Origin of the sequence: Undibacterium sp. Di27W (assembly GCF_049340345.1) — a bacterium.
In the GTDB taxonomy this organism is placed as follows: Bacteria; Pseudomonadota; Gammaproteobacteria; order Burkholderiales; family Burkholderiaceae_D; genus Undibacterium.
The window spans coordinates 1-115343 of the sequence record NZ_JBMPOS010000017.1; the positions used below are offsets into that span (position 1 = coordinate 1).

Genomic DNA, 115343 nt, shown 5'->3' on the forward strand with positions numbered 1-115343 from the left:
GATCATCGCACGTAAAATATTGCGAGTTGCTTTTAGCCTGTTCAAGAACAGCGTTGATTTTAATTCTGATCTCATCTCGATAAAAACTTGACGGGAACCATAGAATCTAATCGTACCTACACGGGCTATCAAAGCCTGCGGAAACCGCACTCCATACCCGCTGCGCGCTGGCGTTTGGCCTGGAATTGCCTGGCTCAAACTGTGCGCCATAACCCGGAAAAAAATCCCCAGTCCGATTCTGGCGAGACTGACCAGGCCCAAACATCAATACTGCCCGCTCTTGTCCAACACCACAAAGAGGAAGAGCATGATAGAACTGAACAATAAAATCGCCATCATCACCGGAGCCAGCGCAGGCATAGGGCGGGCTGCCGCCTTGCTGTTTGCCCGTGCAGGGGCAACCGTCATTGCCGCTGCGCGGCGGCAGGCTGAACTCGATAGTCTGGTGGCAGAGATACGGCAGGCGGGTGGCCGCGCCGCTGGCATTGCTGGGGATGTCAGGCATGAAGCCTATGCACAAACCCTGGTCGATTTTGCCTTGCATGAATTTGGCGGGCTGGACATCGCCTTCAATAATGCGGGCACCATGGGTGCAATGGGGCCAACACCTGAGGTGTCGGCAGCAGGCTGGCAAGATACCCTGGACACCAATCTGAACAGCGCTTTTTTTGCCGCCAAATACCAGATCCCGGCCATGCTCAAGCGCGGTGGTGGCAACCTGATATTTACTTCCTCCTTTGTCGGTCACACTATGGGTTTCCCTGGCGTAGCAGCCTATGCGACCAGCAAGGCAGGCTTGAATGGATTGACGCAGGCACTGGCAACAGAATTCGGCGCGCAAGGCATACGTGTGAATGCGATTTTGCCTGGTGGCACAGACACGCCCATGGCACATCAGATGAACCACACGCCAGAGGCCATGGCCCAGGTCGCCAGCCTGCATGCATTGAAGCGCCTGGCCCAGCCAGAAGAAATCGCCAGGGCAGCCCTGTTCCTGGCATCGGATGCTGCGTCTTTCATGACGGGTACATCCATGCTGGTGGATGGCGGGGTGTCGGTGAACCGGACTTGAAGTGAGCTGATGCAAGTGGGGTATGGGCTACTCTTATGCAAAGACATGTCGCTGGCAAGGCACTATCCAGCGACATGAATATGCAAAGGGTCTACAGTCTTGCATCAAAACGCCTTGATTTGTTTTCATTGGCATCAGCATTACTCTTGCCTTAGCAGCATAGATGCGGTGCGTTGCAACGCACCCTACAGGACACGGTCATGTGCAGGGTGTGCCGTGCGCACCGACTTTTATTTTCACGCCCAGCTTACATGATTTAAGAAGCTCACTTGACGCCCCGCCGTGCTACTGGCACACTACGCTTTCCTTCAACCACCACAGGAGACAAAAGCATGAGAACCACGGATATTGCCCTCCTGTCGGCTGCCTGATCTGCCTGCATCGTTTTCTGGCGTTTTTAAAATAGTCCCGCTAGTGTGCTAGTGCATTGATGCGCGTTTGATCACGCGCCGACTTCCATTTTCTTTTTCGTTCCTGCACGTCCTGGTTTTTTACCAGTTCTGCGGGATGGCTTGGTGCATCCTCAATCGATGCATACCCATGAATATGGATAGACACACTAATCATGATCAATTTTGATTTCGCCTCACTGCGCCTGATCGGCCTGACACCTGCTATCGCCAATCAGTTGCACGGATTGGCAGCAGAACAGGCAGCAGAACATACTGAGGACAGCACCCTGCAAATGGTGCGCATTACTGAAGTACACCGCGACAGCCTGGTTGTCCACAATGGCATCAAGACTATGCAGGCGCGCGCCCTGCTGCGTCTTTTGCATGAACTGGCAACTGATGAACAAAGCCTGGCCGTCGGCGACTGGGGCTTGCTCAGTGGTACAGCAGAGAGCAGCTACCACCTCATCACCCGCATGCCGCCCTTGACGCATCTGGCACGCCGTAATAATGAAGGCCGCCTGCAAGCCCTGGCCAGCAATATCGATACCGCCTTGCTGGTCATGGGCCTGGACAATGATTTTAATTTACGCAGGCTGGAACGTTACCTGGCCCTGGTGCATGCCGCTGATGTCGCCCCTGTCGTGCTCTTGACCAAGGCCGATATGCATGAGCATGCCACTACTCGGCTGGCGGAGGTAGAGCAGCGCCTGTCTGCCAGCGTGCCCGTGTTTGCCATCAATGGGCTCAGCAACGCCACCGCAGCATTGCTGGCGCCCTGGATGGCAGCGGGCCAGACCCTGATCTTGCTGGGCTCATCCGGCGCAGGCAAATCCACCCTGACCAATACCCTGGCCAGCAGTGCGCAAGAAACCGGCGGCGTGCGCGCTGGCGACAACCGCGGCCACCACACCACCACAGCACGCTCGCTGCATCTCTGCCCTGGCGGGGCCTGCATTATCGACACCCCTGGCCTGCGCAGCCTGCAACTCAATCTCGACGAAGAGGCACTCAGCGCCAGCTTTGCTGACATCGATGCCCTGGCCGCCACCTGCCAGTTCCGCGACTGCAGCCACCAGAGCGAACCCGGCTGCGCCGTGCGCGCCGCAGTGGATGAGGACAGGCTCAAGAACTACCAAAAACTGCTGCGTGAAAGCCAGCGCAACCAGCAAACCCCGCTGGATAAAATTGCCGCAAGGTCAAAGTGGAAAGTCTTGATGCGCTCGGTCAAGGAAAGGGACAGGCTGAAGCGGGGATAGGCTTGCGCAGGTGCGGCTTTAGCGGCGAATTTCTGATGACATTCATCGTGTGACATAAAAATTGAATGCAATGAGTTTTCGCGGCTGAAGCCGCTCCTGCAAAGGCGCAGCCCATTGCATGGCAAGCTAAATCGCAATAGTCTCCGGATCTTGGCGGATGGCGATGGGCGCGACAAGGAAGCCTGCTCATCTACTGCAGCTTATTCATTTTTTACTTCATATAGAAAAAAATGAGCAATCCAGACCTGACTGGACTGCTCATTATTACTATGAAGCATGTTAAAATAAACATAATTTATTTGGCGATTTCAAAATACCTGTTCGCATTAGCAAAATCCCATTTGCAAGCACTTTCAGTATCAAACCTCTTACACGCCCATGACTATCATTATCCGAGAAAACACCATCATCAGTGTCAACACTACTTACAAAGAACCAGTTCAAGTGGCGGCAGGTGTCAAGCTGACCATCATGCCCGGTGTAACGCTGGATCTGAGTGGGAATACCCTCTTGCTGGCAGGTGATTTGCAGTTGGCGGGAAATGAAACCCAGATGGCGAGACTCAGTAATGCCACGATTTCGACAGATAGCACACAAGGCAAGATCACGGGCGACAATGCCTATTTTTCTCATGTCATTGTGGATGATTTTTTCAGTGACGGTTCAATCCAGTTATCGAAATCGATTATAGAAGCGTCTGCTATCAGCCCGCTGAAGAGTAGCAAATTTAGCTCGGATCTGTTCATCAATTCGACTATCCACGCATCTGGAACTAAAAATGCAGATATCAGCAATAGCACTTTCGTCAATACGCCCATAACAGTCACTGCGTGGACAGGTTTTTTTGGTGGATCGCTGAATATCAGTAGCTCTAATTTTATCAATGCTGGCGAGATTATTAAACTGGACCCTTTTTTCAGTGGCTCTGGATTTTCTCATAACATACAGATTTCCAACAGCTATGTCGCAGGCATCACACCAGCACAAATAGATAGCAAAGTGTTTGATGCTGATGACGATATACGCGTTAGCACTGACATCACCCCTGCCTCATTCACCACTACCCCCTACGTCAATGATGTACGCGGCTTTGTCGTCGGCAACCAGGTGATCAGCCTTGATATGCTGGGTTATAAGAACACTGGCGCATCCTCTGGCATAGGCACCAATAATGCAGATACCCTGACAGGCACTGCAGGCAATGATAATTTATTTGGATTCGCTGGCAACGACCGCATTACTGGTGGCAAAGGGAATGACATGATAGACGGCGGCACCGGGGTCGACACTGCCGTGTACAGCGGCCGCGCCGCTGACTATACCCGCGTTTTCAACAAGACCAATGGCACGTATACAATTTCAGCCAAAGCGAGCGATGAAGGTACTGATAGTCTTGTGAATATTGAGAGGCTGCAATTTAGCGACAAGATGATCGCTCTCGACATCAATGGCGTTGCGGGACAGGCATATCGACTCTATCAGGCAGCATTCGACAGAAAACCTGACTTGGCTGGTTTGGGATACTGGATCAATGACATGGACAAAGGCAGCAGCCTGACCATGGTGGCAGCTGGCTTTTTTAAATCTCCAGAATTCCAAAAACTATATGGTGATAATCCCAGCTCCAGCATCTTGATACAGGCGATGTATAAGAACGTACTCCATCGCGCCCCCGATCAAGCGGGTTTTGACTACTGGATGAAAGAACTTGATTCAGGAAGAATAAGCGCCGCCGGAGTCCTGGCAAGTTTTTGCGAGAGTACAGAAAACCAGGCGCAAGTGATAGGTTCCATTCAAAATGGTATTGAGTATACGCAATGGCTGGGTTGATCCGATAATTGCTATCACCCTGGATGGCAACCGGACAAAGCCTGATCTTGCTGGACTCACCGGGTATAGCTAAATCCGTCCTGGCCAACGACTAAAAACTGCTACGCGAAACCTATCGTCATCAACAAACACCGCTGAATAAAATTGCGGCAAGGGCTAATTTGAAGGTGTTTATGCGATCGCCCAAGGAAAGGGATAGGTTGAAGCGAGGATAGTCTATTTTTTAAAAATACAAGGTATTCAACAATGCCTTGTATTTTACCGATCAGCTTGTTCGCTTTCCCTGACAAATTCTTCAAACCTCAACTGCTCTTTAACTAAGCGACGTACGCTACGCACGATAGCGAAATTCCCAAGCACACATATGAAAAGAGTGCCGAATACTATTCGGTAGTCAAAGTGCATATCGATACGACCGATAGAATACAGATATTCCATCAGCCAGAAATAGAACGTTGGCACTATCCAATAAACTATGCCAGATCCTACCCATAATATTTTGCTCTTTTTCGCAAGCGTCACTAGATGCTTCAGGATATATAAATGCCAGATGTAGGCTGGAATCGCTATGAAGTATAAAGGCGAACGAATTTTACTAACAATAGAACTATAGTTAATGACCCATGGCAGTCTTGGGAACCAAGACAAGCCCATTGCTAACAAGAGCAATATGTTCGGTAATAACATAAGTAAGCAGCTTAACAACAGCCAGCGCACATAGTACTCAACATCATTCAAGGGCCGAAATTTACGCGACCTGCTCAAAGCCATCCAGGCAAAGAAAAATCCAGCCAATGCCGAAGAAAGCAGGACATGCAGAGACAGGAATCCGGCATACGGTGCATGTGCTGGTAACAGTGATGCATCTGAGAAAAACATGTACAAAACAAGACGCAGAAATAATGCTGATATCACCGTCAGAATTATCGACGGTGCGATCCATTCACGTCTGGCATCGGAAAATGCGCCAGCATTTGCAAAACTTAATATCTGCAACAGTACAACCACTATCAAAGTTGGCAAAGACAGCAAAGCGAAGATAGGAAATAACTCTGTCATGAACCTTGACAGCGGCATGGAGACTCCAAATGCAACAATATTCATGATGTAGTAATGTTTTGGAGTAGCGTATATTTTACACTCCCTCACGCAGGGTTTGATCAGCAATCTTATTCATTAGAGGAGGTCATCACCTCCTGCCAGCATCGTATGGCACATAATTTTCCACTACTTGTATAATGGTTATCACTACTAAGGTCATGGTATAGTCGGCACAAATTTGAACAAGTACGTGCCAGCAATAAACACATACAACGTCTAATAGATGATGCCCAACCATGCCATATCTTTACCTCCTGCTAATCACACTATTTACATTCTTCTTCGCCAGCCCGGCCTTTGCCTACAGCCAGCATTCCGAGCTGGAAGAGTTGATACTGGGTGCGGTCGGCAGTGCGCTGGTGAGTATCGTTGTGATGATCGTGGTGTTTGTCAGGTCCAAGCATGCGTTCTTGCCGCGGTTGTTGCTGGCGCTGGCCACGCCCTTGCTGGTGTTCCCGCTGTGCATGGCCGGTAGCATGGCGACCAGTTATGTCGCACAACAAGTGTATCAAAAACAAAATGCCGAAGCGGCCCAGCGGCAGGAAGCTGAGCGCCAGCAGGATTGGCAACGCAATCCCTTGCGCCTTGCCGCTTGCGATGATGCTGACCAGCAAAGCCTGGAAGCAGCTTTGGCATCAGGCCAGCATGATGTAGAAACCCGTCAGCGAGTGCTTGAAGAATGCATTATCCCCAAGGCCAACCAGGCAGGCTTGCGCAGTTTTTTGCAGACGAGCTCGCAGCAAGAAGAAGATAAATTAGCCTATTGCAATTACCTGAAACCGGTACTGACGAGCATGAACACCAGCTTGCTGGATGTGTTCGTCGAGCAAAAACTATCGCTGGTCTGCCCTTCGAATACTTACTATGGCGACACGCCTGACAAGCCAGCACCGTCATGGTGGGAATTATTATCAGAAAAAAAGACAGATACAGCTACATTACTCAAGACCTTGCAATATCTGAAGGCCCATAATGTAAATATGAAGTTCACTACCAGCAAGCTCTCCATGCTCTCACTGGCCATGGCCAGCGCGAATGTCGATGTGATTTTATTTGCTCTTGATGCAGGGCTTGATCCCTATGCCAGCTTTGAAGATGAACAAACGCTGACACCGGCCCAGACCTGGATATTGCAGCGATTCTCTTTTACCGACCTGGGCAGCTACAGCACGGCAGATATGCAACGCCTGCAAACCAGGTTGCGCGAATTGACAGCGGCAGAAGCAAATGCGCTGGCCAGCAAGAAACGTTATTCAAGCAACCTGGAAGCGGTCGAAGACGGTGGTGGAGGCTTGCTGACTTACCTGATACAACGCGGTGGCAACCTCAAGCAATTGAACCAGGGTGGCAATGGCTTCATGCGCGGCAATACTCACCTGACATCCGCCTTGCGGGCAGCGATGGATAAACTCAATGACCAGCAATTGCAGGATTTCATTTGTCCGCAAAGCAGCAAGGATGCTATTGTCTATTCACTTTATCTCGATGCCAGGGAAATGGAAAACCAGGAGCTGGTGTCCTTCTTGAGGCAAAGACATATGCCTGAGACTTGCCCCTGAAGTTGCGAGATAAAGTGGCGAAATAAAGTGGCGAATAAAATGTCAATATGCAGCAGTGATATAGTTCGCTAAGCAGTAGTATAGAGCCTGGCAATCACGTCCTAGCCCCGCTGTCATGCCAATCAACTAGTCTTTAAAAAAATTAACTTCCACATACTGTACATTGACATGAGTTACGTTATTTCGATCTATCACGCAGACATCAAAAAGAAAATCGATGGGGGTCTCGCGATTGAAGATTTTGAACATTCCAGATTTGAAGAAGAGGATCTGGCAAGATTTCTTATTCGTTTAATTAAGTACGGTTATAGACCGGAGAGCGAACATACATCGATGAAGGCATACGTCAAAGAAGTAGATGCATGCCCGATTCAGGTTCATGTTTTTGATACCCAAATCTCTTTCTCTGTGCCTTACTGGCCTAATTCAAAAGAAGCTATTTTTGCAGCGTTGCAAGACGCAAGTGAGCTATCTGATTCAAATACCATGGTGATGCATGATGCGCAAAACAATGAATGGATACTTTGATGCCTGCACGCATGCCGCGCCTGATGCCAGCTAGAAAGCCATGATAAGATTTGTCGTCAGAATGTAAGAAAATTATTCCAGACTACCATATGCCAGCCTTGTCACCAGAAACACAACAAGTGCGTACAAATATCCTCTCGCTTTTGCGCCCAATTTTCCGTCTGTTATTCATACTGTCATCCGTCACCCTGTCCAGCCAGGCCTTTGCCGCCGTCAGCGTCAGCAACACCCGTCTGGATGAGTTGATCTGGTCTGTCATTGGCAGCGCCTTGCTCAATATTGTCGTGATGGTGGTGGTGTTCATCAAATTGAAAAAGCGCTGGTGGCAAAAGACCTTGATCAGCCTCTCTATACCGCTGGTGTTTTTCCCTGGCCTGATATTTTGCAGCTTGATGACGGTCGAGGCAGTGAACCATGTTAAACAGTGGCAGAGCCAGCGTGAGAACCAACGTATAGAAGCCCAAAACGAGCGCGACTGGCTGAAAAACTTCTTGCGCAGCGCCGCCTGCGAAGGTGAACATGCCCGTTTTGAAAAAGAACTGGCATCCCACAGGCACGAGCAAATCAGCAAGCAGCGCACGCTGGAAGAATGCATCATCCCCAAAGCCAGTGTTGCTGACCTGCGCCTCTTGCTGGCTGACTTACAGTCTGATAACCAGGATGAAGCAGCCTATTGCGCTTATCTGAACCCGGTACTCATCAGCCTTGATACCAGCCTGATGGAAGTTTTTGTCGAACAGCATTTGTCGCTGACCTGCAAGTCGCAGGCATACCCGAATGAACAATTTGACTATACAGCAGAGCATCGGCCGCCATCCTGGTGGGATGTGTTTGCCCGCAAACCCCATCCACCAGCAGACCGTTTACTGCCAGCACTGCGCTATCTGCAAGCCCATGATGTGGATTTGAAACGTATCGTCGCCGGGCACTCTCTGCTGTCGCTGGCAGTGGAAGACAGCAATGCTGCAGCCATCCATTTTGCCCTCGATCTTGGCATGGACCCGAATGACCCGCTGTATCAATCGAATGCCCTGTCACCAGCAGAGACCTGGGTATTACAAAGATTTTCCAGCCAGCATGGCGCATCCTCTAGTATTGCAGAGGGCAATAGCATACAAGCGCGTCTGGGAGAGATGACGCCAGCACAGGCAGAAGCCATGGCAGGCAAGCTGCACAAGAAAGTCAATCTGGACATGCTGGCCAATGGTGGTGCAGACCTGCTGGCTTACCTGGTCAACAGCGGTGCCTCCATGCGCAAACTCAACCGGGGTGGCAGCCTGATCTTTGGCAATACGCCCATGTCACCAGAATTGCAAGCCGTGCTCGACAAACTCAGTGATGCGCAACTTGCTGCCTTTATTTGTCCTGAAGTGAGTGAATATGATCGTGATTATCCACTGTATGCAAATGCCATTTCATCCGCCAACAAGCCTTTGATCGCCCTGCTCAAGAAGCGCAAAATGCCTGAGACTTGCCCAGCCGCGCAAAAATAAACCTGGCGCTGCATCGATAAAGACAAAGTCAACACAGTGCGCGCATGAAGGGCGCACTGCCTGGCAAGCTACAGGTATTTATTTTTTCTTTTGTTCTGGCACGGGCACATCCTTGCCATCGACAGTCAGGCTGACAGCGCTGCCCTTGCGCACCATCTGTATCTTGAGCGCGCCTTTCTTTTTATAAATGACAGTGCCATTCAGACTCAACTCGCCATTCTTTAATTCCAGCACATTACCATTTTCCGTGACGATGCCAGCCTCGCCGCTGATGCTGGAGATGGCAGTGTCGCCTTCCATTTTGAAGCTACTGCTGCTGCCGCCATTGGCATTCGCACTTGCTGGGGTAGCGTAGACCAGGCTGGATGCAGAAAGCGAAAGCAGCATGCTGAGCAAGACGGTAGTGAATTTCATATGAGTGGCTTTCTATTTTAGGAAAATGGCAAACAAATACATTATGTCAATGAAATGACTTTGTCAAATAGATAATTTTCTCTTGGTAGTGTGAAGCTCTTTATGAAGTTTTACCAATTGTAATTTGAAGTGCACCTACGCCCGCTTTGCGTATACTCCTGCTCGTCTTAGCACCTATTGTCCCCCATGATATTGAGCAGCAAGCGCCTTCCACTGTTATTGATACTGAGCTGCCTGTCTTGCCTGCCGATGGCACAAGCCATGCCGGTGGAAGTACATACCCGCATCGCTGCGCCTGCCATGGCAGACAAGAAAATCGCCTTGACGCTGGATGCCTGCTCCGGCAAGTTTGATGCAGACCTGCTCGATTTTTTGATACGCAAGCGCATCCCCGCCACTATCTTCGTCACCAAGAAATGGCTGGATAAAAACCCGCAAGGCGTCGCCATCATCAAAGCCCACCTGGATTTGTTTGATGTCGAAGATCACGGTGAAAAACACATTCCCGCCATCATCGGCCCAGGCAGGAAAGTGTATGGCCTGACAGGTGAACCCGACATCGCCGCGCTACAGCGCGAAGTCACCGAAGGTGCCAAAGCCATCACCAGCGCCATCGGCACCACCCCGCAATGGTATCGCGGTGCCAGCGCCAGATATGATCCGATTGCCATGTCAGAGATCAACCGGCTTGGTTATAAAATCGCTGGCTTCTCCCTGAACGCCGACCAGGGTGCCACCTTGCGCAAGCAAGCCATCATCCAGCAATTCAAGCGCCTGCAAGCCGGTGATGTCATCATCGCCCACATGAACAAACCCGCCTCTGATTCTGCCGAAGGCCTGGCCGTGGCGCTGGCGGAAACACAAAAGCAAGGCTACGTCTTCGTGCGCCTTGATCAGGTGGAGTTACAGCGGGTGAACTTGCAGAAGAGCTTGCCGGGAAAACAAAAACTGCTGGCTGTCAACTAGTTTGTGGCGTTGGGTGCGTGATAACGCATCGTTTTTGTGTGCATGACTTGTGGTGCGTTATAACGCACCCTACCAGGTTTATTGGATCGTTGTTATTCGTAGGAGCGGCTTCAGCCGTAAATTCCTACAAGAGCTGAAGTCATCTTATGACTCCCTGAAATCAAGACCAAAAATCTCACCACAGAGGCACAGAGCGTGCACAGAGAAGAATCCATCATGAACAAACAGTAGGGTGCGTTATAACGCACCCTACTCATCCATTGAGAAGCTGGTGAGGGTGGATTAAAAATCACGGCCACAATACGATGGATTCCTGCCTGCGCAGGAATGACGAGTGAGAGGACATCCCGCTATTCCAGCGACGCGGTTGGCGTCGCTTGGCAAAATCACTCACCTAATCGCACCTATGTTCAGCCTGGTAGTGTGCGTTATAACGCACCCTACTCATCCCTTGAGAAGCTGGTGAGGGTGGATCGAAAATCACGGCCACAATACGAAACAAAGGCCGGTCAACAGACCGGCCTTGATCAAATCTCCTGGCTTCCCAGGTTCTTTTTTTACCCTGATTTAACGCACAAACAAGGCAATCAGGATAACGATGGGGAGTGGGATGCCAAGTAATAACAATAAGATAGAACGCATGATAATCTCCAGAAATGATGGTTGATACCTACCCTTGTGCGGTCCGGCGACAAGGGCGGGGCTCAGGCAAATAATGCTTAGGCGATGACGTGGGCCTCATCACGCTGACGGCCACCCAGGGTAGCTGCCAGGCTGGCGACAAAGGCACCCAGCAGCAGGGCGACAAACATCCACAGGGCAGAATTAGCGGCTGCCTTGCGTGCCTGATCTGCGGCTATCTTGGCGTTATTCTTGGCGTCAGCAACTGACTGATTGAACTGGGCGAATACCGCGTCTACACGCTTAGTGGCGTCGATCTGGTTCATGTCGGTGCGCTTGGCGACCAGCCTGGCCAGATAATCGCGGTCTGTGGCGGACAAAGAGCCGTTGACCACATCCGTCGACAAAATTCTGCCCACTTCCATGCGCACGTTATTGGCGCTGCCAGTGTTGCTGGCCACAGTGTTATCTGTCGTAGCCTGCTCTGTACGCAGCAACATGTCAGTGAAATAATCGACCGGGTTGACTTTGGCATTGCCTGCCACCGTAGCGGCTGCATTGACTGCTGTGCCTGCTGCATCTGCTGCGCCACTGAGGATACTATGGGCAGCGCTGGCCAGCAGGCCGACTGTCAATATAGAGGCCACAGCCCATGCCAGCATGCCATGCGCGGTGTCGCGGAAATAGACTTCATTATCATGCACATTGGTCCATTTGGTGCGCAGGCGGCCAGCAATATAACCACCGATGCCGGAGGCAGCAAGCTGGGTAAAACCCAGCCAGGCGATGGTCGAAATGCCCATGAGGGTGGCGTTATAAGACCACGGTGACACCGAAGACAAGCCCAGGCCCGTACCCAGCATTAACAATATCAGGGAAAGGGCCGCAGCCGCGACCGCACCGCCGAATACGGCTCCCCAGGACACGCCTGAAGTACCTGTACGGCTTGCCCCCTCAGGAGCGACTATCAGCATATTTGCTTCAGTGGCATTGTTGTTCATATAGTTATCCGTCTGCTTTCAGTTAGTTTTATTCACAATGACATCTCAGGTTTTTTCTTCATAAAAGACATGAAAGAATGACCTCATGATAGGCAGCCGGAAATTTTATGTCTGTGTGTTGCCCAACACTGCGCATAGATTTTTCACATGAAAAATAAACAATTCTGCAGATAGAGAAAATGGGAATGCGCACACACTGCTCATGCTGCTTATATGAAGTGCTTGCTGGCGAAAGCCCAGATCATGGCAGAGGCATCTGGCCCCTTAGGGTCACTATAGGCATGGCCAGTTGCGCCGCCACTCCAGGCATGGTCCAGGCCATTGATCTCACACAGGCTGACGACGAGCTTGCCCTGGCTGCGATAATCCGTCACGGTGGCTGGGTAACGTGCGCCGCGTTGTACGCTACGCGGTTTGGATGCTTGCGCGCCGGATTGTTCTGCCCATTGCCGCGCCAGTAGTGTCGCATTGACGGGGGAGACGACACGGTCCCTGCTGCCCTGGATGATCAGTAAGGCAGGCAATGTCATATCCGCAGGCAGCGGTGCAGCGAGCTGCCTGCGTCCGCGCATGGCCATGACCGCAGTCGCTGAAGAATGCGCCAGCCCGGGCGCAACGCCGGAATGCATGGCAAGCGCCCGAAAACGCCGGGGATCACTCAAGACTAGCAGCGCCGCCATGCTGGCACCGGCAGAGAGGCCCGCCACGGCCATGCGTTGCGGGTCTATGGCCTGCGTCAGGCAAAGCTGGTCTATCACCGCATGGATGGACCTGGCCTCGCGTTGCGCCCTGCCTGAACGGCTGTCATACCAATTCCAGCAGGCGTGGGTATTTGCGAGTTTTTCCTGTTCAGGATACAGCACACAGAAGCGCTTGCGCTCTGCCAGCTTGTTCATCCTGCTGCTGGCTGCCATTGCTTCTGCATCTTGCAGGCAACCATGCAACATGACTATCAGAGGCAGGCGTTCATTGCTGCGCACGCCGGGTGGGCGATACACGTGATAGCGCCGTGTGCCTGCGGCACTGACGGTGACGCCTGTTGTCCAGTGGGTGCTTGCGACTAAGGCTGGCTTGGCAGGCTTGGTAGGCTTGCGTGGCTTCGCTGGCTTGACTATCTTTGCCACCTTGGCAGACTTGGCAGGCTTGACAGGCTTGGCGGTGGCCAGCGTCTGTTTAATCGCCTTGACACCAGCAAGTGTCACCGAGCTGCTCATCTTGTTAAACAGACGTTTGAAAGAACTACTCCACAGGGACTTACTGCTGCGCTTGGTCATGAGGATTTTTTTCTCAACTGCCGCCCAGTGACAAAAAGGCTTCCTTCACCCTTGCCAGGCCAAAACGCCATATCTGGTCGAGATGGATATGCGGCATAGACGGCAACTCAGCCGGGTCGATAAACACATTCAAGACTGCCGGACCATTGGCAGCAAATAGCTGGCGCAAACCGCTATCGAGTTCGCTGGATCTTTTGACCGTAAAGCCAGCTGCGCCGCAAGCGACTGCAAAGGCAGCAAAATCCATATTCGGAAAGGTGCTGCCTTTGTCGGCAGGCAAACCTGCCTCTTCCATTTCAAGGTGGACCAGGCCCCATTGCTGGTTATTGAAAACAATCACCTTCACAGGCAGGCGATGTTCTACACTGGTCATGAATTCACCCAGCAACATGGTAAAGCCGCCATCGCCCACGGCAACAATGACTTGCCTGTCGCGATCCAGGGCCTGCACGCCATTTGCCTGGCCCAGGCTGGTACCTACCGCAGCATTATTAAAGGAAGCCAGTATCCTTTGCTGGCCAGATTGCTGTATCCAGTTGCCGCACCACAGCGTGACCACACCAGTATCGATGATGATGGCAGCATCGCTTTGCGCATGCATGCTGATGCCGCGTGCCAGGGCTTGCGGATTGACATGCTGCCCACTCTCTTGCAGCACGGCTTTCTTATCTAGCATCTCATCCCATTGTTTGCGCGCATCACGCACGCCATGCAAGAAATCCTGCTCTTGCCGTTGCGGCAATTGCTCAAGCAATTGGGTAACAGTGGGCTTGATAGCACCAACTATGCCCAGTTGCACACCAGTGCGCCGCCCCAGCACTTCAGGGCGCAGATCTATCTGTATGACCTTGCCATTCTTGGGCAGGTATTCGGTATACGGGTAATCAGAACCAAGCATCAAGACCAGCTCGGCATCTTGCATGGCATCCACACCAGGTGCACCGCCGATCAGGCCCACCCCACCCATCCAGTAAGGATGGTGATAGGCGACCATGTCCTTGCCGCGAAAAGTATGCATGATGGGGGCCTGCAAACGTTCTGCCAGTTGCAGCACTTGCGAGATCGCTGTGCGGCAGCCAGTGCCAGCAAAAATCGCAATTTTTTTGGATTGCTCGATCAGGTGCAGTGCCACGGCCACATCCTCAGGGTCGGCGGCCATTTCTGGCGCGGCCCTCAGGGTGGCCAGGCTGCCCATTTTGGTATCGGTTTTTGCGGCAAATACGTCAGGCGGGATATTCAGGTGGGCCACCCCATGCATGCCATAAGCATGGGCAATGGCTTGATGAAAGACATGGGCTGCCTGGTCAGCATTGGCCAGTGTCTGTGTATACACCGCCACATCGCGGAACAATAAATCCGGCGTGTTTTCTTGCAGATAATCATTGCCGCGCTGCGCAGCGGGAACACCGCCAGAAATCGCCAATACCGGCGCATGGTCTTTATGTGCCTCATACAAGCCAGCAATCAAATGATTGGCACCAGGGCCCGTCGTGCCGCAACAGACCGCCAGCTTGCCAGTCAGCTTGGCCTGGCCAGCGGCAGCCAGCGCCGCCCCTTCTTCATGCCGCACGCCTATCCATTGCATCTCCTTGTTTTTGCGTATGGCATCCGTAAAAGGATTGAGCGCATCGCCCACCACCCCAAAAATCTGCCGCACACCCAGCTCGTGCAAAGTGGCAACCAATAACTCGGCGACTGTTTGTTGCATGTTATTCTCCTGATCTGTGAAGACGATACGGGCCGGGTGGAAACAAGCAGGCAAGCTCCAATCCAAGGCCCAAATTGACTCAGCTCAGGATAGCGCTTAAAGGCGGCGACCTATGTGCGGGAACACACCTCCGGGCGTCCATGGAAAAATAAGAATTGTTATGCAGGGAAGATCAAGACCAAGAATCGCACCACAGATACACAGAGGCACAGAGAAGTAGGGTGCGCCATGCGCACCGCTTTTTTAGACAAGCTGGTACATTGATGGTGCGTTATAACGCACCCTACGGCGTACGGTTTTTTGTAGGGTGCGTTGTAACGCACCGTTTTTTCCTCACCAACCCAAGTGCTGCGTATTCCAAGGCAATAACTGACACTTTAAAAATAATGCGCAAAGAGCGCGTAATTATTGCTACACTGATTCTTGATACACTGAGTCCTGGAAGTTTGATCCCTATTCCACCCTGGCCACCTTCATTCGCATGCTCGATTTCATCTTTGAAATTCTCTTGCAAGTCATTGCTTATGGCACGGGCAGATTAATTATCCCCGTGCTGTCGCTGGGTACCATGCGCGGCGAAGCTTTCAAGGGTGAATCATCGCCTTACAACAAAGCTTCGTTTTGGCGTGACAGCAAGGGCATCGTCATTAGTGGAGACATGACCAGCCTGATCGGTATCGTATTCTGGATAGTCATCGCCATTGCTGTGGCTATCTATGTCAACCGCTGAAATTATCCAGGCGATTCATTCCTGCGCTTGAGCCAACACCTCAGGGTTTCCACGCACTCTCTATCATCGCATACCCCTGTTTATCATATTGCTTAAGCTCAGCATTGTTATAGGGATAGAAATCATTTTCACCAAAATAGGCTTCGCTCAGCTCGGCAAAATATTCGCGGTGATTGCTGAGTGCATAGGCGGCCTGCAGGGCGGGCTGATGGTCGCGTGTGACCTGGCGGTAGAGACCGGCGGCCCTGGCATGCTCGTAGGCGCGCAGGATAGCGGCATCAAGTTCTGGGTGCATGAAATGGTAGGCATGCGCCATCTCATGCAATAGCCCATAGGGCTGGGTATTGACAAGATTAGTGAATTCTTTCCAGTTACAGATTTCTATATTGCCAGCAAACTCGACTGGGTAGCCATGCTCCCTGAGCCATTGTGCCGATGGATGATGCTGTGCACCAAAGGCGCGATAGGTGCCGCTGGAAACATAGATATTAACGACATGCAAACCAGGCTGGGCATGGGCTGGCAACTTGCTGAGTTTGTTTAGTTGATCTGTCAGTACAGTCAGGAAGGCAGACCTGGATTTTTCATCTGCCGTCTGCGCGCCCTGATCCAGCAGCACTGTCCAGCCATCCAGTTGCATCTTCTGGTAAGTGCTGCGGGCATGGGCCAGCGGCGTGCCCAGCATCAGTATGGCTGCACTTGACAAAAATGTACGGCGATGGCGGTTGACAGAGGAAAGCTGCATGGCGAGGCAAGACAAAAAGGCTGGTGAAGATATTGATGATAACAGCCCGATTAAAGCATGGCCATGCCAGATGGCGCAATAGCATGCGCCATCATGTGTGAACCAGCATCAACGACGATGCGGCTCCCAGTGCCCTTCCCTGAAATGCCAGGAATGGCCTACCTGCTCCCAACGATGCTCAACCCAGAAATGGCCCGAGCGTGGGGCAGACCAGTAACCACGATGCCAGACATGACGGCCACCTTCCCAGAACCAGGCACCACCTATCCAGATATAACCGGGTGTTGGTGCTACCCCTATCACTTCCGCATAGGGGGCAGGTGGCGCTGCTTCCACTACCACTACATTAGGCTGTGCATACACCGGCTGAGGTACATATACAGGCTGGGGTTGCGCATAATAGTGGGGACGTGGTGCCACCACGCAACCCGTCATCATGGCAGCAACAGCAATTGCACTTAAAGATAAAGGCAAGGTTTTCATTTTATTACTCCGTTTCTATGTCCACAGCTAGCGACAGGCAAAAAAATTGGTCAGCCGCTAGCACATACAGACATTAACGTTCATGGTAAAACTGTTGTTGACGGGGTTTTGTAATGATTTGTAGCAAAAACGCAGGGCTTGCCAGTGAAGGAACAACGGTCTGTAACAATTGAAACGGACGTGAAAAATATTCGCCTGCGACCAGTGCAAAGGGCACCCTGGCGCTGAGTTTCATGACACACATCGCGCCCTGAAAGTTGCCGCAAACACCAGACGCATTGCCTGTTGCCTCACCTTGCAGGGTGCGCCATCAAGCATGATGGGATTAAAAATGGTGCGCAAAACGCAGCCTAGCAAACTGATTACTTCGTGCATACCCGGCACTAAATTGTGCAGCATACCCAGCTTGCAAGAGGCGACCTGTACAGCGTTCTTGTATTGTACACTTGCTATTTACCCCAATAATAACGGAGACATCATGCGCATCAACAAGACCTCGACCATCATCGCGGCATTTTTTGCTGGCATCATTGCATCGCCGCTGATACAACATGCCGTCAGCGAAGCGCGTGCAGATGCGCCTGCGTTATCCCCTGCAATATTCGATTTGCAGGCAATCAAGCATGATGACTTGCCCAAGACCAGCAACCCGGAACTCAATGCCCGCACCCTGGTTACCACCGACCATGCCACGGTCGGTATACAGTCAGGCAATATCGCCAAGCACACGCACCCGCAGACGGATGAATTGCAATACATCATCGAGGGCAGCGGCAGCATGTGGCTGGGCAATGAACGCAAGGATTTCAAACCCGGTAGCCTGATCGTCATCCCCAAAGGCACGGCCCATGCTGGCAGCATCGTCAGTAACGGCCCCGTCAAGGCCATCGCCATCAAAATCCCGCCTCAGGGCAAGGGGGATATTGTTTTTGTGGATTGAGGCATGTTGGAATTATTTTTAAACTGAGCAATATGCTGCGACCAGCATTTACACATGATGGGCCTGGCAGGAAATTGGCCCTGGTTTTATTATTCCTTCTGACGGCCGCGATGCCAGGCATAGCGATGGCCGATAACTGGAATGGCGCGCGTGGAGCTATATTTGTCTTTTGCTCTATCCCGGTTGCAGTACTTGGGTTTGTCATCAGCCTCGCTTTTCTCATCAAAGGGGCTTTTCGAAAACCTGTTTTTTTCATGATCCACAGCGCTGTCTTCATCTGTGCTGCATTCGCAGTACTGATCGCCAGCACTGTTGGCGGTGACCGTCAATCATTTATTATTGCACTGCTAGGTGAATCTGTATTACTGCTCATTGTCCTGTTACCCGGGTTCATACAATATCTGTCGCGCGACCGGACAACAAAGACCAAGCTCCAAAATCGCCATCATCAGATTAAACCAGACCGTCATTTCATGCATGGCAAGACTTGATACCATGGCATGTGCAAAGCGCCAGGATGGAAAAGAATACAGGTATTACCACCCATCTTGATGCTTTCGTAGCTTGCACGTGTCACTCTTACTTCTTGAAACTGTTTTTGCTCACCCCATGGTGCAAGCAACAAGATGTAGCCTCCCTTGTCACGAAGCGCTGTTTTTTTCATTACCTCGACTTTATAAACCTGTGGTGCAGCATTATCCAGTTTGGTATTTGCCAGGACGAAAGTACTGTACCCATATCCGCCATTCAGTAATAACAAGAAAAACAAGACCCAATATCTGCGTCGCGCAAAGCGATCAAGATGAAAGATCAAGCCGGTAAGGGCGATGGCAGCTATCGCCGCGAACACCAGGATATCAGTAAGCTGGAGTAGTACGGTGCCAACGTCATGCGCATATACCGTGAGCACTAGACTAGACAGGATAAAGAGCAAGGCCAGGTCTGGCCTGACATTGCCTGAACCCTCAGCGATTTGATAGCGACCTGGAGACCATGCCATGAGCGCAATCGCCGCCCAGGGCAATAGCACCAGGGCTGGTATGGCCACATCAGATATGCCTGAAAACAGTAGCGCAAAGATAGCAATAACGATGGAAGATGACTTGAGGTGCTTTGCCACTGTTTTTGCAGTAGCCAATTGTTGCATGCGCTCAGTCTCGCTATTCCCAAAATTGCTGTCCTTGGCAATCTCGTCCAGAGCGAGTTGATTGTCCCGCGCATCCAGGTCTTCTATCGCATGGAACCAGGTCTGGAATACAGCATCCGTTTTCAGCAAGGAATGCACATGGATTTTTTTTGGTTTTTTGTCGATAGACAAGATCTCAGTCACATCTACAAAGGGGATGAAAGGAAGATACATCTTAGGGGCAGGCCATAGCTCATGCCGTGGTCCTCTGTTTCTGAGTTCTATCCAGGGACGAAATTCACGACGCCCCTTGATCTGGGCATGCAACAGACGTGTTATCCCATGCAACGCGTGAACTTCTATGGCATCCCTATACAAGATGAGCTGGTAGCGGCTGACTTTCAGAAAAAAATACAAGCCCAGGGCAGTAAGCAGCAGGCACAACATGTATATCATCAAGATGAGGCTAGTCTCTGGTACTTTCAGATACATCGCCGTCAACAACATGCTCGACATCCCGGCCAACGCAATAAGAATCGCAAACAGCTTGAATAAAAATCGCCAGAGGGGTGACAAACGATAAATATATGGGAAAGTGATCTCGTCTTTAAAAAGACTTTTTTCTGTTTTCACCTGAGGGGTTTGTGCTTTTTCCACAACCTGATTCTATTTCTGAACTTCTATTCCTGAATTGTGCTTTCAACAGCAGCACATGCTTAGCATATATGTTAGGCCTGTTAGCCAGATTGCGTCAATCAAACTTGCTGCATTGCATGGCAATTCATTCTCTATTGTTGTGTCTGACCATAGCCCAAAGATAAAATTAATTTCTTTATTTAATTTCCCTTATGCTGCATCACTGAGCCTGGTTGCCCGCCCTGCCCATCCTATATATGCCAGGACCAAGACAATACTGCTTCACGGGCAAGTAGACACCACATACCAGGGCATGTGCAAGCCACCCCTGTGCAGATCGACACAGGCCATGCCACCTGCAGCGATACTGCGGAATATGGTGCTGTCAACGGTGACATCTTCTGATTGACGGATAGGACCCCAGGGTGCCAGTTGCAAATGATAAGACGTACTCTTGCCATTAGAGATGCGCTTGCTCAATACCTGAACCTGGTAGCTGGTCGTGGCAGCATGATCAAGGCGGACATTGACCAGGGTCACGCCACCATAACCATAGACACAAAACATCACGACCATGAAGAGTATCATCACAAATTTGCTACGCAAGGCGCGATCTACCAGCAAACCCAGCGTCAGCAATACCAGGCCACAGGCAAGTGCAGTTAGCAAGGCCGCCGAGTGATTGACCAGATTAATGTTCGCCATGGAACGTGACATCAAGGCGACGCAAGGCATGATGATCATGAGGGCCAGGTTGGGTTTGACATCAGTGGGTTTGGCATCGAGCTGATACATGCCATTTGCCAGCTTCATCATCAACAAGGCCAGCCATGGCAATATCAAGTTAAACAACACCAGCAAGTCATAAGGCTCGGGAAAGACAATCAGCCAGAAAGAAAAAACCAGGGCAGCACCATTGGCAAGCTTGGCATGGCGCTTGGCCGTTTCCAGTCTTTGCAAGCGCTCTGCCTTGCTGCTGCCGAGATTGCTGTCGGCAGCAATTTCATCAAGTTGCTTTTGCTGTTCTTGTGCATCAAGGTCAGTGATGCCATCCATCCAGCTTTGGAATGCGGCATCAGTGTTGAGCATCCTGGCGATCTGGATTTTTTTCTCTTGTGGGTCCAGCGGAATGAGGAAGATTTCTTCTGGCGCATTATGACGGCGTACCAGCCTGCGGCCTTGCAATTGCGAACGCAGCAAACGTCTGCTGGAAAACATCTTGTGCACCTCAATCGCATCATGCTGCAGCACTATTTTGTATTTGAGGACATCGATTAATAAGAAAACACCCATGGCGCTCAGTATTAAGGCAACCACCAGCAAGATTGGGCTATTGCCCAAGCCCTGCCCCTCCAGGGTAGTCAGCAAAGCACCTGCCATCCCGCCGACTATCAAGATGATGGCCAGCGAGAGGGCGATCAAACGCCAACTGAGTGACAAGCGATATTCCCTGGGGTAGCTTGCTTGCAAGTGACTGGGGAAAGCTGAGCCTGTATTTTTCATTACTGGTCCTGTCTATATTTTTTAATCTGCCAGTCTGGAGTTTTCAGGCAAGCATGATGCTGTATTACCTGGCAGTATACTGCCATCAAAACCCTGGTGCTGCTCTTGTTGATACAATTCCGTGTGTGTGAAGCATCTTCCCTTCTCTCTCCAAAAAAACCGGTGCGTTATTACGCCCCCTGCAGCGCACCCTACAGGTATAGTCGTTTCATTGATGCCCTTGCAGATCGTGCCGTTTTTTACCTGGACATCCTCTCAGTCGTCATTCCTGCGCAGGCAGGAATCCATGGTATTTTTACCGTGAGGTTTGATTTGCAGTCGTTTTTTTGATGTATCAAGATTTGCGAAGTTTCTTTCTTGATTGACGAACGCCGCCAGGCTCCAGCCTGCGCTGGAGCGACGCTGCCAAGTATAGTGGTTGATGAGATTGAGCAGGGTGCGCCATGCGCACCGTTTACTCCAATAAATCATGTGCATATCTCGTCATGTACATGGTGCGCATGGCGCACCCTACCCCGCACTGAGAAATGCAGAATGCGTTATAAGCTACCTGCTTGCAAGTAGCCCGCTGCGCAACGCCCGGTATTGAAAAATTCAACTCCTGCATTAGCCGGACTGAAATACTCTCTGCCATGATTTAATCTCTACTTTCGTTTTCCAGAGTCAATCATGCATCGTCATCTACCCTATTTGAGCAGCTTTGCGGCACTGCTATTGTGTCTGTCGGCAAGTGCTGAGGATATGCGTTGTATCAAGTCCGATAGCACAACTGATTACTCCGCTTGTTACAAGCTGTCAGAAATGCGCATGAATGGCAGTGTGCGCTCTTTTCCTCTATATCAGATTCGTGGCGCTAAAAACCCGGGGGAATTAGTGAAATCCCCTTTCATCACCGTCTATGACTGCAATACAGAAATGATGGAACTGAGGGAAGATGACCAGCCATTTTGGGGTCGTATCAAAGCCGACTCCGGTACTTCAAAAAAATGGCGTGACAGCATTTGCGAAGAGAAAAATGTCCTCGTTGATGAGAAGCTGAAAATGCCTTAACTTGCCCTGCAGAAAAATACCCAGGTACATCCTCCATGTAGCGATGAAGAAATACATACAAGAAAGCAAGATAAAAAAATGCACTAATTGTTAAATAATGTAGCAAATAGATCAATCATCACCATTTGAAACAAATGTCTAATATGCTAGATAATTGATTAATTCATATTCAATGAATGATCAATTGCTCTAGTCCGGCTGCATGATTCCCCCATGCTCAATGCAAGACCAACATTGCAGGGCTTAGCCAGCCTCGACAGTCTCTTCACCTTTTTCAATCTATACCTGTGCGTGTCATCACGGCGATGGCGCATGGGCATTCTTGTCGCTTGCTGTTCTTCCTTTATTTTTCATAGCGGAGTTAAAACATGTGTGCATACAATCTCTCGTGGTTAAGTAATAGCGTACAAAATCAGGGACAGAATTTGTCCTTGTTGTCGGCCTTGCTGAGTGCCCTCAATACCTTGAGCACGAGCAATCCGGCACCTGGCACTGCCTGGTCAGCCGCCTTGCAAAACTTGCTCAGCGCGCTTGAGCAAGATCAAAAACCGGCTGCTTTGGAGCAGGCTGACTGGGAGACGCTCAAAGCAGAATGGTCGGACTTGCGTACCGCACTGGGCAATCAACTCCCTGCTGCATTGCAGCCTTTGGGCTATCAAATATCAACATTCCTTGAGGCTAAAGTTGTTCCGCCTGCCACCAAAGGTTTGCTCACCTACCCGTTGCTGGCGAAAAATGCGCAAGCAGATGGCCAAATAGCAGCTGGCGCACTCACATTTAAAACCTCTGCTGCTGCCAACGTGCAAGCCAGTGCCGTGATCGAAGTGCTGAGCCAGCAGCCTGATTGGGCCACGGACCTGGGCTATCAGCCCGTGCCAGGGAAAAGCTTTTTCCGCCTGGGCTTGCTAGGTAATCTTGGCGCAAATGTAGCTGCCGATGCCACGCCGGTGTGGGGAAGTATTGGTTTCGCCGCTGGGGCTACGGCAACGGCCCATCTTGACTTGTGCTTCAATTATCCGCCCAGCGACTATGTGGGTCAGGCTTTGCTGGACAGCCTCACGCAATTGCCTGTACCGGGTGATTTGCCAAGTGCACTGAGAGTTTGTCAGGGGGGTGATTTTGCCATCAGCAGCTTCGATGTTGCCGGCACAGCGAACTTGAGTGGCAGCATCAAGGCCAGTAGTGCCTTGGTCCAGACCGCGGCCAGTATGGGTGCTACGCCTTCGTGGAGCCCCGTCCCCCTGGGCAAGCCAATTAATATCACCGCTGGTCTTGCGGCAGAGTTTGCGGCCAGTTGGGCGCTTGAAGGTGACCTGCACCTGACTGTGATCAAAAAAGAGGGCAAGCCCATCGTCAAGCTGGCCAGAGGTATCAGTCGAAGCACGGGGGCCTCTGTCGATATTTCTGCATCCATCGGAATAGAGGGCATACAGGCGGCATTGGACCCTGTCATGAGCAAGATACTGCCTTCGGCTGAACCCTTGATCAGCAAGCTGGGTGGCTTTTCTGATCTGCGCAGCCTGGGACTGGCTGCCTTGAATAAAAAATTGAACCTGACTGACGACAGCGACTGGACACATGCGGCCCAGGCCTTGCTCAATATTGCTGCAGGCGGAGGCACCAGGGCTACTCAGGCCCTGAGCGACAGCCTGGGCAATATTGTCAACGACTTTAGCAAAAATTATCTGACACAAGGCGAGGCAGCCATCACTGATGCGCGTAATGCGATACAGACCCAGATCAAAACCCTGCTTGCTGGCGCGCTCAATGACAGCGCTACACTGGATACAAAAATCACCAGCGCCCTGGAAGATATCATTCAAAAGATTGATGCAGAAATCGCTGCGCTGGCTGGCAAACTCACTGGACTGACAAACACCGCAACCACACAGATAGCTGAGTCCCTGGGTTTGGCAAGCGCAGACCTGCAACAGTTTATCGAGGATCTGCAAGTCAAAGTCAATGCAGCCACTACTCGCCTGAGTAATTGGCTCAAGTCGTATGAAGCAGCCAGGGAACGTGTAGCCAAGGCCGTTGCCAAGATAGAGAAAAATAAACTGGCATTGGAAGTCGCCTATGCTTACCAGAAAAAACAAAGTACCACGACCCTGATCGAGATAGGTTTTGTGCAAGACACGCCGTCAGCACGCGCTTTATATCGGTCACTCTGGACTGGCCAGCTGGATAATTATGCAGCGCAAATCAAGATATGCGAAAGCGAAGGCAGTGCAAAAGAAATGCAAAGCCTGTTTGGCCGCACGCAGCAACGCCAGATCAGCACGGCTTTGTCACTGAGTGTCTTTGATTTTATCAATGTCCAGAGCACGACCAAGGTGCTCGACGACATTACCGTCAATGCTGACCGCGACGGCAGGATCATCGTCGCCAAAGATGCCATCGCCCTGAGCAGCACTGTCAACTCTCAAGGTTTGGTCAGTGAATCCAGCTTGACGCTGAATCTGGAAATGCTGGCATTGAAAGACAGTCCGCCACCTTTCAATGCAGAATTCAAAGGCAGTGGCGATAAAATTAACAAAAATCATTTGAAAGATTTTTTTGCTTTGCTGGAAAAACTCAACGCTGTTTCACCAGGCAGCGGTTCGCGCATCAGTGATTTTTTATTTGGCGGCACGGCAGGTTCAGATGCACGGGTAAGTCAGGCGAATATCAATGGCACTTGCGTGCTTGATCAGGATGCCTGGCTGCGCCTCTTGCAAACCCCGGTTAACGAACTGATTGCTGCTGTTCAAGAGAGCTGCCTGGCCAGCCTGACTGCGGCGGTCGATGCTGGGGCTGAACGAGGTGGCATGGACGGCTCGCCAGCGGACTGGATTGCATGGTGCCTTGGCTATACAGGTTGGTCTGAGCAAGAATTATGGTCCAGTGTGGCTGCCAGCAGCAGTGCCACTATCTGGGCAGATGCATTATTCTCTGTCGAGCCACAATTTGGTTTTGATCCTATCCCAACCGATAACCCGCTTCAACCTCGTGCCATTCGCACCTCTTTGCGCCGTCTTTGGGAAGTGCGCCGCATTGCCAATGGCGCAGGCAAGGCGTGGGCCGCCGTTGTTGCCGAGGCGGCTTTATTCGCGCAATTAAAAACTGCTGCACCCGCTGGAACTGCGGCAACCGCGCAGACATTTGACAGGTTGTCCGCGCTCTCAAAAAGCATCAGTCAAAACTTTGCCATCGCCTTCCAGTTTGAAGTACCAGATCTGGTGCAACCGATGAAAGTCAGCTGGCGTTTCCTGGGCCTGGTGCTGGCGCTGCATAAGCTGGCTTTGCCAAACCAGGACAATACCTTCATCACCAAGGTGGAAACCACAGCGAACGGCAACGCTGTCGCCAAGTTGTTTGTATAAAGCCGGTTAGTTTTATCAGTACGCCTCTCATCGAGTACGGTGAGAGGCGATGCATTCCATAAACTGCGGCAATTACCAGGGTGCGCCGTGCGCATCCTTGTTCGAACATGTCATGTTGAGCTTGTACTTTTGAACTTGCTTCACCTCAGGCTCAACTAAAAAACCGCTCCAGTTTCGATACTTCATCAGCCGGCCCTACACTGCGTTTATTGCAGATATTCCGGCGGCCTGCGCCATTGTTTTTGAGGCTGCCATCATCGGCGATGTAATAACCGGTGCGATAGTACTCTTGCTCATCCTTGTTTTGCGGCTTGTGGATAATCACAGGTTGCAGCATGGTGGGCATGGCCTGGCCTTCCTTGGTCTTGCAATCCCATTTGACGGCAGAGCCACTGTCGTCTATGCGTATGGTGGCAACATGGTTGCTATTGGGCTGCTCCCACTTGATTTGGTAAACGGCATAGGGCAATTTGCTGGCAACGGCCTTGAACTGTGCATCATCCTGTTTGGCGGGCACAGTGTCGACCACGATCAGAGCCAGGGCAGCATTGCGCTTGAAAGGCATGGTGCGGTAGTTAGGTGTCTCTTTGACCCAGTAGCTGACATAGTAATTGCCAGCCCTGGCGGCATACACCTGGCGCAGGTTTTTTTGCTCAAACAAGGCTGCACGCGATTCCAGCAGCAATTCATAACCCAGCTGCTCACCTTTGACATTAATGGCATAGTGGGCAAATTCCCGGTACTTTTTGTCGACCGCCATGCGGCTATAGATAGGGTCGTCAGCACGCTGGGTAATGACGTCGGCTTTTGTGTCCAGCGCCGGGATGGCAGTCCACATCTGGGCCTGGGCAGTGCCTGCCAGGCAAGCGGCAACAATACTGAATGCCAGGGCCAAACGCCTGGTCTTGATGGTGTAGGTATTCAACATGGTGGCCAGGTGTCAGCTATCCGCTATCTGATAAGAGTTAAATTGTCTTCAGTTTCATGCCATTGGTCAGCGCAAAATGGTGCAGCTGATCAATGATATTTTTCTTGGAGACTGAGATGATGATGACGCTACGTTCTGCATCATTGACCCAGAACTTGACCCTGCCTATGGCGTCAGAGCCACGCATCCAGCGCCTGAAGGTAGCGAAGATGCCATTGCCACCACCAGCGATTTTAGGATCAGCCATGGTGCGATAAGAACTGTCTGCGGTTTCATAAAACAGCACATCGGCACAGGCAAAGGATTTGGACTTGCCCTCATCGATGATATAGATGGACTTGGTGTCGTAGTTGACGGCCAGCCCGTCATGGTCACAGACATCGGCGCATTTTGCGCTGTCAACACCTGAAAACTGCTGGATTTCAGTCACCAGCTTGCTATGTCTGCGCGCTTCCAGAGCCAGGCCAGCAAAGAAGGCATAGATAAACCAGGCGATGACGGGCAAGCCCAGGATGTTGCGCATGTACTGGGCGCTGAAGTTGCTGCCAATAAGGTAAAACAGAAACCAGGCAATCAGGATATTTCTGATGAGCGGGATGGTGATGAAATGAAAGATGTTTTTGACCATCGAGATTACCTTATCATTACGGAAAGTATTTACAGGCTATTATAAGTCTGAGTTCCCCCGAAACAGGCGCCATCAGCCAGGTAAAAGTGTAATCAAAAGTTACAATTTAAGCTAATCCTGCCCTGCCCCGGCCCTTCTCCGCTCAGGACGCGAGCAAAGCCTGCCTGAAAACCTGGGGGCTGGTTCCCATCAACTCTTTGAAGGCAGACACATAGGCGGCACTGCTGGCAAATTGCAGGCGGTGGGCGATGCTCTTGATCGAAGCAGTGGTGGCCAGCATATCAAGCGAGGCAATCAGACGGGCGCGTTGTCGCCAGCGGCGAAATGACATGCCAGTCTGGGCGCTGAAGTGGCGGCTGAAACTACGGCCCGACATGGCCAGCTGAGCCGCCAGCTCGTCCATGGGGCGCAGCCAGTGCCCGGCTTGCATCATCTCTTGCAGGGCCAGCCTGAGTGGGCCGGGCGCTAGCCAGGGCAAGTCGCTGGGCAGGCAGGCGGTTTCACTGAGAGCATGCAAAAGCAGGCCAGCCATCATGTTTTGCATGGCCAGGCTGCGCCCGACCGCAAACAGACCCAGCACCAGTTCACGCACCAGGCTGGAAGCCACCAGTACATGGGTCTCACCCTGGCGGGCAAATTGTGGGCATGCAGCCAGCATGGCAGGCGAAAAATACACCGTGCGCAAGGCCACGTCCGAGAGCATCTGTATGCCATGTTCTTGTTGCGGCGGCAGCCACAGGGCGCGCTGGGGCGGTATGGTCCATTGCTGGTTACCGGTATCGACCTGCATGCTACCGCTCAAGGCGAACACCAGTTGCCCCGTCTGATGGTGGTGCACAGGCAGGCTATGCCCTTGTGGGTGGCTACGGGCCAGTACGCGCCAGTCTGGCTGTGAGGCTTGCGGTGGCAAGGGCATGGTGTTGGCTATATGGTCAGATCAATGTTGGCTGCTCAACGATATAAATTGGCATTTACGCGCTGGCCAGCCAGCATAGTATGCAGCTTTTCTTCTTTCCTGACCATGCCATCGCCATGAAAACCGCTACCTCACTGATACACCTGGGCCGCCGCAGTGCGGCTGCTGTCCATGCCGTCAACCCACCACTGGTGCGCGCCTCGACCATGTTGTTTGAGAACCTGGCTGCCTTCAAGGAATCTTATCGTGGCAAGGTTTTCGAGACGCCGCGCTATGGCCGTTCAGGCACACTCACCAATTTTGAATTGCAGACAGCCATGGCCGAACTCAGTGGCGCAGAAACCTGCATCGCCACTGGCAGCGGCCTGTCGGCCATCAGTGCCGTGCTGATGGCACATGCCCAGCCGGGGCAGCAAATCCTGGTCTACCAGGGGGTATATGGGCCGACACGACAAATCTGTGAGCAATACCTGCAGGCCATGGGCGTGCAGCTGCGGTATTTTGCCGACCACCATGAGCTGGCCAGCCAGCTCAACGCAGACACCAGCCTGGTGTTCGTGGAAACCCCGGCCTCGCTGAGCATGGAAATGCCCGATGTTGCGGCCATTTGTCGCCTGGCCCATGCCCAGGGTGCCGTCGTGGCCTGTGATGCCACCTGGGGCACGCCGCTGTTTTTTGATGCGCACGGGTTGGGGGTCGATATCGCCATCCATGCTGCCACCAAGTTCATCAATGGCCATTCTGATGTCATGCTGGGCTTGTTGACTGGTTCCTATGCCAATCTGGCTGCCGTGCGGCGCTGGTGCGACCTGCAAGGCAACCATGCCGCCGCCGATGCCTGCTGGCTGACCTTGCGCGGCTTGCGCACCCTGGCAGTGCGCCTGGAAAAACACCAGGCCAGCGCCTTGCGCATCGCTTCCTGGCTGCAACAGCAAAGCCAGGTCGAACAGGTGCTGTTCCCGGCATTGCCAGGCGACGCTGGCCATACCATCTGGCAAAGCCAGTTCAGCGGTGCTGCCGGCCCCTTCAGCCTGGTCTTGCAGGAGTGCAGCGAAGCTGGCTTTGCCCGCTTTATCGATGGCCTGCAATTGTTTGGCCTGGGCACCAGTTGGGGCGGCTACGAGAGCCTGGTCATGCCAGCCATTCCCCACCACCTGCGCAGCCTGGATGTCTTGCCCGATACTGGCCGCATGGTACGCCTGCACATAGGCCTGGAAGATGCAGATGATCTCATGGCAGACTTGCAGGCCGCCTTGCAGCGCTTGAGCGCCTGATACTGCTTGGTGCGCTAGCTGGTCGGGCACATCACAAAAAAAGATGAAGCCCTGACCACCAGCCAGCACCGCGCTTAGTCTTGCAGGCTTTGACAGCAAGCCTTGCGCATGCTCAGACTTGACCAGGGCTTGAATTTCTTGCTTTGGTGAATTTACAATAAGCGCATGAATCCACCAGAAATCCAGCAATATCAATATCTATGGGACGGCACCCAGCCAGGCTGGGTACTGAGTAGATTTTATGGGCATGATTTAGAACTCTCCTTATTATTTGAGTCTGCAGGCCCATCAAACCGAGAACTGATGGCGATAAGACGCGCCATATCAGAATTCACACCTCAACCCCTACATCAAATTGCAGCCGAATTGCGCGGCAAGCCCGACTATTTTCTGGGAAGAATCAATGGAAGACTAGCCCGCAATATCATCACAGCATGTCGTAAAGAGGGCTTGAGGCTGTCTGAAAAAGTAATAGATACTTCTGGCTATTTACTGATCAATGAAATCAAAAATTCCTGCCTGCTGATAGAAGATGATGAGTTGGCCAGACAGGTCCATGAGTCAGCCATACAGCACGGCCTTCCGGTCAGGCTAACTGAATCCTGACACAGGATGCCCAGGGCGAAGTGTGGTGTCACCAAGCTTAGGAATCAAGCATCTCCTCACTCGTACTACCATTTCGGCCCGCGTAATTTCAACATCTCATCCCAATAACTGCGCCATGCGCCATAGGTTCTTTCATCGCTCATGAGTTCAGCCTCTTGCCGTGAGGCGCGCAAGTTCAGCCGGGTTTTCTGCGGCTTGGATTGAGGGTCGTTGAGGGTGGTTAACGTCAACACGCCAGACAATTGTGTCTTGCTGAGCTTGCCCTGAAATGTAAACAGGTCACGGGCAGCCTCTTCTTTTTTTGTCAGGGGTGAAAACACAGTACCGGTGCTTAGCTTGGCAGTAAAGCGGATGGCACCACTTTTTTCATCGTAGCAGAGCTCGTGCAATTCACCAGTAGGAGTATCGCCAGCCAGGCCGTCAGCGGCCAGCATGATGCCCAGCAAGCGGGTATCAGCACGCCATAGCAGGATGGTATAACCGCTGACATGCTCGCCGGAGTAGCGCATATTGGAAAAAGCCGCGATTTTGCTGATAGCCGTCGACTTAGCAAGTGTGCCGCTACAGTTGATGCTTTGTGCTGTTTGTGCTGTTTGTGCTGTTTGTGCTGTTTGTGCTGTTTGTGCTGTTTGTGCTGTTTGTGCTGTTTGTGCTGTTTGTGCTGTTTGTGCTGTTTGTGCTGTCTGTGCACAGACGTTAGAATTCAGACCCCATGCAGTGAGCAAGCCAAAGATTATTTTTGTTGTGAAATTCATTTTTTCAAACATTTGTTGAGGATGGACGGTACACATAGAGGTGGGTAAACGAGGCGCTATCTCAAGCCTCTCATTCCCGAGATACATCTGATTCATCGACTAATGACGACTAACATGCGTGCGCTTACGGCGTGCTAACCGTAGCTGCATGTTCTTATTCCCAAACCCCTTTTTTCCAATACTTGCACTTGATTTTGGCACTGTCGTAAAGTGTCAGCATTTGCTTTTCTATGTCCAGTTCCCTTGCAAGCTTGCGGCTCATGCAAAGGCGATCCGTACCCAGCCACCAATTAATGATTTCTAATTCACCCTCTTGGCTTTGCCGCGCCAGAAAGTAAATATTGCTGGCGACTTCCAGGTTTGGATAGCTATGCATCCTGGTGACGACGAAAGCCGGATCTTTTTTAAGGCGGCCTATCAGTACCTCTTCAACGCCGATGAACAATATGATTTCAGAATAGAAATCAATGACGTTTGGCTTAGGTAAATTCGGCCTGCCCCACTTCATATCATTCATGCGCGCTTCCATCAAAATGATATTGGGATGTTCAAGGCCCGTCAGGCTGTTACAGCCACTCAATACTGCCGTAGTGGCAATAAAGAAAAAAATCCTGGTGAAGATTTTCATAGCCTGCGGTTTCTCTTGACTGAATTTGCAGTTGCATCTATCCAGTTGATGAGTAACGCATTGATAGTCATTTTTTCTTTCATGTTTTTTCTTCGCAACTCGTCCAAGAATAAAGATGGATATTGATGACAGGCGGTATGCATTTTACCGAAATGAGTCATGTTAGGTAAGCATGATTATCTCAACATAAATAAGGCATGCAGAAAACGGCGCAGCAAAGAAAATCAACCACAGCGCATTCTCGATCTGCTGAACACACGGATATCCCTATGTCCATTGACAGTTTCAGCAATCAAGCAATGGCTGCCTAGTACAGCTCCCTATGCAAAAGATGCTGCTAAGCAGATGGAATGCAGATTAACCAGGGAGGCTGGACGACTTTTTGGGTCGGAGCAGGCGCAGCTGCGTGCTTTTTGAGGACAATGCAAAGCGAAAATAGTTAGACCCAAATAGCAAGGCCATTCAGGAAAATCACTTGATATTATTTAAACGCAAAACGCGTCTTTGAATGCGATGCGCAAGGCAAAGCAGAATGGAGACACCGAGGTGACATTCTTGAAGAATACTAGAAACCCTGGCTGCTACCATTTGCTGGTATTGACTTTCGATTTATGCCGTTAAACGACAACATCATCTTCTGCTAAAAAATTTAAAAAGTCAATTCACCTATCAGATGACCTGCCAATATCAGTTACAGCCGACAAGCCCTTAACTGACGCATGCTCCAATGATAAACCTCAAGCGCCAGACGCGGCATTCTCCTACAGACAAACCTCTTGGCGCAGCGCATGATTTATTGAGGGCAGTTGCTCATCTTGCGACAAAAGCGTAAAAAAATGCAAATTAGTCATATCAATATTGGCAACAGATAGACAATTGCATAATATGAATGTAAATTTAGTAATCATGTTTTTATTTCATTTTTAAGCAGCTCGTTTAGCCAGACAAAGACCCGGCAATTAATATTGCAGTAATGTAGATACTGTTACAAATTTCACATTGCAACAATATTGCCTTGAAGTATTATTTATAGATATGCGCAGGCGAAGGGGTGTCTAATGAATGACAGCATTCCGCAAACCAGACCGGTCACCATCCTGGTCGTCGATGATGACGATGTTGATGTGCTGGGTATAGAGCGCGCCCTGAAAAAACTCAAGATCGCCAACCCTATCGTGCGTGCCCATGATGGTGTAGAAGCGCTGGAAATCCTGCGCTCGCCCGAGGGCTTGCCAAAACCTTATCTGATTTTGCTGGACATTAATATGCCGCGCATGAATGGGCAAGAGATGCTGGCTGAATTGCGCCTGGATAAAAACCTGACATCCGCCGTGGTATTTGTGCTGACCACCTCACAAGATGACCAGGACAAGCTCATGGCCTATTCCAAACATGTGGCCGGGTATATCGTCAAACAACATGTAGGCGATGGCTTCATGCGTGTTACTGAAATGCTGGATCATTACTGGCGGGTCGTTGAACTGCCCGTTGCCTGAGGTGTAAACATGATGCTGACTGCGCCCCCACAAACCTCCACACTTGATATCCTCATCATTGATGATGATGAAGTCGACAGGCGCACCGTCATCCGTGCGCTGAAACAAGTCTCGGTCAGCGTCAATATCGTCGAAGCCAATAATGCCCTGGATGGTTTGCTGCGAGCCAAGGAAACCATGTTCGATGTCATCCTGCTCGACTACCGCCTGCCCGACCGCGATGGCATAGAAGTCTTGAAAAGCCTGCGCCTCGACAAGACCCATCATACGGCCATCATCATGTTGACGCATCAGGAAGATGTCAGCCTGGCCGAACAAGCCATAGAAGCCGGGGCACAAGATTTTTTACTCAAAGAAGAAGTCAATGCACGCCGCCTGATGCGTGCCCTGCACCAGGCCCGTCACCGCCACAAGCTGGAGGCAGAACTCAGCCGCAGCTATAACCAGTTGCGCGAACTGGCCGAGCATGATGCCCTGACTGGCCTCGCCAACCGCTATGATTTTGAACGGGCGCTGGCCTTTGCCGTGAGCCGCGCCAAGCGCGAAAACCTGCATGGCAAGATGGCCGTGCTGCTGCTGGACCTGGACCGTTTCAAGAATGTCAATGACACTTACGGCCATGCGATAGGCGACCAGTTACTCATCAAGGTGGCACGTCGCCTGGGCACCACCACCCGCGGCAGCGACTTGCTGGCGCGCCTGGGCGGGGATGAATTCGTGGTGCTGGTGCAGGATATGGAAAGAGTCGACCAGGCTATTCTGCTGGCCAGCCGCATCGTTGAAGCCTTCAAGAAACCCATCGTCCTTGATGGCATGGAATGGCATGTCACCATGAGCATAGGCATCGCCGTGTTTGGCTCTTGCGCCAATGATGCGACCGAGCTCATGAAATGTGCCGACATTGCCATGTACCGCGCCAAGCAAGAAGGCCGTAACCAGAGCCATTTTTATTCCGACCAGTTGCACCAGGCCGTGCGTCATCGTATGTATCTGGAGCGCGATTTGCGCCATGCCCTGCGCAATGAGCAATTGCAAGTATATTACCAGGCCAAGATCAATCCCTTCAATGGCCAGATCGGTGGCATGGAAGCCCTGCTGCGCTGGCACCATCCGGTGGAAGGCGTGCTGGCACCCGGCATCTTCTTACCGATGGCAGAAGAGCTGGGCCTGATGTTTGAGATAGACCAGTGGGTCATGCGCACTGCCTGCGCCCAGTTACAGGAATGGCGCTCGCTGCCGTTTTTGCATACCCAGGACCTGACCGTCGCCGTGAATGTCTCGGCCATACAATTGCAGGGCGATAATCTCATTTATACCGTCGATGAAGCCCTGCTCAGCAGCGGCCTGGACCCGCGTTTCCTGGAACTGGAAATCACTGAAAATGCCTTGATCCGTGACCCCCATCATGTCGCCGCCATCTTGCACAAGCTGGTCGGGCGTGGCGTGAAATTGTCGCTGGATGATTTTGGAACGGGCTACTCATCCTTCGGACATTTGAAGCTCTTCCCCATCCATGTACTGAAGATAGACCAGAGCTTTGTTGCTGGCGTGGGCAAGGGGGATTCGCCAGAGCGCTTGCTGGCGGCCATGATCGCCTTTGCCCAGACCATGGGCTTGTCCCTGGTGGCAGAAGGCATAGAAACCGAAAGACACGCCGATTTCTGCGCACAGCGTGGTTGTGAACTTTTGCAGGGTTATTTGTATTCCCGCCCTATTCCATCGAATGAGTTTGAAGATCGCTACCTGACCGGAAGCTTCCGCCATGAGCCAATTGGAACACAGTCTGCAGAATGAGCCAGGTAACAATCGCAAAACCGATCACGTCAATGAACAGCATGCCTTGCTGGCGGCTATTGTCGCCTCGGCCGATGATGCCATCATAGGAAGCGACCTCAGTGGCAATATCCTGAGCTGGAACCATGCCGCAGAAATCCTGTTTGGCTATAGCGCCACGGCAATTTACCAGCGCCCCTTTGCCATGCTCTTTCCGGCCGGGCAATTGCCAGACCACCTCTCGCTGATCAAACTCTTGCAGCAAGGTGCCTCGATAGGTCATTTTGAAACCATGCGGCGCTGCCAGGATGGCACCGAGCTACCTGTGGCCCTGACCATCTCGGCCATACGCGACGAGGGTGACAATATCATAGGCTTGTCGCTGATCGCGCGCGACTTCAGCGTGGGTTACCGCATCGCTGCGCGCCTGACGCAAAGCGAGCGCCATTTCCGTCAGGTGGTGGATGCGGCACCGAATGCCATGGTCATGATAGACCGGCGCGGCCTGATAGAAATGGTCAACTCTCAAGCAGAATCCATCTTTGGCTATACCCGTTCAGAACTGCTGGGCAAGCCGCTGGAAATCCTCATCCCTTCCCGCTTCCAGCGCCATCACCCCGGCTTGCGTACTGGCTACTTCGCCCACCCCGTCAGCCGCACCATGGGCCAGGGGCGCGAATTATATGGCTTGCGCAAGGATGGTACAGAGTTCCCGGTAGAGATAGGTTTGAATCCCATAGAAACTGCAGATGGCATCAAGGTCTTGTCAGCCATTGTCGATATCACAGAACGCAAGCGCCAGGAAGAACGTTTCCGCCTCGTCGTCGAAGCTGCGCCGAATGCCATGGTCATGATAGACAGCCAGGGCAAGATAGAAATGGTGAATGCCCAGACCGAGCAAATCTTTGGCTATGAGCGCGAAGAATTGCTGGGCCAGCCCATGGAGGTCTTGATACCGGCGCGCTTTCGCGCCCACCACCCTGGTTTGCGGAATAATTTTTTCACGCAGCCCAGCAGCCGCAGCATGGGCTCTGGCCGCGACTTGTTTGGCTTGCGCAAGGACGGTAGCGAATTCCCGGTGGAGATAGGCCTCAACCCCATAGAAACCAGCGATGGCATCAAGGTCTTGTCAGCCATTGTCGACATCAGCGAACGCAAGCGCCAGGAAGAACGCTTCCGCCTCGTCGTCGAAGCGTCCCCAAATGCTATGGTCATGATAGATAGCCAGGGTATGATAGAAATGGTCAACGCCCAGACCGAGCATTTGTTTGGCTACCAGCGCGCCGAGTTGCTGGGGCAGCCTATGGAAATCCTCATCCCGGCACGCTTTCGCCCACAACACCCGGGCTTGCGCAGCAGTTATTTTGCCAGCCCCAGTACCCGCGCCATGGGCACGGGCCGCGACCTGTTTGGCTTGCGCAAGGATGGCAGTGAATTCCAGATCGAGATAGGTCTCAACCCCATACAAACAGCCGATGGTCTCAAAGTCTTATCGGCGATTGTCGATATCTCGGAGCGCAAACGCTTTACCGATGAATTGTCGCGGCGCAACCAGGAATTGAATAATTTTGCCTATGTCGCCTCGCATGATCTCAAGTCTCCCCTGCGCGGCGTTGACCAGCTTGCCACCTGGCTCAGCGAAGACCTGGCAGGCAAGATCGATGACGATACCAATGAACATCTGCGCCTCATGCGCATACGCATCAAGCGCATGGAAAGGCTGCTGGATGACTTGCTGCTCTACTTCCGCGCGGGTCAGTTGGGCGGCACGGTACAGCATATCGATTTTGCCGAACTGGTGCGCGATGTGTTTGATCTCTGCTGTGCAGACAAGGCTTTCAGGCTGGAATTGCAGGGTGAATTCCCGCGCGGGCATACCCACAAGGTGCCGCTGGAACTGGTGTTTCGCAATCTCATCAGTAATATCATCAAACATCACGACACCAAGCAAGGCAACATCATGGTGCAAGCCATCCCCAATGAGCAATGGCTGGAATTTGCCGTCTGCGACGATGGCCCCGGCATCGCGCCAGAGCACCGTGAACGCGTCTTCGCCATGTTCCAGACCCTGCGTCCGCGTGATGAAGTCGAGGGCAGTGGCATGGGCCTGGCCATCATCAAAAAAACCATAGAGTCCCTGGGTGGCAACATACAACTCAGCGCCAACCAGCCACGCGGGGCTATCTTCAGATTTACCTGGCCAAGAAATACCAATGCAGTCGGGGCCGTGTAATGGCAGGCCAGAGCAACAACAGCGCATCGACAGAGTTACTGGCAGCCATCGTCAATTCCTCAGAAGATGCCATCATAGGCAGCGATCTGCATGGTCACATCATCAGCTGGAACCATGCCGCGACCCTGTTGTTTGGCCATGCACACGACAGCATACTCGGCCAGGCCTTTGCCTTGCTCTTCCCGGATGGCCAATTGCCCGACCACCTGACCCTGATACAACTGCTGGAGCAAAACAGCGCCATCGGCCAGTTTGAAACCATGGGCCGTCATGCCGATGGCAGGGAGATACCGGTATCGCTGAGCATCTCTGCCATACGCCATGGTCAAGGAGACAGCGCAGGCAAGATCTTTGGCCTGGCACTCAGTGCCCGTGACTTCAGCAATGGCTACAAACTCGCTGCCCGCCTGGCGCAAAGTGAAAGGCATTTCCGCCAGGTGGTCAATGCCGCGCCGAACGCCATGGTCTTGATAGACCAGGCTGGCGTGATAGAAATGATCAATGACCGTGGCGAAAAAATCTTTGGCTACCCGCGTGCCGAACTGGTGGGCCAGCCCTTCGACATACTGGTGCCTGCACGTTTTCGTGGACAGCATGCGGAACAACTAGACCAGCCCGCCCCCACCGTGTACGCCCTGCGTAAAGATGGTACAGAATTTCCGGTCGAAGTCAGCCTCAATCCCATCGATACGTCCGACGGCGTCAAGGTACTCTCGGCCATTGTTGATATTTCTGAGCGCCAGCATTTCATCGATGAACTGTCGCGCCGCAATCAAGAGTTAAAGGACTTTGCCTATGTCGCTTCGCATGACTTAAAGGCCCCACTGCGTGGCGTCAGCCAGCTGGCAACCTGGATCACTGAAGACCTGGCAGGTCAGATCAAGGAAGAAACCCGCGAACACCTGCACCTCTTGCGCGTGCGCATCACCCGCATGGAAAAACTGCTGGAAGACTTGCTGCTCTATTTCCGTGCCGACCAGCTGGGCGGCAACATCGTCACCGTCGACTTTGCCGAACTGGTGCGCGATGTCTTTGACCTGTGCTGCAGTGACGCCTCTTTCGACCTGGAATTGCAAGGCAATTTCCCCAAGGCAGCTACCCACAGAGTCGCCCTGGAACTGGTCTTGCGCAATCTCATCAGCAATGCCATCAAACACCACGACAAACGCAGCGGCCATATCATCGTGCGCTCCATCTCCTCTTCCGATGAAGAGCACTATATCTTCGAAGTCGCTGACGATGGCGCCGGCATCCCGCCAGAACACCGCGAACGCGTCTTCGCCATGTTCCAGACCCTGCGCCCCCGCGACGAAGTAGAAGGCAGCGGCATGGGCCTGGCCGTCATCAGAAAAACCATAGAGTCACTCGGCGGCCACATCAGCCTGGCCGCCAATGAACCACGTGGGGCGGTGTTCAGGTTTAGCTGGCCTAAAGTTGCGGGGGAGATTATTTGATAGGCAGGTATGCCTTGCGACTAGCCAGGCCTGGCTTGCAACAGCTTAATCCGCCCAAGCCTCATTAACGTCGCTCCAGCGCAGGCTGGAGCCTAGTGACTTTTGCGGATCAACGAAGAGACTTCGCAAATTTGGCTGCATCTAAAAAACTACGGTCCATCAAACCTCATGGCATTAACACGATGGATTCCTGCCTGCGCAGGAATGACGACTGACAAGATATCCAGGTTAAAAAACGACACAGTTTGTGAAGGCATCAATGAAACAAATATCCCTGTAGGGTGCGTTGTAACGCACCGTCGGCGCAACAACAAACGGTGCGTTACAACGCACCCTACTCACTTTCAATCACCACTGCCTACTGCAACGTCGCTGCAGCGCAGGTTGGAGCCTAGTGGCGTTCGTTAATCAAAGAAGAAACTGCGCCATCCAAGAAACTACGGCTAATCAAAGCTCACAACATACACACGATAGATTCCTGCCTGCGTAATGATGCCCGCCTGGCCAGATAACTGCCTGCCGCAACTGCGTGCTTATCTGGCTGGCCAATGAAGCGCCGGGGATGCGAGCATGCCTTGCGCCTGCCAGACCTGCAATAATTTCGCGCAAGTATTTTCACCCACTTATACAAACGTGCGCTATGCTGGCTTTGATACGAGATACTTCATTATGATCACTCTGCACAACACAGCTTCAAGCCGCCTTGCCCTGGCCATCATTAGTGCTGTTTTATTCCTGAGCCAGGATGCCTATGCCACGGTGCCCGCCTACAATCTGCCCGCCAGCACTGAGGCTGCCAAGACAGCGCTGGAAATGGAAATCGAAAGGGCAGAAGCAGGCAATGCGCCAGAGCAGCACTTGCTGGGCTGGCGGTATTATGTTGGTGACGGTGTACCCAGGAATGTACTTCAAGCTGCCTTTTGGTATCGCAAGGCAGCAGAGCAAGGTTATGCCGCTGCGCAAGTCGAATTGGCAGAGCTCTACCTTTATGGCCTGGAGGGCATGGACGTGGATGTGCCAGAGGCTATGCACTGGTTGCGTCAGGCGGCAGAGCACGGGAGGGCAGATGCCCAGTTGCAACTGGGCCACGCCTACCTATATCGACAAGAACCGATGAAGGATAAGCAGGCTGCCTATTTCTGGCTATTATTGTCCGCAGCCCAGGGCAACCGACAAGCGCAACGTAGCCTGCCATCATTGAAAAAAATGCTGACGGCAAAGCAAAGAAAACAAATCGAGGCTGATGTGAAGGCCTGGAAGCCGCTGGAGTGATCTCAAGGCTGCCATCAGACCAGGGCAGATTTTAACGCAGGAGCGGCTTCAGCTGCGCATGGCTGAAGACAAGAAAATTGAAAAAATAGGATGCGCTTCAAGAACTTCAGTACATTTCAAAACACACGGCACCAATACGATGGATTCCTGCCTGCGCAGGAATGACGATGGAGAAAATATCCAGGTAAAAAACGACACGGTTTGCGCAGGCATCAATGAAACAAATATCCCTGTAGGGTGCGTTGTAACGCACCGTCGGCGCAACAACAAACGGTGCGTTACAACGCACCCTACTCACTGCCACCAACTACTCCCCCAGGCAACGTCGCTTTAGTACGTAGGTTGGGCTACGCCTCATCAGCCCAACACTCGGCACATCAATCTCGTATCATTCTCTAAAAACTCTGGTGCTGGCGAAAAGAAACGCTGCTGAGAAATCAGCTAACAGACATCGCCATAACAAACGCTACCTTATAGCGCCCTCCTACTCACAGCATGAGCCCTGGTACAGTAACTCAATGATCATTGCAAGATTGTTGTATTATCCAATATACAAGACAAACTTCTCATCCCAATTCGACATGCTGCCATGAAAGCATGGCCAGGCTAAAACAAGCCTTAGTCAAAACAAACTATGTTCCTCCTGATATTTTTTTTAATCATTTATCTCTCGATAATTCAGCGCAAATTAAGCCTGCTGTCTGCAACCATAGTTTGGGCTAGCGAAGAATCAATGCAAATCATAGAGCCGACAAAAATAGAATATTTTCTCTGGCAACGGGGCCCTCCTCAGGTCAGCTTTCAAGCAAGAAATGAGGAAAAGGAAATATATGAGATACGCCTGGAATTGCATATTCGTATGGTTCAGTATGTCATGCAAATGATAAGAAACGGTGGGGCGGCTTATGACACAAAACTGGTGTCGAAAAAACGCCTCTGACCAGGGCGTGTTGATATACTTTCAAACAAAGTATCGTAGATCGGAACGGACCTCATTAGGCCAGGCCGCATCAGGGAAAATATCCAAAGAAAGACCCGGCTTGCGCGGGTATCAATGCAACGAATACACCTGTAGGGCGCGTTACAACGCACCATCGGAACAATAAAAACCGGTGCGTTGCAACGCACCCTGCTCACTGCCACCAACTAATACTCTCTGCAACGTCGCTCCAGCGCAGGCTGGAGCCCAGCGGCGTTCGTTGATTAACGAAGAAATTTCGTAAATTTGGACGCATCTAAAAAAACTGCGGCCAATCAAAGCTCACGGCATAAATACCATGGATTCCTGCCTGCGCAGGAATGACGATGGAGAGGATATCCAGGTAAAAAAACGACACGGTTTGCGCGGACATTAATGAGGCGACGATAGTAGGGCGCGTTATTACGCACCATCGTGCTCAATAAAAAACGGTGCGTTACAACGCACCCTACTTACTGCCACACACCGACGCAGCAAAGACTGCTTCGAAGCAGTCTTTGATTCCTCTGTGCTCCTCTGTGTCTCCGTGTCTCTGTGGTGAGATTTTTAGTCTTGCTTTCATCAGGCAAACGTTGCTGCCCCCCCTACTCACCACTTCCATGCAAGCTCCTTACTTCGGCGGAAAGCTATAAGTCAAAGTGTAAATCCCACTGCCAGAATACGATTTGACTTGGGCATAGTAATAGCCTGCCGTACCTGTATAGTTGATAGCCTCGGTTGAGGTGCTGCCTTCGCTGCTGGCGACCTTGGTCCAGGCACTGCCGGAATATTTATACAGGTAAAGATCAAAGTCCGTGCCTGCTGGCCCGCTCAACTGCAGGCTGAAGGTGCCGCTGCCCGCCTGGATATAGCCGGGTGATGCGCTGGGGGCATTGGCGGTGGCACCGTTGGTCAGGCTGCCGGTCTGGGTGATGCCGCCACCTGGAGTGGGTGTGTAGGAAGCAAACACGGCTCTGGCCAGGCCTTCATTGACAGCATGCCATGGATAACCCAGGGTGCGCATACGGGAGTTTTCTGTGGGCCTGTATTTCCCGGTTTTGCAATATTGCGCGCCCTGGAAGGTGCCAACCGTGCCATTGGCATACTGCCCGAGGCTAGTCGGCACAGCAGTGGTGGCGGCGATCAAACTCCCCCATTTGACATTGCGCGTGCCATTCAATGAGACGTCGCCAGAAGTCGGCTCGGCGCTCAGGCTGCAAGTGCCATAGTCATATTCGTCAGCCAGGGCGAAGGCGGTGTGGCCTATCTCATGCAAGGCAATTTCCACAGACTGGGCATGCATGGACAGGGTGGCGATTTCCCCGCCTGAGCCACCATAGCGCGTTGAATTGGAAACGACAACGATGATATCGCGCTGATCAGGCGCCAGCACAGAACCAACGACGTCATACACCTTGGTCGAATTGACGCACAACAGGCGGTCGATGTTATAGCAATAGAAGCTGCCATCCATAGCGGTGTCGCGGTAAATACCGTTGTCAGGTTCATCCGCGCCTGACTGGTTGCTGGCGATATCAACGCGACGTACATTGATGCTGGCGCGGTTGGCGGCAAACAAGGGATCGACCATGAAGCCATCGATGACTTTCTGCGCATCGGTATGCCATTTATTCATCTCGGCAGCCGTGTAACCATCGCCAACAAAGACAATGTCCATACGCGCATTGGCCGGGCCGTTATCGATGATGGTGGTGGCAGTGGCTGCTGGCGGCGGGCCCTGGACGCGTGCCATCTGGCTGCTGCGCACGACTTTCTCCAATGCAGCGCGGTCGAACACGGCCAGCTGCGGCGGTGGCATTGCCAGGCCCGCACTACTCGCTGATGGCTGCTGGATTTCTATGCTGGCGATCCGCTCATCAAATGGCAGGGACACTTCAAAAACACCGTCGGCTTGCCTGACTTGCTGCGACACGTCTATAGCCCCGGTTTTTGGGTCAAACACTTCAACATGACGCTGCTGCGCATTCCTGACCAACACTTCATGGATGACCAGCCCCTGCGCATTTTTGGCGACGACACGCCATTTCTCACCCTGTCCACCACCAACCATACTGGGTGTCAGGCCAAACTCGCCAAGCTCGGCACGCACAGGCGTGAAACTAGTGCCCTGCCTGCCGTCACTGTAAGCGATACGCACCGAGATATTGCCGGCTTGTGCCGCGCTGATTTGTACTACCATAGCTGCAACGAACATCAAAAAAAGTTTGATAGCATTCATACTGTCTCCAAATAAAATAAGGTGATTGTGTGAAATGTCGATGCTGATTGAATGGAGCGCCCCTGCAGACAGGATGTAGCAGAGGGTAGACGCTGCGCTAGATGTCGGCAGCTGAAAATGAGTATAGTAAACTCATTAAATAAAACAATATTTAATTTCCCTAAACCTTGATGTTACCGATGCTTACAATTGCCTTGTGGCGACACAATCAAACAAAGTATTGAAAAATGACGTCAACACCAAACAAACCAGGAAAATCCTGGGCTCAAAACCAGATTTCCCATGAAATTACCGCGCCCTGCTGATTTTGAAGGCATATTGAGTTTGCTAGCTGCTGACAACGGTGACAGGCAGGCTGCCGCACATTCAGGCTATAGCCCGGCCCACCAGTTATATGCGCATGAGGCCAGCAGCGGCATCCATGAATATCTGGATGGCGACCAAGTGCAGCCAGGGAGCAGTGGCCGCGTGGCCGTGTGTTTATCCGCGCCAGACCGCTATCCCGCCTCCCTTTGGGAAGGCCGTGAAATTCATATCCTTGAAGGCAAACGACAAGTAGGCTGGCTCACAGTGAACAAGATACACAATGCCGCTTTGCGTACCAGCCCTGCTGATTACCTGGCAAAGTGGCAGGCACCGCGCCTGGCAGAAATCGGTGCCTGCCTGCTCAAGCTCTTCCAGGGTGATGACTACCAAATCCATCATCCGACCTTGCAGCGTCTGCATGCACTGCAAGCCTCGCCCCTGCACTTACGCATGGATGCTGAGCTTTTCAAGGGCGTGATGCGCATGCCAGGCTATGCCACGGCCGATGCCGTCGCCAGCATCCTGACGGGTTACCGCCTGAACTACACACGCAGCCTGGCAGCTTTTCAGGCGGCGTCCAAGAATGAAAAATTCCTTGGCCTAGTCCAGGGTGGTGCCAGAAAAAAAGCCCAGGAGGCATACACCCTGGTCGTGACAGACCTGGGTCATCTCATGCATGCCCTGCCCGGTTACGGCCATCTGGCAGAGGAAGAAGTACTGGCTTTGCTGGACAGTGGTGATACTTTTTTGATTTCATCTGCCGGGACCATCATGGAAGCATTTCCCACGCTGCATGAACAGCATCTTGAGCAACTCCTGGCAACGATGGAAAAGCAAGGTGTGCATCAATGGCCCTATCAGCCTGGCATTGCACTGGCGGCGGCCCTGACACAAAACCCCTGGGGGTTTGAGACAGTGATGAACAGGTTTGAGAACGCCAACGATAATCTGCAAGTCGGCATACTTGAAAGTTTCAAATCCCTGGAGATGGCACTCCCCTTGCCCATGCAAGACATGCTTGTGCGAAGAGCACAAGTAGCTGATCGCAATCACCATGGCGAGGTCTATGACGAGGTCTATAGCTCTATCATCGTCGCCCTGGCTTTGTGTAAAGACAGGCCGGCAGAAGCGCTAGCGATATTGGCCCCGTGTCTCGCCAGTGAAGCCTGGTATATCAGAGGCAATGCCGCCGTGTCACTGGGCATATTGGGCTTATCTACGGTAAAAGATGCAGCACTCATCAATCGCCTCGGTGACATGATTTTTGATACCGAAGGGCATGACTGGGATGTGCAGTCAGCCACGCTGCAGGCTTTGACAAAACTCGGTGGCACAGCCCACAGCCAGTTGAGCAAGTTGCTGCGTCTGGCGCAGATGCATGAAAAGGAAGATGATTTCTATGACTGCCCCAATCAATTGCTGGCAAACTGTTTTGGCGCGATAGCCGATGACTCGGCAGCCGTCGTCGCAGCCCTGCACAAGATAGTCGCCAGGCAAGGCCATATCAGCGCTGGCGCTGCCATCATCGCCCTGGGCAAACTAGGCAAGGCAGCCTTACCTGCCATGGAAGCCATCGAGGCATTTATTTTTCATGAAGACAGCTATATCGAAGATGCCGAACAAGCCCGCGCCATCATCACAGCCTGCATCGCCATCAGCGGTGCTGACGATACCAGGGTCAATAACTGCATCCGGCATTTGACAAAGTCTGTACATGCTGAGGTGGCGGAAGTGGCGCATCAATTCCTGACGATGCCATCATGATGACTGAAGACATGCCAGGTTATACTGGAGATCACCTGCTAATTAAACGCAGTGATCTGCCCCGCACAACATCTCCAGAGCCAGGCGCGCCAGTAGCCGCCTGTCATGCAATAATACCTGGGCATGTCGGCCTGAGCTCAGGCTGACCACAATCCTACTCTCAAAGACCAGAGCACAGCATATGCACAAAGGCGTCATTTATGCACTGATGGCAGCAGCCCTGTTTGGTGCCAGCACACCGTTTGCCAAACTGCTGCTGGCAAAGGCCAGCCCGCTCAGCGTGGCGGGCATATTGTATCTGGGTAGCGGCCTGGGTCTCTTGCTCTGGTATGTCTTGCGCGCTGCCCTGGCCCGCAAAACCGGTGGCGAGACTGTCGGCCTCAAGCGGCAAGACTTGCCATGGCTAAGTGGTGCAGTCGTCGCAGGTGGCATTGCCGGGCCGGTTTTGTTGATGCTGGGACTGAGCATGACCGCTGCCTCATCTGCCGCGCTCTTGCTGAATATGGAAGGCGTGCTGACGGCCACGCTGGCCTGGTTCGTCTTCAGGGAAAATTTTGATCGCCGCATCTTTATTGGCATGGTGCTCATTATTGCGGCGGGCATCTTGCTGTCCTGGGAGCAGATACCTGTTCTGGGGATGCCATGGGGCGCTTTGGCCATTATCGCTGCCTGTTTGTGCTGGGCCATAGACAATAATCTGACCCGCAAAATCTCTGCCAGTGATGCAGTACAAATCGCTGGCATCAAAGGCCTGGTCGCAGGTGCCGTCAATGTAGCGATAGCGCTGGCAATGGGAGCCAGTTTTCCTGAAACGACAACCATATTAGCGACAGGAGTCGTGGGTTTTTGCGGTTATGGCCTGAGCCTGGTCATGTTCGTACTGGCACTCCGGCACCTGGGCACGGCCCGCACGGGAGCCTATTTCTCAGCCGCCCCTTTTGTGGGTGCTGTCATTGCCCTGCTGATGCTGGGCGACAGACCCAGCCCCCTATTCTGGCTGGCCGCTATCCTGATGGCTGCAGGCATCTGGTTGCACCTGACTGAACATCATGAACATGCGCACGAACATGAAGCCATGGAACACGCGCATGAGCATGTGCACGACGAACACCACCAGCATGAACATGATTTTGCATGGAATGGCAAACAACCCCACGCTCATGCACACCGCCACCTGCCTATGGTGCATGCGCATGCGCATTACCCGGATATTCATCACCGGCATGGGCATTGAGCATGGTCAGGAAATTTTTTGATATTAGAAAAATTCTTTACTTCTGGTAGCAAGGCAGGCATCAATGCCACCCATGCGAACAAACTAGGGCGTCAACTCGCCATGCTGCATATTGCCAAAAATCCCAAGGATATGGATATACCGGGCTGGCGCCTGCATCCATTATCAGGCACTTTATCTGGGCATTGGTCGGTCTGGGTAAGCGGCAACTGGCGGCTGACTTTTCGCTTTGTTGGTGAAGATGCAGAAATTGTCGATTATCAGGACTATCACTAAAAACAATGAAGGACGATGATGAAGATGTTTAATCCCCCCCATCCAGGACTGACGATACGTGAAGACGTATTACCCGAACTGGGCCTGACCGTCACCGACGCAGCCATGCAGCTCGGCGTGTCCCGTGTTGCCCTGTCCAGAATGATCAATGGCCGCTCCGCCATCAGCGCCGACATGGCATTGCGCCTGGCACAATGGCTCAATGGCGATGCCGAAACCTGGCTGAGGTTGCAGATGCAATATGACCTGGCACAAGCCAGAAAAGCTGGGGTGCCTAAGGTGAAGCCTATCAAGCATCTCATCATGTCTGGATAGTTTACATTCTGCAGATTGCGCAGGAATGACGAATTTAAGGCCGCCAGGACTAGCTACTTGTCTGGCATACCAACATCCCCGCCTGGCTGGTAGCTAGCCTTGCCATCCTAAGCAAAATTAACGTCGCTCCAGCGCAGGCTGGAGTCCAAGGGCGTTCGTTGCAGACGATAGTCTTGTGCGTAGGAACAGCACTTGCATCTTACGAACGCATAGAAAATTCCAACATGGAATTTTTCGCCTACGCTGGAATAACGATTTTAAAGAAAAAATTAGAAAATGAGGGCGTTTAGCGATCTTCATTCAAGCACATCCCAAACATCACCAAACCTCCTGACTCAAAAAAAAGCCAGGGCACCCGCCCTGGCTTCTCTCCTACTTCTATCATCCTGGCTTGCAGACAACAGGCAAACCCGACTACAGTCCACCCATCATCCACATTCAACACAACTCACACAAACGAAGCCTCATTCACATCACAAGCTGCATGACGTGCATAGATAGCACTGGCAAACGCCCTGCCCTGTGACAGAGAACGCAAGTCGTTCGTATGGCCGAACAGCCTGGTCAGGGGCACATCAGCCACCACTTCAACCCTGCCTGTGCTCTCAGTGATGCCCAGTACCCGGCCGCTGCGTTTTTGCAAGTCACCGATGACATCGCCCGTGTTGATGACGGGAGCATCGACAGTCACTTTCATGACGGGTTCGAGCAAGACTGGTTTGGCCTTGCGCAAGCCTGCCAGCACAGCTTCTTTGGCGGCGATGATGAAGGCCATTTCATTACTGTCAACGGCATGGAAATCACCATCAAGCAAAGTGACTTTGACGCCTGTCACTTTTTGCCCCAGCGGGCCTTGTTGCATGGCCTGCTGTACGCCTTTTTCAACAGCCGGGAAAAACGCTGTTGGTATCACACCGCCCTTGACGACATTGGCAAAGGCAAAATCACCTTCTTCAAGCAGATCAAGACGCACAACAACACGGGCATACATGCCTTTGCCGCCGTTTTGCTTGTCGAGCTTGCCTTCTGCTTCGACCGTCGCCAGGCCCATGGTTTCTTTGTAGGCCACATGCGGCGCACCGACACGTATGTCCACCGCAGCTTCACGGCGGGCACGTTCGAGCACCACATCCAGATGCAATTCACCCATGCCCCACAAAATAGTCTCGCCGGTTTCCACATTGTTTTCCAGACGCAAAGACGGGTCTTCACGACGGAACTTGTCCAATGCTGCCAGCATCCTGGCACGGTCAGTACCTGCACCCGGTTCCACAGCCAGCGCCACCACGGGCTCACCCGCATGAATGGTTTCCAGCGTCCACGGTTGCGACTTGCCAGACAGAGTTTGCCCGGTCAGCGCATCTTTCAGATTGGCGATGGCGATGATACTGCCCGCGCCAGACTGTGTGGTACTGGTACGTTCATCCGCATGCACGACATACAGACGGCCGATGCGCACAGCGCTATCCAGACTGGCATTCCAGATGGTTTCACCTTCATGCAAACTACCGCCATAAATACGCACAAACGCCAGCGAGCCATGTTCATCATGCGTGACCTTGAACACCAGCGCGGCCAGAGGATCAGTATCACCAGTTGCCACGGTCACGCTTTCGCCGTTCAAGGTCGCAACGGGAGCAGCGCGGTCGTCAGGCGCAGGCAACCAGGCTATCACGGCATCGAGCAGCGGTTCTATGCCTGCGTTTTTATACGCAGAACCAGCCAGCATGGGCGTGGCTTTTCTGGCCAGCGTCAGGGTACGCAAACCTTGCAGGATTTCTGCATGGGTCAGCGAGTCGTTCGCCAGATAGGCATCCGTCAATACATCACTCGCTTCTGCCGCAACCGAGGCTGCATAAGCATAGGCCGCCTGAGCTTGCGCCAGCAGTTCTGCAGGTAAAGCCAGCACCGTCATATTGCCTTTGGCATCCCATTGCAGCAGACGCTGTTGCAAGACATCGATGACGCCACCAAACTCATCCGCCGCACCGACAGGTATCGCCAGCGGCACAGGGCGTGCACCGAGCTGCTTGCGCACTTGTTCTGTGACGCGGGCAAAGTCAGCACCGGTCTGGTCCATCTTGTTGACGAAGATGATCATGGGCACGCCATGTTTCTCGGCCTGGTGCCAGACAGTCTCGGTCTGCGGCTGCACGCCAGCCACGCCAGACAAGACAGTGATGGCACCGTCAAGCACACGCAGAGAGCGTTCAACTTCTATCGCAAAGTCGATATGGCCTGGGGTATCTATCAGCGTGAATTCATGGCCGTTCCAGACGCAGCGGGTCGCCGCTGCACCGATGGTGATGCCGCGTTCTTTTTCCAGTGCCATGGTGTCCATGGTGGCATTGCCTTCATGGACTTCGCCAGTGCGATGAATTTCGCCGGTTTTAAACAGGATGCGTTCAGACAGCGTGGTCTTGCCAGCGTCTATGTGCGCGATGATGCCAAAGTTGCGCCAGTTGTTACGCACATTATTGAGCGCAGAGTGAGCAGATGCCTTATTGGAAGCGGCACGGGGGACAGTGTTCGTCATGATGGATCTTTCTACATAGCGAGCGGTCGTGGGGTTGTCTTGGTGACAGCGCCGCGGGGCCATGCGACCACCCTTATTTCAGTGGACCCGCGCGCGTTCTACATCTGCTGACTTCATGTTATATGGCTCCTCAATGAGAGAGTGTTGGTACTGCGTACAATTAAAAGTGCTTACTAAAGTGGTGCTGAGTTTTTGGATATCAAGTCCAATACTTTTGGAACATTTGGATAAGCGCAGCGAGCGGTGCTAGTTTGAGTTAAGAAGCGCAACCGTACTAAAGTACGGTGAGCATCGCAGACTCAAAATCGCGCCGCGCAGTAGCTTATACAATTGTTCCAACGCAGAAAACAAAAAAGGCCCCTGTGGGCCTTTGTTTTTTTTCTGATTTAATTTATCAGAGTTTCAACGGGCACACATCAGCGGCCCCGGGATGTCGTCTGACATGCCGGGAGGGCGGAGGTAAAAAAGAGTATGCTCAGTGTTTTCATCTCTACAGGATATGCCTGTTTTTCGGGATTGTCAAATGGGAGCTTTGAAATACAAAAATGGGCAAATATCATAAAAACCTTAAACACTACGCTACCAGCGCCACACTGCTGGACTGGGGTGCTACTGGTAACTGGTTACTGTTAGTGAACTTGAAAACGCTTATCGGATACGGCACATGGCGGAGTTCAGAGCTTGATGAAAGCAGGAATGCATAAATTCCCTTACATCTGGATACAAAACTGATTAGTTTCATGATTCGTGAAATTATACAATCTTCACCCATCACCAAGGTTACCTCATACGGTAATTTCAATGCCGGATTGGTCAGACGATACCTTACGCCAGCAATCTTGCCTGTGTGGGTTTGAACCCAGCACTGCGCCTTAGAAAGGTAAAAATAAAATGAAAACAGAAAAATATCTGGCACTGCTGGTGGCCGCCGTGGTGGCGACTGCAGCCAGCGCTTTTGTCGTGCTGGGTGGGGCGAATTCTGTACTTAATTCCAGTACAACAGGCGGCGGGGCGACGACAGCCAAAGGCTTGAAGGCGATGATGAGTGCCATTGCATCACCCGCTGCGCCAAACTCGCTGTTGAATGTCAGCGTCGCAGGTGCTGGCACGGTGACGACTACCACGGGCAGCCCGGGCGCAGTAAGCTGTACCAGTGATGTGGTCGGCTACGCCGGCAGTTGCAGCCAGCTTTTTGCCAACAATGCTACCGTCACGCTGCATGCATCTGGCAGTGGCTTTGTCGGTTGGGCCGGGCCGGGTGTGGCAGCTGCGAGTACGGGTTGCAGCGGCACGGCAGATTGCAGCTTCACCAAAACTGCTGATACACAATATGTGACGGCAATCTTTGCCTCTGGTAGTACAGGTGGTACAGGTGCTGCAGTTGGTGCGGGCGGCACCGTGCCGCAGCAGTTATATACCGACATCACATCCGGCCCCACAACAGGGGGCGAAAATAACAAGGGTATTTATCTGTCTGTCTTTGGCCAGAACTTTGGCACGACAGGTGCAGGCACCAATGCCAAGGTGTATCTGGATAATATTGAGGTGGATAATTACCGTTCCATCGGCGCTTCACGCGGCAGGGCAGACATACAGCAGATCACGGCGCAGATAGGCGCACTCGGTGGTGCAGCAAATGGCAGCGACCTGCCTGTCAAGGTAGTCATCAACGGCAATGTTGCGACAGATGCGAATCAACTGAGCTTTAAAGTCAACCCCGGCAAGATCTATTTTGTCAGCCTGGATGGCAGTGACAGCACCGGGCAGCCAGATGACATCAACCACCCTTACCGGCATGTGCAACTGGCGGTCAGCAATAATTCCAACGACATCAATGTCGGCTGCACGATAGCAGGTGGCTTGCAGCCTGTAGCGACGGCTGGTGTATGGGGCATCGTCCTGCCGGGTGATTTCATCATCATGCGCGGCGGTGTCTGGACTGATGTGCACCAGGCCGGTGATAATTATTTCTTGCGGGCGCAAAACAAATCCGGCACGCCGGCAACAGGCGCCGTGCAATCTGGCCCGATCACGCTGATGGGCTTTCCGGCAGAAACCACGCAATTGTCGCAGGCACTGAACAGCAGCAAAGATAATGCATCAGGTGGTGTGATCACCTCAGCCGACAGTGCGCGCCAGGAGATAGGCTGCGGTGCCGGTATCACCATCACCAATCTGAAAATAGAATCAGGCCGCGGTGACGGCATGATTAGCGTGCAGGCGGGGTATGAACTCAATAAATACAAGGGCGCCAACTGGCGCGTGGTCAATAATGAGCTGACTGCCTATACCGCCGTGCACAACGTCAATGCCAAGGGCGCGGGTGTGACAGGCAGCGGTAATGGCGTGGTAGTGCTCGGCAACCATGTGCATGATGTGTATTGCGGGCCGGACGACGGCAGCAGCTTCTTGCAGAACCATGGTTTTTATTTCGATGGCACCGGCTCTTACGAGGTGGCCTATAACGAGGTGGGCAATATCTTTGGTGGCAATGGTGTGCAGAGTTACAGCTCATCTGGCACGTCTATAGGCAATATCAATGTGCATCACAATCTGATCCACGATGTGCGCAAGCATGGTATCAATCTGGCCGATGGTACGGCGGGCAATGTCAGGGTATGGAATAACGTTGTCTATAACATCCAGTACGCAGCGGTGCGTTTTAACACCACCGACATCGCTGGCGCAAAAATATATAACAACACTTTCTACAACACCAACACCGCTGGCAACAGCAATTATGGTGCCCTGACGAATGACTGGAACTTGCCCAAGGGCGCGATGGATGTTGAAAACAATATCTTCTATGTTGCCACCGGCACGCCGTATAACTCGGGCTCGAATGGCGTGCAGGCCAGCGCGGGCACGTTTGCGCGCAACCTGTGGTTCAACGGCTCTGGCAGCCCTGGGCTGGATTCTACCGCGATCATGGCCAACCCCCTATTTGTGCAGGCCGGTGCAGACTTCCACTTGCAAACCAACAGCGCCGCACGTGGTGCGGGTTCGATAGCGACAGCAGTGACCTCTCTGGTGACCAACGACTATGATCTCAAAGCCCGCAACCCGCAGGCCATGGATGTGGGGGCCTATCAGTCCGGCGCGGCCAGTGATACCGGCTTGCCAGCCGTAAGCGTCGCACCAACTATTCAGGGTACGCCGCAGGTCGGCAGCAGTTTGAGCGTAACGACAGGCACCTGGACCAATAGCCCGACAAACTATCAATATCAATTGATAGTCAATGGCGCAGATGTTGCAGGCAGCACTGGCAACAGCTTTACGCCAGCCAGCACGGATGCGGGCAAGGTCATTGCATGGCGCGTTACTGCCAGCAATGCCAAGGGCGCAGTCTCGGTGATGAGCAATTCTGTCACGGTGGCGGCTGTTGCCGTGCCCGTCAATGGCGCTTGCGGTAGTGCTGACGGCGCATCGTTTACTAGCGCGCCGACGACAGGTTTGTGTAGCGCTGGCGTCGCGTCTTTATTGAAAGGCACTGGCCCATGGACCTGGAGTTGTACTGGCTCCAACGGTGGCACGACGGCGAGTTGCAGTGCCAGCCGTGCCAATGCACAGGCCCCGGTTAATACTTTGGTGCCTGTTATTTCTGGCACGCCCTTTGTTGGCAGTGCACTGGCTTGTTCAACCGGCACCTGGAGCAATGCACCCACAAGTTACGCCTATCGCTGGAAGCGTGGCGCGACCCAGATTGCTGCTGCCACTGCCGCCAACTATATCGTCACCCCGGCAGATGTAGGGCAGGCACTGACTTGCGCAGTAACAGCAAAGAACAGCGCAGGTTCTGCTACTGCTGCTTCAGATGCAGTGACTGGCCTGGTACCAGCGCCAATCACCCCACCACAAATCGTGCAGACTGCAGCGCCGGTGTTTGCTGATGGCTCGGTGCGCCCGGTCACGATCAGCTTCCCCAACCCTGTCAAGGCGGGCAACCTGATCCTGGTTTCGATGGCATCCACCCAGGGCCACACATATAACTTCACGCTGTCAGATAACAAAAATGCAGGCAACTACACCTGGTACCAGACCGATGCCTGCCAGACTACCTGCTCAGGCTGGTTCTACCTGGTCGCGCAAAAGGGGGGCAGCAGTTTCACCATCACCGCAACTGGTGGCGCGGCGCAATCGCTGGTTATGTCGGCGATTGAAGTCAGCAATTTTGACCCTGCAATATTTGATGGCAAGCCGGTCACAGCCAATGGCACTGGTGTCACCGCAGGTGCCAGCAAGCAGACTACCTCGGCCAATTCACTGGTACTCAGCGTGTATGGCGGCGACCCTGACCAGGTCATCACCCCAGGCAATGCAGCAGGCGCATTCAATGCTGCTTACGCCAATACCCTGACTTACGGCACACAAATTGCCACCGCAACGACAGCAGGCACTACCCCGATGTCGTGGAAAGTGTCCCAGCCTAAAGGGTGGACAGGCTGGTCAGAAATGGTCATTGCCATCAAGGGTCTGCCTGGTGCCGTACAGACCCCGGCATCTGCTGTCGTCGTGCAAACGGCTGCGCCGGCCTATGCAGATGGCAATACCAGACCTGCAGCCATCAGTTTTGCGAACCCGGTCAAGGCTGGCAACCTGATCCTTGTCGCCATGGCCAGCAACCAGGGCAATACCTATAACTTCACCGTCACGGATAACAAGAACGCAGGCAACTACACCTGGTATAAAACCGATGCCTGCAAATCTTCCTGCGCTGGATGGTACTATGCAGTTGCAAAAACGGGCGGCACTTCGTTCACCATCAACGCCTCTGGCGGCGCAGCACAAGGCGTGGTGATGGCAGCTTATGAAATATCAAATTTCGCCCCCACGATATTTGATGGCAACCCTGTCACTGCCAGCAATATCAGCACATCAGCCAGCGCCACCAAGACCACGCTGCAGGCAAATTCACTGGTGTTTGGTGTGTATGGCGGTGATTATGCGCAAAGCATAGTCCCCACTTATGGAATGGGTGCGCTCAGCTATGCCAATCCAAATACACTGACATTTGGTACGCAACATGCGCCGGCTACCGCTCTGGGTTCTTCATCCATGGTCTGGAGTGTGACGCAAGCGAATGGCTGGCTGGGTTGGGCAGTGACAGCGATTGCCATACGGAGTGCGACGAATCCGTAAGATCAGTTGCAATAGCCCGGGGACCGCGCCTGTTTGTGCGCGGTCAGTCTCGCAGCAGCCCGTGCAGGTACGATTAGTGCAACGTAATCGTACGCATGCTGTGCTGTAAATAACGAAAGCTTACGGCAAGTTCCGTGGCTGTCGCTTATTCATCTCGACGTGAGTGAGATGCATGCTTGATGGAGTCACATAAAATTCTCGTGATTATCAAGCGTATTAAGAGTTGCTGCCAACCATGCGTACGATTACGTTGCACTAATCGTACCTACATTCTATTGCTCTGCCCGCGTCATGAATTCGCGGTTAAAACCGCTCCTAAAGGGCATGGATTACATATACACCTACTCCACCCCATACACCGCCGACACCCGCGTCCCGACCACCAGCAAAAAATGCGTGAGCGCACAGGCACTCAATATCCAGGCCAGCGGCAAATCCCCCACCAGCGCACCAGACAATACCAGGCTCACCGGCATCAGCAGTTTGAATAGTGAGCCTGTGAGGCCGGATATGCGGCCTATGTAGCGGCTGTCTGTGCTTTCCTGGCGGTAGCCCCAGATGCAGACATTGCCGATGACGGTGCAAAAGCTGTTGATGGCCAGCGCCAGCAGCAGCAAGGGGATGCTGCTGCCCCAGGCCAGCAAGAGCATGGAACAGGCTTCGACGCCCAGCTCCAGCGCCAGCAGACGGCCCAGGCCAAAGTGCTGGCGCAGACGGCTGGCGACCAAGCCGCCGATGACGCCGCCTATGCCTGCCACGCCATACATGAGGCCGACCTCGGCTGCGCCCAGTTGCAACTGGTCACGGGCACGGAACAAGAACAGGACATCCACCACGCCCGCGCTGCCATTGATGATGACCACCAGCCAGGCCATGTGCCACAGAGGTTTGTTGGCGATCAGCACGCGCCAGCCATCGCGCCATTCATTCCAGAAGCCATCTGCATCCGGCTTGCGCACTGGCAGTTGCAAATCCCTGAGCAGCCAGGCGGCCAGCAGCATGGCCAGCATGGGCAACCACAGGCCCAGGTCCATGCGTATGGAAATCACGGCACCAGCCAGCGCCGGGCCGAGTATGCTGAACACCTGGCTTAACACTGTCAAATGCCCGGTGGCGGGCAGCAGCAATTGTTCTGGCAGCATTTCCTTCAACATACCCATGCGGCAGATCGCATACAGGTAATGCAGGGTCATCAGCAGGAAGGCAGTGATGAAGAAGAAAGACAAAGCCCGCGCACCATTCTCCAGCAACACCGCCTGCATGCCGGTCAGCACCACGATGCCGACGATGGCAAAGCGCGCCCAGCGGCCACGGTCTATGCGGTCTACCCAGACGCCGATAAACATTGCCAGCAGCAGGTTGGGCAGCAATTCAACTGCGCGCATGCCTGTCATGACCCCGGCTGATTGTGTCAACTGATAGAGTATCAGCGGCATGGCGAGCTGGTAGATTTGCGTGCCTAGCGAAAAACTGATGGTCGATGCATACAGGCGGCGAAAGCTGGCGTGTTGCCAAAGCGAGGGTGTGGACATGGAGAATGTAAAAGCGGAGTTAAGCGATGCCCACTAGCGTATATCAAAGGCGGAAACACAAAAACGGATAGAATCTCATATTTCTTTCCTCCTTTATTCATATCTAAAGATGCGACTGCTAGATCACTTCCAGCGCCTGGCCAATTGGTACCCCAGCGCCCATGCGCCTGACCTGGCCCAGATCGCTGCGGCCCTGTGCTGTAGCGAACGCAATGCGCGCCTTTTGCTCAAGCGCATGCAAGAGCAAGGCTGGATAGACTGGCAGCCAGGCAATGGCCGCGGTCATCGCTCACAACTTAGCCTGCTTCAAGACCATGAAAGCCTGCGCCTGCAAAGACTGCACCACCTGCTGGCAGATGGCAAACTGGAAGCCGCCTTCGATGGCTTGCCCAGTGCCGGGCGTGAACGCCTGAAGCAATCGCTGCCTGGTTACCTGGGCGGTGGCCGCGCCGGCAGCTTGCGCATGCCCTTCTACCGCCCCCTGCATGCGCTGGACCCTATCCACATCAACCGTCGCACCGAGCAGCACATCATCATGCAACTCTGCGCAGGCTTGACAGAATACGACCGCGCCAGCGAGCAGATTATCCCGGCACTGGCACACAGATGGGATGCCAGTGTCGATGGCAGCCACTGGGAATTTATCTTGCGACCCGGCCTGCAATTCCATGATGGCCGCCCTGTGCGGGCAGAGGACGTGATCTATTCCTTGCAACGCGCCCGCGATACAGATGGCCCTTATCGCGCCATGTTTGCCCACCTCGCCAGCATCAGCGGCACTGAGCGCAGCGTGAAGCTGCAACTCAACAAGCCCGATCATCTGCTACTGCATCTGCTGGCCCACCATGCCGCCGTCATCGTGCCGGTGGATGATGCCAGGCGCGCAGATTTTGCTGCGTTACCCATAGGTGCCGGGCCTTTCCGGCTGCTGCGCAATAATGAACACCGGGCGACGCTGGCAGCGTTTGATGGCTATTTCCGTGAACGCGCCCTGCTTGATGAAATCGACTTATGGGTAGTGCCGCATGGCAGCCCGCTGCCTGAAGTGGACCTGCACCTCGCGCATGCCTCGCCTGATCAAGTGCCTGCACGTGACGATAGCTGGTCGCAGATACGGGCGCTGGAACAAGGCTGTGACCTGGTCATGCTGAACCCGGCACGCGCAGAATTTTCTAGCGCAGCCGCACGTCTGGCAGTCGGCGCATGGCTGCGCCCTGCAGCGGAGGAACTGGCCGCCAAAGAAACCCGCCCCATGGCCTTGGGCATGCTGCCGCAATGGCAGCACCTGCCTGAGCAGACGACAACAGCAGCACCCACCCTGCCAGCCCACCTCGATGTCGTGACTTATGAACTCGACAGCCACATCGCCCTGACCCATTGCGTGGCAGCCAGACTGCGTGAGGCCGGAGCAGATGTCAGCATCCACATCCTGCCCTTCCCGGAATTTGGCCCCTACAACTGGCGGCACTGGGCCGACGTCGTCATCGCCGGCGACGTGCTCGACAATGACATGGAATTTGGCCTGTATAGCTGGCTGGCAGGAGAGTCACTGATTAACCAGATGATGGACAAAGCGGCGCGTACCTGGCTGGTGCAAGCCAGTACAGAAATCGCGGCAGAAGCGGATACCGCACGCCGTGCGCCGCTCATCGAAGCCTGCTTCGCCCGCATCGTAGAACAAGCCTGGATACTGCCCATGCGCCACACCCGCCACGGCATAGACTATGGCCCACAACTCGGCGGCGTCACCCTGGCCCGCTGCGGCTGGATGGATTTTCGCAAGCTATGGTTGCGGCCTTGATTGGCATTCAAAAAAAATGTGTGGAGTGCGTTATAACATCTCATCGAGCGTGCCATCCAAACAAGCAATCAGCTCCACCTATTATGCTGGCATAGTGCCATTAAATGACGCGAATGACTTGAATGGCGTAAATTCAGTGAGACTGATGGTGCATGATACTGCGAGCACTATCTTGACTGATTTGCTTGCCAATCGAACTTTAGTTTCAGATGATAGGATTATTTCAAAATTGAAAAGTGTCGGTGATGCGACAAATGATCTACAAAAAAATCGGACGCCTTTTGGTGCCGACTGCGCATATAGATGGTGTTCGTTTGCTAGCTGAATTGCCCTATCAGTTTGATCCACTGACCAGCTCCCAATAGAACAGCTCTCCTTTGCCGTAGTCACGCCCGCCAGCCGTGTGCGTGGCTTCGTGACTCACGGCATATTTTGTAATCGGTTTCAAATTATTTCAAAGAATAATCCCGATAAGATCACATGTTAAGCCAGGTGAATTTCACCCGTCGTTCTAGCTACGCCATGGCAAATCAATCACCACGCCATCCGGTAGTGTCACTGTACTGGTAATCGGCATGGCGGAAACAAATTCGCTTTCCGTATCGGAGAAAATCTGGTGTATCTGATTGCGTGGCAAGATCAATGTATCGCCGGATTGGTAGCGCACCTCCCGTCCAGCCACGGTAGCTCTGCCGCTGCCTTTGAGGAACAACACAATTTCCTCGGTGTCGTGGCAGTGCGGCGGTGAGGCCGAATTGGCATCCATTCGACCGCACCACATTTCGACCTGCTGCGCACCCGTCGCTGACGTGGCTACGCCGGCTATGTGATTGCCTTGCATACTGTGAACCTGATTCTCCTCTTTCCGAAACACGTAAGACGGGGTAAAACTCTTGGACATGTCCATAACATTCATTTCATTTAATTTGGTGATGTAGCGATCGGTAATCGCGCTTTGATGTTGCGACCTCATGCTGCGACCTCATGCGGTGAAAGATAGTATGGCGCCAAGTAATTGACGAGTAAACGGCATCACATGTCATAATATTAAAGACTATATATCTCTAATGAATGGAAGACCCATGCCCAGTATCGATCTTGTGATTTCATTTGCATCGGCTGCACGTCACAGCAGCTTTGCGAGCGCAGCACGCGAGCTTGGCCTATCACCTTCAGCTGTCGCCAAGAATGTCGCGCGTCTAGAAACGCAGTTAGGTATGCGTTTATTCCACCGCACGACGCGGCAAGTCAGGCTTTCGCAAGATGGAGAGGACATTTATCTGCGTTGCAAGCGCATCCTGGAAGATATGGAATCCCTTCATACTGCCGCCATTGAGGCAAGGGAAGGCTTACGTGGCACGTTACGCATTGATATGCCCATCTTCTATGGCCGACAGGTCGTTCTTCCCATATTGATGCAGTTGAAAATCCTTCATCCAGCGCTAAAGATCGACGCGCGCTTTTCCGACCACATGGTCGACATTGTCAAAGAAGGATTAGATGCAGCCGTTAGAATAGGCGTGCTGACAGATTCTGGTTTGATCGCACGCAATTTCGATGAACAATTTGTCAGGATTTACGCCAGCCCTGACTACATTTCCCGACACGGAAAACCAAGGTCGCCGGAAGAACTTGCCGAGCATACCTGCCTGTTGTTCCGGTCACCTACCAGTGGGCGTGATCGCCCCTGGCAATTTCTCGTTGAGAAACACGAACTTGTTCTTTTGCCCGAGAGCGATGTGCGCCTGGGAGATGGTGAAGCATTAATTCAGGCCGCCGTAGCAGGCGTGGGTATCGTGCAATTGCCATCTTATATGGTGGAAAATGAAGTTACACAAGGGCGCCTGGTCGAAATCCTCAAGCGTTTTCGTGCAGCGCCGCAACCTATTGCGCTGGTGTATTCCAGCCATCGTCATGTTCCGCCGCGAGTCAGAGCGCTAGCAGATGCACTCCTTTTGCACGCTGATAAAGTAAGCGTAAAAGAAAACAGTCAACGCCATACTTGATCGACTTTACGAACGGCATGCGCAAATACGCACGCTTGTGCATTGAAGAAAAAATGTCTTGAGTGTTGTGACACGCTGCACCGTTCACACGACCGCTATATGACGCCATACTATGCATCATAGATCGGTCGTTCTCTTTGTTAGCGTCAACAACTAAAGGAAAGCGGCAAATACTGATCCAGGCAGGATTGATTAATTTTCCACGCCAAAATACGCATCTATGCCCGAAAAACACTTCAAGCTTACTATGTCCGACAAATCAAATTTTGCAACGAATACTCGCCTCATTCAAACGGGAAGCACTCAGAAATTGGTTTTGGGCGTTATACGAACGTCGTTGGCGCTCGGCTATCGAATCGCCCCTCACCTTGCTGAAGCATGGCTCTCGAAACAGTTCCTTCATGCCAAGCGCTATCCATGGCCCAAAATCGAACAGGAATGGATGGATAAAGCTGAAAAATTCACACTGACGACACATGGCCTCCCTGACCCGGCGTGGAACGGTCAAGCGATGCAAGCCTACCGCTGGGGAAAGCCGCGGCTTGGGCGAATTGCAGTCATGCATGGCTGGAGTGGGCGAGCGACGCAATTCCATCGCTTCATACCCCGTTTTATTGATGAGGGTTACGAGGTCATTGGAATTGATGCGCCAGGTCATGGCGCAAGTGGCGGTAAGATGGCGTCGGTACTGCATTTCTACAATGCCTTGGATAGCCTCGTTCAACACGCAGGAAGCGTCGATGCCATAGTTGGACATTCCTTGGGCGGTGGCACAACCTTATATGCAATGAGCCAAGGAGTAAAAACACGTAGAGCAGTCTTGATTGCACCCAATGCTGATCTGATTTCGCATTCACGCACAATGACGCGTCAGTTGATGCTGAACGAAGATCAGCGACTTTCATTGCAATCTCGTATCGAAAAACAGTTTGGCGTCACATGGGAAGCAGTTAGCGGCACGCATGTCGCTCCCCTGGTGAAGCAGAGCGGACTGGTGATTCACTGCAAGGACGACCGCGAGATTCCCTTCCAAATGGGACAATCCATCGCCGGAGCATGGCCTGGAGCGCAATTAGAGGCGGTGTCTGGATTAGGGCACCGACGCATTCTCTCGTCGGAGGATGTCGTAACATCTTCGCTCGCATTCATCCGCCAGTAAAGCCTTACAATGTCATCTTCAAAGTTGCTTGCTTCTTATATTAAGCTGTCAAGCATTGCGCTTGATATACGTACTAGTGGAAAGAGCATATCGCTGCACGAAAAAAAGTGGTATAAGGCCTCAATCCAACAGCCATCACCTTTCTTATTTGGTGATAGGCATCGTCCACAATCAGAACTATTACAGTTCAATTTCAAAGGCTCAATGCATGCAACACAAAGTCAATCAAGGCACTCGGGACGGTGCAGCTGTTTACTCGCCGCTAGTCCTAAAAGCATACGATCTTTGGGTTCTTGGATTTTCTAATCGCTACGCATGGCAATGCCCAACCCGCTCTGTTCTTCTTCCTTTTTTCCAACAGCACCTAAGTGCAAACCACCTCGATGTCGGGGTTGGTACTGGCTACTATCTCGCACATAGTTCATTTTCGGCGAAACAAAAAATTGCATTGCTAGACTTGAATCGCAATAGTCTTGCAGCCGCATCTGCTCCGATTGCACATTTGCTGCCGCTGTTGATACAGGAAGATATTCTCAATCCGAATGGCGCATTGGGAAATCAAAAGTTCGATTCCATTTCACTTTTCTACTTACTGCATTGCCTTCCCGGGAATATAAGGGAAAAAGCCGCACAGGCTTTTGAGTTATTGCATCAGCATTTGACTGTGGGCGGCACACTCTACGGCGCCACCATCCTGGGGGATCACGTCGCCCATAATTGGCTGGGGCGCAGGTTAATGAGGCTCTATAACAAAAAGGGGATTTTTGGAAATCACGACGATACTTTGTCTGATCTCGAATCTGCCTTGACCCGATATTTTACAAAGGTCAACGTACGACAACATGGCAAAGTAGCTCTATTTTCCGCAGAACTAGCGAATTAAAGTTAGCTTGATAAGCTAAGCTGTGAAATGAAACAGCCGCCACGCGCGAAGCGATCAAGCTGCTGCAAAACCGCTTCGCTATTGAGTGGCCAGACGGCGCTGTCTGCCTGCGTAGACCCGAAGCTGCGCACCCGCTGCCTGTATGATCCGCCACAGGATGCTGTGGTTGCAGTGTGGAGGCGGGTCAGCGGACTCCTACGGCACGCCCGACCATGTTTCGCGCTTGTCTTGGTCGAAATCTCATTGCCCACCTGCTGAGCTGCCATCGCCGCTCATCGAAGCCTGCTTCGCCCGCATCGTAGAACAAGCCTGGATACTGCCCATGCGCCACACCCGCCACGACATAGACTATGGCCCACAACTCGGCGGCGTCACCCTGGCCCGCTGCGGCTGGATGGATTTTCGCAAGCTGTGGTTGCGGCCAACAGGCAACGTATAGAGTGCTTTATAAGGCATCACTTTGCATGCTCAAACGCAGTGTAATGAATGCCTGCTACTTAAGTGTTGGCCTCATGCCGTCGTTGGCAGCAAACGCCACTGGGCACCTGCCTGCGCAGGTGCGACAGTTTTGTGGTTCACGCCTTAAGTACCGATGATAGGAAGAAGAATTTTAAGCCAGTATGTCATTCATTTGCTCTCTCGGCGGCAATGGAAATGTACAAATTTACAACATCATGATAAGCTGTACCAGCATGTCCTCAGATTGTTATCCAACATGATTCAACGTAGCAGGTTCAACGTACATTTGATACATCAACTATTTCAGGGAGACAAAGATGCACATACTCATTGCACGTAACGCAGTACTGTCGGGGCCAAATGGCACTTTTGGCGAACTCTTCATTGATGGCAAGTCTTTTTGTTTCACCTGCGAACAACCATGGAACAATAATACGGCAAACAAATCCTGCATCCCTGTGGGCGAATATCAACTCCTGCCTTACGACTCACCTGCCCATGGCCATACTGTCGTCTTCCATAATCCCCAGTTGGGTATCTATGGCACGCCAGCGATGATACCGGCTGGCAAGCAAGGTCGCAGCCTGTGTGAAATCCATAATGCCAACTGGCCTTTCCAGGTGCAAGGTTGCGTCGCAGTCGGCAAAGAAATTACCGATATCGTGCCAAATGGCCGGGGCGTGACCAGCAGTGTGGCCACCTTCGCCGCCCTCATTGCAAAATGGGGCGACAGAAGCAAGCTCACTGCCACCGTCAAATAGATGCATGAACTGGTGGAGTGATGTGAAATAGCGAATCTGGCCTTAGCCTATATCGCTGGCACTCAAACGCTATCGTAGGAAGTCACCAGCTTGAGACCAAGGGCGGCCATGACGCCACCAGCGGCCCGGTCTATCCATGCCTTGGTGCGCAGATACACATTTCTGGGGCCTGTCGATGACAGAACCAGCGCTACCAGCGTGTACCAGCCTGCCTCTATCATAAAAACCGTGACCACGATGATCATCTTGAAAAGCAAAGATGCATCTGCAGGTAAGAAAGCGGCAAATACGCTGGCAGAAACGATCGCTGTTTTGGGATTACTCAGTTGCGTACTCAGGCCCAGGAGCAGGAAACGGGATGACATGGGGGCGAGTGCATTTTCCTGGATTTCAGCGGTGAGCGTAGTACGAGCCCCGCGCCAAATGTTGATCCCAAGATACACCAGATAGACACCGCCACCGACTTTTAACAGCAGGTATAAGGAAGGTACCGCAAGCAACAGACCATGTAGTCCGAGTAAAGATGCCAGCGAAAAAACCATGCCTCCCAAACCCATCCCCAGTGCAGCCAACAGGCCATTGAATCGCCCCACGCTTGCTGCGGTACGAGCAACCATCACAAAACTGGGCCCCGGGCTAACTGCCCCTATGATCATCGCTGTGGCTATCCCAAGCAATTCGGGAAGATGCTGCATGGTGTTTCTCCTTGTAGACAATTTGCATGAAATCTAGCACCGCCAAGTTTAACCATATTTGTGCAAATGTTGACATCAATAGTTTACATCAATAAGTCAAATTTCCAAATCTCTATCCTGAGGTGCAGTGAGTTTTTTCTGCATGAACACGCTGAGAGGATCATCGGCATATCCACCGAAACGCTCACAAAGTGCATAGCCGCAACGCGCATACAGGGCCAGTGCTTCTGGCTGGTAAGGGCCGCTTTCCAGCTTCAGCTCCATGCATCCCGATGCCATGGCGGCCGCCTCCAGCGTTTGCAATATTTTTTTCGCCAGTCCACGACCACGATACTGGGGGCGCACATACATGCGTTTGAGTTCGCCGTATGCGGCGGACAGGACCACGGCACCACAGGCAACGGCCTGCCCGGCCTCGTCCCGCGCTATGACAAACAGCAGCCCCTGCTCATCGACCGAAGCCAGATCCAGCGCATGATGGCTTTCTGGCGGATAGAGCGCGCTTTGGTAGGCATCAAGCTCGGTGATCAAAGCAATGGCATCAGCCTGGCTGGGTGATTCAAAAGAAATTTGCATGCTGCACCTTCAGGTAGTGAGTGATCCGGTATTGATAACCACGACATAGCGCGCAAGACGCTTGCTGGTGTTCTGAAAAATAATGCGCTGATTTTCTTGCATGGCCAGACAATCGCCCGCTTGCAAGACATGGCGCTTGTCATCAATAATAATTTCCATGCAGCCCTCCAGTACCCAGACTTGCTGGTGAATGCCAGGCTCGCGCAATCCCGCCGCATAGCTCACTATGGCCCCTGCTGGAAAATCAATCTGGACTATCTGCAACGCCGAGCGAAAATGTGGCGGCGAAATATTACGCCGCGTATAACCAGACTGCGGATCGGTCCACTGCAACTGCTCTGCCCGCCGCACCAGGGGACTGGCATCAGCGCGCGGTTCCTCAAACAAGGACGCCAGCGTGACACCCAGGCCAAATGCCAGTTTGTCCAGCACCACGGCTGTGGGGCTGGTCTCACAGCGCTCTATCAGTGAAATCATGGAACGACTGACATCGCATTTCCTGGCCAATGCATCCAGCGACAAACCACGCTCTGCACGCAGGGAAGTAATCCTGTTGGCGAGACGCTGGTTGATATCTGGCTGCTGGTGGGTAGATGTGATTTCTTTCATATTGGATTTATTATCCAATATGGTGGATATTGTGTCAAGCGGTGTTAGTCGGCATGCTTTGCCAAGCTCAGGGCTGCTCTGCAGTTGCCTGTCGGGCTGGTAGGGTGTTTCCAACGCACCACTCTCCATTTTGATTCAGCATTTGTAGGAGCGGCTTTAGCCGCGAATTGGTGGACACGGCAAGACATTCGCGCCTAAAGCCGCTCCTACGAAACCAGCGTTTGGATAAGCCTGGTAGGTGCGTTGCAAGTCACTACCTTTGATACAATGGCTTGCCAAGTACATTTCGCAAACAGCCCGGTAGGGTGCGTTATAACGCACCACTCTGCAATGCCAATTCTCACTTGCAAAACGGCGCGTTGCAACGCACCCTACTGGCTGCAGCCTCATCAAGGAAGAACCATCCCTGCTGATTTCTTACAGTAATCAGCATCGCATTTCGCTGACATGGCGATCACCCGAGGAAAACGAGTCATGAGAAAAATTTATAAAGATGCAGTGGTTTTCTTGCGACTCCATATTGCATGCATCCTCATTATTGAAGGAGTCCAGCTGTTAAACCTGGATTGGCACTTCGCTGAAAAAACCGGCTTTGGACGTTTGCTGGCCCACCCAAACGTGGCAGCAATGCAACTGGTCTTTTCCAGCAGCCTTTTACTCTTGCTTTGGTTCCAGCGCGAGAAAACCTGGAAACTCATGTTTGGCATGGCCGTGACAGCCTGCGTCTATGGTTTATATTCCACTTTCGTCTATGGCACAGGTGTGGATTTCTTATTGCTGTTTGGCGCAGGCAGAGTGGCAGCTTACAGTGCTCCACTGACTTTTCCAAACGGCCTGGGTATTTTTTCCAAACCCATCCATCGTGCTGATGAAGATGGAAAATGAACCCGGCACTCACCATGCAATAACCCTAATACCCAGATGCAGATACAAACACATTACCTTCACGGCTATCACATCATTGTATGGACAGATACCTTCGATCCCTCGCTGACAACACTCATCCAGAGTTGCCCTGAGCTGGTTTTGGGGCGGCATGTAGCAATTGCCGCTTGTGATAGCGGCCCTTATCAGCCTGATCAGGCAGAAATGGCAAGAGGCTGGGTAGTGCACGATACGCTGGCTGTCAGCCCGCCCGTACAAGACATAGCTGATTTGCCGACGCCTGGTTTTGATGAATGGTATGTGTATGAGACTGAGCCACCACGTGAGCAGCATGCGGTATCGGTGAATCATTTTGGATTTTCAGTGCCTGATGAGCAAAGTGAACAAGCACGGGTTTTCTGGTCGCAAGTCGAGAAATTCCAGCCTTTGCATGTATTGTGGGCTGGTGCCGGTGCCATGTTTGTGCTTACCCGCGATGAGCAGATCCACAGGCAATTGCAAAAGATATTCATCATGCATACTGACATACCAGATCCAGTGGCGTTTTTTCTCACCCTTGGCGGGCTGCATGATGCCAGGTTTCATGCAAGCGCAAATCCTGCTGACAAGACATTGACGCTGGAGATAGATGACATCAATACCAATTTTCTTGGCATGCCTGAGTATCCGGGAAAAGATCCGGCCATTTTTATTTTCTCGACAGTGGCAGGCGTAGATATGAATTATGATGTTGATGACGCCAGCAATTGCCGTATCTACGACATGGAAATAAAAACAGAATGGGATGCACGCAGAAGCACAATGAACATCTCCATATCCCCGGGTGGCAGGCTGTCTTTTCTATTTTCAACTGTAAAACGCGTAGAATAATTCAGCAAGTCTCCGCTTTGAACATCGGCCATACAGAAAAAATCCACATGGAAAACGCCCGCAGCAAGGCACTTATATTTTTGTCAGTCCACACGGTAGCTACCCTGGCATTAAGCCTGGGGCAGATGATGGATGTGCACTGGTTCAACCTGGATGAACACCATTTGAATAAACTTCATCAACATCCAGCGCTTGCAACAGCATCCATTTCAGTGTCATTGATACTGCTGTTCCTGCTCTGGCTGAAAAACGAGCGGACCTACCGCTTCGCGTACGTCCTGGCACTGGCTGGCTGTATTTATGGGGCCTTGCTGGTAATCACGAACGGCATACTATTTGGCTTCATGCTTGCTTACGGTGCTGTCTGCATTATTCACCTGTATGCACCCTACGGATGGCCTGGTGTAAATAAGATGTTTACCCATCCTGGCCATCGTACTGATGGAGATGAAAAATAAACACGTCTCACGCCAGAATCACAAAAACAGATGCATTCACATTGCAATTATTGAATACGAAAAAAGAACTACATGGCTGAAATATTCCATTGCCTTAATGCGACACCCGTAAAACTGGTTTCCAGCAGCATTGCTTATGAGCCAGCACCTGTCATTCATATTGATATCTACGAAGGCGAGCAAGTCGTGGCCGCTGCCCGTATCATGCATCCCTATCATGGCAGCATGCTGGGTGTCGAATACGGCAAAACAGATCAGGAACTTGAACTGGAAGTACTGACGCTGTTCAGCGCAGGTTCACTATCATTGACACTGGGGCGGGTGATAGAACGCAGGCAACTGATGCAATCGATAGGGCATCATGAGATCGCGCCTATGTACCAGCACCCGGCAGAGGTGGTGACTTGAATAATTGGCGATCTTGTTTATTCACTCCCCCCATTTTCAAAGTCGGTCCGGTAGCGTGCGTAGAGTACGTTCCAACGCAGCACGCTGAAATGCCTGTCCTCATTTGCAAAACGGTAGGTTACATTCCGCATACCAATAAAAATCACAGAAATCATGCAGTGAATTCGATAAGTATGGCTATCTTTCAAGATAAATTTTCTTCATGAAAAACAATTACAAAGTCACTGTTTTTATTCTATTATTTTGCACGGCAAACATCCTGCTCCTGACAAACGGGCAGCTAATAGGTGTGCATTGGTCTTTCTCTGAAAAAACTGCATTTGGGCGCATGCTGCTACACCCTGAACTCGTGCAGGTCCACTTGTTATTTTTAGCCAGCTTGCTATTTCTACTCTTGCTCAAGAATGAAAAAACATACAAGCTTATGTTTGGCATTGCACTGGCAGCCAGTATCTACGGTTCATACATCAGCTACCATTTTATGATTGGTATAGATTTACAGTTGATGCTTGTTGCAGGCCAGGTAATCCAATACAGTGCGCCGTTAGCGTTTCAAGGTGTTTTCAGTATTTTTGCCAAACCCATCCATCGTGTTGATGAAAGCAGAAAATAAGTCAGCCTTGCGCCGTGATTTTTCTGAACATCCAAATTTATGTATGTAGTAAACTGCAACAGCCCTCTAGAGTGCGTTCCAGTGCGCCACTCTGAAATACCTGTCTTCATTTGTAAAACGGTGCGTTACAACGCACCCTGCTGGCTACTTGCCATTTATCTTTGTAGAGTGCGCCATGCGCACCGTTTTCTCTCAAAAAATCCAACAATAGATCATCCTTCAATAAGCTCTGTGCCATCTCTGTGTCACCTCTGTGTCTCTGTGGTGAGATTCTTGGTTTTTTTCAGCCTGGCGGGGTGCGCTGAGTACCTTAAAGCGCACCATTCTGAAATACCTATCTTCGCTTGCAAAACGGTGCGTTGCAACACGCCCTAATGGCTGGCATAGCATGTCAGGCTATAGTGATCCCGTGATAATATTTGTTATTCGTGTTAGCTGCAACTCGCGACACACACCACTTTTTCGCTAGGAATTAAATTCATGGAATGTTTCACTCATACAGGTTCGCCGGCTATAGGGATTTGCAAGTCGTGTGGAAAAGCCGTATGTCGTAGCTGCGCTAAAGACGCAGGGGTGTTCATCACTTGCTCAGATAAATGTGAAAAAGAGGCTGCCGATGTTCATGAAATGAACCAACGAGGTAAAAAAATTTACGGTATAGGAACGCCTAAAAAAATGGCAAGTGGCGTTATTATGTGGTTTCTATTTTCTGCATTATTTGGTGGTTTTGGTATTTTCCAAACCATTAAAACCGGCCAGCCGGATTGGTTTTTACTACTTTTTGGCGCAGCATGTTTATTTATCGCCATACTGTCTTATAGACGAAGCAAAGAATCTGGATTGCAATGTTAAAAACGCCTAAGCCATTCATCAAGCGGGATGCTGCGCTGCCGCGCACCGCCGCTTATGTCAAACCTTATGTGTCACCAGCTTGGTGTTAGATCTCATCAATGATTAGCCCGGTAGGGTGCGTTACAACGCACCCTACCGGCTAAAGGTATGGGGGTACTCAAGCCATGCCGTCAATTTCGTTTAACATTGCGGTCAAGGCCGCTACGGCCTGCGGCCTCCGCTGGACATCCGCGGGCCGCCACTTAGCTAAAACCTTAAACATCATGAAAAGGATTTTCAATGTCACAGTTTGAGACATGGCCGCACAAAGTTGAAGTGGATCTTCGAATTTTCCGAAGGGAGGGGGATGAAGAGCAAGACTATCGAATGATCTACAGCTATTCAATGGATGCGTTGACTCCCGCCTCTCTAGCAGATGTTGTGAAACTTCAGCAGGCTGGCGTGATAGAGATTTATGAATTACCTGAGTGAGTATGTAAACTATACTGATTAACAGCTTGGACGGCTGCGGATCGCGGATGACCGCTTTTGTATCTATTTATTTTCTGGTGGCGGCGCTCCCGGCACCTCAGCTTTATACGAGGTAAAAATGACCCTGGTAGAATTGCAAAACTGGAGCGAGTGTCGAACCGCAATACTTGAGTATGAGAATGATTCTGTATATTTGTATAGCCGTCCTCACGATGAGAATTTGGATTTAAAAGCTTTATGGATAGCCAATACAAAAAAACGAATATTCGGAAAATCAAATATCAAAGCTGATTTTGATAAGGGTATTCAGCCATATTTGCCAAAGGAATATTGTCTCGAAAGTGGCTATATCAGTGATTTCAAAAACAAAGAAAACTGGGAGCTTCAATGGGGATTGGATCAAAATTCAATCGCTGTTTATTTTAAAGGCGTAATTATTGCCATTCTTCCAGAATGGTCAGGGTTCAATGGGTTTCATGGGTATTCAATAGGAACAAATAGAGAATCAGAAGTGGCATGGCCCTTAAACGAAGACAATATTCAAATTCAGCGTTTTCTGGATGAACGCAATTTCCTGGATTCTTGGTCGGAATCAAAATGGATATTACGACAGGAAAGCTTGGTTTCCTTCTACAAAAATTTGCATAGTGGTGATGCAAGGTACTTTGCAGCTGATGCAGGCAAGTGGCCTCCGCTTGGAATTCACTACAGCAAATCATCGGAAATAGAGTTTATTTCCACAGTAGGTATGTCGCAATTACCAATGCCAGAATTTGGAATGAAGCATGAAAATGTTCAAGATTTCAGACGTATCGAATTAGCTATAGCCTGCCGCCCCATCTCAGATTTTGAACCGTTAGCGCGGTACTTGTCAGGACAGGCTACTTACCCATGGTATTTCGGAACTCATTTTGATCACGGTCACACAATGCCATGTGAACAATTAAGAGAAGTCGGCTCCAAAGCTTCATACTTTGTAATTATTGAAGCAGCAAATTTTCTTCCAAAAGTGTTAATGCCTTCATTTGATGATGGTGTAGTCAGACTATTGCACATGATACCTATACATGCGTCTGAGCAGAGATTTGCGGAAGAAAACTCAACTCAAAGGCTTATTGAGTTGATAGAGCAAGCGAAGGTGGATCCTTTTGATATTCATCGAGATGCAATCGTATAACTTGACGCTCAATCGGACTCACCAATGAAGTCATCATGCAATTTGCAGCCTGCCAGAGTGCGTAGTGCACGTTTCAACGTAGCACTCTGAAATGCCCCCATCTTCACTCGTAAAACGGTGCGTTGCAACGCACCCTACTGGCTTGCGTCACACTTGGTCCAGCATTTGCAGGAGCAGCTTTAGCCGCGAATTGGTGGGCACGGCAAAACTTTCGCGGCTAAAGCCGCTCCTACTAAACGGCGTTTGAATAAGCTGGTAGAGTACGCCATGCGCACCGTTCTCTCTCAAAAAAATCCAGCAATAGGTCACGCGACATTCCTGCAATAAACTCTGTGCCATCTCTGTGTCTCAGAGTCTCTGTGGTGAGTTTTTTGGTCTTTTACCGCCATGTGCAGGAACTAAATGACATGCCCTTCACCCCACCCGCAAAAAAGTAATCAATGCCTGCAGGGCAGCAGTCATATGTCGTCTACTGGAATAATACAAATAAAACCCCGCGCGCGTGCTGGCAAAGTCTGGCAGCACTTCTTGCAGGCGGCCGCTTTGCAGGTAGGGGCTTACATAGTCTTCTGCCAGGGCGGCGATGCCTGCGCCGTTGAGGGCGGCGGCCAGGGCCAGGCCGGCGTCATCGACGATCAGGTGTCCTTCGACGGTGATGTCGAGAGGCTGGCCTTTGTCCATGAAGACCCAGGGCAGTTTGAGTTCGGTGCTGGGGCGTTTGATGCGTATGCATTCATGTTTTTGCAAATCAAGCGGGGTATGCGGCATGCCGTGTCTGGTGATATATGCTTTCGAGGCGACGCAGACAAAGCGGCGCTGCGGGCCTATGCTGGTGGCGATCATGTCCTGTGCCAGCAATTCGCCCTGGCGTATGCCTGCATCAAAGCGGCCCTTGACCAGGTCTATGGTTTTATCTTCTACCGAAATGTCGAGCACGATGTGGGGGTATGCCAGTCGAAATTCTGCCAGCCTGGGCGCCAGCAGCAATTCTGTGGCCACCCTTGGTGCGGTCAGGCGCACCGTGCCTGTAGGTGTTTCGCGAAAATCATTGACGGCGTCGGCAGCGTGCTCCAGCCCTTCCAGCACAGGGCGCAAGTGATCCAGCAATTGCTGGCCAGCCTGGGTCAGCGACACGCTGCGTGTGGTGCGGTGCAAGAGCCGTACATCCAGACGGGTTTCCAGCTGGCGCATGGACTGGCTCAGGGCCGATGGGGTGACTTCCAGAAAAGCAGCTGCCCGAACAAAGCTTTGTCGCTCTGCAATGGCCACGAAGGCTCTGAATTCTGCAAATTCGCTGGCGCGCATTAGTTAGCCTGACTACATAATATAATGATTGAATAGTGCATTATTGAAACACAATTCCTCTTTATACTGAAGCCCTGTTCAGCGCAAAAGCGCAAAAAAAACGCATAACATCACAGGTATAAGGGCTTAATCATGAAAACCACCATCAAACTGGCAATGAATCACATCGCAAAGGCCATCACACTGCTGGCAGGTGCAGTCGCTGCTAGCATCGCGCTCTCCACCAGTGCCCCAGGCCAGGCCCATGCAGAAACCGCAAAAGCAGCAGGCGTGCCCATGGCAAAATTCCAGGCACCGGGCTTTTATCGCATGATGCTGGGTGGCTTTGAAGTAACCGTGCTGTCTGATGGCACGGCCACCCGCCATGTCGATGAGATCATGAGTAAACCTGAGCAAGTGCGCGCCGCCTTTGCCCATCACCATGAAGAGTTGCCGGCCGAGTTGTCCATTAATACTTATCTCATCAACACTGGCAGCAAACTGGTGCTGGTGGATACCGGGGCGGGTGAATTGTTTGGCAGTGGCAAAGACAGCAGCAGTGGCCGCCTGGTCAGCAACCTGCGTGCCGCCGGTTACCAGCCTGAGCAAGTCGATGCGGTCTTGCTGACGCATATACACGGTGACCATTCTGGTGGCTTGAGCATTGCTGGCAAACGGGTATTCCCGAATGCTGATGTGTATGTCGATAAAAAAGATGCCGACTACTGGCTGAGCCAGGCACAGGCCGATGCAGCCCCAGCCGCCAGGCGTTTGACCTTCACCCAGTCGCGCGCCACGGTGAACCCGTATGCAGATGCTGGTCATTTGAAAACCTTCAATGGTGCGCAAGAGATTTTCCCGGGCATCAGCAGCCTGCCTTCTTATGGTCATACCCCAGGTCACACGGCTTATGTCATCACCAGCCAGGGTAAAAACTTGTTGTTGTGGGGTGATGTGATCCATGTAGGCAATGCGCAATTCAAAGACCCCAGCATCACCATCACCTATGATTCTGATGCAGCGGCGGCCATCAAGTCGCGTGAATATTTATTGCAGTTGGCCGCAGGCAAAGGCTACCTGGTTGGCAGCGCCCATATGTCCTTCCCTGGCCTGGGTCACATAGGCAATAGCCCTGCAGGGGGTTATGAATGGCTGGTCGCTCCGTATCAGATACAGGGGACGTTTTGATAGTCTTGCCAGCTTGAGTACCAACTTAGCTTCCATTAATCAATCTCGACAAGATTGAAGTCAAAACCAAAAATCTCGCCACAGAAACACGGAAGAATCGTATTCTCATGACGAACGAAACCCTACAGAGTAGGGTGCGTTATAACGCACCGTTTCGTGGATCACGCAATATGGAGAGAATATGGGGCGTTGGCGTGGTGCGTTGCAACGCACCCTACAAGACCAAAAGTCTCACCACAGAGACACAGAGTCACAGAGAAAAACACAGAGAAGTCAAATTCTCATATCACCATGAAGAAGCAGTAATCCCGTAGGGTGCGTTATAACGCACCAGACAGGCCGCAACATGCACTATCCATTTCGTGATTCGCAAACTGTGCGTTACAACGCACCCTACTGAAATGATGGCCAGAGCCTGGATGTTGCGAGTACAGGCAAGCTCACTCAGTTTCACTGCGCCAGGTGACTATCGTAATAATCGTCAATACCAGCATGAACAGGCTGAACATGATAGAGCCGCTCACATCCCTTTTCTCACCGCGCCAGCGGGTAGTACTTGGTTCATTGCTGAGGTATTCGATATTGACTTGTTCATACCTTTTATACTTTTCCAGCACATCATCTGGCAGCCTTTTTTTGACAGTGATCCTAGCATTTTCTGCTGTCATGAAACTGATGGCGGCTTCATTGGTGATCGAGACGTCAGGACTATGTCCACGCTGCTTGGTGGTATGTACGGTTTGATCGTATTTGTAAATCTGATCTGTCTCTGCCACCAGACCATGCGCTTTGAATGCGCGGTTTTCTATATAACCCGTCACGGCTTCCTGTAGGGCATAAACCAGGCCTAAAACAACAAAACATCTCCAGAATATGCGTGTCAGCATGCAAACGATTCCTTCATTTTTAATTTCGTGTGTAACCGGCGATTTTATAATGCAGTGCTATTCTTTGTAAATTATGACGTAGCCCTGACTGGGCAAACCAAGGACTTTCATGCTTGATACACAATTGAAAACCATATTGGCATGACATCTATGCGACTCGAGCATGTTGATTACCACGTCTTCGCCCATGAGTCAGCACAAGACTTTAGCGAAGATGTCAGTCAGTGGCACCAGCTTGATGGACAAATCAAATTGAGCATGGAGGCTGGTACGGCCCTCTACATTTCTTGGGGCCAGGGGCCACTACAATACAGCATCGAAGTAAGAGAAACTACATTCTTCCATCAGGAATTACTGCATATGGTGAGCATGGACAAACATCCTTACTGGGCGAGATTCATCAGTCACTTTATTCATTGGCAATTCGAAGATGCACAGCATCAGATACTCTTGCTCAGCACAGGGGAAGAGAAAATTTTCCTCTCATCCCAATATGAAGATGGCATGTTCCAGGGTGATAGTGTGCGTGTTGCACAACTCAAACCACTTTAAAAATTGCAGACAAGCATCAAGAATGGATGATTCCAGCTATTCATATAGTCAGTCTCTGCCAGCGCCTTATTCCACCAGATTTCCCCAACTTCGTGCCTTCATCGTACGTTTACTGCAGCAAACAAGTAATTGTTATTTTTTCACCACAATCGCTTGATTTCACGTCTGGCTGTTCTATAGTGCCATGGTAGATGCATGTCTAGAATGCATTTTTTTAAAGAAATTGCTTTACATAAACCTCAGGTATTGTTGATTTAAAAATAATGAAGGACATGCTTCATTTTTGGAAACATTTCCAGTAAAATGCGCCCATCTTGCAGGAATGGCAATACATGGACACGCGCAGCCTGTGCTACCGCATAGGGCAGGTCGCCGTATTTAAAGATTTGCCAGCCTCTTTCATCAAGTATCACCAGCCTTCGTAGTCAGTAGTGCCAACCGCAAGCTCTTTTAAGAACGGAGAAATAGAATGAAGAACAAATTAATCACTTCCATCTTGGGCAGCCTTTTCGCCCTGTCTTTCGCCACTGCCCATGCCGATGACAAAGCCGCCCCCGCCCATTGGGGCTATGAAGGTAAAGGCGGCCCTGCCAACTGGTCCGAGCTTGATGCTGCCAACCAGGCTTGCAAGATCAGCAAAGAACAATCGCCTATCAATATCGTCTCCAAAGACGCTAAAAAAGCTGATTTGCCAGCGCTGGATTTTGGCTACAAAGGCGGTAGCGCTGAAGTGATCAACAATGGCCACACCGTACAAGTGAACTTGCCAGCCGGCAGCACACTGAAAGTGGGCAGCGATGAAGCAGCTTTGCTGCAATTTCACTTCCACACACCCAGCGAAGAAAAAATCAACGGCGCCAACTTCCCTCTGGTGGCGCACTTTGTGCACAAAAGTGCGGATGGCAAATTGTTCGTCGTCGCTGTCCTGTTCAAAACTGGTAAAGAAAACGCTGCCCTGGCACCAGTATTCTCTGCGCTGCCAGCAGAAGGCAAACCGAATCCTTTAGCCAGCTTTGATCCTGCCGCTGTCTTGCCGACAGATCGCGCGTATTACCGCTTCATGGGTTCTTTGACGACCCCACCTTGCAGCGATGGCGTGCGCTGGCAAGTCTTGAAGCAGCCTGTGGAATTATCCAAAGCCCAGCTGGCTGCCTTCAACAAACTGTACAAAATGAATGCACGTCCGGTACAGCCTTTGAATGGCCGCGTGGTCGAAGTCAGCAAGTAATATACTGATTTCTAGCTAGTCGCCTCTGATATCCCCTGTCGCTGACGGGGGATATTTTTTTGCTCCTGCTCGTCATCATTGCCCAGCGCTGGCCTCAAACAAAAACGGCAGCAAGCGTGCAATATTGCGCGCATCATCGATGCCGCGATGCGCTGTGCCAGAAAATTCCAGCCCGGCATGGTGTATGGCCTGGCCCAGTCCCAGTTTTTTACTCAGATTAAACCGTTCTGACATCAAAGGCTTGAGATTGATGTGTGCTGCACCTATGGGGTTGGCGATGCGGTGGAATCCACAATCCTGCTGCAATTGCTTGCGGTCATAATCGCCCCAGGAACAAAATACAAAATCCTGGTATTGATACAGCCAATGCTTGAACTGCATCACCACCTCCTTGAAGCCGGGCGCGACATCTACTTCTTGCTGAGTGATAGTGGTCAGGCTGCGACAAAAAGCCGTCAGTTGCGCATGCCTGGCGGGCCGCACGAAACTCTGGAATTCACTGACAACGGCAAAGTCACTCGCATTGACCATGACACAGCCAAATTCTATGATTTCCATATGCTCACGCGGCACACTGCCCTGATCACAGCAGGTGGCTTCAAAGTCGATGACGAGGTAGTTTTTTATTTTTTTCATGTTTTATTTTCTTATTTTCTTTTTTTTCCTGTAGACGCAAGCTCGCAACAGCGACACTGGCTAAGCCCAGGCGCTTGTTGATGAACAAATACGTATCGTGTACTGATGCCGGGCTAAAGCCGGAATGGATCCTTAGACAGTGCAAGCTGGCCAGGTCTGCCCATGCCTGATAATTCCAGACATGCGGCATCGCGCTGAGCATTTGATGTTGTGCCAGTTTTTTACTTCTTGTTTTGATCTGGCAAGCTTACCCAGCGTTAATGACGTGGGTATTGATCACATAAAGTGCATATGCGGTAGTGTGACGATGAGCGGATTGTAGCAATAGCTGCTGGAAAAAAGAAAGTATTTTGATGAAGGGTGTTGCGCCATCGCCGCAAAGAAACCTGTGCACGGTGCGCCATGTTCCGACGTAAATGATAGATGATGCCAAGTGAAAGGCGGTGCGTTATAACGCACCCTACCGTGTACAAAAATTTGAGGAGGTGCAAAACTAAACACCATCTGCCCAGGTAAATCCTGTATTGCCAGCAACGAGGCAAGCTATAATTATTCCCATGAAAAAATCCATCGCCATCTGCCTGACTGCAGCCATGCTCACCGCTCAGTTGCACGTCTTCATGTATGAGCACTGTTTTGACGACAAATTGTTTTTGAGATGCGGAGCCTATCTTTGAAAGCTATTCTATTTGATCGCTTATTAGTACCTGGAAGTATGCCTTGCCCTCTAAGCAATCAGACAAAAAATATATTCACGATTTTCCCCCAAGTGAGTTTATGCAAAAAAAAATCTTCATAGGCACACTGTTAGCAATATCTGTCGGCACATCTCATGCGCAAGTCTTGACTCACTGCAAGGATCACGAAGTCACTTACTTCTCATGTAAGCTCTACAGCAGCAAAAATATTGTGTCGCTTTGTGGTGGACAACTCCATGAGATAGCTGCAGACGCGCGAGCCAGTGAAATGTGGTTGCAGTACCGCTTTGGCAAACCAGATCATCCGGGGTTGATATATCCTGCTCACACAAAAAAATCCATCTCGCGGTTTGAGGGAGAATATCGACAAGGACTGGGGGTCAGCCTGACCTCTATTCACTTTAATAAATCGGGAACAACATACATCATAGAAAGCTCATCGTCGCCAGAAGCCGATGGCTATTTTGAAGGAGTTCGTATCGTAAAAAATAAGCGGACCACTTCTATGTCATGCGATCAACCAATATCTGATTTACGATTTCAAACATTGGCAGAATTGCTGGATCCCAAACCGCGCTAAAAAAATCTCAGATGAAAGTTCTGAACGACCATACACTAAGATGGCATTTATTACTGGCTAGCGAGCGCTAAGTTACAATGACTATTTGCACACCCCACCCTACCGCCCTCAGGACCCCCCATGAACACCGTATTCGCCGCCCCCGTATTTGACACCACCGTGATTTTTGAAGGCAAGGAACTCTTCAAAGGCAAGAGCGCTGCAGAAAACTGGGCGAAAAAACTCGCCGCAGAACTCGACTGTGAAGTCACTGTGCAAAAGATAGGCACAGGCTGGGCCATGTGCGGCACTGTCGATGGCGAGGATTGCATCTGGGGGATATTGGGGCAACGCTTGAAGCGCCTCAATGCTGAGTAAGCATGGTAGCACTACCCCGGTTATAGACAGTAGGGTGCGCCATGCGCACCATTACCGTATGCATAAAAAATTTGTAGGGTGCGTTGTAACGCACCATGCTCATGCGCCCAGAAAACAAGAGGTGTGCACGGCGCACCCTACTGCATTGAATGCGGATTGTGCCTGAGCATGTGCAAATTCATCTGGAGAAATTTCCCACTATACCTATGAAAAAATACTTAAGCGCAGTGCTGTTCTTTCTTTTCATGGCGACCGGCATACACGCCGACGCGCTAAGCGATGAATGGAAAAACCTGAGCGACCAATTTTCTGCGCAATATGATCAAGAAAACTATGTCGATGCGGCCATTACTGCAAAAAAATTAGTGCAACTGGCAAGCCAGCAAAACCACTCTCAAATTGAACTGGCAGACGCAAATTTCAAGCTTGCGATGAGCTATGAAGAGCAAGGCTTGTCTGATGAAGCAGCAAATTTATATCTGCATGCCTTGCGCCTCAAGGAAAAGCGCCTGGGTCTCTATCATCCCGATGTGGCAGTGATCTTGAATAATCTGGCCCTGCTGTACAAACGCCGGTCAGATTATGCAAAGGCTGAGCCCTTGTATCTACGTGCAATAGCGATCAGGAAAAAGAATGTCCGATCGAACAGGAGTGCCCTGGCAGTCAGTCAGCTCAATTTGGGCGGTTTATATGAAACACAGGGTAAATACCCGCAAGCTGGGTCTTTATATCAAGCGGCACTGACAAACATGGAAAAAGCACGCGGCTTGCATCACCCGGATCTTGCTACTTATCTCAATAATTTTGCGGTACTTTTGGTGACACAGGGCAAATATGCAGAAGCTTCAGCCTTGTATAAACGCGCCATCGACATACTCAATGATGTGCCGGAACCACCTCCACCTCTCGTGGCGACAGTGCTGAACAATATCGCAGAATTGCTCCGCCAACAAGGCAAGTATGCAGAAGCTGAGCATTTTTACCTGCGTTCTCTAGAGATCAGGGAAAACAGGTGGGGGCCACAGCATCTTCAAGTGGCAACAACACTTAACAATCTGGGTCATCTGTATAAAGATCAGGGCGAATATGCCAAGGCGCAGCCATTTTTTGAGCGCGCTCTTGCTATACAGGAGAAGCAACTGCCACCAGATCATCCCTATCTGGCGACCTCAGTCAATAATCTCGCATCCATTTATTATGAGCGCGATGATACTGGCAATGCTGAGCTATTGCTCAAGCGCTCACTCGCCATGCGCGAAAAAAAACTGGGGAAAAACCATCCCGAAGTTGCGGAAAACCTGAGTAACCTCGCCGCAGTATATTCCTTGCAAGGGCGATACCTGGAGGCAGAAAATCTCTACCGGCGCGCACTGCTTATATGGGAAAAATCACTAGGGCCAGATCATCCTATGATGGCATTTGGCAGGCGTCAGCTTGCTGGTCTCTACAGTAAACAAAACCGCGAGAATGCGGCAAAAGAGTTGGAGCAGCGTTTCGACAAAATAGAGAAGCAGCAATAAAATTACCAGGATTTTTAGCAGAGACAGAATCTCCATGAAAAATGAATTGGCACAAATGTCTGCACTGGCCCAAGCCACCGACATAGAATTACCTCCAATCTTGCAGGCACTCTACCGCGACGGCCTTAGCAGCTATGGCAAAGACAGGGCAGACTGGCAAGCCAACTGGCAACACTATATGCAGGAAGCGCCGCCAGCGCTGATCAGCAGCTATGACTTTGAATGGCTGGATGCGGAGGCGATTGCGCAAACCATCAACGGCTGGCTCAAGCCTGAAAGCCAGAACGGCCGCAGCTTCTTCCCTTTTGCGCAATCCGGTGCGGGTGATGTTTTTTGCCTGACGCCCCATGAAGGCGAGCGTGTGGTGGCGTATATCTGGCATGACTCAGACCGACATACGATAGAGGCATTTTCATTTGCTGATTTTGTGTATTCCAGGCTGGCCACGGCGATGACGGATATCAGTCACCTGGTGGATGATTTATCCAGCACGGATAAATCCAGGTCATGCCTGCTGGCCGATATACGCAGGCTAAGCACTTACTTGCCTGCTGAGGATGCAGCGCGCCTGCAAGCTTATCTTGATCGCCCGGTGATCGAAACTGAAGTCAGCTATGGTCGCCGCACTGAACGCCTGCCCTGCCTCATCACCGATGAAGAATATAACTTACTCATGCAAGGCAAGCGTGCCAGCGTCGATTGGCCGGTACACATCGTGGCGCGCTGGGATGTGTAGTGACCCTGAGTCACACCATCGCACCATCGCACCATCGCACCATCATCACAAGCTGATATGATGCGCATCTGCAAGGATAACAAACGAGGAAGACATGAACCAAGCACAGCCATCACGCAGCCTCAACGGCATCACCCTGGAAGCTATCCTGGAACAACTGGTGGCCCATTATGGCTGGGATGCCATGGGCAAGATGATAGACATCAACTGCTTCACCAGCGACCCCAGCATCAAATCCAGCCTGAAGTTCTTGCGCAAGACGCCATGGGCGCGGGCCAAGGTGGAAGAGTTGTATTTGGCCATGCCGGGGTAATACATCAGCCCGCCCTGACGATATCTGAGCATGCCCTCTGTAGGAGCGGCTTCAGCCGCGAACAGCAAACAACAATCCGCATTGCTCTCCCACCTCATCACACTTGCGCAGGCAGATGTTCGCGGCTAAAGCCGCTCCTGCAACGGCAAACATCCGTGCATCTGCCTGCTGTGATTTCAGATCTTCATCACATAGCCAGGGTCTTATGGTGCAAATAATTGCGGTAGACAATTTGAAACTCATCCAGATCGCGTTTATCTTCTTGTAGAAGCAAATCGCGTACCTCGCAAGCATTGCCTTCAGTTTTATAAACCCAGAAATCGAGTATCACTTCAGGATGATCTTGCGAGACAATGGACACGCCTTTGCCACCGCCGATGATGCCGGAATACTGATAGACCATGAATTTACTTTTCAATATCTTCTTGTCTATCTTCAGCGTATCAAGAACTTTGGCCGCTCTTTCATCGACGGGTGAAACATCGTCACGCTTATTCGCATAGGTATTCAGAAACCGGCGCAAGTGTTTAACCTCATCGGTTTTATAGGACAGGGCGTACTTGGCCAGTTGCTCTTTATTGAGTAGCAGTTCTTTGGGTGCTTGCGCATGACTGGCGAGGGGAAGCAGGAACAGAGATAACAAGAGCAGTTTGCGGAATTGCATGGGTACTTTCAAAGTTTTTTGACATTATAAGTGAGGCCAGGCATACCCTTCCAATTCGACGGCCTCGTAGGGTGCGTTGTAACGCACCATCCACGCCATCCGCCGATTCATATGACAAATCTTGTTTCACCAAATGGTGCGTTATAACGCACCCTACTCACGGTGATCAAGTTGATCTTCTTCACCGCCTGCCCATTCCTTTGGGTATATACCTTGTTCCACCAAGCGATGAAATGTTGAATACGGCCAATCAGATACATGCTCAACCAATCCATGTTTTTGTGGATTGATATGGACATAATCCATATGCGCGGAAAAATCCTGTTCATTGCGTATCAAGTGTTCCCAGTAACGTCTTTGCCAGATACCACGTTCATTGCGGCTAAACCGGGACAGGCTCATTGCTTCTGTCTTTGGAATGGCTTTTGAAAAATGACTTTTGATGAGTCGCCAGCGAACAGAAAAATCAATATCACCTGGCGGCAATTCAATCACGCAATGCAAATGATCAGGCAAGACTACCCAGGCATGGATGATAAACGGATGCGTCTCGCGTACCACGCGAACAGCTTCACGCAATACATCGATATGACGAATCAACAAATCATTGCCTGCACGCTTGAGAAGATTGACGGTGAAAAAATACGTCCCTCCTGGATGCCAGGCACGTCGATAATTGGACATGGTGCAGATTCAAGAAATTGATTTTCAAAAAGTATATTGCAAACTCAATAAGTAGGGTGCGTTATAACGCACCATCGAATATGAATAAAATCATTACTCACCCTTCTCATGAAACCAGGACCATGCCAAATTTAAATCAGTGGAGTTAACAACACAGTTCCTGATCACTCTTGCCAAATTTTACGTCTGCCGACGGTGCGTTATAACGCACCCTACTCACTGATGGCGATGGGTAGCAGGAACAGGGAGACCAAGAACAGTTTGCGGAATTGCATGGGTTCTTTCGGTGCTTTTTTGAATGAAGGAAAATACTTTTCCACACAATTTATTTGACAAATTGCCGACCTTGAATCGCCAACAAGGCGCGATGCCCAACATCAGTCACTTGCGGGTGTCTATGTTGACAGCACAATTCTGCAATTACTCTGAGGTGTTCAGTTGGGCGTTTGCAGATTTCCATTGCAACTGCTTCACCCAAATAAAAATCATCTGATGTTGCCAGCTTCGTCAACAAGGACAGATTATTCAGGTCCAGAGAAGGAATACAAGCGAGAGCCAGTTCATTGTCCCCGTCTCTGAAAATATCTTCTTCAATGAAGGCACAAAGTGCCGCTTGATCTGCTATCAAGGGAGAGCAAACAGGGTGCAAGTTATATAAAGACTCGCCTTGCTTGAGCCCACGGTCAACCGCCGTCAAAAAATCATCCAGGGATGGGAACATGATACGTTTATCATCAGCGTGCGCAAGATAAAGTATATGCCCAACAAATGGCGGTCGCCTCAGATAAACATGATGGTTACTTGTATCAGGGTCGTCAAGCACGATGCCTTCCAGGCTTTCAACAAGCGGGTGATAAGCCAGAAGATCGGTGACAGTCACAACCTCTTCTGGATTCAACAGGTGGACTTCCACATCAAAACGATTCCTGTAGACTGGAGATTGAATCTTATCGAAATAAGCGAGCAACTCGGAAGGAAAATGCATAAGATCGTTCAATGCTCAATTGAGTTTATGTGTGTCATCGCCTGGATGCGTTGTTAAGCAAGACAATCAGGCTAAAACATATCTATATGCTATTTTAACACCAAGTATTTTTATCAAATGATATCCCTCTGTGTAGTACATGGATGGCCTCGCCTCAGCCCTTATCCACATACACCTCACGCGCCATGACTACGACATCGTCGACGCTGAGTTCGCTGAAGCTGCCTATATGCAAATGTGGTATCTCGGCTCTTTGCAAGACCACGCGGCTGGCGAATTTGAGGCGGGCCAGCATCAGGTGTTTTTTCTGCAGGTAGAGCGTGGCGCAGAGGTCGGACAAGGCTTCTATGCTCGAGCTGTCGAGGTCGGGGGATTCTTCCAGGCTCATGACGATGACTTTGGCGTCGCTGGCGGCGGCATATTGCTTGGCCAGCGCCATGCTGCGTTCAGCATTACCAAAGAACAGCGCCATCTCGGGGCGCAAGATGAGTACGCCGGGGATGACTTTGGCTTCCGGGTAATTGACCAGGCTGACAAAATCATGGCCGCCATTGAGGCGACCGAGTACGGTGACATTGGCCTCGGCCAGTTTGCGCAAGAGCATTAGCAAGCTAAAACCAATGGCGACCAGCAAGCCGTCGAGCACGCCCAGCAAGAGTACCGCAACCACCGCCGCCATGGCGACAAACCTGTCTCTGTGCAATTTGAAATAGCTGTGAAACGCTGATGGCCGCAAGGAGTGGCTGACTGCGTGGATAACGATGGCCGCCAGCACTGGCACCGGTGTCAGGGCGATGGTGGGGAGCAGGATCAGCACGATGAGCAGCAACACCGCCGCAGCCGCCCAGCCCGCCCATTTGCTTTGCGCGCCATTGCTTTCATTGGCCGCCGTCGCAGAAAAGCCCGCACCCACCGGCAAACCCTGGAACAGGCCGGAGAGCAGGTTGGCCGCGCCCAGTGCCAGCAAATCACGATTGGGGCTGATGCTGTCGCCATGACGTAGCGCAAAGTTGCGGATGGAGCTATACGATTCTGCATACAAGATCATCAGCATGGCGATACTTAATTCACCAATGCGCAACCACTGCCCATAGCCCAGGTCAGGTAGTGTGGGCGCAAGCAATTGCAAATCGATATGGCCAACCACTTGCACTCCATGCTGCGCCAGGCCCAGCCATTGCCCTACGCCTATGCCCAGGCCTAGCACCACTAGCCCCGCAGGCATAAAGGGGGTGCGTGCCAGTCCATACAAGAGCAGCAGGGCCGCCAGGCCCACGGCCAGCGACAACCAGTTCCAGGCTTGTACCTGGCTCAGCAATTCATAGATAAAACGCGGCATGTCGGTATGCTGTGTATGCACACCTGCCACATGGGCAAACTGCCTGATGATGATGACGGCAGCCAGGCCAAAGGCAAAGCCGCGCAAGACCGGCCTGGCGATGAAGTCAGAAATGCTGCCCAGCTTGGCCGCACCTGCGAAGAGAAAAAATACCCCCGTCATGATGACCATGCCCATTGCCACCAGTATGCGCACATTGGCATCCCCATTGGCCATGGAGGCCGATGCCGAAGCCAGCACCGCCGCCGATGAAGAGGTGGCCGCGACAATGGCAAAACGGCTGCTGCCTATCAGGCCATAGCAAAGCAAGCCAGCAAACAAGGCCAGGATGCCCGCCTGCGGCGGCAAGTTGGCAATGCTGGAGTAAGCCACCGCTTCCGGCAGCAATAAACCGGCCAGCGACAAACCCGCAATGAGGTCAGACCAGCGCCAGGTTTTGTTCATGGTCAATTTGTGTGTGCATGGTGTAGAGGTGAAATGAAATAAATGATTTATTTTATTGCTGCGGAGTATACGCCTTGTAGATAAGTACATGGAAAGTAGCTCTGTTGCGCAATACGGTTTGATGCGGTGGTTTGATACGGTGATTTGATACATATGGTGCGCCACGCGCACCGCTTGCCTGGCCCTGGCTAAGGCATGTGAAGCTGGTGAGCCGGTGAGCCGGAATAGGCAAGCCTGTAAAAATACGGGGGGAAATGAGGCCTTAGTTTTGTGTAAGCTCGTCGCAACTCGAAAATTTCAACATCTTTTACAAATATCTCCAGCGCGCCTTCCCTTTTGATTCGCATTTATGCCGGGGGAAATTTCCTTGCAAATAGTTTCCGCATGGAAATTTAAATGCAACTTAGCGTTACAAAACAGATTATTTACGCAGAAAAGCAGCTAAGTTCAGCATTTATTTTTCACAAAATCAATAAAGTGTTTTTTAACAAAGATAAAAACTGCATTATCTTCTGCCAATTACGCATGAAATGATGACAAATTGACGACAAAATTAGTCTTGCCAAGGCATTCCATAGTTTGATACATTGGGTTACATTTATCAGCAATACGAAACAAACGGTGCGATTGTGAATAGTTTGAATTGGCGGGAACTGTGGACGACGGGCCGGGTGCTGGAGTCTATCGATACAAAAAAATTGCATGCTTCTGGCAGCTTGATGGCCAGCCTGCGCTGGGCGCTGCATTCGCGCCTGAAGGATGACAGCAGCAATTTCAAGAGCAAATGCCTGTTCCTTGTGCGCAGCAGTTTGCGCCCGCAAGTGAGCCTGCGCTGGTATCACTATCTGCATCAGACTTATTTGCGCAAGACCGTGCCTGCCGATGTCAGTTTGCTGGACGCTATCCACCGCCCTTTCTTTGACCGCCAGATCTGTAGCGCCACTCGCCTGCATTTGCTGCGCAATCATTTTCATTTGTCGGCGCAGTTATTTGGCCATCATCGCGCCCAGGACATGCTGGCAGGTAAAAGCTTTGAACTGGCCGCGCTGCAAGGCAAGAACCAGGAAGACTATCGCATCAGCCTGTTTCGCAGTTGCGCCTTCAAGCGTGAAGGCGGGCTCAGCCTGGGCTTGTTCCAGGACGGGCGTTTATTGCAATGCCTGAGTTTTTCTTTTGACCGCATAGCGCACAAGCTCATTATCCGGGTTGGTGGCTTGCAGTCCTGCAAGCAGGATGCACGCGATGCCATACGTAGTTGCACCAAGAGCCTGCATGGCATACAGCCACGCCTGCTGCTGATAGAAGCCCTGCGCAGTCTGGCCAGGACTCTGCATTGCAGCGATATAGAATGCATCGCCAAAAAGAATCACATCTACCAGGCCTGGCGTTACCGCTTCAGTAAATGCATCAAGGCTGAATACGACACTTTGTGGCAAAGCGCCGGTGCGTCCTTGCGCAGCAATGGCAACTGGCTGCTGCCGCTGGCCAGCGAAGACACTCCTTTGTCTGAGCGTCCCTCCAACAAGCGCAGCGAATACCGCGCGCGTGACAACCTGACGCAAGCCATGCGTGAGGGTATCAGGCTAAACCTGCTTGGGGCTTAAGGCTTGGGTCTTATGGTGCGTTATAACGCACCCTGCTGACTGAAATCAAGACCAAAAACTCACCACAGAGGCACAGAGCGGGCACGGAGAGTAGCTCATTCTGCGCCACTTTTTAAGGTGAACAAGGCGGTGCGCATGGCTTATCCTATAAGTCTTTTTAGATGCATCCTATTTGCGAAGTTGCTTCGTTAATTAACGAACGCCCCTAGGCTCCAGCCTGCGCTGGAGCGACGTTGCCTGAGGTGGTTGGTGATGGCGTAGGGTGCGTTGTAACGCACCATTTGTTATGGCCCACGACGGTGCGTTACAACGCACCCTACAGGTGTATTCGTTGCCTTGATACCCACACACACCCTGCCGTTTTTTAACTGAGTATCTTCTCTCTCGTCATTCCTGCGCAGGCAGGCATCCATGGTGTTAATGCCGTGAGCTTTGAGTGGCCGTAGTTTTTTCAGATGCATCCGATTTGCGAAGTTGCTTCCTTAATCAACGAACGCCACTAGACTCCAGCCTGCGCTGGAGCGACGCCTGAGGTGGTTGGTGATGGCGTAGGGTGCGTTATAACGCACCAAACAACCTCCGGTTTTGTAGATGAACAGTTCTGCCTGGTCATTGCGCGCATTCACGCCCTCTCCCAAAACACCTTCCGCCATCACGGCAAAATGATATAAATCACACAAGTGATTGGCAAAATCCCCACACTCTCTCCACATTCCCTTACAATTATCACAAGAATATCGTCTACACTTACTTACCATGCCCCCTTACCGGAGAATCGCTTGATGAGCGTCCAGCAAGAGCCCCACTTTGCCCTCAGGCGCTTGTTCATGGCTGGCTTTTGGTATTTTGTGCTGGCACTGGCAGGTATCTGGCTGACGCCGGGGGATGATCCTATCGCCACGCTGTGGTATGCCAATGCGGTCGCCGTGGCAGTGATGTGTGGACATCGTCGTCAGTGGCAGTGGCAAGTCTTGTTGCTGACAGCAGTGGCCAGCTTTGCCGCCAATCTGCTGACTGGCAGTAGCGTCACCGTCGCTGGCATGTTCTGCTTTGCCAATGCGCTGGAGATAGGCCTGGTCAGCTATGTCATACAGCAAGGCGATCTGGCGCGTGATTTTGATCGTTCAGTGCCGCATTTGCTCAAGCTCATCCTGCTGGGGTTTTTCCTGCCCTGCGCCTGTAGTGCCACCTTCGTGGCAACGCTGATGGCCTGGGATGGCCAGGCCGATTTTGGGCGTACCTTTACCAACTGGTATGTCAGTGCGGCGCTCGGGCAGACCCTGATTTTCCCTTTATTGCGGTTGACGATGCGGCAGGCGCGCTGGCGCGACTTGAGTGCAGACTGGCTGCGCTTTGGCCGCTTTGCCATCCTCACCCTGGCGCTGGTGATGGTGGCGCTGCGCTATCTGCCCTTCCCTTTTGTGTATGTACTGGTGGCGCTGAGCTTTGCAGCCCACAAGCTGACGTATGAAGAATCCCATGTCTTGCTGGTGCTGGTTGTCAGCGCCCTGGACTTGATGATTTCTTTTGGTCATATCGCCATGCCACAAGATTTTCCAAACTGGGAAATCGTCTTGCTCTACCTGCCTATCCTGATGACGGCGATTCCTCCCATGCTCTTGTCCACCAGCATGAATGAAAGCCGCATCAAGGAAGCGGCGCGCCTGCATGCCTTGCAAGAAGTGGCGCATAGCCAGGCTGACTTGCAAGCCACCATCAATCATATGCCAGCCATGATCAGCTATTGCGATGTTGAATTCAAGCTGCGCTTTGCCAATGCCGCCTTCCTCGACTGGTTTGGGCTTGATGCCACCAGTATCAAGGGCAAACCCGTGCGTGAAGTACTGGGTGAAACCGTGTTCCAGCAAAACCTGCCGCACATCCAGGCTGCCATGGCAGGTGAAGCACAATTGTTTGAACGCGCATTAAGCGGCCAGGATGGCAGCAAGCGCTATATGCTGGCCTCGTACGTACCCCATGTCAGCAATGGCAGCATACACGGGATGTATGTGTTTTCCACCGATATCACGCTGCTGAAACAGACACAGTTGCAAGACTTGCGTACCCAGGCCAGGCTCAAGAGCATCTTTGCTGCGGCAAGTGAATTTGCCATTATCTCTTGTGATTTGCAGGGTGTCATACAAGTGTTCAGCCCGGGTGCAGAACGCATGCTGGGCTATACCGAAGCCGAGATGGTGGGCAAGCAAACCCCGGCCATCTTCCACCCTGAGGCAGAGATACAAGCAAGGGCCGCCGTGCTGACCGCCGAACTGGGTTACCCGGTGCAGGGTTTTGAGGTTTTTTCCGCCAAGGCGCGCCTGGGCCAGGTGCAAGCCCAGCAATGGACGTATATCCATAAGCAGGGTGCCCACATACCAATCAACCTGGTCATCAGTGCCGTGCTGGATGAAGAAAACCGGATTGCTGGCATCCTCGGCATCGCCACCGACATTCGCCGCCAGCAGCAACTGGAAAGCTCGCTCATCGCAGCCCGCGACCAGGCCGAGATGGCCAGCCGCACCAAGTCAGAGTTCCTGGCCAATATGAGCCATGAAATCCGCACCCCCATGAATGCGGTGCTGGGCATGAGTTATCTGCTGGGTAAGACCGAGCTGAGTAGCACCCAGCGCCATTATCTGGAAATGATACGTTCGTCCGGCCAGTCTTTGCTGGGCATACTCAATGACATCCTGGATATATCGAAAATAGAAGCTGGCCGCATAGAATTGTCACCGACCCGCTTTTACCTCAAGGACATCCTCAGCGCCCTGGCCAATATGATGTCGGTCAATGTCGGTGAAAAGCAGCTGGAACTCTCGATGGGCATAGACACGGCCGTGCCCAGGGAGCTGATAGGTGATGCCTTGCGTCTGCAACAAGTGCTCATCAACATCATAGGCAATGCCATCAAATTCACTGAACAAGGTGAAGTCTCCTTGCTGGTGCAGCTGGCAGGCCAGGATGCCGACAATTTGCAGGTGCAATTCATCATCCGCGACACTGGCATAGGCATGTCGGCCGAGCAAATCAGCCGCCTCTTCAGTGCCTTTGAGCAAGCCGATGCCTCGACCTCGCGGCGCTTTGGCGGCACTGGCCTGGGCCTGGCCATTTCCAAGCGCCTGGTTGACTTGATGGATGGGGATATCCGCGTACAAAGCCAGGAAGGTGCAGGTACTGAATTCATCGTCAGCATCCCCATGCAAGCCGCCCCTGTGCAGGCAGATGAAGACAAACCCGCCATCTTGCCGCCAGGCAGCAACCAGGCCAGGAAAATCCTGGTGGTCGATGACAATGCCACCAGCCGCCGCTATATTGCCAAGACCATAGAAGCCTGGGGCTGGCAAGCGGATACCGCCAGTTCTGGCCAGCAAGCCTTGCAAAAAGTACGTGATCAACTGGCGCAAATTCCCAACAGTGCTGACGATTATTGCGCCATTCTGATAGACTGGCATATGCCCGGCCAGGATGGCCTGGCTACCCTGGCCGCCATCAAAACCTTGCTGGCCAGCCAGCGCATCCCCCTGATCCTGATGAGCAGCGCCTATGACCGCAGTGCACTGAATATGGATGGCAAACCCAACGCCCCCGACGCCGTCTTGCTGAAACCTGTGACCGGTTCCAGCCTGTATGACGTGCTGCAAGAAACCAGCCTGCAACAGCATGGCAGCACCCTGCCTGCCGGGCAGCATGCCAGTACGCCGCCAGCCCTGGGCGTGGGCAGCTTTACGGGCAAACATATCTTGCTGGTAGAAGATAATTATTTCAACCAGATCGTCGCCACCAAAATCCTCGAACAAACCGGCGCCGTCGTCAAACTGGCCAATAACGGCAGCGAAGCTGTGGAAATTTTAAAAGTAGCCGCCGGGCAATTTGACCTGGTGCTCATGGATGTGCAAATGCCCATCATGGATGGCTGGACCGCCACCGAAATCCTGCGCAAGGAACTGGCCCTGCCCATCCCCATCCTCGCCATGACCGCTGGTGTCATGACCTCAGAACGCGAACGCTGCCTGGAAGCAGGCATGAACGATGTCATTTCCAAACCCATAGACATAGACCAGATGCTGGTCGCTATGGCGCGCCACATGCTACCTGGCTCGGTAAATCCGGCAGAGCCTGCAACGCTGCCAGCAGCCAGGGGCAGCGAAGCCGATACAGCGTCTATTACAACTGTCATGCCTGATCCGGCACCGGCAGCAGTAGCTAGCAGCAACCCGCCACCGAGCAACGGCGTATTCGACCCGACCAAACTGCTGGCCATGGCCAAGGGCAACCCGGCCCTCATCAAAACTCTGGCGGGCGTCATACAAAACATGATGAATCATGCCCACGATGACTTTGAGCAGGCCGCCAGCCACTGGCAACAAGACCAGGCACAACAGGCTGCGCGCTGCCTGCATACCCTGCGCGGCAGCATAGGCACCCTGGGTGCCAGGAACTTTGCCCAGGCTGCGCAGGCGCTGGAAACCGCCATTGTCCAGCAAGACCACGAGCGCATCCCTGCCCTGCTGGAGGCGGCCAGGAGACAACTGGGCATGACTATCTCCAGTGTGCAAAGCTGGTTGCAGGCACAAAACGCCAGCCTTAGCGCATCTGACGAGCATGCCGCCAGCCAGGTCGACACAGTCAAACTGCAAGAATTCAAAACCTTGTTGCAAAGCCAGAACATGAAAGCCAGCGCCCTGTATCAAGAAATCCAGCCCAGCTTGCAGCAGCAATGGCCGGCACCACGCCAGCAAGCCATGCAACAAGCCATGTTGTCGCTGGATTTTGTCAAAGCGCTGGAAGTGCTAGAGGCCCATTGATAGCGAACCAAAATTTGAGCGCATCAGGCATGACAAATGCTATCCTAGACAATACATCCGGCTGCATAGACTGACACTGACATGTCCACACTCAAATATTTGGCATCATTGACAAATAATCAAGAATTTTTGTCACGCCGCCCGCGCATACTCATCGTTGATGACCAGGTCATCAATATCCAGACCCTGTACCAGATTTTTGCTGACGATCATGAAGTTTTCATGGCCACCAGCGGCCAAAAAGCCCTGGAATTTTGTAGGCAAACCCCACCCGACCTGCTCTTGCTCGATGTCATGATGCCCGACATGGATGGTCTGGAAGTCTGTAAACGCCTGAAACAAGAAGAACTGACCGCCGACATCCCCGTCTTGTTTGTCACTGCCCAAAACGATGCAGAAGAAGAGTCACGCGCCCTCATGGCGGGCGGCATGGATTTCATCAGCAAGCCCGTCAACCCGGACGTAGTACGCGCCCGCGTCAAAACCCAGATCACCCTGAAACTCCAGCATGATCTGCTAAAGCAACTGGTGTTTACCGACCCCCTGACCGGGCTCGCCAATCGCCGCAGCTTTGACAATTCCTATGACAAGGAATGGCGGCATTGCCAGCGCTATAGCAAATCCGTGGCCATACTGATGATCGATATCGATTGCTTCAAACAATACAATGACCACTATGGCCACCAGCAAGGCGATGTTTGCCTGAGCGCCGTCGCTGCCTGCCTGGACGCCAATTTCCGTCGCCCGCATGACGTCGTTGCCCGCTATGGCGGTGAAGAATTCATCTGCATCATGTCCGAATGCGAACTCAGCGCCGCCGTCAGCAAGGCAGAAGCCCTGCTGGAAGCCATTATTGCGCAAGCCATTCCCCACATCACCTCCAGGGTACGCGATATCGTCACCCTCAGCATAGGCGTCGCCGCCACCGTCCCCGGCAACCAGCAAGACAAAGCCGCCCTCATCGCAGCCGCCGATGAAAAATTGTATGCCGCCAAACAGGCCGGGCGTAACCAGGTAGGGGCTTGAACAGCCTGCAGGGTAGCTTGCAAGGCAAGGGGTATACCAACTTGCCAGGAATGTAGGGTGCGTTATGATGGCGGTGGTGCGTTATAACGCACCCTACGCTTTAATGCGCCTACTTGGTGATTTTCTGGTCTTGATACCCCCCCGACTATCCAAGTATGAGCATCACGCAAACTGCTCCGCTTATCTATCGGAATACCCTCTCTATCGTCATTCCTGCGCAGGCAGGAATCCATCGCATTTGAGCCGCGAACTTTGATACGCCTTGATCGGTTTGCCAGGAATGTAGGGTGCGTTATAACGCACCGGGCGTGATGGCGGTGGTGCGGTATAACGCACCCCACACATGAATGTTACTCTGCATTGAAAAGCAGCAGGTATAAAAAAATCGACGCCCTATCCACATGGATAAAGCGTCGATTTTTTCAATTGCAAGCCTCATGACAAGGCTGCAGGCTTAGCGGTTTATTTCGAGACTGCTGGCGTAGAAGCTGCTGGTGCAACTGCCTTGGCATCGTCCGCTTTCTTGTCCTTGCTGGCATGTCTGCCATGTTTTTCTTTTTTGACCGGTGTGCTCTCCGTTGTTGCACTTGCTGCTTTCACCGCTGGTGCTGGTGTGCTGGCCGCTGCAGAGGCCGGGGCCACAGCCACCGGTGCTGTAGCAGTTGCTGCCTTGTTAGGTGCAGGCGGGCTTTCAGCAAATGCGCTACCCATAACAAGGAGGGAGGCGATGAGAGCGGTGATCAGTTTGTTCATTTTAATATTCCTTGATATAGATAGTAGAGAGCGATTTCTGGTTTTTTCCGGCAGCCCATGCTGCCGGTGTTCTTACTTATGGCTTGATAGTGCGACGACTTATTTCGATGCTGCTGTTGCTGAAGCGGATGCTGGTTTTACTTCTTCTTTCTTGGCTTCTTTTTTAGCGTGCTTCTCGTGCTTCTCATGCTTTTCGTGCTTGACTGCTTTTTCAGCGGCTGGTGCTGCTGGAGTCGATGCTGCTGGCGTGGACGCTGTAGCTGAGGCAGAAGCGGCGACTACTTTAATTGCCGGAGCAGATTTCGCTACACTCGCTGCTGCCGCTGCCGAGGCAGGTTTAGCTGCTGTCGTTGCAGAAGCACTCGCTGGTGTCTGTGCAAATGCGCTACCCATAACAACTGTGGAAGCGATGATGGCGATGATCAGTTTGTTCATGATATTTCCCTCTTTATGTCTGGGTTGATTTGCTCGGTCTTGCGTTTCGTTTTCTGTTTCGTAGTGTTGCTACGTAAGCCAAAAACGCCGCCCGAATACATTGCGTTGACGCAAAAAACCACAGGACATGGGGCTTAGTGTTGTTGTTCTAAACGGCAGGTGGCTTGTCAACCAAATGAGGTGCTCATGCGTTACCCGCGTATAAAACAAAAAACGACACCCACTTGCTGCAAGGCGTCGTTTTTTGAGGGAATGAAAGTAGGAGCGACTTTAGTCGCGAAAGATGTACCGTGGTGTACATTCACGGCTAAAGCCGGTCCTACAGAACTGCACTTCATCGACCTTAATCCCGTGATATTTTTGCGCAGTAGGGTGCGTTGTAACGCACCACGCCAGCACCCAATATTCACTTCACAAAACGGTGCGTTATAACGCACCCTACTCGTGGCACACAGTTATTCGTAGGAGCGGCTTTAGCCGTGAAAGATGTACCGTAGCGCTCATTCGCAGCTAAAGCCGCTCCTACAGGAATGCGACAGAGCTTCCCGGTCTTGATTGCAGTAAGCAATCAACTCTCCATATCAATTTCTTGCACTACCCCTGCACTATCGAAGCGCACACTAATTACATAATCAGTCGCATCGTCGGGCAGGGTGAAGTCGAATACCTCCATGCCCTCGTCTTCATTTTCTTCATTTTCTTCATCGCCCCAGTGCGAGCGCAGTACCAGGATATCGAGTACGCGCACAGGCGCAGGTGTGGCCGTACCCAGGTGCTGTTGCCAGTATTCGGCTTCGACTTCTTCCAGGTGATGAGAAATGAACAAGCCTGCGCCTGTATCATCGTTCCCTTTCTCAAACGCCAGCCTGAGCGCTTCCCGCGCTACTTTCTCACGTCGCTTTACTTCATCTGCAAATGTTGTCATATTCACTCCCATTGTAATGATAGTTTTTCCTGGTTTACTCCGGCTATTGCATAGAATGTGAAAAAACACTCACCTGCAAAGCTGGCAGGCAATACCTACTACATTCTAAGAAAAACCGGCAAATAATTGAGCTCGGAAGCTGACGTGCTGCTGAACTTATTGATAAAACGAGACTAAAAAATGACAAGCATGTGGCAAGTCTCCGCCACACCTTTACTTTGCCATTGCAATTTTTTTCTTCATATAGCTGAATATCTCTTCATTCAATTCGTTGATTTTTTGAAATATAGGCAGGTATTTTTGCGCGATGCTACACAAACGGCGGGGGTTGCCATCGACATCCTTCGCGGACAATTCTTCTTGCACCGCTGTCACGGCAAGCTGCTGTTGTTTTAACTTCTGGGTAAGTTGCACGTAGTGGCCATTCTCTTGCATTTGCTTAAAGAATTCACCCTTTTGCACTTTCGTCCAACCCAGCTTGTCTGTCTTCGCTTCATATGAAGCAAGAATTTTATCGAGTTCGTCACTTTGGCGTTGTTGATTCGTGGAGATGTAGGCTTTCATCTTTTCAGATGTGCGGCGTACCGCCTCTTCATTCTCGCACTGCGCGTAAACAGAACTCGTCACCAGTGAAATTGCACCTGCGAGTAAGAAAAACTTAAATAGTTTCATGATCATGTTTAAGCTTACTATTTTTTTGTAGATGCTGACATGCTGCTGAGGTGCGCATGGCGCACCCTACTCGTGGCCAAATTTTGCAGGGTGCGCTACCATACGTTTTTAAATATGTCGTAGGTACGCAATTGGTGCGTTACAGCGCACCCTGCCGAGCTAAAAACAGCTTTACCTCATGGCACATAGGGCTTGAAAGTTGCTGCCCGAAGAAATTCGCTCTGTGCCGTAACATTGACATCGTCACTCAATGTCAGCACTGTCGTTTTGGGTGTGATTTTGTTGCCGACATTCAGCCTTCCATGCGACATGCTCACTTCGAGTTTGTCTATGCGATTTACTGCACTCATGTCAAAGACAGGGAAACAGGTTTTTTTATTTTCCTCTTGCTTGCTGCTCACCTGGTAATTAAGTTGCGCGACTGTCAGCCCTTCTATGGACAAGCTGGCATCACAGCTTAAGGACTTCAACATCAGCTCAGTGCTGGTCGACGGAAAATTCCCTGAAATCTTGATCGTGCCATGGCCAGCGAATTCCACTTGATTGACCGAGCTTGGCAAGCGAATTTCAATAAGGCTGGATGAGTGACGATCATTAACAGAGACATCGGCTTGTACCATGCCCAGTGTGAGTACACCATCCTGCATCTGGGTGTTGACGGCAATTTGCACATTCTCATTTTTTATCAATGCCTGCGTCAGACCAGGGTCGAAAACCAGGCTGACATTATGCACACTAAAATCCTCACCCGTTGTGCGTATCACCAGCTTGTTATTGCTGCCTATGCTGACATACTCTTGCTTGAGACGCCCGCCATAAGCACGGGCTATTTGCTCTTTCTTCAGGTCATCAAGCAAGAAATTAGCCACCAGATACCAGAATACTGCAAACATGAACAGCCATAAACCTGTCCTGGAAAAATTGCGCGACATCATGCCACTTCCCTTTCCTTGATGTGAAAGAAAAGTGCCACCCATAGCAAGAGCGGCAAGCCCAGCCACAAGCTATATGTGAGTGCATATTCCATGGCACTATGTTGCACTGCCAGTTTGCCAAAATGCCCGGCCAGGGTGCCCAACTGGGGACTGATGCCCATCCACATACTGATGACGAACAACAAAAATGTACCCAGTACTGTACGCAATACCGGCGAACGCTTGAAATAAGCTGTTCCCCCTGCCAAGAGTGCCTGTGTACCAGAGAGCAGCAAAAAGAAAATCATCTGGCCTTTCATGGAATTTTCTGCGCTGTGTGAACCTTGCCCCGCCATATCGGTTGTCAGCAAAGGCAGAAAAAAATGAAAATCACGGTGGCAATTATCACAGGCAAGCAATTGCTCTGACATATTTTTTGCCATTTGCACGGCAGGATAGTTAAAGATCATATACAGCAAAGTATAGGCCAGAGGATACAAGATGCTGATGACCAGAAAAGCCATCAGCCATTTCTCAAACACTGAAGCCGGGCGCATCAGGGCGATCAGGCTGGCCCCAGGATTGAGCAAATATCTGAAATAGCGGCCAGCAAAGATCACTGCTGACATAGACAAGCCCGTCATATACCACTGCGCTTGTCCGCTGTATTGAAACAGGCTGTAGCTGCTGTCCTTGCTAAAAGCAATCGCCATGGTGATCAAGTCCAGTATGATCAAGACCCCGGCAAACCAGGCATAGTCGCGCCAGTTCTCGGCCCAATGGGCGCGCAACAAGCGGCCAAAACGCGAGAAGTCAAAAATGGAATTTGTCATGAAGCTACCCCTGCTGTATTGTGCTTGCCTGCCACGGCATTGAGCACCCCTTGTTTATTCATACTCAAGGCCTTGTATAACAACTCAAGATTGACCGCACCTGGCGTGGCCCCCTCATTGCGTTTGACATAGGCCCATTGCTGGCCCAGTGCCTCTTGATAAATGCAGCCTGCTGTATCCGCCTGATTATCTGCCACCCCCAGTTGCAAGCGACTTTGCAGAGTTTGCATGCTGGCTGACAGGGCCAGCTTGCCACCGTCGACAAACAGTACATGGCTCATCAGGCTCTCAAGATCATGGGCCTGGTGAGTACTGATGATGACCATGCGGTCAGCATGCTCTTGACCACCCAGTATGGTTTTGAACTGGGCACGCCCGACGATATCCAGACCATTGGTGGGCTCATCCATGAGCAGCAAGGGTGTATGGGTGGCCAGGGCAAAGGCAATCACGGCTTTTTTCTTTTGCCCCAGGCTCATGGCGTCAAAGCTTTTGTCACGCGGTATCTCAAAAATCTCGACATAGCGCAAGAAGTCTGGCCCGGAAAAACGCGGATAAAATGGCGCATGGGTCTTATACAGTGCCGTCACGCTGATATTGGGCAAATGAAATTCTTCCGGCACGACATACACCTGCTCTAAAAAAGCCGGTGAGCGCGCAGCCGGTTTGAAACCCAGCACCTCGACCTGCCCTCCATCCGGAAACAGCAAACCCGAGAGTATCTTCAAGAGCGTGGACTTGCCACTGCCATTGCGACCAAACAAGCCATACACACCAGGCTGGCTCAGTTCCAGCGCAAAATCGCCGTAGACGTTTTTGCGACCGTAATCAAATTGTAGTTGTGAGACCTTGATCATCAATTTCCTGTCATTGTCGAATAGAGCTGACGTGCTGCTTTAAGGGAAATACGGAAGGTTTATGGCAAAGACATTGCAAGGAAAATAGATTCTTTTATTTCTTGCATCCTTGCTCGCACCCCACTCCGGCAAGCAAGCAGTAAACTCAGGAGTTTATTATCAATTTGGATTTTTTAACAGGAAGAATTTGCAAGCATATGTGGTAGCACCTGGCCAGCCTTGCAAGCTGATTAAGGCGCAGCAAAGCTCAGGCCATAAATACGATGGATTCCTGCCTGCGCTGGAATGACGACAGAGGGGGCGTCCATATAGGCCAGTTGCACGGCTGACGTGACGCCAATACCCAAGTCGCAGGGGACATCAAATCCAAAAATGGCACCACAGACGCACAGTAAAGCGTAGGGTGCGTTATAACGCACCATGTTGACTTATCGTGATATGAAGCGTTGCATCTAAGCGTTGCGTCGAAGTGGTGCGCATAGCGCACCCTGCAGAGTACAGCAATGAGCAGGGTGCGCCATGCGCACCACTGACTATGCTACACGTTTAAGCATGGGTATAGCTTCATCCCATCGTCAATACCAGACGCGGCATGGCTGATTCCCTGGTCCAGTTCTCTGCCACTGTAGAAAGTGCCGCCGTCTCGACAGCGATCTCAAAGCGCCCCGGTACTGCGGCCTGCAAGACCTCGCCGATCGACGCAAACAGGCGCTCAGGCGGGATACTGCCTATGCCGCTGCCCATCAATACCAGGGCGGAGGAACGCAATGCCGCGCTGGGTAACTGTATGTCTTCGCCACTGGCAGAACCAACTTGTATAAAGCGCACGGGCACTGCCTCCTGGCCTGCCCTGGCCGCAGCAATGATGAGTAGCTCGGCACTCTGGCCCCACAGATAATCGACGACCACATCGACACCTGCGGCGAATTGCTGCTGGAAGGCGGCTTCCATCATTTGCCGGTCGTCGCCCAGCGGGATTACTACGTCAGCGCCAATTGCCTGCAGGGCTTGCAGTGCCTGCCGGTTGCGACCGGTGGCGATCACTTTTTTTGCGCCCAGGTATTTTGCAATCTGCACTGCCAGGCGGCCTGCCGTACCAGTAGCACCATTGATCAGGACAGTTTCGCCCGCCACCAGTTTTGCCCTCTCCTTCATTGCAGCCCAGGCAGACATGCCGGGGTTGGCGATGGCAGCTGCCGTCACATCATCCAGCGCCTCTGGCAAGCGTATGCATTGCGCCGCCCTGACCACGCTGCTTTCTGCCATGCTGCCAAAGGGTGAGCGTGGCAAGGCGAAGTAGACACGCTGCCCATCCTCCAGCAAGCCCACGCCATCTATGCCCACCACAAAAGGCAAGCTGCCCGTCGCACTGTAATGCCTGCCCGAGGCACGGCTCTTGACCACAGGGCTGAGCGCCGCTGCCACGATCTTGACACGCACCTCACCATCACCTGCGACAGCTTCTTTGAAATCGCCATAGATGGGTGGCTGGCCTGCTTCGACTACGATTGCTGCTTTCATATCTGCTATCCTTTGCCAGGTTGACTCAGGCTTCATCACGATTGATGCGCTGAATATACGTGCATTATACACATATATGAGAATAAGCAAGGACAAGAAAAATGAAAAAAGAAATTGGCGAATTGCGCGCTGCCCTGATGGATATCACAGGCGTTTTGAACCGCCCGCAACCCGATGCCGCCCTGATCGCCGCCGCCGGTGTCGATCTTGACCGTGCCCTCTTCCCCCTGCTGGTGCGCATAGAACGGCTGGGCCCGATAGGCATCGTTGAACTGGCAGAACTGGTGGGGCGCGACCATAGCACCGTCAGCCGCCAGATCGCCAAGCTGGAAAGCCTGGACCTGGTCAGCCGCTGCCCCAGCCCACAAGATGGCCGCGTCAAAGCCGCCATCATCACCGAGCAAGGCCGCGTGATGACAGATGCCATCGATAGCGCCCGCCAAAAGATCATAGAAAAAATGCTGAGCGACTGGAAAAAAGAAGACGTGCGTGAACTGGCCCGCTTGTTGCGGCACTTTGCAGATGATGCGCTGGCCTGGGTGGGGACTTTGTGAAAATGGGGATGGCGGTGGCCAGGTTTGTGGATGAGGGCAAGATGTCATTGCCGCTGCATTTGATTAAGCAGCAGGGTGCGCAACGATACGGTAGTAATTGCGACATGCCAATGCAACGAAAGCCACTAGATTCCAGCCTGCGCTGGAATGACGACTTTAAGGCCAGGATTAGATCGGCGCTGTAGAGTTTGATGCCCCTCACCCATCACAATGTCATCCCAGCGCAGGCTGGGATCCATCTGCGCAATATCCAACTGCATGAAGTAACGCATAAGTTTCAAGAGTTAAACCGTACATCGAATAACAATTCCCTTTTATAACGCCCATTCCAATAACATTGCGATGCAGCGACGAGCGCGGCTTTTATTTCTTCCGTCATTTGCGCAAGCTCTGGTGGGACAACGAATTTGGTGATCGTGAATATCAATGTAACGCCGTCACCACTTCGTTGCAAGGCATCATAGCCTTCAAAGGCCACGGCCATTCCTTGCCAGAGTAAATTGTAGTAGGTGGGACACTCTCCCCTACCTGGCGCAAGATCGCCATGGCCGCCAAGGTCGAGGAAAATAATATCGCGCTCATCATCAACAACGCCGCAGGATTGCAAGGCATACACAGGGCCGTAAACCCTCTTGGCATAGCCCTGTAACTCACCGCCATCTAAGTTTTTGAATTGGAATGTCATCGTCTGTTACTCATTTTCTGGAATAATGCATTAAAAAATGGTGCGCACGGCGCACCCTGCTGCGGAATGATATTGCAAGAGCAGTGACATATCAATGAGACGAAAGCCGCTGGATTCCAGCCTGCGCTGGAATGACGACTTTAAGGCCAGGATCAGATTAGCACCATAGAGTTTGATGACCCTTCCCCATCGCAATGTCATCCCAGCGCAGGCTGGGATCCATCTGCGCAATATCCAGTTGCATGAAATGGCCTGCGAATAGCGCCCTGCCACATTCATCTACCACTCCCCCCTCAAGGCGACAAGCGTCCCGGCCCTCTATGTATGAAGCTCGCTTCTTTGATTCCAGGCAAGCCCAGGAACAAGGCGGTCAAGCGTGCCAGGCCCAGGCCAAAGCCGCCGTGTGGTGGTGCTGCCAGTTTGAATGACTCCAGATAAAATTCCAGGCCTTTTCCTGTCAGACCTTTTTCTGTCATTTGCGCCATCAGGATATCGTACCTGTGCTCGCGTATGGCTCCCGTGGTAATTTCAACGCCGCGATAGAGTAACTCAAAACTCCGTGTCAGGCGTTCACCTTCACGCATATGGTAGAACGGCCTTTGCTTCCATGGTACGCGGGTCAGTGCCACCAGCTCATGGCCTTGCGCTTGCATCATTGCACCGAGTTTTCTTTCCTCTTCTGCACTGAGCGACTCGTCGCCGGACACGCCAAGCAGGGCCTGCGCTTCTGCAAATTCGAGGATATGGCAGGCAGCCGGAATCGTGGCTTTGGGATAGTGCAATGCCAGTTCTGGCCCCATTCTGGCGATCACCTGCGTCAAAGCTGCAATGATCATGGCAGATTCCAGTGCGATGATCTCCAGCTCGCTTTTGACGCCTTCCAGTTCAACGTCGAAGGAGATGAACTCCGTTGCATGGCGAGAAGAAAAACTGGGCTCTGCCCTGAACACAGGGCCAACTTCATAAATCTTGCCCAGGCCTGCCATGATGGCAATTTGCTTGTAGATCTGCGGTGACTGGGCCAGATAAGCCCGTTCACCAAAGTACTTCACTTCAAATACTTCTGATCCTGATTCTGACGGTGCGCCCATGAGCTTGGGTGTATGAATGCCGATGAAGCCCAGTTCTCTGAGATAGCAGGTCATTTCCATTTCGATTTCGCTTTGCGCTATCAGCGCCAGGGCCTCTTTACGCTCGCGAAAGCGTGCCGCCGGCCAGGCCAGCTTGGTCCCGATTTCACTATCGCTGGATATGGGCCACTGTATCGTCGGTGACAGCAGCTCCAGCGACTCTGCCTGTATCTCAAAGCCACCAGGCGCCTGCGTTGATGCGACGACTTTGCCTTCGACTGCGGCATACGCCTGCTGCATCAATGCCTTCGCCTGTTCACGCGCCGCGCCGGATGCCACGACTTGTACTTTGCTGGCGCCAGACTGCAAAATGACGAATGCCATTTTGCCCTGTATGCGGGTGGTCGCCACGAATCCTTCTACTCTGATGGTTTTTCCTGCCTGTACTGCGATTTCCTCGAATGTAAACATGTCCTTCTCCTTGATTGCGGGTTGATGAATGTGCCGCCTTCGGATTCCGGAAATAAAAAAGCCCGGAATCTCCGGGCTTTTTGTATCGTTTTTCGCTCTTCAATCAGATAATGCGAAACGACACCAGCCCGAGTTCGAGTTGGTATCATTATTATTGATGGAAGCAACAAGCAGCAAAACCTCGCACGCGCAGGCGAAGTCAAACCTGGAGCGCGGCTCCGGCGTACTTGCTATGCGTGGATACAAAGTAGTTTGCGCAGTTTGCATGAGTGTTGTCAAAAAATGGATGGGTGCCGCAAGGCACCTGACAATAAGCCTATATCAAGACTATCGTGGATGTCAATAGGGCTGGATGGGCGCGCAGCCCACCTAAACCAGGGTAATTATTGTGACAGGCTGACTGTCTCCTCAATAACAAGCTACTTGCGGGTGAAGCGCATGATGGCGTTATTGATTCTGGCTTCGCCATTAATGAGCGTTGGTTTAAATCTGCATTGGGCGAGTATGCTCCTCAGCTCAGATGTCAGGGTGTAATTCTTTTTGTAAAGATCGCTGGAGAAGTTGTATGGTTTTCCTGCCGCATCGATCTTGAAACTGAAGTCAGTGTCCTGAGACTGGGTATCAGTCATCATCAATTCGAATTTATCTGACTTGCAGCTATCAAAGATTAATTCCGGTTTTGGGTAAGGTTTGCCACCTGAGTTGGCTTGCCAATCCTGAGAGAAATGCACCCATGTCTGGATAGGACGCTCTTCATAGCTTGCAGCTTGAAATTTGCATGATGTTGCGGCCTGAAGTGCCATTGCATCCAATTGTTTCCAGCCACTGCTTTGAGAGATATATTTACCTGCGACCTCACCATCTTCAGTGATTAAAAACGACAAGTTAGTCGAACCAACAAAGGAGTATGGAATAGCAGCATATGAGAAGGAAGTGATCTGGCAACTCCCTGCAATCAAGCTCGGCAATTTGAGTTTTGGATTTTCCACCTTGGTAAATACTGGATTATCGGGCTTCAGCATGCCTTGCATTTCCGTCTCGACTAGCCTGGCAAGCTCATCACGACTTGTTTCCTGATAAACCTTGATTAAATCCAGCACCGCATTTTTTTTGTAGGAAATGTCTGTGCCAAGTACAGGTTTTTCAGGTAATTTGCCAGGATAAACGGCCTGCTTCAAATAATTCTCGGCTTTATCCCAATTCTTTTGCTGCATGTAAATCTTGCCGAGAAAGGCGAATTCCTCATCGAGCCGATTGCCTATCTTTGCCACGCTGACTGTTCTAAATATCTCTATCGCTTGCAGAGATGCTTTTTCCGCCTCAAAAAATTGTTCCTGCAATACCAGCAGTTCGGCATGCTTGTGCAAATATTCTGCATAAGAACGGTCATTCAGTTGTGGGTTTTTCTCTTTGAATGCCAAAATTTGCAAATCAAGCTTTTGCGCCTGCTCTAACTGTTTGGACTTGATATGTAAATCCAATTGCTGGGTAAGGGCTCTTAACAGCAAGACAGGGGAAGTGTCTTGCACGCTTTTAGCTACCGTTTGTGCCTGCTCATTCAAAGACCAGCTCACATCCATGCGCTCTGGATTTCTAGCAAATTTGCCTGCCGTGGAGATCAGCTCATTGACGATCTCTGTTTTGCCTGCATGGGCGACGTTGAGCAAAAGCAGAGACAATAGAGGTACAAAAAATAATTTCTTCATCATAGGGTTTGGTTTGCTAAGTAGCAAAAAGCAAAGGGAGAGAAAGGCGGTAATATATCTCAAAACGTGAAACAAGAATTCATCAATGCATCTGCTTTCTGCGTGTTGCTCATAAAACCGGTATAGGCGATCCTTGCCTGGTCTAAGAGTGGTGCGCACGGCGCACCCTACAAGGTGGTGGTGGCCTGCACATATCACTGGGAAATATCGCTTTTACCTGTTCATGAGCATGCAAAGACTGCAGAACACTATACTGTTTTATTCCTGTCATATAGCCCCCCTATACTCTGCATATTTTATTCTCAGAGTTTCCTATGTCGACCACACCAGCCAGCCAGGCTTGCAAGCTGCTAGCCAGTTTTACTTTTGCCATCTCTACTTTGCTGGTGCAGCAGACCGTGTACGCGGCCAAGCCTGATCCTGTGCTGGTTTCGTTTGCGACCGTGGGTGATTCGCGTGCCGAGCCGGGGCCGCATTTGAACAGGCAAGACCAGATCTGGCTGCAAAATACCAGGGCCGTGACACGCATATTGCGTGAAATCCAGACCCAGCGCCCAACTGCGCTGTTCTTTAACGGTGACATGGTCATGGGTTATACGACGGACAAGGCCACCTTCAACCGCCAATATGCGTTCTGGCGCGGCATGGTGGCCAATCTGATGGAAACCGGCACCTATGTCGTACCCGTGCCCGGCAACCATGAAGTGCAGGAGCGCAGCAAAGACAGCGCAGGCAAAACCCAAAAAGCCGCCAGCCTGGCCAATGAAAACATCTGGCGTGAGAACATGGGCGATTTGATTGTCGACACTGAGCGCTGGAAAAACATCGTCGGTAAAGAGCTTGCTGCTTTCCAGGTGGACAATGCCCCTGTCCCAGGTGGCCCGGACAATATCCAGACCAGCCAGTCACAACTGAGTTTTTCTTTCGACTTTGCCGACAGCCATTTCGCCGTCATCAATACCGACCCGGTAGGCAATGATGGCCATGCGCCTGCCCACTGGCTGGCAGAAGATTTCAAGCAAGCCAAAAGCCGTGGAGCCAAACACTACTTTGTGTTTGGTCATAAACCAGCGTACACCTATTTCTACAAAGCCGATGTGAACCTGGATGGACTGGATATCTACCCTGACAACCTGAAAGACTTCTGGGATGTGATAGAAACCTATCAGGCCAGCTATTTCTGCGGGCACCAGCATATTTACCATGCCTGGCAACCTACCCTGGCCACGGGCGGCAAGGCCTGGCAAGTGACGGTAGGTTCGGGCGGTTCGCCATTCTCGGCCAAGGCAAGCGACAGCAGTAAACCACAAGACCGCATGTATGCCTGGGCCATCGTCAAAGTCCATGCCAGTGGCAAGGTGCATCTGGATGTGTATGGCTTTGATGAGCACTATGGCAAAACACAAAAACTGAAATCCGTCGATTTCTGAACCTGCCTGCCCTGCAGTGATGACGCGGCAAGCGCTATCACTGAGGCAGTCAGAGCCTGATTCAGCGCATTATTAGAGTCAGATTCAGGGCCTGATCTCCACCGCCAGCGGTTGCAGGCGCACACCACCGCCACCGACATTACTAGCGCTATTATTGGTGACCACCTGCAAGGCAGTGATGATCTTTTGCATGTCATGCAGCCACCTGGTTGATTCGACCGAGGTGTAACTGTCCGAGCTCGGGGGTATGCGTGCTCTCCTGGCTCTTTCTGCATCGGTATAAGTACGCTGCAGAAAATCATAGCCCCAGTCACGTTTGAATTGCGCGGTGAAAGAACCATCCGGGCCAGATTCCGTACCGAAATAATAGGAGGGGAAACCGGTGCTGTCGACAATATAGGCACCATAGTTTTGCAAGGTCCAGGCCAGTTGCCTGCCAGGCTCAGTCTCCAGATTGAGGCTGTCGATACTCAGGCTGGCAGGCAGGGCCAGCAATGCTCCCATACTCATGGCCGGGTTGACATTGGCTTGTGCCAGATAGCCATAACTGGTCGCATCTGCCGGGTTGGCAGCACCGCTGTCGGCGACCAGGGCAGGCCAACGATGGCAAGGCGGCAGCGTCCCGCCAGGCGTATTCGAGCATTTTGGAAACACTACGCGGCTATCGACGTCCAGCTTCAAGACATGGCGTGGTGCCGGCTGGTTGGGGCGTAATTCTCCCAGCCTCAAGGTGCCACCTATGGTCGACAATTTTGAGCCGCCATGCGCGCCGGTAATGCCTGTGCCATACAGGTCTTCATCACTGGGTTGCCTGATGTAGACCAGGGCAGTTGCGGGCTCACCGGCATTGCAGCGGGCTATAGGCTGGATTTGCTTGAACGTGCGCCCGTCGGGCATAAGGAAAGCACCGCCATTATTGCCACGTGTGGATGGCACTATGTAGTCAGCAGGCATGGGCACGGTAACCAGCAAGGTGCTGGTCGTGGTTGAGCTGATGACATCATTGACAGGATCGCGGTTATAGCAACGGTTGATGCCCGTAGTATGAGGCACAGCCTGGCGCTGCCAGGCGGCGGTGTTGATATACACATTGGTCAGCGGTGCGCCTGGATTCAGGAACAGATAATCGTCATCATTGCCAGATATAAAGAAGTAAAACGTCTCATCTGCCGTCCGTCCAAATACCGCAGGCAGGTTGGCGTGGCTGTAGATGGCATTTCTGCCTATAGGCATATTCCAGATACTGTCAGAACTAAAAGGCCATTTCAGCGGATCGCGGCTGGTCTGCACAGGCAGCGTGCGTATGGATGGTTGCAAAGCACCTTTTGTATCCACCGCAATAAAGTGCAGATTGTATAGGGTGGAAGGCAGCAGGCTGGCAATGCGCTGCACTGCAGCCTGATTACCCGTGATGCCAAAAGCCGTGCCATTGCGTTTCAGGTTTTCTGGCGTGGGGCTAGCGATACCATCTGCCAGCACCTGATAAAAGCCCGTGCTATTGGCATCATTGGTGACGCTAAAACTGAAACCTGCGGTCTCAATATTGTTGATATTTAAAGCCAGGGTTGCCAGCGTGCTGCCGACACTCGCCGGTGCCGGTGCCGGTGCCGACGCTGGTGGCGGTGCCGCGTTATTCGCGTGGACACTGCCACCATCGCCACCATCGCCACATGCCGCCAGCGAACCCGCGATTGATAGCATGACAAACAAGCGGCCGAGCGACGACATCGATGCTGTATTCATCGACGTAAAGCTTGTTTGGGGAAAATTTGACTGCAGGTTTTTATTGTTTATCATCACAAGAGCTAATCCAAAAAAATCAGATCATACGTCGGGAATAAGAGCCTGCCTGGAAAATACATGCAGCTGGTGTCAATGACAGATAGCTAGCTGGAGATCTTTCAGGCGATCAAAGGATGGCATCATCGGCATATGAATGACAGGCTTCAAGCTGTCCGTTCAGCGGAAAAAATAATGTGATGTTATCCGCTCTGAATTCACGCCAGAAAACCAAAACCTGATTCACTCCCATGAAGATAAATATCCCAAAAAGCAGCGCTCCTGGAACACAATAAATCCCTTTAAAAGGGAAAGCAACTGGAGTGAAAAATTTCTGCAAAAAATGCGGTATATTGAAAGCGGTGCGCACCGCGCACCCTTATTGAATGGTGATTGCGTCATGCCAACGCGCATCTCGTAACATCCCGCAGGTACGATTAGCGCAGCGCAATCGTACAAATCGCAGACATGCCATATCGCCAGCCATGGGCAGGGACATGAAAAATCCCCAGGATGTTAACGCGTTTTTGCGAGGCAGCAGTCATTACCATCACCCGCATGCGTACGATTACGCTGCGCTAATCGTACCTACACTAGCTATCTCGAAAAAAAACCCGCATCACCAGGTAGGGTGCGTTGTAACGCACCGTATTGAATGACGATCATGTCATCCAACGCGCATCTCGTAACATCCCGCAGGTACGATTAGCGCAGCGTAATCGTACAAATCGCAGACATGCCATATCGCCAGCCATGAGCAAGGAGATGAAAAATCCCCAGGATGTTAACGCGTTTTTTGCGAGGTAGCTGTCATTGCCACCGCCTGCATGTGTACGATTACGCTGCGCTAATCGTACCTACACTAGCTATCTCGAAAAAATGAAGCTGCGTCACCAGGTAGGGTGCGTTGTAACGCTACGCATTGAATGACGATCATGTCATCCAGCGTGCATCCTGTAACATCCCGTAGGTACGATTAGCGCAGCGTAATCGTACAAATCGCAGACATGCCACATCGCCAGCCATGGTCAAGGACATGAAAAATCCCCAGGATGTTACCGCGTTTTTGCGAGGCAGCTGTCATTGCCACCGCCCGCATGCGTACGATTACGCTTGCGCTAATCGTATCTACGCCAGCTACGTTAACTACTGCCCATTTTTCCCCGGCAAACTCTCCAGCACGGTCGCAATACGCCCTGCCAAAGGCAAATACCCAGGTTCATAGTTGGACAGCACGACTACGGTATAACCCGCGTCGAGATACATATCGAGCTTGCCGTAAACGCCGGGCATTTGCCCGCTGTGGCCAACAACTTTGCCTAAGACGCCTTTGCTCAATTCAAAGCCATAGCCATAGCTGCCTTTGTCGGCACGGCCAGCAGTCTGGTCTTGCCAGAATAATTGGCGTGTCTCTGGCTTCAATAATTCCCCTGCTTCCAGTGCCCGTGAAAAACCCAGCAAATCATGGACGCTGGAATAACCTGCACCATATCCTTCGCCACGCAAGGGCATGAAGAAGGTGTTTTCCTTACGGCTCGCGGCCGCCCCAATATAGCCGGTGGCAAGATTCTCCAGGCTCTCATCCCTGACATAATTGTCAGTGCTACTCATACCCGCAGCCTGGAACACATGCTGGCGTAAATAGTCATCGTATTTTTGCCCTGAGGCTTTTTCTATGACGGCCCCCAGCAAAAGCATGCCTAAATTGCTGTACAAATAATTGCTGCCCGGTGCAAACTCCAGCCTGGCTTCACGGGTGAAGACCTTATAGCCATCCAGACTTCTCAATGCGGTCAACTGCATATAAGGGCTGTTGAAAAACTTGTCGGTAAAAATATTACCGAGGCCAGAGGTGTGCGACAGCAATTGGCCTATCGTGATTTTCTGCGCCACTTCAGGTGGCACCCAGCTGGCATCCAGATACTTGTCTACTGTATCCCCATACGACAAGCGCCCGGCTTCTGCCAGCTGGCCTATGGCAACTGCCGTAAACATTTTACCGATCGAAGCAACATTGAACCTGGTCTCCAAAGTGTTCGCCACATGATAGCGCTTGCTGGCCTCGCCACAGGCCGCTTCACTGATGATCTGCCCTCCCCTGGCAACCAGGTAGGCACCAGAAAATTCATCCTTGCTGCAAGCCGTCTTAAAGACTTCCTGCAACCTGGACTTCAATTGTGCTTCGACATCAGGGGCAAGCACAGCGCTTGCGGCAGACACACCGGTTTGGGCAAAAGCCGGACCAGCAACAGCCAGACTCACGATCAGGGGCAATGCACGACGTAGACGCATACTCTTCCTTGGCAAATAGTTTGAAGTGGAAACCTGCCAGATCAATTACCCGGCAGCTACCGCTGATGACATCGCAGATTTTATCTGATTACAAAATTAAAGTAAGCAGAATTGCAAGTATTTTTCATGTCAGAGAGGTTGACCTTGTATACAGGGCGAAAGGCAAAACGCCGTATTTGTAGGGTGCGTTGCAACGCACCAGTTTTGCGGAATGCGATGCGAAGGCATCATATGGTTTTAAAAAATGATCGCATACGGCACACGCATTTATAGGCGCACAAGTGGTGCGTTATAACGCACCCTACTGCCATGAAGACAGGTAGAAACCTCTCGCCAGCCTCACGCATTTCTCTGTGGCTCTGTGTCTCTGTGGTGAGTTTTCAGGTCTTATTTTTTGTCTGTCAGCACGGTGCGTTATAACACACCGTGCTGGACTGAAAGACGCGATGACCGCCGCACGCGCGCGACGATACCGCAGATGATTGCGCACAACGCAAAAAAAATGAAGCCTATTGCACAGACAACAAACAACATGACAATACCTGTACCGCAAACGAATCCGCCGTTCTTGCTTTGCTCATTCGCCCAGACAGAAAATTGCCAGTATTGGTAAACTCCAAAAACGATGGGCAGCAAGGACATCATGCCAAATATCCGGCTCCAGCCGCGCCATGTTTTAAAAAGATTCGCCATTTTTCATCAGAAAATTTATGTAAGACCAAATAACGCTAAGCGGTTTTACGACGCAGCCTCTTTGAGTATCTTGCCAGTTTTAAAAAAACTTCGCGCAGAGTTTGGGGAACAGCGTCTCCAGATCATCTTCGTCCCAGTTGCTACCTGTAGGCTCGCGACGATATGCAATGGCATGCTTGGGAAAGTCTTTGCTGGCCTTTCCTGTTTTTTCTTCCCATGCCTTCCAAGCGATATACTGAAAACCCTCTACCTGGCAATCACCATCTTCATCCCTGACGACGTCGGCCAGAGAGTCAGGGTCCAGCAGGGCTGCCTCATAAACCTTCTCTCCTCTGGATATCAGCCAGCCCCTGAAGTCCATGAAACCATCATCTGAGCACCCGCCGCCTATGACGTAAGCCGCACCCCACAGGCCCCAGTCGTTGGCCCGGTGATGGTATTCGCTGAAGATACGGTCAAAGGCGACTATGTCGTCTGGCGCCAGCGCAGACAAGGCCAGGCCCAGGGTATCAATTTGTTGTTCTGCATCGTCTTTGGTGGCAAGACGTGCTGCATCTATCAGTATCCAGAATGTCGTGTTGTCCATAGCTAATCTGTATGATTGTTGGGCGAGCTTCATAGGGATGTCAGCATGCAGTGTGAAAAACAGTGGCGTCGATTCCTCTTTGAGGGGCATTATCGCTCAATCATCTGGATAGTACCAGCACCGCAGCTTGGTGCCATGCTAAAACTCCATTCGCCCATGGCCCAGTATCCAGGCTCAGGATGATGACATGATGAATTCGCGATTAAAAATTTGAAGAAAATAAACCCTCTATTGAGACTCGCTATTCCATATAAGACTTACGAAAAATTGTCCCAGTACTCGTAGGTATGATTAGCGCAGCGTAATCGTACAAATCGCCTGCATATCATATCGCCATTTTTGCCGCAGTGAATCGCCAGCACGTTCAAAACCGCAGATGATTTTTTTGACTTTCTGCATATACCACAACCTGCATGCGTACGATTACGCTGCGCTAATCGTACCTACGCACGCTACAGCCTCATGCATTTCTCTGTGGCTCTGTGTCTCTGTGGTGAGTTTTCAGGTCTTAAGTTTTTCGTCTTTCAGCACGGTGCGTTATAACGCACCCTACTTTTTTATCTCAGTATTTGTAGGGTGCGTTGCAACGCACCGATTTTGAGGGATGTTAATGCAATGCGAAGGTATCATTTGGTTTTAAAAAAATGATCGCATGCGGCCCACGCATTTATAGTACTCGTAGGTATGATTAGCGCAGCGTAATCGTACAAATCGCCTGCATATCATATCGCCATTTTTGCCGCAGTGAATCGCCAGCACGTTCAAGGACGCGGATGATTTTTTGGATTTTCTGCATATACTACAGCCTGCATGCGTACGATTACGCTGCACTAATCGTACCTACGCACTGCATATACCAAAGCCTCATGCATTTCTCTGTGACTCTGTGTCTCTGTGGTGAGTTTTCAGGTCTTAAGTTTTTCATTTGTCAGCACTGTGCGTTTTAAGGCACCCTACTGGCCAGGGTATTTTTTTGAACACAAATTCTTTTCGACCAGAGTATCAATTTTGATTATGTAGTGCTGACGCTCCCGTGCAACACCAGCGGCGGCCACTATTTCTGGCATAAATACATCTCGTCCACAAAAGCGGACATTGTTCTTTTTAAGCGCAGATATCCAGCGATTGTCTATATCCTTTTCATAAAACTGGAAAGCTTCGGACTTGCCATTTTTCACTTCATAGCAATTTTCCTTGAGTTCCGATTTACACAAATAAATAGATTCATCAAGACGATTTTCTATAATGACCAGATATTCAATTTTGCGTCCGTACAAACAGCCAGTCAGCCCGGCAAGCAAAAAACATACGATGCATGTTATTTTCAAGCTGCTCTGAAATAGATACAAAATTCTGACTCCTGTCTTCGTTCGCATTAACGTTATCATTGACGTTATCATTAGCTTAGCCATTGCGCGTTCATCTTTTTATCACGAGCAAGAGCATTGTGATACAAGTCTTATTTGCTCATCCATTTTTTCAGCAAACGTTTTTTTAATGCCGCGCGCTCCTGCGGCGTACGACCCAGGCGACTTGCCCTGCTTTCTGCCGCAGCAGCCTGACTTTGCAAAGACCGGTAGATGTGCCCGTCCTTACCCATACTCCAGACATCACTGACCTGTTTTTCCAGCACAGGCAGATGAGCCCCTAGCCCCTCCGGTGTTGCATTGCCCAGGGCCATACGTTCAGTGCTGCGCCAGCGCCTGTGCCAGCGCTTTTTATCGTCCTTTTCACTTTGACAGACGCAGATACCAAAGACTGGCGTTTTGCGGCGGCTATTGCTCATGGTGTGATGCCTTTCAACTTGCGGTATCTATTGCAGGCACTCTACTTGCTGCCTTGGCATGCATCACCCAAAGCCAGGGTACAGGAGTTCTCGATATTTGTTAATTTGGCGAGAAAGCGCTTCATATGCGGGTCTGTGCGCTCAAGCGGAACTTCGTCGAACTGAAACCAGCGTACATCGCTAAACTCGCCTTCGTCAAATTTGAGGCTTTGGTGGCGACTTGCGCGCACTACGTACCACAGCGAAACATCGGTATGTCCCGCCGTCAGTCCAACGGTCGTCGTTATAGTGATGAATACAGGTGCCTCTATTGGATGTGAGGCCACAAAGCCGAGTTCCTCTTCCAATTCACGCGCCACTGCAACACGCGGGTGCTCGCCTTGCTCAACATGCCCACCTGGCAGAAGCCACAACTGGGCATTCCTATGATCGACCAGCAGGACATGGTCATCATCTACGACGACAAAATAGGACACAAGATGCATAGGCGGCGTGGCTGGCTTTGCAACGCGACACAAGTCAACTCCCGAATCTATCCACGCAAGGCAGCGGGAAATATCCTCACCTTCCATGGCATCGAAGGGAGCGATAGAAAGAACCTCATTTCGGATTTGCTTGCGCATAATAATCGTCAGTAGTGTATTGCCATAGTCGGCTCGAACAGGAGCGCATTATGCAACAAATCGCTTGCTGGAACTACATCAATACAGATAGTAGCTGCGAGAACTGGCCACAAGTCAAGGCGGTGCGTTATAACGCAGCCTACTGGTCTATATTACTTTTCAGCCTGCGACATGTGGAGCAATTCAGCATCCACTTCATTCAGCAGATCTTCCAGTTTTCTCGGTGCAGGGCTATCAACAAAAGTCTGTGCGATTTGGAATGGATCTAGCATAGGATTCATATTTTTCAGGCTGGCAAATTTCCCGACGACATATCGTGCGAAATAGCGAGAGTTCTCTATGTCATTGACATACCAGCATCCGCTATATTTTTGCACGAAATACTCACCGATAAATTGGCCTACTCTTAACATAAGCCATGTCCTGTCGTCGTTGTCTGCAATCACCATGTTTTGCAATGCGCTATCCAGATAGTTTGCAAACATTCCTGCATTTTTTAAAACTTCATGTGCCGGCTGAATTCCCATTAAACCAACAAACTCCACCAGTGTTGGAATAAGGCCTTCATAAAATTCATCCAAACCGTCTTTTCGCTTATTTAATAATTCAATGTCTTCTGGTTTCATTGAGAGTTCGTTTCAAAATAGATGTTTCTACAAATCATGTCGAGTAGGTCTCGGCGCGCCGATGATGCTAGTTAAAAATATCGTAGCAATATAGAGTAATCAGTAGGGTGTGTTGCAACGCACCATTTTAAGTTACGGCAATGCGACGCAAAAACATTATTTGGATGTTCAAAAAAGACGAATAATTTGCCTGTTCACCTATATGTGTACAAGTGGTGCGTTATAACGCACCCTACTTCCTCATGCAGGCTCCGGCAATACACCCGCCCATCTGCAACCCCATTCCCCAACCAAACGGTCACCTAATCCCGTCAACCTCCGCCCCAGCACCCAAAACTATATATTTCATTTACCAATATGATTCAGGCATAACGAAATCTGTAAGAAAGCTGTATCACGATGGCTGAAAATGCTCATTTTTTAAGCAGAAAAAATGAAAATAAATGCGCAAATTGGCATAGAGAATTTGCTCTATTTCGTCTTTTTTGCCCCCATTTGTTGCGATTTCGCAACCGGTTTTGGACCTCTGATTCATATATTTTCAGTAATGTCAGTATATCTTTTCCTCTATGAAAATAAGTTTTCAAAAATATCAAGATGCTTGAGCAAAAATATTTGTATATACATACATTCTTATTGCTTTTGACATACTGTTAAAGAATGTTAATAATCGGCTTTCGTTACAAAACGACAAACTGGTATTGGTCATTTAGCTTGCCGTTTTAAATTTTAGCAGTGCCCCTAAGCTTGCATGACGTGTGTCTATGCAAGTGGTCTTACTATTGTCTAAAAGAATTGTAATGTGAGAAATCTGATCAATTACTTGCATGGCAATACGGCACAGAAGGACTGGCCACGCGCAGCCAGTCTGGATGTTCCAGGTGAGTAGGCTTAACACGGTGCGGATACACCGTTTTTGTCTGATCACAGTCCCTGTTTTGGGAAGAGCAGGGATAGTAAAAAGCTGGACCGGCGCCGCCAACAAGCACCGGTCACATACTTCGTATCAAAACAACAAGGAGAGAAGTAATGCGTATCAGTTGTAATCTCAAACTACTAACCGGTGTCTCCATGGCCATGGCCATGCTGTTCGATACAGCCCAGGCAGCAGAGCAATGGGCGCCGACAGCAACCAAAGCAACCGCCATACCGGCCACCGTGTCTGCCAAGGCAGCCCCGACCCTGATGCAGGCGGGTGCCCCTACGCAGGTGGTGGTCGCGCTCAAGCTGCGCAACAAGGCTGAGCTCGATACCCTGACTACGGGTATCCTGAATGGCAAAAATGTCCGTACTATTTCCAGCACCGAGTTCATGTCACGCTATGCGCCGACTACGGGACAGGTACAGGCAGTGGTTGATCATTTGCGCAGCAGCGGTTTCGTGAATATCTCCGTATCTGATAACCGCATGCTGGTGACAGCAGACGGTGCTGCAGCAACGGTGAAAACAGCGTTCAATACCGATTTGCACACCTACTCGGTCAACGGCCGCTCAGTGCAGGTGAACCTCAGCGATGCACAAGTGCCACAATCCCTGTCTGACACGGTGCTGGCTGTGCATGGTCTGCAAAACTTGCACACCTACCGCACCCATCTGGTGAGGCCTAAAGCCAATACCCTGGCCAACTCGGGTCATAACCCTACCGAGTTTTCCAATATCTATAACGCCAGCAGCCTGCCTAGCGCCGTCAATGCCACCATCGGCATTATCACGCAAGGCAGCATGACGCAAACCATCAAGGACTTGAACACTTTCACCGCCAAGGCTGGTTATCCTACGGTGAATGTGCAAACAGTCACGATAGGTTCCCCCAGCTCTGACACGGCCGGTGTCGGTGAATGGAATATGGATACCCAGGATGCAT

104 protein-coding genes (1 of these 104 running past the window's edge) are annotated in these 115343 nt (G+C 51.5%); 54 read left to right on the plus strand and 50 right to left on the minus strand.

Translation table 11 applies throughout. The features are described from left to right. Positions 1–307 precede the first annotated feature (307 nt). From ACO0LF_RS26560 to ACO0LF_RS26570, 3 genes are all read left to right on the plus strand, one after another. Entirely contained in the window at positions 308–1072 is a 765-nt protein-coding gene (locus ACO0LF_RS26560) for an SDR family oxidoreductase (RefSeq protein ID WP_423019562.1), read from the plus strand. Positions 1073–1637: 565 nt separating this feature from the next. Then, positions 1638–2723: a ribosome small subunit-dependent GTPase A gene (gene rsgA, locus ACO0LF_RS26565; RefSeq protein ID WP_423019564.1), complete on the plus strand. Its 1086-nt coding sequence runs from the start codon at positions 1638–1640 to the stop codon at positions 2721–2723. A gap of 378 nt (positions 2724–3101) precedes the next feature. After that, positions 3102–4553: a DUF4214 domain-containing protein gene (locus ACO0LF_RS26570; protein ID WP_423019566.1), complete on the plus strand. Its 1452-nt coding sequence runs from the start codon at positions 3102–3104 to the stop codon at positions 4551–4553. Positions 4554–4811: 258 nt separating this feature from the next. Here the strand turns inward: ACO0LF_RS26570 and ACO0LF_RS26575 are convergent, their stop codons facing one another. Then, positions 4812–5657, minus strand: coding sequence for a hypothetical protein (locus ACO0LF_RS26575; RefSeq protein ID WP_423019568.1), 846 nt, complete (start codon positions 5655–5657; stop codon positions 4812–4814). A gap of 233 nt (positions 5658–5890) precedes the next feature. Here ACO0LF_RS26575 and ACO0LF_RS26580 point away from each other — a divergent pair, with 233 nt between their 5' ends. From ACO0LF_RS26580 to ACO0LF_RS26590, 3 genes are all read left to right on the plus strand, one after another. Next, the gene (locus ACO0LF_RS26580; protein ID WP_423019570.1) at positions 5891–7213 is read left to right on the plus strand and encodes a hypothetical protein; all 1323 of its coding nucleotides are present in this window, start codon (positions 5891–5893) and stop codon (positions 7211–7213) included. A 168-nt stretch (positions 7214–7381) separates the two neighbouring features. Further along, entirely contained in the window at positions 7382–7741 is a 360-nt protein-coding gene (locus tag ACO0LF_RS26585) for a hypothetical protein (protein ID WP_423019572.1), read from the plus strand. Positions 7742–7791: 50 nt separating this feature from the next. Beyond that, positions 7792–9234: a hypothetical protein gene (locus tag ACO0LF_RS26590; protein WP_423019574.1), complete on the plus strand. Its 1443-nt coding sequence runs from the start codon at positions 7792–7794 to the stop codon at positions 9232–9234. Positions 9235–9312: 78 nt separating this feature from the next. Here the strand turns inward: ACO0LF_RS26590 and ACO0LF_RS26595 are convergent, their stop codons facing one another. Further along, complete coding sequence (locus ACO0LF_RS26595) at positions 9313–9648, minus strand: hypothetical protein (protein ID WP_423019576.1); 336 nt, start codon at positions 9646–9648, stop codon at positions 9313–9315. 186 nt (positions 9649–9834) lie between these two features. On the opposite strand from ACO0LF_RS26595, the gene ACO0LF_RS26600 reads away from it, so the two are divergent. After that, positions 9835–10614, plus strand: a complete 780-nt coding sequence (locus ACO0LF_RS26600; RefSeq protein ID WP_423019578.1) for a polysaccharide deacetylase family protein — start codon at positions 9835–9837, stop codon at positions 10612–10614. 719 nt (positions 10615–11333) lie between these two features. On the opposite strand, the gene ACO0LF_RS26605 is transcribed toward ACO0LF_RS26600, so the two are convergent. The 3 genes from ACO0LF_RS26605 to ACO0LF_RS26615 form a co-directional block, all read right to left on the minus strand. After that, a complete protein-coding gene (locus ACO0LF_RS26605) occupies positions 11334–12236 on the minus strand; it encodes a hypothetical protein (RefSeq protein ID WP_423019580.1) in 903 nt (300 codons plus the stop codon). 209 nt (positions 12237–12445) lie between these two features. Beyond that, a complete protein-coding gene (locus ACO0LF_RS26610) occupies positions 12446–13510 on the minus strand; it encodes an alpha/beta hydrolase family esterase (RefSeq protein ID WP_423019582.1) in 1065 nt (354 codons plus the stop codon). Positions 13511–13523: 13 nt separating this feature from the next. After that, on the minus strand, positions 13524–15218 hold the full coding sequence (locus ACO0LF_RS26615) for a thiamine pyrophosphate-binding protein (RefSeq protein WP_423019584.1): 1695 nt from the start codon (positions 15216–15218) through the stop codon (positions 13524–13526). Between the two features lie 481 nt (positions 15219–15699). Here ACO0LF_RS26615 and ACO0LF_RS26620 point away from each other — a divergent pair, with 481 nt between their 5' ends. Continuing rightward, the gene (locus ACO0LF_RS26620; protein ID WP_423019586.1) at positions 15700–15948 is read left to right on the plus strand and encodes a hypothetical protein; all 249 of its coding nucleotides are present in this window, start codon (positions 15700–15702) and stop codon (positions 15946–15948) included. 40 nt (positions 15949–15988) lie between these two features. On the opposite strand, the gene ACO0LF_RS26625 is transcribed toward ACO0LF_RS26620, so the two are convergent. Next, positions 15989–16693, minus strand: a complete 705-nt coding sequence (locus ACO0LF_RS26625; protein WP_423019588.1) for a hypothetical protein — start codon at positions 16691–16693, stop codon at positions 15989–15991. Between the two features lie 108 nt (positions 16694–16801). Then, a complete protein-coding gene (locus ACO0LF_RS26630) occupies positions 16802–17176 on the minus strand; it encodes a hypothetical protein (RefSeq protein WP_423019590.1) in 375 nt (124 codons plus the stop codon). A gap of 478 nt (positions 17177–17654) precedes the next feature. On the opposite strand from ACO0LF_RS26630, the gene ACO0LF_RS26635 reads away from it, so the two are divergent. Both ACO0LF_RS26635 and ACO0LF_RS26640 read left to right on the plus strand, forming a co-directional pair. Beyond that, positions 17655–18116, plus strand: a complete 462-nt coding sequence (locus tag ACO0LF_RS26635) for a cupin domain-containing protein (RefSeq protein WP_423019592.1) — start codon at positions 17655–17657, stop codon at positions 18114–18116. 74 nt (positions 18117–18190) lie between these two features. Continuing rightward, positions 18191–18607 (plus strand): hypothetical protein, encoded by a 417-nt coding sequence (locus ACO0LF_RS26640; RefSeq protein ID WP_423019594.1) that lies wholly within the window; start codon positions 18191–18193, stop codon positions 18605–18607. On the opposite strand, the gene ACO0LF_RS26645 is transcribed toward ACO0LF_RS26640, so the two are convergent. Next, positions 18583–19749 (minus strand): hypothetical protein, encoded by a 1167-nt coding sequence (locus ACO0LF_RS26645; protein ID WP_423019596.1) that lies wholly within the window; start codon positions 19747–19749, stop codon positions 18583–18585. The genes ACO0LF_RS26640 and ACO0LF_RS26645 overlap by 25 nt on opposite strands. 411 nt (positions 19750–20160) lie before the next feature. Further along, positions 20161–21381 (minus strand): hypothetical protein, encoded by a 1221-nt coding sequence (locus ACO0LF_RS26650; RefSeq protein WP_423019598.1) that lies wholly within the window; start codon positions 21379–21381, stop codon positions 20161–20163. 807 nt (positions 21382–22188) lie between these two features. Between ACO0LF_RS26650 and ACO0LF_RS26655 the strand changes: the two genes are divergently transcribed. After that, complete coding sequence (locus ACO0LF_RS26655; RefSeq protein ID WP_423019600.1) at positions 22189–22431, plus strand: hypothetical protein; 243 nt, start codon at positions 22189–22191, stop codon at positions 22429–22431. Between the two features lie 368 nt (positions 22432–22799). After that, positions 22800–25793, plus strand: coding sequence for a hypothetical protein (locus ACO0LF_RS26660; RefSeq protein ID WP_423019602.1), 2994 nt, complete (start codon positions 22800–22802; stop codon positions 25791–25793). A 151-nt stretch (positions 25794–25944) separates the two neighbouring features. On the opposite strand, the gene ACO0LF_RS26665 is transcribed toward ACO0LF_RS26660, so the two are convergent. From ACO0LF_RS26665 to ACO0LF_RS26675, 3 genes are all read right to left on the minus strand, one after another. After that, on the minus strand, positions 25945–26721 hold the full coding sequence (locus tag ACO0LF_RS26665) for a hypothetical protein (RefSeq protein ID WP_423019603.1): 777 nt from the start codon (positions 26719–26721) through the stop codon (positions 25945–25947). A gap of 37 nt (positions 26722–26758) precedes the next feature. Next, a complete protein-coding gene (locus ACO0LF_RS26670) occupies positions 26759–27349 on the minus strand; it encodes a hypothetical protein (RefSeq protein WP_423019604.1) in 591 nt (196 codons plus the stop codon). A gap of 142 nt (positions 27350–27491) precedes the next feature. Next, the gene (locus tag ACO0LF_RS26675; RefSeq protein WP_423019605.1) at positions 27492–28265 is read right to left on the minus strand and encodes an AraC family transcriptional regulator; all 774 of its coding nucleotides are present in this window, start codon (positions 28263–28265) and stop codon (positions 27492–27494) included. Between the two features lie 80 nt (positions 28266–28345). Between ACO0LF_RS26675 and metC the strand changes: the two genes are divergently transcribed. Continuing rightward, complete coding sequence (metC, locus tag ACO0LF_RS26680; RefSeq protein WP_423019607.1) at positions 28346–29539, plus strand: cystathionine beta-lyase; 1194 nt, start codon at positions 28346–28348, stop codon at positions 29537–29539. Positions 29540–29704: 165 nt separating this feature from the next. Continuing rightward, positions 29705–30145: a hypothetical protein gene (locus ACO0LF_RS26685; RefSeq protein ID WP_423019609.1), complete on the plus strand. Its 441-nt coding sequence runs from the start codon at positions 29705–29707 to the stop codon at positions 30143–30145. A gap of 65 nt (positions 30146–30210) precedes the next feature. Here the strand turns inward: ACO0LF_RS26685 and ACO0LF_RS26690 are convergent, their stop codons facing one another. Continuing rightward, the gene (locus ACO0LF_RS26690) at positions 30211–30900 is read right to left on the minus strand and encodes a hypothetical protein (protein ID WP_423019611.1); all 690 of its coding nucleotides are present in this window, start codon (positions 30898–30900) and stop codon (positions 30211–30213) included. 154 nt (positions 30901–31054) lie between these two features. After that, entirely contained in the window at positions 31055–31528 is a 474-nt protein-coding gene (locus ACO0LF_RS26695; RefSeq protein WP_423019613.1) for a hypothetical protein, read from the minus strand. A 159-nt stretch (positions 31529–31687) separates the two neighbouring features. Between ACO0LF_RS26695 and ACO0LF_RS26700 the strand changes: the two genes are divergently transcribed. The 7 genes from ACO0LF_RS26700 to ACO0LF_RS26730 all read left to right on the plus strand — a co-directional run bounded on the left by ACO0LF_RS26700 (position 31688) and on the right by ACO0LF_RS26730 (position 40696). After that, positions 31688–31945, plus strand: coding sequence for a hypothetical protein (locus tag ACO0LF_RS26700; RefSeq protein WP_423019615.1), 258 nt, complete (start codon positions 31688–31690; stop codon positions 31943–31945). Between the two features lie 641 nt (positions 31946–32586). After that, positions 32587–33024: a response regulator gene (locus ACO0LF_RS26705; RefSeq protein ID WP_423002920.1), complete on the plus strand. Its 438-nt coding sequence runs from the start codon at positions 32587–32589 to the stop codon at positions 33022–33024. Positions 33025–33033: 9 nt separating this feature from the next. Next, complete coding sequence (locus ACO0LF_RS26710; RefSeq protein WP_423019617.1) at positions 33034–34818, plus strand: putative bifunctional diguanylate cyclase/phosphodiesterase; 1785 nt, start codon at positions 33034–33036, stop codon at positions 34816–34818. After that, positions 34787–37030 (plus strand): PAS domain-containing sensor histidine kinase, encoded by a 2244-nt coding sequence (locus tag ACO0LF_RS26715; protein ID WP_423019619.1) that lies wholly within the window; start codon positions 34787–34789, stop codon positions 37028–37030. Before ACO0LF_RS26710 ends, ACO0LF_RS26715 begins: the two co-directional genes overlap by 32 nt. After that, a complete protein-coding gene (locus ACO0LF_RS26720; protein WP_423019621.1) occupies positions 37030–38484 on the plus strand; it encodes a sensor histidine kinase in 1455 nt (484 codons plus the stop codon). The genes ACO0LF_RS26715 and ACO0LF_RS26720 overlap by 1 nt, the downstream gene beginning before the upstream one ends. A 669-nt stretch (positions 38485–39153) precedes the next feature. Further along, positions 39154–39756, plus strand: a complete 603-nt coding sequence (locus tag ACO0LF_RS26725) for a tetratricopeptide repeat protein (protein WP_423019623.1) — start codon at positions 39154–39156, stop codon at positions 39754–39756. A 634-nt stretch (positions 39757–40390) separates the two neighbouring features. After that, positions 40391–40696, plus strand: coding sequence for a hypothetical protein (locus tag ACO0LF_RS26730; protein WP_423019625.1), 306 nt, complete (start codon positions 40391–40393; stop codon positions 40694–40696). Positions 40697–41345: 649 nt separating this feature from the next. On the opposite strand, the gene ACO0LF_RS26735 is transcribed toward ACO0LF_RS26730, so the two are convergent. Beyond that, positions 41346–42953 (minus strand): M64 family metallopeptidase, encoded by a 1608-nt coding sequence (locus ACO0LF_RS26735; RefSeq protein WP_423019627.1) that lies wholly within the window; start codon positions 42951–42953, stop codon positions 41346–41348. A gap of 282 nt (positions 42954–43235) precedes the next feature. Here ACO0LF_RS26735 and ACO0LF_RS26740 point away from each other — a divergent pair, with 282 nt between their 5' ends. From ACO0LF_RS26740 to ACO0LF_RS26755, 4 genes are all read left to right on the plus strand, one after another. Further along, positions 43236–45023, plus strand: a complete 1788-nt coding sequence (locus tag ACO0LF_RS26740) for a HEAT repeat domain-containing protein (RefSeq protein ID WP_423019629.1) — start codon at positions 43236–43238, stop codon at positions 45021–45023. A gap of 181 nt (positions 45024–45204) precedes the next feature. Continuing rightward, positions 45205–46257: a DMT family transporter gene (locus ACO0LF_RS26745; protein WP_423019631.1), complete on the plus strand. Its 1053-nt coding sequence runs from the start codon at positions 45205–45207 to the stop codon at positions 46255–46257. Positions 46258–46275: 18 nt separating this feature from the next. Then, complete coding sequence (locus ACO0LF_RS26750) at positions 46276–46533, plus strand: type II toxin-antitoxin system RelE/ParE family toxin (protein WP_423019633.1); 258 nt, start codon at positions 46276–46278, stop codon at positions 46531–46533. A 15-nt stretch (positions 46534–46548) separates the two neighbouring features. Further along, positions 46549–46848 carry a HigA family addiction module antitoxin gene (locus ACO0LF_RS26755; RefSeq protein ID WP_423019635.1) on the plus strand — a complete coding sequence of 100 codons (300 nt, stop codon included), beginning with the start codon at positions 46549–46551 and terminating at the stop codon, positions 46846–46848. Positions 46849–47296: 448 nt separating this feature from the next. Here ACO0LF_RS26755 and fusA read toward each other — a convergent pair whose 3' ends face one another. After that, complete coding sequence (gene fusA, locus ACO0LF_RS26760) at positions 47297–49384, minus strand: elongation factor G (RefSeq protein WP_423019637.1); 2088 nt, start codon at positions 49382–49384, stop codon at positions 47297–47299. Between the two features lie 891 nt (positions 49385–50275). Between fusA and ACO0LF_RS26765 the strand changes: the two genes are divergently transcribed. Beyond that, positions 50276–54523 carry a hypothetical protein gene (locus tag ACO0LF_RS26765; protein ID WP_423019639.1) on the plus strand — a complete coding sequence of 1416 codons (4248 nt, stop codon included), beginning with the start codon at positions 50276–50278 and terminating at the stop codon, positions 54521–54523. A gap of 341 nt (positions 54524–54864) precedes the next feature. On the opposite strand, the gene ACO0LF_RS26770 is transcribed toward ACO0LF_RS26765, so the two are convergent. Then, on the minus strand, positions 54865–56055 hold the full coding sequence (locus ACO0LF_RS26770) for an MFS transporter (protein WP_423019641.1): 1191 nt from the start codon (positions 56053–56055) through the stop codon (positions 54865–54867). Between the two features lie 109 nt (positions 56056–56164). On the opposite strand from ACO0LF_RS26770, the gene ACO0LF_RS26775 reads away from it, so the two are divergent. Next, complete coding sequence (locus tag ACO0LF_RS26775; protein WP_423019643.1) at positions 56165–57856, plus strand: ABC transporter substrate-binding protein; 1692 nt, start codon at positions 56165–56167, stop codon at positions 57854–57856. A 511-nt stretch (positions 57857–58367) separates the two neighbouring features. Here the strand turns inward: ACO0LF_RS26775 and ACO0LF_RS26780 are convergent. After that, entirely contained in the window at positions 58368–58829 is a 462-nt protein-coding gene (locus ACO0LF_RS26780) for a cupin domain-containing protein (RefSeq protein WP_423019645.1), read from the minus strand. 109 nt (positions 58830–58938) lie between these two features. Here ACO0LF_RS26780 and ACO0LF_RS26785 point away from each other — a divergent pair, with 109 nt between their 5' ends. From ACO0LF_RS26785 to ACO0LF_RS26805, 5 genes are all read left to right on the plus strand, one after another. Then, the gene (locus ACO0LF_RS26785) at positions 58939–59862 is read left to right on the plus strand and encodes a LysR family transcriptional regulator (RefSeq protein WP_423019647.1); all 924 of its coding nucleotides are present in this window, start codon (positions 58939–58941) and stop codon (positions 59860–59862) included. 220 nt (positions 59863–60082) lie between these two features. After that, complete coding sequence (locus tag ACO0LF_RS26790; protein ID WP_423019649.1) at positions 60083–61021, plus strand: alpha/beta hydrolase; 939 nt, start codon at positions 60083–60085, stop codon at positions 61019–61021. A gap of 208 nt (positions 61022–61229) precedes the next feature. Then, positions 61230–61904 (plus strand): methyltransferase, encoded by a 675-nt coding sequence (locus ACO0LF_RS26795; RefSeq protein WP_423019651.1) that lies wholly within the window; start codon positions 61230–61232, stop codon positions 61902–61904. Between the two features lie 223 nt (positions 61905–62127). Continuing rightward, the gene (locus ACO0LF_RS26800; RefSeq protein ID WP_423019653.1) at positions 62128–62343 is read left to right on the plus strand and encodes a hypothetical protein; all 216 of its coding nucleotides are present in this window, start codon (positions 62128–62130) and stop codon (positions 62341–62343) included. Between the two features lie 337 nt (positions 62344–62680). After that, complete coding sequence (locus tag ACO0LF_RS26805) at positions 62681–63124, plus strand: DUF5675 family protein (protein ID WP_423019655.1); 444 nt, start codon at positions 62681–62683, stop codon at positions 63122–63124. A 62-nt stretch (positions 63125–63186) separates the two neighbouring features. On the opposite strand, the gene ACO0LF_RS26810 is transcribed toward ACO0LF_RS26805, so the two are convergent. The 3 genes from ACO0LF_RS26810 to ACO0LF_RS26820 form a co-directional block, all read right to left on the minus strand. Beyond that, a complete protein-coding gene (locus tag ACO0LF_RS26810) occupies positions 63187–63819 on the minus strand; it encodes a LysE family translocator (protein WP_423019657.1) in 633 nt (210 codons plus the stop codon). 96 nt (positions 63820–63915) lie between these two features. Next, positions 63916–64395 carry a GNAT family N-acetyltransferase gene (locus ACO0LF_RS26815; RefSeq protein WP_423019659.1) on the minus strand — a complete coding sequence of 160 codons (480 nt, stop codon included), beginning with the start codon at positions 64393–64395 and terminating at the stop codon, positions 63916–63918. A gap of 9 nt (positions 64396–64404) precedes the next feature. Further along, complete coding sequence (locus ACO0LF_RS26820; RefSeq protein ID WP_423019661.1) at positions 64405–65004, minus strand: helix-turn-helix domain-containing protein; 600 nt, start codon at positions 65002–65004, stop codon at positions 64405–64407. A gap of 474 nt (positions 65005–65478) precedes the next feature. On the opposite strand from ACO0LF_RS26820, the gene ACO0LF_RS26825 reads away from it, so the two are divergent. The 8 genes from ACO0LF_RS26825 to ACO0LF_RS26860 all read left to right on the plus strand — a co-directional run bounded on the left by ACO0LF_RS26825 (position 65479) and on the right by ACO0LF_RS26860 (position 70738). After that, the gene (locus ACO0LF_RS26825; RefSeq protein ID WP_423019663.1) at positions 65479–65889 is read left to right on the plus strand and encodes a hypothetical protein; all 411 of its coding nucleotides are present in this window, start codon (positions 65479–65481) and stop codon (positions 65887–65889) included. Positions 65890–65925: 36 nt separating this feature from the next. Next, complete coding sequence (locus tag ACO0LF_RS26830; RefSeq protein WP_423019665.1) at positions 65926–66759, plus strand: hypothetical protein; 834 nt, start codon at positions 65926–65928, stop codon at positions 66757–66759. Positions 66760–66806: 47 nt separating this feature from the next. Continuing rightward, on the plus strand, positions 66807–67217 hold the full coding sequence (locus ACO0LF_RS26835) for a hypothetical protein (protein WP_423019667.1): 411 nt from the start codon (positions 66807–66809) through the stop codon (positions 67215–67217). Between the two features lie 72 nt (positions 67218–67289). Continuing rightward, positions 67290–67625, plus strand: a complete 336-nt coding sequence (locus tag ACO0LF_RS26840) for a hypothetical protein (protein WP_423019668.1) — start codon at positions 67290–67292, stop codon at positions 67623–67625. 202 nt (positions 67626–67827) lie between these two features. Further along, positions 67828–68238 carry a hypothetical protein gene (locus ACO0LF_RS26845; protein ID WP_423019670.1) on the plus strand — a complete coding sequence of 137 codons (411 nt, stop codon included), beginning with the start codon at positions 67828–67830 and terminating at the stop codon, positions 68236–68238. A gap of 480 nt (positions 68239–68718) precedes the next feature. Then, positions 68719–69090, plus strand: a complete 372-nt coding sequence (locus ACO0LF_RS26850) for a hypothetical protein (protein WP_423019672.1) — start codon at positions 68719–68721, stop codon at positions 69088–69090. A 279-nt stretch (positions 69091–69369) separates the two neighbouring features. Beyond that, positions 69370–69561, plus strand: a complete 192-nt coding sequence (locus ACO0LF_RS26855) for a hypothetical protein (protein ID WP_423019674.1) — start codon at positions 69370–69372, stop codon at positions 69559–69561. Between the two features lie 118 nt (positions 69562–69679). Continuing rightward, complete coding sequence (locus ACO0LF_RS26860; RefSeq protein WP_423019676.1) at positions 69680–70738, plus strand: suppressor of fused domain protein; 1059 nt, start codon at positions 69680–69682, stop codon at positions 70736–70738. Positions 70739–71152: 414 nt separating this feature from the next. On the opposite strand, the gene ACO0LF_RS26865 is transcribed toward ACO0LF_RS26860, so the two are convergent. Beyond that, a complete protein-coding gene (locus ACO0LF_RS26865) occupies positions 71153–72043 on the minus strand; it encodes a LysR substrate-binding domain-containing protein (protein ID WP_423019678.1) in 891 nt (296 codons plus the stop codon). A gap of 132 nt (positions 72044–72175) precedes the next feature. On the opposite strand from ACO0LF_RS26865, the gene ACO0LF_RS26870 reads away from it, so the two are divergent. Then, the gene (locus tag ACO0LF_RS26870) at positions 72176–73210 is read left to right on the plus strand and encodes an MBL fold metallo-hydrolase (RefSeq protein WP_423019680.1); all 1035 of its coding nucleotides are present in this window, start codon (positions 72176–72178) and stop codon (positions 73208–73210) included. Between the two features lie 440 nt (positions 73211–73650). On the opposite strand, the gene ACO0LF_RS26875 is transcribed toward ACO0LF_RS26870, so the two are convergent. Further along, positions 73651–74097, minus strand: coding sequence for a hypothetical protein (locus ACO0LF_RS26875; RefSeq protein WP_423019682.1), 447 nt, complete (start codon positions 74095–74097; stop codon positions 73651–73653). Positions 74098–74247: 150 nt separating this feature from the next. Between ACO0LF_RS26875 and ACO0LF_RS26880 the strand changes: the two genes are divergently transcribed. Both ACO0LF_RS26880 and ACO0LF_RS26885 read left to right on the plus strand, forming a co-directional pair. Then, entirely contained in the window at positions 74248–74649 is a 402-nt protein-coding gene (locus ACO0LF_RS26880) for a hypothetical protein (protein ID WP_423019684.1), read from the plus strand. A gap of 469 nt (positions 74650–75118) precedes the next feature. Next, the gene (locus tag ACO0LF_RS26885; protein WP_423019686.1) at positions 75119–75877 is read left to right on the plus strand and encodes a carbonic anhydrase; all 759 of its coding nucleotides are present in this window, start codon (positions 75119–75121) and stop codon (positions 75875–75877) included. 75 nt (positions 75878–75952) lie between these two features. Here the strand turns inward: ACO0LF_RS26885 and ACO0LF_RS26890 are convergent, their stop codons facing one another. After that, the gene (locus tag ACO0LF_RS26890; RefSeq protein ID WP_423019688.1) at positions 75953–76513 is read right to left on the minus strand and encodes an exonuclease domain-containing protein; all 561 of its coding nucleotides are present in this window, start codon (positions 76511–76513) and stop codon (positions 75953–75955) included. Between the two features lie 720 nt (positions 76514–77233). Here ACO0LF_RS26890 and ACO0LF_RS26895 point away from each other — a divergent pair. From ACO0LF_RS26895 to ACO0LF_RS26915, 5 genes are all read left to right on the plus strand, one after another. After that, positions 77234–77791, plus strand: coding sequence for a hypothetical protein (locus ACO0LF_RS26895; RefSeq protein WP_423019690.1), 558 nt, complete (start codon positions 77234–77236; stop codon positions 77789–77791). 120 nt (positions 77792–77911) lie between these two features. Continuing rightward, positions 77912–78148, plus strand: coding sequence for a hypothetical protein (locus tag ACO0LF_RS26900; RefSeq protein ID WP_423002983.1), 237 nt, complete (start codon positions 77912–77914; stop codon positions 78146–78148). 206 nt (positions 78149–78354) lie between these two features. Then, the gene (locus tag ACO0LF_RS26905) at positions 78355–79668 is read left to right on the plus strand and encodes a tetratricopeptide repeat protein (protein WP_423019692.1); all 1314 of its coding nucleotides are present in this window, start codon (positions 78355–78357) and stop codon (positions 79666–79668) included. A gap of 34 nt (positions 79669–79702) precedes the next feature. After that, the gene (locus ACO0LF_RS26910) at positions 79703–80404 is read left to right on the plus strand and encodes an SMI1/KNR4 family protein (RefSeq protein ID WP_423019694.1); all 702 of its coding nucleotides are present in this window, start codon (positions 79703–79705) and stop codon (positions 80402–80404) included. 94 nt (positions 80405–80498) lie between these two features. Next, on the plus strand, positions 80499–80717 hold the full coding sequence (locus tag ACO0LF_RS26915) for a VF530 family DNA-binding protein (RefSeq protein WP_423019696.1): 219 nt from the start codon (positions 80499–80501) through the stop codon (positions 80715–80717). A 187-nt stretch (positions 80718–80904) separates the two neighbouring features. On the opposite strand, the gene ACO0LF_RS26920 is transcribed toward ACO0LF_RS26915, so the two are convergent. The 4 genes from ACO0LF_RS26920 to ACO0LF_RS26935 all read right to left on the minus strand — a co-directional run bounded on the left by ACO0LF_RS26920 (position 80905) and on the right by ACO0LF_RS26935 (position 84833). Continuing rightward, positions 80905–81381, minus strand: coding sequence for a hypothetical protein (locus ACO0LF_RS26920; protein WP_423019698.1), 477 nt, complete (start codon positions 81379–81381; stop codon positions 80905–80907). Between the two features lie 153 nt (positions 81382–81534). Then, positions 81535–82065: an REP-associated tyrosine transposase gene (locus ACO0LF_RS26925; protein ID WP_423019700.1), complete on the minus strand. Its 531-nt coding sequence runs from the start codon at positions 82063–82065 to the stop codon at positions 81535–81537. Between the two features lie 325 nt (positions 82066–82390). Further along, a complete protein-coding gene (locus tag ACO0LF_RS26930) occupies positions 82391–83050 on the minus strand; it encodes a hypothetical protein (protein ID WP_423019702.1) in 660 nt (219 codons plus the stop codon). A 154-nt stretch (positions 83051–83204) separates the two neighbouring features. Next, positions 83205–84833, minus strand: a complete 1629-nt coding sequence (locus tag ACO0LF_RS26935; RefSeq protein WP_423019704.1) for a SulP family inorganic anion transporter — start codon at positions 84831–84833, stop codon at positions 83205–83207. Positions 84834–85462: 629 nt separating this feature from the next. On the opposite strand from ACO0LF_RS26935, the gene ACO0LF_RS26940 reads away from it, so the two are divergent. Further along, entirely contained in the window at positions 85463–86437 is a 975-nt protein-coding gene (locus ACO0LF_RS26940; RefSeq protein WP_423019706.1) for a DUF535 family protein, read from the plus strand. A gap of 482 nt (positions 86438–86919) precedes the next feature. Here ACO0LF_RS26940 and ACO0LF_RS26945 read toward each other — a convergent pair whose 3' ends face one another. Continuing rightward, entirely contained in the window at positions 86920–87150 is a 231-nt protein-coding gene (locus ACO0LF_RS26945; RefSeq protein WP_423019708.1) for a hypothetical protein, read from the minus strand. A 69-nt stretch (positions 87151–87219) separates the two neighbouring features. On the opposite strand from ACO0LF_RS26945, the gene ACO0LF_RS26950 reads away from it, so the two are divergent. After that, the gene (locus ACO0LF_RS26950; protein WP_423019710.1) at positions 87220–91242 is read left to right on the plus strand and encodes a response regulator; all 4023 of its coding nucleotides are present in this window, start codon (positions 87220–87222) and stop codon (positions 91240–91242) included. An 81-nt stretch (positions 91243–91323) separates the two neighbouring features. Next, positions 91324–92268 (plus strand): diguanylate cyclase, encoded by a 945-nt coding sequence (locus ACO0LF_RS26955; RefSeq protein WP_423019712.1) that lies wholly within the window; start codon positions 91324–91326, stop codon positions 92266–92268. Positions 92269–92730: 462 nt separating this feature from the next. Here ACO0LF_RS26955 and ACO0LF_RS26960 read toward each other — a convergent pair whose 3' ends face one another. From ACO0LF_RS26960 to ACO0LF_RS27000, 9 genes are all read right to left on the minus strand, one after another. Next, a complete protein-coding gene (locus ACO0LF_RS26960; protein ID WP_423019714.1) occupies positions 92731–93021 on the minus strand; it encodes a hypothetical protein in 291 nt (96 codons plus the stop codon). Positions 93022–93120: 99 nt separating this feature from the next. Continuing rightward, complete coding sequence (locus ACO0LF_RS26965; RefSeq protein WP_423019716.1) at positions 93121–93456, minus strand: hypothetical protein; 336 nt, start codon at positions 93454–93456, stop codon at positions 93121–93123. Between the two features lie 568 nt (positions 93457–94024). Beyond that, complete coding sequence (locus ACO0LF_RS26970) at positions 94025–94381, minus strand: hypothetical protein (protein WP_423019718.1); 357 nt, start codon at positions 94379–94381, stop codon at positions 94025–94027. 213 nt (positions 94382–94594) lie between these two features. Continuing rightward, complete coding sequence (locus ACO0LF_RS26975; protein WP_423019720.1) at positions 94595–95053, minus strand: hypothetical protein; 459 nt, start codon at positions 95051–95053, stop codon at positions 94595–94597. 176 nt (positions 95054–95229) lie between these two features. After that, the gene (locus ACO0LF_RS26980) at positions 95230–95988 is read right to left on the minus strand and encodes a hypothetical protein (protein ID WP_423019722.1); all 759 of its coding nucleotides are present in this window, start codon (positions 95986–95988) and stop codon (positions 95230–95232) included. Next, on the minus strand, positions 95985–96800 hold the full coding sequence (locus tag ACO0LF_RS26985; RefSeq protein ID WP_423019724.1) for a hypothetical protein: 816 nt from the start codon (positions 96798–96800) through the stop codon (positions 95985–95987). The genes ACO0LF_RS26980 and ACO0LF_RS26985 overlap by 4 nt, the downstream gene beginning before the upstream one ends. Continuing rightward, the gene (locus ACO0LF_RS26990) at positions 96797–97657 is read right to left on the minus strand and encodes an ATP-binding cassette domain-containing protein (protein ID WP_423019726.1); all 861 of its coding nucleotides are present in this window, start codon (positions 97655–97657) and stop codon (positions 96797–96799) included. The genes ACO0LF_RS26985 and ACO0LF_RS26990 overlap by 4 nt, the downstream gene beginning before the upstream one ends. Before the next feature lie 230 nt (positions 97658–97887). Continuing rightward, positions 97888–98079: a hypothetical protein gene (locus tag ACO0LF_RS26995; RefSeq protein WP_423019728.1), complete on the minus strand. Its 192-nt coding sequence runs from the start codon at positions 98077–98079 to the stop codon at positions 97888–97890. A 142-nt stretch (positions 98080–98221) separates the two neighbouring features. After that, positions 98222–99178: a quinone oxidoreductase family protein gene (locus ACO0LF_RS27000; RefSeq protein ID WP_423019730.1), complete on the minus strand. Its 957-nt coding sequence runs from the start codon at positions 99176–99178 to the stop codon at positions 98222–98224. A gap of 101 nt (positions 99179–99279) precedes the next feature. Here ACO0LF_RS27000 and ACO0LF_RS27005 point away from each other — a divergent pair, with 101 nt between their 5' ends. Next, a complete protein-coding gene (locus ACO0LF_RS27005; RefSeq protein WP_423019732.1) occupies positions 99280–99732 on the plus strand; it encodes a MarR family winged helix-turn-helix transcriptional regulator in 453 nt (150 codons plus the stop codon). Positions 99733–100009: 277 nt separating this feature from the next. Here ACO0LF_RS27005 and ACO0LF_RS27010 read toward each other — a convergent pair whose 3' ends face one another. The 3 genes from ACO0LF_RS27010 to ACO0LF_RS27020 all read right to left on the minus strand — a co-directional run bounded on the left by ACO0LF_RS27010 (position 100010) and on the right by ACO0LF_RS27020 (position 103823). Further along, on the minus strand, positions 100010–100417 hold the full coding sequence (locus ACO0LF_RS27010) for a hypothetical protein (RefSeq protein WP_423019734.1): 408 nt from the start codon (positions 100415–100417) through the stop codon (positions 100010–100012). A gap of 293 nt (positions 100418–100710) precedes the next feature. Then, the gene (locus tag ACO0LF_RS27015; RefSeq protein WP_423019736.1) at positions 100711–101958 is read right to left on the minus strand and encodes an amino acid--tRNA ligase-related protein; all 1248 of its coding nucleotides are present in this window, start codon (positions 101956–101958) and stop codon (positions 100711–100713) included. A gap of 419 nt (positions 101959–102377) precedes the next feature. Then, positions 102378–103823: a TonB family protein gene (locus ACO0LF_RS27020; protein WP_423019738.1), complete on the minus strand. Its 1446-nt coding sequence runs from the start codon at positions 103821–103823 to the stop codon at positions 102378–102380. A 155-nt stretch (positions 103824–103978) separates the two neighbouring features. On the opposite strand from ACO0LF_RS27020, the gene ACO0LF_RS27025 reads away from it, so the two are divergent. Continuing rightward, a complete protein-coding gene (locus tag ACO0LF_RS27025) occupies positions 103979–105094 on the plus strand; it encodes a metallophosphoesterase family protein (RefSeq protein WP_423019740.1) in 1116 nt (371 codons plus the stop codon). A gap of 84 nt (positions 105095–105178) precedes the next feature. On the opposite strand, the gene ACO0LF_RS27030 is transcribed toward ACO0LF_RS27025, so the two are convergent. The 9 genes from ACO0LF_RS27030 to ACO0LF_RS27070 form a co-directional block, all read right to left on the minus strand. Next, the gene (locus tag ACO0LF_RS27030; protein ID WP_423019742.1) at positions 105179–106837 is read right to left on the minus strand and encodes a hypothetical protein; all 1659 of its coding nucleotides are present in this window, start codon (positions 106835–106837) and stop codon (positions 105179–105181) included. A 166-nt stretch (positions 106838–107003) separates the two neighbouring features. Further along, positions 107004–107243, minus strand: coding sequence for a hypothetical protein (locus tag ACO0LF_RS27035; RefSeq protein ID WP_423019744.1), 240 nt, complete (start codon positions 107241–107243; stop codon positions 107004–107006). 776 nt (positions 107244–108019) lie between these two features. Beyond that, positions 108020–109165 (minus strand): serine hydrolase domain-containing protein, encoded by a 1146-nt coding sequence (locus ACO0LF_RS27040; protein WP_423019746.1) that lies wholly within the window; start codon positions 109163–109165, stop codon positions 108020–108022. Between the two features lie 414 nt (positions 109166–109579). Beyond that, positions 109580–109858 carry a hypothetical protein gene (locus tag ACO0LF_RS27045; RefSeq protein ID WP_423019748.1) on the minus strand — a complete coding sequence of 93 codons (279 nt, stop codon included), beginning with the start codon at positions 109856–109858 and terminating at the stop codon, positions 109580–109582. A 79-nt stretch (positions 109859–109937) separates the two neighbouring features. Next, positions 109938–110444, minus strand: coding sequence for a DUF4240 domain-containing protein (locus ACO0LF_RS27050; RefSeq protein ID WP_423019750.1), 507 nt, complete (start codon positions 110442–110444; stop codon positions 109938–109940). 953 nt (positions 110445–111397) lie between these two features. Beyond that, a complete protein-coding gene (locus ACO0LF_RS27055; RefSeq protein ID WP_423019752.1) occupies positions 111398–111820 on the minus strand; it encodes a hypothetical protein in 423 nt (140 codons plus the stop codon). An 83-nt stretch (positions 111821–111903) separates the two neighbouring features. Continuing rightward, the gene (locus ACO0LF_RS27060; RefSeq protein ID WP_423019754.1) at positions 111904–112230 is read right to left on the minus strand and encodes a hypothetical protein; all 327 of its coding nucleotides are present in this window, start codon (positions 112228–112230) and stop codon (positions 111904–111906) included. Positions 112231–112271: 41 nt separating this feature from the next. Continuing rightward, positions 112272–112853 (minus strand): NUDIX hydrolase, encoded by a 582-nt coding sequence (locus ACO0LF_RS27065; protein WP_423019756.1) that lies wholly within the window; start codon positions 112851–112853, stop codon positions 112272–112274. Between the two features lie 152 nt (positions 112854–113005). Further along, positions 113006–113479: a hypothetical protein gene (locus ACO0LF_RS27070; RefSeq protein ID WP_423019758.1), complete on the minus strand. Its 474-nt coding sequence runs from the start codon at positions 113477–113479 to the stop codon at positions 113006–113008. A gap of 1029 nt (positions 113480–114508) precedes the next feature. Here ACO0LF_RS27070 and ACO0LF_RS27075 point away from each other — a divergent pair. Continuing rightward, positions 114509–115343, plus strand: partial view of a pre-peptidase C-terminal domain-containing protein gene (locus tag ACO0LF_RS27075; RefSeq protein WP_423019760.1) — the beginning only. It continues 1454 nt past the right edge of the window; the window shows 835 of its 2289 coding nt (coding positions 1–835); the start codon lies at positions 114509–114511; its stop codon lies off the right edge, out of view.

Bases quoted from the DNA above. Each gene is read 5' to 3' on its own strand.
- ACO0LF_RS26560 (WP_423019562.1), top strand. From the start codon at position 308: ATGATAGAACTGAACAATAAAATCGCCATCATCACCGGAGCCAGCGCA.
- rsgA (WP_423019564.1), top strand. From the start codon at position 1,638: ATGATCAATTTTGATTTCGCCTCACTGCGCCTGATCGGCCTGACACCT.
- ACO0LF_RS26570 (WP_423019566.1), top strand. From the start codon at position 3,102: ATGACTATCATTATCCGAGAAAACACCATCATCAGTGTCAACACTACT.
- ACO0LF_RS26575 (WP_423019568.1), bottom strand. From the start codon at position 5,657: ATGAATATTGTTGCATTTGGAGTCTCCATGCCGCTGTCAAGGTTCATG.
- ACO0LF_RS26580 (WP_423019570.1), top strand. From the start codon at position 5,891: ATGCCATATCTTTACCTCCTGCTAATCACACTATTTACATTCTTCTTC.
- ACO0LF_RS26585 (WP_423019572.1), top strand. From the start codon at position 7,382: ATGAGTTACGTTATTTCGATCTATCACGCAGACATCAAAAAGAAAATC.
- ACO0LF_RS26595 (WP_423019576.1), bottom strand. From the start codon at position 9,648: ATGAAATTCACTACCGTCTTGCTCAGCATGCTGCTTTCGCTTTCTGCA.
- ACO0LF_RS26600 (WP_423019578.1), top strand. From the start codon at position 9,835: ATGATATTGAGCAGCAAGCGCCTTCCACTGTTATTGATACTGAGCTGC.
- ACO0LF_RS26605 (WP_423019580.1), bottom strand. From the start codon at position 12,236: ATGAACAACAATGCCACTGAAGCAAATATGCTGATAGTCGCTCCTGAG.
- ACO0LF_RS26610 (WP_423019582.1), bottom strand. From the start codon at position 13,510: ATGACCAAGCGCAGCAGTAAGTCCCTGTGGAGTAGTTCTTTCAAACGT.
- ACO0LF_RS26615 (WP_423019584.1), bottom strand. From the start codon at position 15,218: ATGCAACAAACAGTCGCCGAGTTATTGGTTGCCACTTTGCACGAGCTG.
- ACO0LF_RS26620 (WP_423019586.1), top strand. From the start codon at position 15,700: ATGCTCGATTTCATCTTTGAAATTCTCTTGCAAGTCATTGCTTATGGC.
- ACO0LF_RS26625 (WP_423019588.1), bottom strand. From the start codon at position 16,693: ATGCAGCTTTCCTCTGTCAACCGCCATCGCCGTACATTTTTGTCAAGT.
- ACO0LF_RS26630 (WP_423019590.1), bottom strand. From the start codon at position 17,176: ATGAAAACCTTGCCTTTATCTTTAAGTGCAATTGCTGTTGCTGCCATG.
- ACO0LF_RS26635 (WP_423019592.1), top strand. From the start codon at position 17,655: ATGCGCATCAACAAGACCTCGACCATCATCGCGGCATTTTTTGCTGGC.
- ACO0LF_RS26645 (WP_423019596.1), bottom strand. From the start codon at position 19,749: ATGTTGTTGACGGCGATGTATCTGAAAGTACCAGAGACTAGCCTCATC.
- ACO0LF_RS26650 (WP_423019598.1), bottom strand. From the start codon at position 21,381: ATGAAAAATACAGGCTCAGCTTTCCCCAGTCACTTGCAAGCAAGCTAC.
- ACO0LF_RS26655 (WP_423019600.1), top strand. From the start codon at position 22,189: ATGAATGGCAGTGTGCGCTCTTTTCCTCTATATCAGATTCGTGGCGCT.
- ACO0LF_RS26660 (WP_423019602.1), top strand. From the start codon at position 22,800: ATGTGTGCATACAATCTCTCGTGGTTAAGTAATAGCGTACAAAATCAG.
- ACO0LF_RS26665 (WP_423019603.1), bottom strand. From the start codon at position 26,721: ATGTTGAATACCTACACCATCAAGACCAGGCGTTTGGCCCTGGCATTC.
- ACO0LF_RS26670 (WP_423019604.1), bottom strand. From the start codon at position 27,349: ATGGTCAAAAACATCTTTCATTTCATCACCATCCCGCTCATCAGAAAT.
- ACO0LF_RS26675 (WP_423019605.1), bottom strand. From the start codon at position 28,265: ATGCCCTTGCCACCGCAAGCCTCACAGCCAGACTGGCGCGTACTGGCC.
- metC (WP_423019607.1), top strand. From the start codon at position 28,346: ATGCAGCTTTTCTTCTTTCCTGACCATGCCATCGCCATGAAAACCGCT.
- ACO0LF_RS26685 (WP_423019609.1), top strand. From the start codon at position 29,705: ATGAATCCACCAGAAATCCAGCAATATCAATATCTATGGGACGGCACC.
- ACO0LF_RS26690 (WP_423019611.1), bottom strand. From the start codon at position 30,900: ATGAATTTCACAACAAAAATAATCTTTGGCTTGCTCACTGCATGGGGT.
- ACO0LF_RS26695 (WP_423019613.1), bottom strand. From the start codon at position 31,528: ATGAAAATCTTCACCAGGATTTTTTTCTTTATTGCCACTACGGCAGTA.
- ACO0LF_RS26700 (WP_423019615.1), top strand. From the start codon at position 31,688: ATGTTAGGTAAGCATGATTATCTCAACATAAATAAGGCATGCAGAAAA.
- ACO0LF_RS26705 (WP_423002920.1), top strand. From the start codon at position 32,587: ATGAATGACAGCATTCCGCAAACCAGACCGGTCACCATCCTGGTCGTC.
- ACO0LF_RS26710 (WP_423019617.1), top strand. From the start codon at position 33,034: ATGATGCTGACTGCGCCCCCACAAACCTCCACACTTGATATCCTCATC.
- ACO0LF_RS26715 (WP_423019619.1), top strand. From the start codon at position 34,787: ATGAGCCAATTGGAACACAGTCTGCAGAATGAGCCAGGTAACAATCGC.
- ACO0LF_RS26720 (WP_423019621.1), top strand. From the start codon at position 37,030: ATGGCAGGCCAGAGCAACAACAGCGCATCGACAGAGTTACTGGCAGCC.
- ACO0LF_RS26725 (WP_423019623.1), top strand. From the start codon at position 39,154: ATGATCACTCTGCACAACACAGCTTCAAGCCGCCTTGCCCTGGCCATC.
- ACO0LF_RS26730 (WP_423019625.1), top strand. From the start codon at position 40,391: ATGTTCCTCCTGATATTTTTTTTAATCATTTATCTCTCGATAATTCAG.
- ACO0LF_RS26735 (WP_423019627.1), bottom strand. From the start codon at position 42,953: ATGAATGCTATCAAACTTTTTTTGATGTTCGTTGCAGCTATGGTAGTA.
- ACO0LF_RS26740 (WP_423019629.1), top strand. From the start codon at position 43,236: ATGAAATTACCGCGCCCTGCTGATTTTGAAGGCATATTGAGTTTGCTA.
- ACO0LF_RS26745 (WP_423019631.1), top strand. From the start codon at position 45,205: ATGCACAAAGGCGTCATTTATGCACTGATGGCAGCAGCCCTGTTTGGT.
- ACO0LF_RS26755 (WP_423019635.1), top strand. From the start codon at position 46,549: ATGATGAAGATGTTTAATCCCCCCCATCCAGGACTGACGATACGTGAA.
- fusA (WP_423019637.1), bottom strand. From the start codon at position 49,384: ATGACGAACACTGTCCCCCGTGCCGCTTCCAATAAGGCATCTGCTCAC.
- ACO0LF_RS26765 (WP_423019639.1), top strand. From the start codon at position 50,276: ATGAAAACAGAAAAATATCTGGCACTGCTGGTGGCCGCCGTGGTGGCG.
- ACO0LF_RS26770 (WP_423019641.1), bottom strand. From the start codon at position 56,055: ATGTCCACACCCTCGCTTTGGCAACACGCCAGCTTTCGCCGCCTGTAT.
- ACO0LF_RS26775 (WP_423019643.1), top strand. From the start codon at position 56,165: ATGCGACTGCTAGATCACTTCCAGCGCCTGGCCAATTGGTACCCCAGC.
- ACO0LF_RS26780 (WP_423019645.1), bottom strand. From the start codon at position 58,829: ATGAGGTCGCAACATCAAAGCGCGATTACCGATCGCTACATCACCAAA.
- ACO0LF_RS26785 (WP_423019647.1), top strand. From the start codon at position 58,939: ATGCCCAGTATCGATCTTGTGATTTCATTTGCATCGGCTGCACGTCAC.
- ACO0LF_RS26790 (WP_423019649.1), top strand. From the start codon at position 60,083: ATGCCCGAAAAACACTTCAAGCTTACTATGTCCGACAAATCAAATTTT.
- ACO0LF_RS26795 (WP_423019651.1), top strand. From the start codon at position 61,230: ATGCAACACAAAGTCAATCAAGGCACTCGGGACGGTGCAGCTGTTTAC.
- ACO0LF_RS26805 (WP_423019655.1), top strand. From the start codon at position 62,681: ATGCACATACTCATTGCACGTAACGCAGTACTGTCGGGGCCAAATGGC.
- ACO0LF_RS26810 (WP_423019657.1), bottom strand. From the start codon at position 63,819: ATGCAGCATCTTCCCGAATTGCTTGGGATAGCCACAGCGATGATCATA.
- ACO0LF_RS26815 (WP_423019659.1), bottom strand. From the start codon at position 64,395: ATGCAAATTTCTTTTGAATCACCCAGCCAGGCTGATGCCATTGCTTTG.
- ACO0LF_RS26820 (WP_423019661.1), bottom strand. From the start codon at position 65,004: ATGAAAGAAATCACATCTACCCACCAGCAGCCAGATATCAACCAGCGT.
- ACO0LF_RS26825 (WP_423019663.1), top strand. From the start codon at position 65,479: ATGAGAAAAATTTATAAAGATGCAGTGGTTTTCTTGCGACTCCATATT.
- ACO0LF_RS26830 (WP_423019665.1), top strand. From the start codon at position 65,926: ATGCAGATACAAACACATTACCTTCACGGCTATCACATCATTGTATGG.
- ACO0LF_RS26835 (WP_423019667.1), top strand. From the start codon at position 66,807: ATGGAAAACGCCCGCAGCAAGGCACTTATATTTTTGTCAGTCCACACG.
- ACO0LF_RS26840 (WP_423019668.1), top strand. From the start codon at position 67,290: ATGGCTGAAATATTCCATTGCCTTAATGCGACACCCGTAAAACTGGTT.
- ACO0LF_RS26845 (WP_423019670.1), top strand. From the start codon at position 67,828: ATGAAAAACAATTACAAAGTCACTGTTTTTATTCTATTATTTTGCACG.
- ACO0LF_RS26850 (WP_423019672.1), top strand. From the start codon at position 68,719: ATGGAATGTTTCACTCATACAGGTTCGCCGGCTATAGGGATTTGCAAG.
- ACO0LF_RS26855 (WP_423019674.1), top strand. From the start codon at position 69,370: ATGTCACAGTTTGAGACATGGCCGCACAAAGTTGAAGTGGATCTTCGA.
- ACO0LF_RS26860 (WP_423019676.1), top strand. From the start codon at position 69,680: ATGACCCTGGTAGAATTGCAAAACTGGAGCGAGTGTCGAACCGCAATA.
- ACO0LF_RS26865 (WP_423019678.1), bottom strand. From the start codon at position 72,043: ATGCGCGCCAGCGAATTTGCAGAATTCAGAGCCTTCGTGGCCATTGCA.
- ACO0LF_RS26870 (WP_423019680.1), top strand. From the start codon at position 72,176: ATGAAAACCACCATCAAACTGGCAATGAATCACATCGCAAAGGCCATC.
- ACO0LF_RS26875 (WP_423019682.1), bottom strand. From the start codon at position 74,097: ATGCTGACACGCATATTCTGGAGATGTTTTGTTGTTTTAGGCCTGGTT.
- ACO0LF_RS26880 (WP_423019684.1), top strand. From the start codon at position 74,248: ATGCGACTCGAGCATGTTGATTACCACGTCTTCGCCCATGAGTCAGCA.
- ACO0LF_RS26885 (WP_423019686.1), top strand. From the start codon at position 75,119: ATGAAGAACAAATTAATCACTTCCATCTTGGGCAGCCTTTTCGCCCTG.
- ACO0LF_RS26890 (WP_423019688.1), bottom strand. From the start codon at position 76,513: ATGAAAAAAATAAAAAACTACCTCGTCATCGACTTTGAAGCCACCTGC.
- ACO0LF_RS26900 (WP_423002983.1), top strand. From the start codon at position 77,912: ATGAACACCGTATTCGCCGCCCCCGTATTTGACACCACCGTGATTTTT.
- ACO0LF_RS26905 (WP_423019692.1), top strand. From the start codon at position 78,355: ATGAAAAAATACTTAAGCGCAGTGCTGTTCTTTCTTTTCATGGCGACC.
- ACO0LF_RS26910 (WP_423019694.1), top strand. From the start codon at position 79,703: ATGAAAAATGAATTGGCACAAATGTCTGCACTGGCCCAAGCCACCGAC.
- ACO0LF_RS26915 (WP_423019696.1), top strand. From the start codon at position 80,499: ATGAACCAAGCACAGCCATCACGCAGCCTCAACGGCATCACCCTGGAA.
- ACO0LF_RS26920 (WP_423019698.1), bottom strand. From the start codon at position 81,381: ATGCAATTCCGCAAACTGCTCTTGTTATCTCTGTTCCTGCTTCCCCTC.
- ACO0LF_RS26925 (WP_423019700.1), bottom strand. From the start codon at position 82,065: ATGTCCAATTATCGACGTGCCTGGCATCCAGGAGGGACGTATTTTTTC.
- ACO0LF_RS26930 (WP_423019702.1), bottom strand. From the start codon at position 83,050: ATGCATTTTCCTTCCGAGTTGCTCGCTTATTTCGATAAGATTCAATCT.
- ACO0LF_RS26935 (WP_423019704.1), bottom strand. From the start codon at position 84,833: ATGAACAAAACCTGGCGCTGGTCTGACCTCATTGCGGGTTTGTCGCTG.
- ACO0LF_RS26945 (WP_423019708.1), bottom strand. From the start codon at position 87,150: ATGTGGAGAGAGTGTGGGGATTTTGCCAATCACTTGTGTGATTTATAT.
- ACO0LF_RS26950 (WP_423019710.1), top strand. From the start codon at position 87,220: ATGAGCGTCCAGCAAGAGCCCCACTTTGCCCTCAGGCGCTTGTTCATG.
- ACO0LF_RS26955 (WP_423019712.1), top strand. From the start codon at position 91,324: ATGTCCACACTCAAATATTTGGCATCATTGACAAATAATCAAGAATTT.
- ACO0LF_RS26960 (WP_423019714.1), bottom strand. From the start codon at position 93,021: ATGAACAAACTGATCACCGCTCTCATCGCCTCCCTCCTTGTTATGGGT.
- ACO0LF_RS26965 (WP_423019716.1), bottom strand. From the start codon at position 93,456: ATGAACAAACTGATCATCGCCATCATCGCTTCCACAGTTGTTATGGGT.
- ACO0LF_RS26970 (WP_423019718.1), bottom strand. From the start codon at position 94,381: ATGACAACATTTGCAGATGAAGTAAAGCGACGTGAGAAAGTAGCGCGG.
- ACO0LF_RS26975 (WP_423019720.1), bottom strand. From the start codon at position 95,053: ATGAAACTATTTAAGTTTTTCTTACTCGCAGGTGCAATTTCACTGGTG.
- ACO0LF_RS26980 (WP_423019722.1), bottom strand. From the start codon at position 95,988: ATGATGTCGCGCAATTTTTCCAGGACAGGTTTATGGCTGTTCATGTTT.
- ACO0LF_RS26985 (WP_423019724.1), bottom strand. From the start codon at position 96,800: ATGACAAATTCCATTTTTGACTTCTCGCGTTTTGGCCGCTTGTTGCGC.
- ACO0LF_RS26990 (WP_423019726.1), bottom strand. From the start codon at position 97,657: ATGATCAAGGTCTCACAACTACAATTTGATTACGGTCGCAAAAACGTC.
- ACO0LF_RS26995 (WP_423019728.1), bottom strand. From the start codon at position 98,079: ATGGTGCGTTATAACGCACCCTACGCTTTACTGTGCGTCTGTGGTGCC.
- ACO0LF_RS27000 (WP_423019730.1), bottom strand. From the start codon at position 99,178: ATGAAAGCAGCAATCGTAGTCGAAGCAGGCCAGCCACCCATCTATGGC.
- ACO0LF_RS27005 (WP_423019732.1), top strand. From the start codon at position 99,280: ATGAAAAAAGAAATTGGCGAATTGCGCGCTGCCCTGATGGATATCACA.
- ACO0LF_RS27010 (WP_423019734.1), bottom strand. From the start codon at position 100,417: ATGACATTCCAATTCAAAAACTTAGATGGCGGTGAGTTACAGGGCTAT.
- ACO0LF_RS27015 (WP_423019736.1), bottom strand. From the start codon at position 101,958: ATGTTTACATTCGAGGAAATCGCAGTACAGGCAGGAAAAACCATCAGA.
- ACO0LF_RS27025 (WP_423019740.1), top strand. From the start codon at position 103,979: ATGTCGACCACACCAGCCAGCCAGGCTTGCAAGCTGCTAGCCAGTTTT.
- ACO0LF_RS27030 (WP_423019742.1), bottom strand. From the start codon at position 106,837: ATGAATACAGCATCGATGTCGTCGCTCGGCCGCTTGTTTGTCATGCTA.
- ACO0LF_RS27040 (WP_423019746.1), bottom strand. From the start codon at position 109,165: ATGCGTCTACGTCGTGCATTGCCCCTGATCGTGAGTCTGGCTGTTGCT.
- ACO0LF_RS27045 (WP_423019748.1), bottom strand. From the start codon at position 109,858: ATGGCGAATCTTTTTAAAACATGGCGCGGCTGGAGCCGGATATTTGGC.
- ACO0LF_RS27050 (WP_423019750.1), bottom strand. From the start codon at position 110,444: ATGGACAACACGACATTCTGGATACTGATAGATGCAGCACGTCTTGCC.
- ACO0LF_RS27055 (WP_423019752.1), bottom strand. From the start codon at position 111,820: ATGCGAACGAAGACAGGAGTCAGAATTTTGTATCTATTTCAGAGCAGC.
- ACO0LF_RS27060 (WP_423019754.1), bottom strand. From the start codon at position 112,230: ATGAGCAATAGCCGCCGCAAAACGCCAGTCTTTGGTATCTGCGTCTGT.
- ACO0LF_RS27065 (WP_423019756.1), bottom strand. From the start codon at position 112,853: ATGCGCAAGCAAATCCGAAATGAGGTTCTTTCTATCGCTCCCTTCGAT.
- ACO0LF_RS27070 (WP_423019758.1), bottom strand. From the start codon at position 113,479: ATGAAACCAGAAGACATTGAATTATTAAATAAGCGAAAAGACGGTTTG.